102 protein-coding genes, 3 pseudogenes and 1 riboswitch (2 of these 106 running past the window's edge) are annotated in these 115,343 nt (G+C 37.8%); of the genes and pseudogenes, 35 read left to right on the top strand and 70 right to left on the bottom strand.

Going from position 1 to position 115,343, the window contains the following annotated elements; genetic code table 11:
- The 7 genes from JOC76_RS08745 to JOC76_RS08715 all read right to left on the bottom strand — a co-directional run.
- Nucleotides 1-369, bottom strand: the 5' portion of a protein-coding gene (locus tag JOC76_RS08745; protein WP_205177210.1) for an ABC transporter substrate-binding protein. The gene continues 1,281 nt to the left of window position 1, outside the view; 369 of the gene's 1,650 nt are visible here — the first part of the coding sequence; the start codon lies at nucleotides 367-369; its stop codon lies beyond the left edge, outside the window.
- Nucleotides 370-439: 70 nt separating this feature from the next.
- Nucleotides 440-1,456, bottom strand: a complete 1,017-nt coding sequence (locus tag JOC76_RS08740) for an LLM class flavin-dependent oxidoreductase (protein WP_205177209.1) — start codon at nucleotides 1,454-1,456, stop codon at nucleotides 440-442.
- 156 nt (nucleotides 1,457-1,612) lie between these two features.
- Nucleotides 1,613-1,945, bottom strand: a complete 333-nt coding sequence (locus JOC76_RS08735) for a hypothetical protein (protein WP_205177208.1) — start codon at nucleotides 1,943-1,945, stop codon at nucleotides 1,613-1,615.
- A 182-nt stretch (nucleotides 1,946-2,127) separates the two neighbouring features.
- A complete protein-coding gene (locus JOC76_RS08730; RefSeq protein ID WP_205177207.1) occupies nucleotides 2,128-3,030 on the bottom strand; it encodes a LysR family transcriptional regulator in 903 nt (300 codons plus the stop codon).
- A gap of 309 nt (nucleotides 3,031-3,339) precedes the next feature.
- Entirely contained in the window at nucleotides 3,340-4,428 is a 1,089-nt protein-coding gene (phaC, locus tag JOC76_RS08725) for a class III poly(R)-hydroxyalkanoic acid synthase subunit PhaC (RefSeq protein ID WP_205177206.1), read from the bottom strand.
- Nucleotides 4,429-4,491: 63 nt separating this feature from the next.
- Complete coding sequence (gene phbB, locus JOC76_RS08720; RefSeq protein ID WP_205177205.1) at nucleotides 4,492-5,235, bottom strand: acetoacetyl-CoA reductase; 744 nt, start codon at nucleotides 5,233-5,235, stop codon at nucleotides 4,492-4,494.
- A gap of 32 nt (nucleotides 5,236-5,267) precedes the next feature.
- Complete coding sequence (locus JOC76_RS08715; RefSeq protein ID WP_205177204.1) at nucleotides 5,268-5,663, bottom strand: hypothetical protein; 396 nt, start codon at nucleotides 5,661-5,663, stop codon at nucleotides 5,268-5,270.
- 457 nt (nucleotides 5,664-6,120) lie between these two features.
- Between JOC76_RS08715 and fabG the strand changes: the two genes are divergently transcribed.
- Entirely contained in the window at nucleotides 6,121-6,855 is a 735-nt protein-coding gene (fabG, locus tag JOC76_RS08710; RefSeq protein ID WP_205177203.1) for a 3-oxoacyl-[acyl-carrier-protein] reductase, read from the top strand.
- Between the two features lie 298 nt (nucleotides 6,856-7,153).
- Here the strand turns inward: fabG and JOC76_RS08705 are convergent, their stop codons facing one another.
- A complete protein-coding gene (locus JOC76_RS08705) occupies nucleotides 7,154-7,342 on the bottom strand; it encodes a hypothetical protein (protein ID WP_205177202.1) in 189 nt (62 codons plus the stop codon).
- 476 nt (nucleotides 7,343-7,818) lie between these two features.
- Between JOC76_RS08705 and JOC76_RS08700 the strand changes: the two genes are divergently transcribed.
- The 3 genes from JOC76_RS08700 (at nucleotide 7,819) to JOC76_RS08690 (ending at nucleotide 10,230) form a co-directional block, all read left to right on the top strand.
- Entirely contained in the window at nucleotides 7,819-9,006 is a 1,188-nt protein-coding gene (locus tag JOC76_RS08700; protein WP_205177201.1) for an acetyl-CoA C-acetyltransferase, read from the top strand.
- A gap of 163 nt (nucleotides 9,007-9,169) precedes the next feature.
- A complete protein-coding gene (locus tag JOC76_RS08695; protein ID WP_205177200.1) occupies nucleotides 9,170-9,373 on the top strand; it encodes a hypothetical protein in 204 nt (67 codons plus the stop codon).
- 215 nt (nucleotides 9,374-9,588) lie between these two features.
- Complete coding sequence (locus JOC76_RS08690) at nucleotides 9,589-10,230, top strand: tetratricopeptide repeat protein (RefSeq protein WP_239557637.1); 642 nt, start codon at nucleotides 9,589-9,591, stop codon at nucleotides 10,228-10,230.
- 474 nt (nucleotides 10,231-10,704) lie between these two features.
- On the opposite strand, the gene JOC76_RS08685 is transcribed toward JOC76_RS08690, so the two are convergent.
- From JOC76_RS08685 to JOC76_RS08675, 3 genes are all read right to left on the bottom strand, one after another.
- Nucleotides 10,705-11,628 carry a phosphate ABC transporter substrate-binding protein gene (locus tag JOC76_RS08685; protein ID WP_205177198.1) on the bottom strand — a complete coding sequence of 308 codons (924 nt, stop codon included), beginning with the start codon at nucleotides 11,626-11,628 and terminating at the stop codon, nucleotides 10,705-10,707.
- 226 nt (nucleotides 11,629-11,854) lie between these two features.
- A complete protein-coding gene (locus tag JOC76_RS08680; RefSeq protein WP_205177197.1) occupies nucleotides 11,855-14,941 on the bottom strand; it encodes an efflux RND transporter permease subunit in 3,087 nt (1,028 codons plus the stop codon).
- A gap of 256 nt (nucleotides 14,942-15,197) precedes the next feature.
- Nucleotides 15,198-17,951: a bifunctional YncE family protein/alkaline phosphatase family protein gene (locus JOC76_RS08675; protein WP_205177196.1), complete on the bottom strand. Its 2,754-nt coding sequence runs from the start codon at nucleotides 17,949-17,951 to the stop codon at nucleotides 15,198-15,200.
- 288 nt (nucleotides 17,952-18,239) lie between these two features.
- Between JOC76_RS08675 and JOC76_RS08670 the strand changes: the two genes are divergently transcribed.
- A complete protein-coding gene (locus JOC76_RS08670; RefSeq protein WP_205177195.1) occupies nucleotides 18,240-18,422 on the top strand; it encodes a hypothetical protein in 183 nt (60 codons plus the stop codon).
- Nucleotides 18,423-18,522: 100 nt separating this feature from the next.
- On the opposite strand, the gene JOC76_RS08665 is transcribed toward JOC76_RS08670, so the two are convergent.
- On the bottom strand, nucleotides 18,523-19,842 hold the full coding sequence (locus tag JOC76_RS08665; RefSeq protein ID WP_205177194.1) for a multicopper oxidase family protein: 1,320 nt from the start codon (nucleotides 19,840-19,842) through the stop codon (nucleotides 18,523-18,525).
- 114 nt (nucleotides 19,843-19,956) lie between these two features.
- Nucleotides 19,957-21,891, bottom strand: coding sequence for a PhoX family protein (locus JOC76_RS08660; RefSeq protein ID WP_205177193.1), 1,935 nt, complete (start codon nucleotides 21,889-21,891; stop codon nucleotides 19,957-19,959).
- A 223-nt stretch (nucleotides 21,892-22,114) separates the two neighbouring features.
- Between JOC76_RS08660 and JOC76_RS08655 the strand changes: the two genes are divergently transcribed.
- Nucleotides 22,115-22,828, top strand: a complete 714-nt coding sequence (locus JOC76_RS08655) for a response regulator transcription factor (RefSeq protein ID WP_205177284.1) — start codon at nucleotides 22,115-22,117, stop codon at nucleotides 22,826-22,828.
- A 62-nt stretch (nucleotides 22,829-22,890) separates the two neighbouring features.
- On the opposite strand, the gene phoU is transcribed toward JOC76_RS08655, so the two are convergent.
- The 6 genes from phoU to JOC76_RS08625 all read right to left on the bottom strand — a co-directional run bounded on the left by phoU (nucleotide 22,891) and on the right by JOC76_RS08625 (nucleotide 27,971).
- Nucleotides 22,891-23,550, bottom strand: a complete 660-nt coding sequence (gene phoU, locus JOC76_RS08650) for a phosphate signaling complex protein PhoU (protein WP_205177192.1) — start codon at nucleotides 23,548-23,550, stop codon at nucleotides 22,891-22,893.
- 14 nt (nucleotides 23,551-23,564) lie between these two features.
- On the bottom strand, nucleotides 23,565-24,338 hold the full coding sequence (pstB, locus tag JOC76_RS08645) for a phosphate ABC transporter ATP-binding protein PstB (RefSeq protein WP_205177191.1): 774 nt from the start codon (nucleotides 24,336-24,338) through the stop codon (nucleotides 23,565-23,567).
- 11 nt (nucleotides 24,339-24,349) lie between these two features.
- Nucleotides 24,350-25,162, bottom strand: coding sequence for a phosphate ABC transporter ATP-binding protein PstB (pstB, locus tag JOC76_RS08640; RefSeq protein ID WP_205177190.1), 813 nt, complete (start codon nucleotides 25,160-25,162; stop codon nucleotides 24,350-24,352).
- A 16-nt stretch (nucleotides 25,163-25,178) separates the two neighbouring features.
- Entirely contained in the window at nucleotides 25,179-26,066 is an 888-nt protein-coding gene (gene pstA / locus JOC76_RS08635; RefSeq protein WP_205177189.1) for a phosphate ABC transporter permease PstA, read from the bottom strand.
- Nucleotides 26,066-26,986: a phosphate ABC transporter permease subunit PstC gene (pstC, locus tag JOC76_RS08630; protein ID WP_205177188.1), complete on the bottom strand. Its 921-nt coding sequence runs from the start codon at nucleotides 26,984-26,986 to the stop codon at nucleotides 26,066-26,068. The genes pstA and pstC overlap by 1 nt, the downstream gene beginning before the upstream one ends.
- Before the next feature lie 82 nt (nucleotides 26,987-27,068).
- Complete coding sequence (locus JOC76_RS08625; protein WP_205177187.1) at nucleotides 27,069-27,971, bottom strand: phosphate ABC transporter substrate-binding protein; 903 nt, start codon at nucleotides 27,969-27,971, stop codon at nucleotides 27,069-27,071.
- 276 nt (nucleotides 27,972-28,247) lie between these two features.
- On the opposite strand from JOC76_RS08625, the gene JOC76_RS08620 reads away from it, so the two are divergent.
- The 4 genes from JOC76_RS08620 (at nucleotide 28,248) to JOC76_RS08605 (ending at nucleotide 31,487) form a co-directional block, all read left to right on the top strand.
- Nucleotides 28,248-28,463, top strand: a complete 216-nt coding sequence (locus tag JOC76_RS08620; RefSeq protein ID WP_205177186.1) for a hypothetical protein — start codon at nucleotides 28,248-28,250, stop codon at nucleotides 28,461-28,463.
- 145 nt (nucleotides 28,464-28,608) lie between these two features.
- Nucleotides 28,609-29,082, top strand: coding sequence for a hypothetical protein (locus JOC76_RS08615; RefSeq protein ID WP_205177185.1), 474 nt, complete (start codon nucleotides 28,609-28,611; stop codon nucleotides 29,080-29,082).
- 225 nt (nucleotides 29,083-29,307) lie between these two features.
- Nucleotides 29,308-29,985, top strand: coding sequence for a response regulator transcription factor (locus JOC76_RS08610; RefSeq protein WP_239557621.1), 678 nt, complete (start codon nucleotides 29,308-29,310; stop codon nucleotides 29,983-29,985).
- Entirely contained in the window at nucleotides 29,982-31,487 is a 1,506-nt protein-coding gene (locus JOC76_RS08605; protein WP_205177183.1) for a sensor histidine kinase, read from the top strand. Before JOC76_RS08610 ends, JOC76_RS08605 begins: the two co-directional genes overlap by 4 nt.
- Before the next feature lie 52 nt (nucleotides 31,488-31,539).
- Here the strand turns inward: JOC76_RS08605 and JOC76_RS08600 are convergent, their stop codons facing one another.
- The 10 genes from JOC76_RS08600 to JOC76_RS08555 form a co-directional block, all read right to left on the bottom strand.
- A complete protein-coding gene (locus JOC76_RS08600; RefSeq protein WP_205177182.1) occupies nucleotides 31,540-32,022 on the bottom strand; it encodes a DUF3237 domain-containing protein in 483 nt (160 codons plus the stop codon).
- 21 nt (nucleotides 32,023-32,043) lie between these two features.
- On the bottom strand, nucleotides 32,044-32,508 hold the full coding sequence (locus JOC76_RS08595; RefSeq protein ID WP_239557620.1) for an SRPBCC family protein: 465 nt from the start codon (nucleotides 32,506-32,508) through the stop codon (nucleotides 32,044-32,046).
- A gap of 12 nt (nucleotides 32,509-32,520) precedes the next feature.
- Nucleotides 32,521-33,315 (bottom strand): SRPBCC domain-containing protein, encoded by a 795-nt coding sequence (locus JOC76_RS08590; RefSeq protein WP_205177181.1) that lies wholly within the window; start codon nucleotides 33,313-33,315, stop codon nucleotides 32,521-32,523.
- Nucleotides 33,316-33,550: 235 nt separating this feature from the next.
- Nucleotides 33,551-34,954 carry a threonine synthase gene (gene thrC / locus JOC76_RS08585; protein WP_205177180.1) on the bottom strand — a complete coding sequence of 468 codons (1,404 nt, stop codon included), beginning with the start codon at nucleotides 34,952-34,954 and terminating at the stop codon, nucleotides 33,551-33,553.
- Between the two features lie 286 nt (nucleotides 34,955-35,240).
- Complete coding sequence (locus tag JOC76_RS08580; protein WP_205177179.1) at nucleotides 35,241-35,762, bottom strand: GNAT family N-acetyltransferase; 522 nt, start codon at nucleotides 35,760-35,762, stop codon at nucleotides 35,241-35,243.
- A 17-nt stretch (nucleotides 35,763-35,779) separates the two neighbouring features.
- Complete coding sequence (locus tag JOC76_RS08575) at nucleotides 35,780-36,883, bottom strand: iron-containing alcohol dehydrogenase family protein (RefSeq protein WP_205177178.1); 1,104 nt, start codon at nucleotides 36,881-36,883, stop codon at nucleotides 35,780-35,782.
- Between the two features lie 55 nt (nucleotides 36,884-36,938).
- On the bottom strand, nucleotides 36,939-38,132 hold the full coding sequence (locus JOC76_RS08570; RefSeq protein ID WP_205177177.1) for an aminotransferase-like domain-containing protein: 1,194 nt from the start codon (nucleotides 38,130-38,132) through the stop codon (nucleotides 36,939-36,941).
- Nucleotides 38,133-38,346: 214 nt separating this feature from the next.
- A complete protein-coding gene (locus JOC76_RS08565; protein ID WP_205177176.1) occupies nucleotides 38,347-39,363 on the bottom strand; it encodes an ABC transporter substrate-binding protein in 1,017 nt (338 codons plus the stop codon).
- 39 nt (nucleotides 39,364-39,402) lie between these two features.
- Complete coding sequence (locus JOC76_RS08560; protein WP_205177175.1) at nucleotides 39,403-40,173, bottom strand: ATP-binding cassette domain-containing protein; 771 nt, start codon at nucleotides 40,171-40,173, stop codon at nucleotides 39,403-39,405.
- An 18-nt stretch (nucleotides 40,174-40,191) separates the two neighbouring features.
- The gene (locus JOC76_RS08555) at nucleotides 40,192-40,971 is read right to left on the bottom strand and encodes an ABC transporter permease subunit (protein ID WP_205177174.1); all 780 of its coding nucleotides are present in this window, start codon (nucleotides 40,969-40,971) and stop codon (nucleotides 40,192-40,194) included.
- A 462-nt stretch (nucleotides 40,972-41,433) separates the two neighbouring features.
- Here JOC76_RS08555 and JOC76_RS08550 point away from each other — a divergent pair, with 462 nt between their 5' ends.
- Nucleotides 41,434-42,096 (top strand): hypothetical protein, encoded by a 663-nt coding sequence (locus tag JOC76_RS08550; protein WP_205177173.1) that lies wholly within the window; start codon nucleotides 41,434-41,436, stop codon nucleotides 42,094-42,096.
- 252 nt (nucleotides 42,097-42,348) lie between these two features.
- Here the strand turns inward: JOC76_RS08550 and JOC76_RS08545 are convergent, their stop codons facing one another.
- From JOC76_RS08545 to JOC76_RS08500, 10 genes are all read right to left on the bottom strand, one after another.
- Entirely contained in the window at nucleotides 42,349-43,707 is a 1,359-nt protein-coding gene (locus tag JOC76_RS08545) for an aspartate aminotransferase family protein (protein ID WP_205177172.1), read from the bottom strand.
- Nucleotides 43,708-44,397: 690 nt separating this feature from the next.
- Complete coding sequence (locus tag JOC76_RS08540) at nucleotides 44,398-45,861, bottom strand: CoA-acylating methylmalonate-semialdehyde dehydrogenase (RefSeq protein ID WP_205177171.1); 1,464 nt, start codon at nucleotides 45,859-45,861, stop codon at nucleotides 44,398-44,400.
- Nucleotides 45,862-46,291: 430 nt separating this feature from the next.
- The gene (locus JOC76_RS08535) at nucleotides 46,292-46,522 is read right to left on the bottom strand and encodes a hypothetical protein (RefSeq protein ID WP_205177170.1); all 231 of its coding nucleotides are present in this window, start codon (nucleotides 46,520-46,522) and stop codon (nucleotides 46,292-46,294) included.
- A gap of 92 nt (nucleotides 46,523-46,614) precedes the next feature.
- Entirely contained in the window at nucleotides 46,615-48,033 is a 1,419-nt protein-coding gene (hydA, locus tag JOC76_RS08530; protein WP_205177169.1) for a dihydropyrimidinase, read from the bottom strand.
- Nucleotides 48,034-48,052: 19 nt separating this feature from the next.
- Entirely contained in the window at nucleotides 48,053-49,342 is a 1,290-nt protein-coding gene (preA, locus tag JOC76_RS08525; RefSeq protein ID WP_205177168.1) for an NAD-dependent dihydropyrimidine dehydrogenase subunit PreA, read from the bottom strand.
- A gap of 44 nt (nucleotides 49,343-49,386) precedes the next feature.
- Nucleotides 49,387-50,763, bottom strand: coding sequence for an NAD(P)-dependent oxidoreductase (locus JOC76_RS08520; RefSeq protein WP_205177167.1), 1,377 nt, complete (start codon nucleotides 50,761-50,763; stop codon nucleotides 49,387-49,389).
- 18 nt (nucleotides 50,764-50,781) lie between these two features.
- Complete coding sequence (locus JOC76_RS08515; protein WP_205177166.1) at nucleotides 50,782-52,005, bottom strand: Zn-dependent hydrolase; 1,224 nt, start codon at nucleotides 52,003-52,005, stop codon at nucleotides 50,782-50,784.
- Between the two features lie 243 nt (nucleotides 52,006-52,248).
- Nucleotides 52,249-52,860 carry a DNA-3-methyladenine glycosylase gene (locus tag JOC76_RS08510; RefSeq protein WP_205177165.1) on the bottom strand — a complete coding sequence of 204 codons (612 nt, stop codon included), beginning with the start codon at nucleotides 52,858-52,860 and terminating at the stop codon, nucleotides 52,249-52,251.
- Between the two features lie 592 nt (nucleotides 52,861-53,452).
- Nucleotides 53,453-54,673, bottom strand: a complete 1,221-nt coding sequence (locus JOC76_RS08505) for an acyl-CoA dehydrogenase family protein (RefSeq protein ID WP_205177164.1) — start codon at nucleotides 54,671-54,673, stop codon at nucleotides 53,453-53,455.
- A gap of 338 nt (nucleotides 54,674-55,011) precedes the next feature.
- The gene (locus JOC76_RS08500; RefSeq protein WP_239557618.1) at nucleotides 55,012-55,578 is read right to left on the bottom strand and encodes an FAD synthetase family protein; all 567 of its coding nucleotides are present in this window, start codon (nucleotides 55,576-55,578) and stop codon (nucleotides 55,012-55,014) included.
- Between the two features lie 408 nt (nucleotides 55,579-55,986).
- Between JOC76_RS08500 and JOC76_RS08495 the strand changes: the two are divergent.
- A pseudogene (locus tag JOC76_RS08495) lies at nucleotides 55,987-56,436 on the top strand (EutQ-related cupin domain-containing protein); the annotation flags it as partial.
- A 275-nt stretch (nucleotides 56,437-56,711) separates the two neighbouring features.
- Nucleotides 56,712-57,446, top strand: coding sequence for a hypothetical protein (locus tag JOC76_RS08490; RefSeq protein ID WP_205177161.1), 735 nt, complete (start codon nucleotides 56,712-56,714; stop codon nucleotides 57,444-57,446).
- Nucleotides 57,447-57,581: 135 nt separating this feature from the next.
- Here JOC76_RS08490 and JOC76_RS08485 read toward each other — a convergent pair whose 3' ends face one another.
- Nucleotides 57,582-59,195: a trimethylamine N-oxide permease gene (locus JOC76_RS08485; protein ID WP_239557617.1), complete on the bottom strand. Its 1,614-nt coding sequence runs from the start codon at nucleotides 59,193-59,195 to the stop codon at nucleotides 57,582-57,584.
- A gap of 400 nt (nucleotides 59,196-59,595) precedes the next feature.
- Nucleotides 59,596-59,704: riboswitch (TPP riboswitch) on the top strand.
- Nucleotides 59,705-59,807: 103 nt separating this feature from the next.
- On the opposite strand from JOC76_RS08485, the gene JOC76_RS08480 reads away from it, so the two are divergent.
- From JOC76_RS08480 to JOC76_RS08455, 6 genes are all read left to right on the top strand, one after another.
- Nucleotides 59,808-60,449 carry a thiamine phosphate synthase gene (locus JOC76_RS08480; protein ID WP_307784702.1) on the top strand — a complete coding sequence of 214 codons (642 nt, stop codon included), beginning with the start codon at nucleotides 59,808-59,810 and terminating at the stop codon, nucleotides 60,447-60,449.
- The gene (thiO, locus tag JOC76_RS08475; protein ID WP_205177160.1) at nucleotides 60,424-61,560 is read left to right on the top strand and encodes a glycine oxidase ThiO; all 1,137 of its coding nucleotides are present in this window, start codon (nucleotides 60,424-60,426) and stop codon (nucleotides 61,558-61,560) included. Before JOC76_RS08480 ends, thiO begins: the two co-directional genes overlap by 26 nt.
- A gap of 9 nt (nucleotides 61,561-61,569) precedes the next feature.
- Nucleotides 61,570-61,773, top strand: a complete 204-nt coding sequence (thiS, locus tag JOC76_RS08470) for a sulfur carrier protein ThiS (RefSeq protein ID WP_205177159.1) — start codon at nucleotides 61,570-61,572, stop codon at nucleotides 61,771-61,773.
- 1 nt (nucleotide 61,774) lies between these two features.
- Nucleotides 61,775-62,542, top strand: a complete 768-nt coding sequence (locus JOC76_RS08465) for a thiazole synthase (protein ID WP_205177158.1) — start codon at nucleotides 61,775-61,777, stop codon at nucleotides 62,540-62,542.
- Nucleotides 62,539-63,558 (top strand): thiazole biosynthesis adenylyltransferase ThiF, encoded by a 1,020-nt coding sequence (locus JOC76_RS08460; RefSeq protein WP_205177157.1) that lies wholly within the window; start codon nucleotides 62,539-62,541, stop codon nucleotides 63,556-63,558. Before JOC76_RS08465 ends, JOC76_RS08460 begins: the two co-directional genes overlap by 4 nt.
- A gap of 299 nt (nucleotides 63,559-63,857) precedes the next feature.
- Entirely contained in the window at nucleotides 63,858-64,256 is a 399-nt protein-coding gene (locus tag JOC76_RS08455; protein ID WP_205177280.1) for a DoxX family protein, read from the top strand.
- Between the two features lie 76 nt (nucleotides 64,257-64,332).
- Here the strand turns inward: JOC76_RS08455 and JOC76_RS08450 are convergent, their stop codons facing one another.
- The 5 genes from JOC76_RS08450 to JOC76_RS08430 form a co-directional block, all read right to left on the bottom strand.
- Complete coding sequence (locus JOC76_RS08450; protein ID WP_239557616.1) at nucleotides 64,333-64,902, bottom strand: phosphotransferase; 570 nt, start codon at nucleotides 64,900-64,902, stop codon at nucleotides 64,333-64,335.
- Between the two features lie 77 nt (nucleotides 64,903-64,979).
- Nucleotides 64,980-66,053: a phosphotransferase gene (locus JOC76_RS08445; protein ID WP_205177156.1), complete on the bottom strand. Its 1,074-nt coding sequence runs from the start codon at nucleotides 66,051-66,053 to the stop codon at nucleotides 64,980-64,982.
- Nucleotides 66,054-66,076: 23 nt separating this feature from the next.
- Entirely contained in the window at nucleotides 66,077-67,255 is a 1,179-nt protein-coding gene (locus tag JOC76_RS08440; protein WP_205177155.1) for a carboxylate--amine ligase, read from the bottom strand.
- Nucleotides 67,255-68,565, bottom strand: coding sequence for a glycosyltransferase family 4 protein (locus tag JOC76_RS08435; protein ID WP_205177154.1), 1,311 nt, complete (start codon nucleotides 68,563-68,565; stop codon nucleotides 67,255-67,257). Before JOC76_RS08435 ends, JOC76_RS08440 begins: the two co-directional genes overlap by 1 nt.
- Nucleotides 68,562-69,218 carry a PIG-L deacetylase family protein gene (locus tag JOC76_RS08430; RefSeq protein WP_205177153.1) on the bottom strand — a complete coding sequence of 219 codons (657 nt, stop codon included), beginning with the start codon at nucleotides 69,216-69,218 and terminating at the stop codon, nucleotides 68,562-68,564. The genes JOC76_RS08435 and JOC76_RS08430 overlap by 4 nt, the downstream gene beginning before the upstream one ends.
- 171 nt (nucleotides 69,219-69,389) lie before the next feature.
- Between JOC76_RS08430 and JOC76_RS08425 the strand changes: the two genes are divergently transcribed.
- Nucleotides 69,390-70,526 carry an MGDG synthase family glycosyltransferase gene (locus JOC76_RS08425; protein ID WP_205177152.1) on the top strand — a complete coding sequence of 379 codons (1,137 nt, stop codon included), beginning with the start codon at nucleotides 69,390-69,392 and terminating at the stop codon, nucleotides 70,524-70,526.
- Nucleotides 70,527-70,593: 67 nt separating this feature from the next.
- On the opposite strand, the gene JOC76_RS08420 is transcribed toward JOC76_RS08425, so the two are convergent.
- On the bottom strand, nucleotides 70,594-71,451 hold the full coding sequence (locus JOC76_RS08420) for an alpha/beta fold hydrolase (RefSeq protein ID WP_205177151.1): 858 nt from the start codon (nucleotides 71,449-71,451) through the stop codon (nucleotides 70,594-70,596).
- A 306-nt stretch (nucleotides 71,452-71,757) separates the two neighbouring features.
- Here JOC76_RS08420 and ndk point away from each other — a divergent pair, with 306 nt between their 5' ends.
- Nucleotides 71,758-72,222: a nucleoside-diphosphate kinase gene (gene ndk, locus JOC76_RS08415; protein ID WP_205177150.1), complete on the top strand. Its 465-nt coding sequence runs from the start codon at nucleotides 71,758-71,760 to the stop codon at nucleotides 72,220-72,222.
- Nucleotides 72,223-72,288: 66 nt separating this feature from the next.
- On the opposite strand, the gene JOC76_RS08410 is transcribed toward ndk, so the two are convergent.
- Nucleotides 72,289-73,758 carry an NCS1 family nucleobase:cation symporter-1 gene (locus JOC76_RS08410; RefSeq protein ID WP_239557615.1) on the bottom strand — a complete coding sequence of 490 codons (1,470 nt, stop codon included), beginning with the start codon at nucleotides 73,756-73,758 and terminating at the stop codon, nucleotides 72,289-72,291.
- 178 nt (nucleotides 73,759-73,936) lie between these two features.
- Nucleotides 73,937-74,500 (bottom strand): GNAT family N-acetyltransferase, encoded by a 564-nt coding sequence (locus tag JOC76_RS08405; protein WP_205177149.1) that lies wholly within the window; start codon nucleotides 74,498-74,500, stop codon nucleotides 73,937-73,939.
- Between the two features lie 200 nt (nucleotides 74,501-74,700).
- Here JOC76_RS08405 and JOC76_RS08400 point away from each other — a divergent pair, with 200 nt between their 5' ends.
- The 7 genes from JOC76_RS08400 to JOC76_RS08370 all read left to right on the top strand — a co-directional run bounded on the left by JOC76_RS08400 (nucleotide 74,701) and on the right by JOC76_RS08370 (nucleotide 85,037).
- Nucleotides 74,701-75,921: an ATP-grasp domain-containing protein gene (locus tag JOC76_RS08400; RefSeq protein WP_205177148.1), complete on the top strand. Its 1,221-nt coding sequence runs from the start codon at nucleotides 74,701-74,703 to the stop codon at nucleotides 75,919-75,921.
- An 18-nt stretch (nucleotides 75,922-75,939) separates the two neighbouring features.
- Nucleotides 75,940-77,934: a hypothetical protein gene (locus JOC76_RS08395; RefSeq protein ID WP_239557614.1), complete on the top strand. Its 1,995-nt coding sequence runs from the start codon at nucleotides 75,940-75,942 to the stop codon at nucleotides 77,932-77,934.
- Between the two features lie 95 nt (nucleotides 77,935-78,029).
- The gene (argC, locus tag JOC76_RS08390) at nucleotides 78,030-79,064 is read left to right on the top strand and encodes an N-acetyl-gamma-glutamyl-phosphate reductase (protein WP_205177147.1); all 1,035 of its coding nucleotides are present in this window, start codon (nucleotides 78,030-78,032) and stop codon (nucleotides 79,062-79,064) included.
- 12 nt (nucleotides 79,065-79,076) lie between these two features.
- Nucleotides 79,077-80,306 carry a bifunctional ornithine acetyltransferase/N-acetylglutamate synthase gene (gene argJ, locus JOC76_RS08385; RefSeq protein ID WP_205177146.1) on the top strand — a complete coding sequence of 410 codons (1,230 nt, stop codon included), beginning with the start codon at nucleotides 79,077-79,079 and terminating at the stop codon, nucleotides 80,304-80,306.
- Nucleotides 80,307-80,322: 16 nt separating this feature from the next.
- The gene (argB, locus tag JOC76_RS08380) at nucleotides 80,323-81,099 is read left to right on the top strand and encodes an acetylglutamate kinase (protein ID WP_205177145.1); all 777 of its coding nucleotides are present in this window, start codon (nucleotides 80,323-80,325) and stop codon (nucleotides 81,097-81,099) included.
- A gap of 309 nt (nucleotides 81,100-81,408) precedes the next feature.
- Entirely contained in the window at nucleotides 81,409-83,238 is a 1,830-nt protein-coding gene (locus JOC76_RS08375) for a hypothetical protein (protein ID WP_205177144.1), read from the top strand.
- Nucleotides 83,239-83,402: 164 nt separating this feature from the next.
- The gene (locus JOC76_RS08370; protein ID WP_205177143.1) at nucleotides 83,403-85,037 is read left to right on the top strand and encodes an amidohydrolase; all 1,635 of its coding nucleotides are present in this window, start codon (nucleotides 83,403-83,405) and stop codon (nucleotides 85,035-85,037) included.
- A gap of 102 nt (nucleotides 85,038-85,139) precedes the next feature.
- Here JOC76_RS08370 and JOC76_RS08365 read toward each other — a convergent pair whose 3' ends face one another.
- Complete coding sequence (locus JOC76_RS08365) at nucleotides 85,140-85,349, bottom strand: hypothetical protein (protein WP_205177142.1); 210 nt, start codon at nucleotides 85,347-85,349, stop codon at nucleotides 85,140-85,142.
- A 240-nt stretch (nucleotides 85,350-85,589) separates the two neighbouring features.
- On the opposite strand from JOC76_RS08365, the gene JOC76_RS08360 reads away from it, so the two are divergent.
- Entirely contained in the window at nucleotides 85,590-85,805 is a 216-nt protein-coding gene (locus JOC76_RS08360) for a hypothetical protein (protein ID WP_205177141.1), read from the top strand.
- A 159-nt stretch (nucleotides 85,806-85,964) separates the two neighbouring features.
- Here the strand turns inward: JOC76_RS08360 and JOC76_RS08355 are convergent, their stop codons facing one another.
- Nucleotides 85,965-87,278 carry an alkaline phosphatase gene (locus tag JOC76_RS08355; protein ID WP_205177140.1) on the bottom strand — a complete coding sequence of 438 codons (1,314 nt, stop codon included), beginning with the start codon at nucleotides 87,276-87,278 and terminating at the stop codon, nucleotides 85,965-85,967.
- Between the two features lie 299 nt (nucleotides 87,279-87,577).
- Between JOC76_RS08355 and JOC76_RS08350 the strand changes: the two genes are divergently transcribed.
- Nucleotides 87,578-88,561, top strand: a complete 984-nt coding sequence (locus tag JOC76_RS08350; RefSeq protein ID WP_205177139.1) for a metal-dependent hydrolase — start codon at nucleotides 87,578-87,580, stop codon at nucleotides 88,559-88,561.
- Nucleotides 88,562-88,651: 90 nt separating this feature from the next.
- Here the strand turns inward: JOC76_RS08350 and JOC76_RS08345 are convergent, their stop codons facing one another.
- From JOC76_RS08345 to JOC76_RS08320, 6 genes are all read right to left on the bottom strand, one after another.
- Nucleotides 88,652-90,433: an acid phosphatase gene (locus tag JOC76_RS08345; protein ID WP_205177138.1), complete on the bottom strand. Its 1,782-nt coding sequence runs from the start codon at nucleotides 90,431-90,433 to the stop codon at nucleotides 88,652-88,654.
- Between the two features lie 694 nt (nucleotides 90,434-91,127).
- Complete coding sequence (locus tag JOC76_RS08340) at nucleotides 91,128-92,711, bottom strand: bifunctional metallophosphatase/5'-nucleotidase (protein ID WP_205177137.1); 1,584 nt, start codon at nucleotides 92,709-92,711, stop codon at nucleotides 91,128-91,130.
- Between the two features lie 217 nt (nucleotides 92,712-92,928).
- Nucleotides 92,929-94,152, bottom strand: a complete 1,224-nt coding sequence (locus JOC76_RS08335; protein ID WP_205177136.1) for an MFS transporter — start codon at nucleotides 94,150-94,152, stop codon at nucleotides 92,929-92,931.
- Nucleotides 94,153-94,533: 381 nt separating this feature from the next.
- Entirely contained in the window at nucleotides 94,534-95,712 is a 1,179-nt protein-coding gene (locus JOC76_RS08330) for an NAD(P)/FAD-dependent oxidoreductase (protein ID WP_205177135.1), read from the bottom strand.
- Nucleotides 95,713-95,748: 36 nt separating this feature from the next.
- Nucleotides 95,749-96,159 (bottom strand): helical membrane plugin domain-containing protein, encoded by a 411-nt coding sequence (locus JOC76_RS08325; RefSeq protein WP_372441922.1) that lies wholly within the window; start codon nucleotides 96,157-96,159, stop codon nucleotides 95,749-95,751.
- A gap of 316 nt (nucleotides 96,160-96,475) precedes the next feature.
- The gene (locus tag JOC76_RS08320) at nucleotides 96,476-97,309 is read right to left on the bottom strand and encodes a C39 family peptidase (RefSeq protein ID WP_205177133.1); all 834 of its coding nucleotides are present in this window, start codon (nucleotides 97,307-97,309) and stop codon (nucleotides 96,476-96,478) included.
- Nucleotides 97,310-97,601: 292 nt separating this feature from the next.
- Here JOC76_RS08320 and JOC76_RS08315 point away from each other — a divergent pair, with 292 nt between their 5' ends.
- On the top strand, nucleotides 97,602-98,366 hold the full coding sequence (locus tag JOC76_RS08315) for a M15 family metallopeptidase (RefSeq protein WP_205177132.1): 765 nt from the start codon (nucleotides 97,602-97,604) through the stop codon (nucleotides 98,364-98,366).
- Nucleotides 98,367-98,394: 28 nt separating this feature from the next.
- On the opposite strand, the gene JOC76_RS08310 is transcribed toward JOC76_RS08315, so the two are convergent.
- The 7 genes from JOC76_RS08310 to JOC76_RS08280 form a co-directional block, all read right to left on the bottom strand.
- Nucleotides 98,395-98,583: a hypothetical protein gene (locus JOC76_RS08310; RefSeq protein ID WP_205177131.1), complete on the bottom strand. Its 189-nt coding sequence runs from the start codon at nucleotides 98,581-98,583 to the stop codon at nucleotides 98,395-98,397.
- Nucleotides 98,584-98,663: 80 nt separating this feature from the next.
- Nucleotides 98,664-100,067 carry an amino acid permease gene (locus tag JOC76_RS08305; RefSeq protein ID WP_205177130.1) on the bottom strand — a complete coding sequence of 468 codons (1,404 nt, stop codon included), beginning with the start codon at nucleotides 100,065-100,067 and terminating at the stop codon, nucleotides 98,664-98,666.
- 232 nt (nucleotides 100,068-100,299) lie between these two features.
- Nucleotides 100,300-100,572, bottom strand: a complete 273-nt coding sequence (locus tag JOC76_RS08300) for a hypothetical protein (protein WP_205177129.1) — start codon at nucleotides 100,570-100,572, stop codon at nucleotides 100,300-100,302.
- A gap of 211 nt (nucleotides 100,573-100,783) precedes the next feature.
- Nucleotides 100,784-101,563 (bottom strand): Cof-type HAD-IIB family hydrolase, encoded by a 780-nt coding sequence (locus JOC76_RS08295; RefSeq protein ID WP_205177128.1) that lies wholly within the window; start codon nucleotides 101,561-101,563, stop codon nucleotides 100,784-100,786.
- A gap of 177 nt (nucleotides 101,564-101,740) precedes the next feature.
- Nucleotides 101,741-102,931 (bottom strand): MFS transporter, encoded by a 1,191-nt coding sequence (locus tag JOC76_RS08290; RefSeq protein WP_205177127.1) that lies wholly within the window; start codon nucleotides 102,929-102,931, stop codon nucleotides 101,741-101,743.
- A gap of 136 nt (nucleotides 102,932-103,067) precedes the next feature.
- Nucleotides 103,068-104,447 (bottom strand): PTS cellobiose transporter subunit IIC, encoded by a 1,380-nt coding sequence (celB, locus tag JOC76_RS08285; RefSeq protein WP_205177126.1) that lies wholly within the window; start codon nucleotides 104,445-104,447, stop codon nucleotides 103,068-103,070.
- Between the two features lie 275 nt (nucleotides 104,448-104,722).
- Nucleotides 104,723-106,051 (bottom strand): 6-phospho-beta-glucosidase, encoded by a 1,329-nt coding sequence (locus JOC76_RS08280; RefSeq protein WP_205177125.1) that lies wholly within the window; start codon nucleotides 106,049-106,051, stop codon nucleotides 104,723-104,725.
- 344 nt (nucleotides 106,052-106,395) lie between these two features.
- Here JOC76_RS08280 and JOC76_RS08275 point away from each other — a divergent pair, with 344 nt between their 5' ends.
- Nucleotides 106,396-107,127 (top strand): MurR/RpiR family transcriptional regulator, encoded by a 732-nt coding sequence (locus JOC76_RS08275; RefSeq protein ID WP_205177124.1) that lies wholly within the window; start codon nucleotides 106,396-106,398, stop codon nucleotides 107,125-107,127.
- 86 nt (nucleotides 107,128-107,213) lie between these two features.
- Here the strand turns inward: JOC76_RS08275 and JOC76_RS08270 are convergent, their stop codons facing one another.
- From JOC76_RS08270 to JOC76_RS08240, 7 genes and pseudogenes are all read right to left on the bottom strand, one after another.
- Nucleotides 107,214-107,861, bottom strand: coding sequence for an urease accessory protein UreH (locus JOC76_RS08270; protein ID WP_205177123.1), 648 nt, complete (start codon nucleotides 107,859-107,861; stop codon nucleotides 107,214-107,216).
- A 21-nt stretch (nucleotides 107,862-107,882) separates the two neighbouring features.
- Complete coding sequence (larC2, locus tag JOC76_RS30435) at nucleotides 107,883-108,353, bottom strand: nickel pincer cofactor biosynthesis protein LarC2 (RefSeq protein WP_205177122.1); 471 nt, start codon at nucleotides 108,351-108,353, stop codon at nucleotides 107,883-107,885.
- Nucleotides 108,354-108,388: 35 nt separating this feature from the next.
- A complete protein-coding gene (gene larC, locus JOC76_RS30430; RefSeq protein ID WP_205177121.1) occupies nucleotides 108,389-109,210 on the bottom strand; it encodes a nickel pincer cofactor biosynthesis protein LarC in 822 nt (273 codons plus the stop codon).
- Nucleotides 109,191-109,962, bottom strand: a pseudogene (larB, locus tag JOC76_RS08255) (nickel pincer cofactor biosynthesis protein LarB). Before larB ends, larC begins: the two are co-directional and overlap by 20 nt.
- A gap of 72 nt (nucleotides 109,963-110,034) precedes the next feature.
- Nucleotides 110,035-111,507, bottom strand: a complete 1,473-nt coding sequence (locus tag JOC76_RS08250) for a gluconokinase (protein ID WP_205177120.1) — start codon at nucleotides 111,505-111,507, stop codon at nucleotides 110,035-110,037.
- 105 nt (nucleotides 111,508-111,612) lie between these two features.
- Complete coding sequence (gene larE, locus JOC76_RS08245) at nucleotides 111,613-112,413, bottom strand: ATP-dependent sacrificial sulfur transferase LarE (RefSeq protein WP_205177119.1); 801 nt, start codon at nucleotides 112,411-112,413, stop codon at nucleotides 111,613-111,615.
- Nucleotides 112,414-112,478: 65 nt separating this feature from the next.
- Nucleotides 112,479-112,857 (bottom strand): annotated as a pseudogene (locus tag JOC76_RS08240) (SDR family oxidoreductase); the annotation flags it as partial.
- A 119-nt stretch (nucleotides 112,858-112,976) separates the two neighbouring features.
- Between JOC76_RS08240 and JOC76_RS08235 the strand changes: the two are divergent.
- From JOC76_RS08235 to JOC76_RS08225, 3 genes are all read left to right on the top strand, one after another.
- Nucleotides 112,977-113,936, top strand: a complete 960-nt coding sequence (locus tag JOC76_RS08235) for a glycosyltransferase family 2 protein (RefSeq protein WP_205177118.1) — start codon at nucleotides 112,977-112,979, stop codon at nucleotides 113,934-113,936.
- Nucleotides 113,937-114,003: 67 nt separating this feature from the next.
- A complete protein-coding gene (galU, locus tag JOC76_RS08230; RefSeq protein WP_205177117.1) occupies nucleotides 114,004-114,921 on the top strand; it encodes a UTP--glucose-1-phosphate uridylyltransferase GalU in 918 nt (305 codons plus the stop codon).
- 51 nt (nucleotides 114,922-114,972) lie between these two features.
- Nucleotides 114,973-115,343: the 5' portion of a glycosyltransferase family 39 protein gene (locus JOC76_RS08225; protein WP_205177116.1), read on the top strand. Its footprint extends 1,804 nt past the window's final position; 371 of the gene's 2,175 nt are visible here — the first part of the coding sequence; its start codon is at nucleotides 114,973-114,975; the stop codon falls past the right edge of the window.

Raw genomic sequence — 115,343 nt, 5'->3', positions numbered from 1 at the left:
TGTTCCATCCTGAAACTTCACGTCTTTACGCAGTTTGAATGTATAAGTTTTACCATCATCTGAAACTGTCCATTCTGTGGCAAGCCACGGCTTTATCGTATTATCTGGTACCTGCACAACTAAGCTATCAAAAATAGTTCTGAATGCACGAACAGCAACTGCTAATCCGCTTCGTGCAGGATCAAGTGAATCAGGAGATGTTGCAAGTGCATAGGTTAATTCACCACCCGATTTCGGCTGTGATTCTACCTTCCCGTTTGTTTCTTGTGAACTACTATTTTTTGTACTAGTGCTGCTTGCACAGCCTGATAATAGAAGGATCAATGTTAGTAAACTAGGTATTACCTTTTTCCAATGTCTTGGTTTCATATCAGACGCCCCTTTTTTTAATGTTTACTCGGATTTTTAATGAAGACTTGTTATGTTTACTAGGATGAATTTAACTATTAATAGGCTGAATATTTTTATTAGCAGAATATAAAGGGCTTAACAGCTGGAATGATTGAAATCTTTCGACCACTTGTTCGATTGGTGTATGTAAAATAAATTCATCCACCCGATATTTTTGTTGAAGTTGTGTAAAAATTTCATTTACATATGCAGGTGTTCCTAAAATAATATCTGCTTCGTGTTCGGATATTTCATAGGCTTCACCCGATTGATTCCCAAACACTTCGGCTTGTTCACGTGATTGTACCGTCACCGAACGTCCGCTTTCAAGGTGGACTTTTACTATTTTTCTATTCCCCACTAGCTGTTCAGCTTCAGTTTGCGTAGCTGCAGCGACAACGGCTAGGGCAATAATTAATCTTCCACTCGGAAAACCTTCTCGATACAGATTCGCTGCCTCTTCTAGTACCCGTTCATCACTATTGATAAATTTAGCGAATACAAAAGATATTCCTAACTCAGCTGCAAGACGGGCACTATTAGTACTTGCACCGAGCAAAAAAATTTCAGGCTTTGTCTCAGGAATAGGTGTGGCTTGGATACCTGCAAGAGGATGATCATCACTGACAGAATCTTCAATTAATTGTTTCAAAAAGGATAGCCGTTCTGAAAAATCCTGCCCGTCATTATTGGTCCCAAACTGAAGCGCCTTCGTTGATAATGGAAGTCCGCCTGGTGCTTTCCCAACCCCTAGATCGACTCTACCAGGTGCCAAGCTGGATAATACATGAAAGTTTTCAGCCACCTTGTAAGGACTATAGTGCTGGAGCATTACACCCCCCGATCCAATTTGAATTTTTGAAGTTTGAGCTAATAAATTCGAAATTAATACTTCTGGTGACGAACCAGCTAATTGTTTGGCATGGTGATGTTCAGAAACCCAAAAACGTGTGTACCCCCATTCTTCTGCCTTTTGCGCTAGTAATACTGTTTGCTGTAACGCATCAGATGCAGTAGTTCCAGGAAAAATCGGACTTTGATCTAAAATACTTAACTTGTAACTCATTTGTAGTTTCCCCCATTTTTATTCCGACTTAACTCATTTGTAAAGTAGGATTTTATTGATTGTTTTTTATCCTATCACTGAAAATATGGACCTAGCAATACTTTCGTTGATAGGAAAAAAGCAGTATTTGATTAATAAAATTTATCATCGAAACCTCTATCCATTATCCTTTATAAAGTCATTTAGCCTTTTTGAAAGACCTCCATGACCAAATTTTAGAAATTTTGATTGATGTGGCTCGTTTAACTCACTTTTTACTGAATCTAAAAAGGCTAAAAGATGAATTCTACGGTTGTGGATATTAACCATACCATATTCATAAAGCCATTGATCTATCATATTGTAAATTCCCCGATTGACTCTATATTGTTGATTACACCATATAAAAAAATGTAAATCAGGCAAATTGAGATATTTATAGGTTTTAAAGGTATGATCCCTTTTGGTTTTAATAAATGACCACTCATCACATACATTTTTTGCTTTCATTCTTTACAACCTCCTTGTAAAACTTAAAACCCAGAATACTCACTTGAATAGTCGGATTTAAAGTATTAAAAATCGTTTATTGAAATGCTAATAGGTTAGTATTGAGATTAATCCTAACACTACTGAAATAAGGAAGACAATAAGTTGACTGATAGAAAAATTTATTTTATATATTAATCATTTTAATTTATTGAAAAAACACTGCCATTCTCGAACTCTTGAACAGATAAAAGAAAATCATCCCATTCCTTTTGAAAAGCAAAACCATTACTTAAATGAACGGCAAAAATAGGCTGGTTTATTTCAAATAGATGAGAAATATCTATCTCGATAAGTTTCCCCTGTTGCAGCTCCTCTATAATACTTAAGGATGGTAAAAATCCGATGCCATTTTCGCTTAATATCATCGATTTGGCCACTTCGAGGTGATCAACAAGGAATTCGATTTTTGGTTCGATATTTGCAACTTCAAATAAATGATAAACACGATTCCAATCGAAAGCACCACATTCAAAAAATACCATCGGTTCATTGGCTAATTCTTGAACAGAGATTGTCTCTTGAAACTGAAATGGGTGTCCTGGATAAACAACTAATTTCACAGTATTGTTTAATAGAAGGTTCTTTTGAATCCCTCGATGAGAAACATCTTTCATGAAGGCAATATCAAGCTGCTTCTGTAAAAGTTTATCAAGGAGTACCTCATTTGGTGCTGAAATAAATTTAAACCGAAGTTCGGGATGTGCCTTCTTTAAGAGGGGAAGAGCATAAGGCATAAAATACTGAGATGTAATGATATTTGCCCCAATGACGATTTCTTCTGGATGCTCTTCCCTTTTTAATAATTTCTTCCCTTGTTGATACGTACGGATAATTTGCTCTGCATAAGGTATAAACGCTTTACCTTCCTCTGATAATGTTAAACTTCTCCCCTTTCGTAAAAATAAATCGATCCCGAGATCCTGCTCTAGTGTTTTAATTCTGGCGGTAACCGTCGGTTGAGATAAAAACAAAGCTTCTGCTGCTTTATGAATGCTTTCCAAATGAACCACATACATAAAAGCTTCAAGATTATCAATATTCATTTCCTAATCCCCCTTCTTATAGAATATCCATTAAGTAATAAAAAAGGCTCCTCAACGCCATTTGCGTTGAGAAGCCTTTGGTTGACCAATCAGCTAAGTATCATTTAATTTATTCTCTAAATTTTAACCCAATTAATCCCATAAGTAAAGTAGGAATAATGTAAATTTCATATTAATCTTGTAATAAATATTTTATTCCTTAATGATTTGAGAATTGATTAAAGTTATCTCTACATATTGAATAATCATCAAAAAATAAGTGAGTGCCAAAGACACTCACTTAAGAAAAATATTTTTTCAATTTTAATTTTAGCTAGATCGTTCAGCGAGCCAGTCCCCAATAGTTGGGTATGTAATTTTGGAAGCTTGGCTACCAAAAGTAATCGAAGTATGACCCACTGGTAAATTTTTATACTGTTTGTCTTCACTTGAAATAGCGTCCATTAAGGCTTCTACCATATGCGGCTGAGCGATTAAATCACTTTGTCCTGCTAAATTCAGTACATTTGCAGTGATATTTTTCAAATCAACCTTCCGGCCACGAACAACTAGCTCCCCTTTAATCAGCTTGTTCTGCTGATAAAAATCTCTAATCCACTGACGATATGATTCGCCTGGGAATGGGATCCCATCGTTTAGCCACTTTTGCAGAAGTTTGAAGTTTTTAATAAATCTTTCATTATCCGCACGATCTACTAAACTTACAAATGGCCCATAGAAGTTACCCATAGGTTTAATCAACTTATTTCCATAGTCAATCATTTCAGGTGGAATCACCCCAAGGGTATCTACTACTTTATCAATATTAAAATATTTTTCATTTAACATTTCGCCATACGCACCTGAATCCGCAAAATCAAATGGACTTGTCATAAAAACTAGATTTCGAATTGGTAATTCAGGGAATAAGGATGCAAACACTGATGTCATGGTACCACCCATACAATAACCAAGAATAGACACTTCATCAGCTTTAGATGTTTTCAAAACCTTTTTAACTGCACGCGGGATATAATCCATAATAAAATCATCTAGTTTCATATTTCGATCTTCGTATCCTGGTGTACCCCAATCAAGAAGATAGACGTCAAACCCATTATTTACTAGATATTCGATTAAACTGCCGCCTTTAGTTAAATCCAAAACATATGGTTTATTGATTAAAGCATAAATCATTAATAATGGAATTCTATGCTTTTTTGGTTTTTCTGAAATATAACGATAGAGCTTTGTTTTATTCTTAGTCCAAACTACTTCTTTAGGAGTAGGGGCTACTTCTGGCTGAGGGTCAACTGTTAACACTTGAGTTGCCTTCACAACCCGTTTCACTTGCTTTCCATATTCTTCAGGAAATAAATCTAATAACGTATCCCAATCTTTTTCACCAACTAAGCTCATATTGTTCACTCCTTCCTTCATTTCGTTATTTACTATATACAGAGAAAAGTCTCTTCATGACAATTACATGTAAAGTCCGCCGTTAATATTAAGCTGCTGTCCAGTGATATAGGCTCCATCCTGACATAGGAAAACAACCCCACGAGCTACCTCTTCTGGTTTACCTAAACGTTTTTGCGGAACTTTTGCTACAATTCCTTCTAGAACTTTTTCAGGAATAGCCTGTACCATTTCTGTGCCGATAAATCCTGGGCAAATGGCATTAACCGTAACATTTGATTTCGCTAATTCAAGTGCAAGCGATTTTGTGTAACCAATTAATCCCGCTTTTGCTGCAGCATAGTTAGTTTGACCAAATCCGCCAGCTTGTCCAATAATGGATGAAATGTTGATAATTCGTCCCGCATCAGATTCAAGAAGGTATGGCAAGGCAACAGATGTTGTGTTGTAAACACTGTTTAAATTAACATCAATTACCTTTCTCCAATCCTCAGCGCTTAATTTTTTGAAGGTACTGTCTCTTGTAATACCTGCATTATTAATTAAAATATCTACTCTACCAAATTTATTGTATGCTTCTTGTACAAGATGTGCTGCTTCTTCAGTATTGGATACATCCGCCCGAACCGCAAAAGCTTCTCCGCCGATTTCATTAATATCAGCGACCATTTTTTCTGCTATTTCTTCACGTGAAACATAGTTAAGAACAATTTTTGCACCTTGTCTTGCAAGTTCCAATGAAATAGCTGCTCCAATTCCTCTGCTTCCACCTGTTACGATTGCTACTTTTCCATTTAAATTAGTCATGATTTTCATCCCCCATAGTTGTAAGTATGTAATTATTCTTTAGACTTTAAAGCGGTTAAAATTTGGTTAAGTTTTTTATCCAGATTCTTCATTTCAGCTTTTAAGTCAGATAATTCGTTTTTAAAAGACACCTGATTGTCAGTGCCCTCCAGTTTGTCCTCGAGCAGCTCTTCTAAGCTATCAACTTTAGCATCGACGTTAACAACTTGAGCAGATAAATTTGCAAGGTCCTTACGTGAAGGGATGTTCCCAAGCTCTAAATATTTTTCTGTTGTTTCGTCAAGCCATTTTTTAAATTGTAAGTTCACGTCCAATAATTGTCCGATTCCTTGGGAAGGAAAAGACTCCATGATTTTTTCATCATAAAGATTACTAGTTTGGTTATAAAGATCCTTCCAAGCTTCAAAAACATTAAAATTTGTCGTCAACATAATTCCTCCTTACGCTTTTTATCGACAAATTAATCATACATACAACATTCAAACAAATAAAGAACAAACATTAAAAATTATGAAAAAATATTACTGCAAATTCCGACAAAATTCTAGCCTTCTGTAAATTACATATATAGAAATTTTTATTAAACTATAAAACCGCTCAACCACAACGTTTTAAGCGCTTTCAAAACTAAAAATTACAGGTGGATAATTTTTCCTTTGTTCTATTTCTGCTAGGTTTTGAATAATTTTTACCAAGTCGCGATTGTTTATTATTGAGTGTTTGAATGTTTGGTGGTGATAGAAAAGTTATTTTTCAACAATAATCGACAAATACCTTTCTCTAACTCATTTTTTTGTTCACATTTTTGACACAATTTCAAAAGGCATTTTTTTCTCTTAATGAATTTAGGTGGATTACTAAATCTAACAAAAAGAGGTGGAAAGTTTGAAATTTGTTGAAAGCGTTGTTTTAATTACTGGAGGAGCACAAGGAATTGGAAAGGAAACAGCAAAAAAATTCTTAAATGAAGGGGCCAATGTTGTTATATGTGATTATGACGAATCTGCTGGTAGAAAAGCTCTAGAGGAATTAAATCATGAAAAGATTGAATTCTATCAAGTCAATGTAACTGATAGTTCACAGATCCAAGAAATGGTTCAATCCGTCGTTCAAAAGCATGGAAAAATTGATGTCTTAATCAACAATGCAGGAATAACCCTTGATGGATTTCTGACAAAGATGGAGGAATCAGATTGGGAGAAGGTTATTTCTGTTAATTTATCTGGGGTATTCAAATGCACAAAAGCTGTCGCCCCCATCATGTTAAAACAAGGTTCAGGTGTAATCCTTAACGCTTCTTCTGTTGTTGGACTATATGGAAACATTGGTCAGACGAATTATGCTGCGACAAAGGCTGGGGTAATTGGCTTAACCAAAAGCTGGGGAAAGGAATTTGGCCCTAAAGGGATTAGAGTCAATGCTGTGGCACCCGGTTTCATTGAAACTGGTATGACTGCCGCGGTACCTGATAAGGTTCTAAATTATATGAGAGATAAGACCCCGCTAAAAAAACTCGGGAAACCAGAAGATATAGCAGCTGCCTATCTATTCTTGGCTTCTGATGATGCAAAGTATATTAACGCAACTGTTTTAAGTGTTGATGGAGGTTTGGTCATTTAATCAATATCTGTTTTTGGCGAACCGCATTCGGAGAAAACGCCCTACTTCTAGAATTGAAACATCTGTACAATAGGGACTCACTTTCTAAAAACTTCAATGTTTCTGGCTCAATGCCATGGTTTTCCCAAAGAAAAACCAATACAAAGGATATCTTTAGACACTCTAGAAGGGCTGTTACCCACGCTGGTACATCATTTATTACCAGCAATTGGAGTACCTGGTCCTCTTCTTCCTTTCAGGTAAAGAGGACCACGTATTCCCATTTTCTTCTTATTAATATGCTCTCAATAATTCTTTTTTAACCTTGAATAAATACTGCTTTTTCACATGGTTGATGATTGTTCTCCAAGTTGAAAAGTTGTGAACTTAGACCTATCGTGCCAACCGATTGAACATTTTCAGAAATGGATAAAAAATCGGCATTTACAGCGACTCGAAGTAATCCCTTTCCATTTAATGTCTTTACTTGAAGTAGTTCTCTATCCACCTTTGCAAAGAGATATCACCCTTTAAAATAAAGTAATAGAAGAATAGTATTTTTTGAACCGAAAAATCCGAGTTATGAAATATATTATTAGTCATTAAAATGTAATTTTTAACTATTTCTAGATTATTAAACATGTTTTTGTCGAAATCCAAGAATGATGTCTAGAAAAAGACTACTAGAAAGTAATAATTATTTCTACAAAATTCGCTAATTTTCAACAATTTCCCCTCCTCATCACATACCTTCTTTTCGGAAGTCAAATGTGCAATTATTATTCAGATTTTACTAATTTCTTAGTATTTTCCGCCACTAGAAACCTTCCCACAAAACGATCATTGATAGCCAAAAGTTATCTCTCTAAGGATGCAATTTCACTGAATTTGTCGAAGAATTACTGATAAAACTTGTCCTTATCTGTAGTATCATATGAGAGGAAATTATACATAGTATAAAATACATCTATGGGAGTGTATGAAATGTCAACAAACGAAGTTGTAATTGTAAGTGCTGTTAGAACAGCAATTGGAAATTTTTTAGGAAGTTTACAAAATGTTTCAGCTAGGGACCTTGGTGCTACAGTAATTAAAGCTGCCGTTGAAAGAGCTGGTTTAACTCCTAATCATGTTGATCAAGTAATTATGGGAAATGTGTTACAAGCTGGCGCTGGACAAAACCCAGCAAGACAAGCTTCCCTTGCAGCAGGAATTCCTCAAGAATCACCAGCGATTTCTATTAACATGGTTTGTGGTTCTGGTTTAAGAGCAGTTCACTTGGCAACACAAGCTATTCTTTCCGGAGAAGCTGATGTAGTTGTTGCAGGTGGAATGGAAAATATGAGTCAAGCACCACATTTGTTAAAAGGCAGTCGCAATGGATATAAGATGGGAGATCAAAAAATTCTAGACAGCATGATCAAGGATGGATTATGGTGTGCCGAGAACGACTACCACATGGGTGTAACTGCCGAAAATCTTGCAGAAAAATATGAAATCTCACGAAGTGAGCAAGATGAATTTGCAGCATGGAGCCAACAAAAAGCACAAGCTGCGATTGAGTCAAATAGATTTGCAGACGAAATCGTTCCAGTTGAGGTTCCTGGCCGAAAAGGTCAAGTAAGCGTCATCAGCCAGGATGAGTTTCCTAAATTTGGTACAACTGCAGAAAGCCTTGGAAAGCTTCGTCCAGCGTTTAAAAAGGATGGAACAGTTACAGCTGGTAGTGCTTCAGGAATTAATGATGGTGCTGCTGCTTTAGTTGTTATGAGTCGCAAAAAAGCCGAAGAACTTCAGCTTAAACCATTAGTAGTTATTAAAGCTAATGCTGTTGCTGGTGTTGATCCAAGTATTATGGGTATCGGACCTGTTCCAGCAGTTAAAAAAGCTCTTAATAACGCTTCATTATCTTTAGAAGATATCGACTTAATTGAAGCAAATGAAGCATTCGCTTCACAGGCCATTGCTGTAGACCGTGAATTACATTTTAATAAAGAAAAGTTAAATGTTAATGGCGGTGCAATTGCCTTAGGACACCCTATTGGTGCCAGCGGTGCGCGGATTTTGGTTTCGTTAATTCATGAAATGAAAAAACGTGAAGACCGTTTTGGGTTAGCTACATTATGTGTTGGTGGTGGCCAAGGGGTAGCAACTATTGTTGAAAATATTTAATAAAATTCAAGTTCAATAGACAAAGTGGACAACCCTTTTCTGAATTATTATAAGATTCAAAATAAGTTCACGATTTCGGGAATTGATTTGTCTTATAATAAGGTTAAAGGGAATATGGAATATATTTCAATTCCCTTACCTTTTTAGAAGGGAGGTCCTGATCATGTCATTTGCTGATTTTAACGATATTTACCGGATTTGTTCTAACTTTATTGATGATGAAAACGCAGTGGATATAGTTAAATTAGGAATCGATGTGACACCTGGTTCTACGGCTGCAGATTTACATTCAGCAAGTTCATACCGTTGGTGGGAAGTTGCTGAAAATGAAATTCACCAAGAAAAAAGAGATACAGTCCTTATCTAACGATTATAAAAAAATAGTTAGTTATGGATTAGACAGCATTTTATTCAAGTTAATTAGGCATCCCTTGTGTATCTAAGACTAGTATATACAAGGGATGTTCCTTTACCTAATTTACTATATTAGACAACGTTCACATGTAGACAAATCGGTTCCCATATCATTTACTTTAAACAGACAATCAATTTAACAGACTACCAGGAGGGAATAATTTGAAAATGGATGAAACTAAAATTAATAGTGACTTAAATAAAATGCTCCAATCTGATCATGTTCCTGAAGAAAAAAACAATCCACAAGATCTTTTTAATCAATATAAAAAATTATTTGAAGCTAAAAACTTTTTTGAGGCATTAGAGATTTTAACTCAATCTTTAAGAAAAGGATTTCCTCTTGCGGAGTTTGAAATGGGGAAACACTATTATTCTGGAAGTGACCAGTTAGGGATTGGAATAGACTACCTAAAGGCTTTTGAACACTTTACTGAAGCTGCATTACTGGGTCATGCAGGTGCTCACTATTATCAAGGGTTAATGTATCTTAAAGGGTTAGGTGTAGTTTTGGATGTTAATCAAGCACTTCTTTCTCTTAACTTGGCTGCAGCTCAGGGTGAAATAGAAGCATTAGGTGCATTAGGTAAGATCTATCAATTTGGCTATTCAGACATTTTACCAGATTTAAAAAAAGCTGAAAGCTACTATAAAGATGCAGTTAATTTAGGTCATCCTGCTTCCACGTTAAATCTTGCAGCATTACTTGAAACTCAGTTAAGATTTGAAGAAGCATATGAGTTAATGATTGAATCAGCCAAAATGGGTTATATTGGAGCAATTGATTATTGTTTGAATACATATAAATAATTTTTCAATTGTAATCGAAAGGTCATTGAGTTTAAACTCAATGACCTTTCTTTCGTTCACATTATTTACAAATGAAAGGTAATTGTAGTCTTGCACTTACCTTTTTTCAGGCTATCGAAAAACTTTCGATAGTGTTTATTAAATTAAGTCTCTGTCTAACAATCCACCGAGTTATTCAGTTATTATTACTAATATTTTAGGCTTTGCACAAGTCTGTTGATTGCCCTCTAGGCGCGTGTCGGGGAACTTCCTCTCCTCATTTCTGCTCTCCTGCGGAATCTCCACTGCCCCATGTACTCTAGCAGGTACCAATGCGCTAAGGATGTTCCAGGACATCCCCATGGAATGCAATTGTCTAGAGCGGAAATAAAGAGGACCCGTTAGTAGAGACAAAAATTGCCGAGAAAATCCCCTTTCTCGACAACAACATGAAAAGGTAAGTGCCACTTGCACTTACCTTTCCGAACTAAGATATTATTTATTTGTTACGTTTCCTTTAGCATCACGCTCAACCTGCATTTTTGTTACAGGAAGATATCCTTGTTGCTTTAATAGATTGTTTTGAATATCATCTGACATCATAAAGTCAAGGAACGCTTTCGCAAGCTCAGTAGGTTCACCCTTTGTATAAGAGTGCTCGTACGCCCATACAGGGAATTTACCAGTTTGTACATTTTCATCAGTTGCTTCTACACCATCAATTGAAAGAGGTGTTACTTTATCATCAGTGAAATATGAGAAAGCAAGGTAACCAATAGCGCCATCTGTTTCATTAATAATCTTTTTAACTGTGTTTGAAGAATCTTCTGTAATACCTTCTGCTGGGGTTGCTCCATCAAGCGCAAGCTTATTGAATACTGCACGTGTACCAGAAGAGTCAGGACGGTTTACTAGTACGATCTTTTGGTCTTTTCCGCCAAGTTCTTTCCAGTTAGTAATCTTGCCAGTGAATACTTTGATTAGATCTTCTTTTGAAATATCTTTAATGCCAACTTTAGGGTTAACAGCTGCTGTAATACCTACAACGGCAACTTGATGATCTACTAATTGATTAGCTGGGATGCCATCTTTTTCTTCAGCAAATACGTCAGAGTTACCAATTTGAACAGAACCTTCAGCTACTTGTGATAAGCCTGTACCAGATCCACCGGCTTGGACTTGAATATCAACTTTTGGATTTTGAGCCATGAATTCTTCAGCTGCTGCTGCTACTAACGGCTGCATTGCAGACGAACCTGAAATTGCTAATGACCCAGAAAGTTCTTTCTTTTCTTCCGTTTTGGTAGTGGTAGTTTTACCTTCTGTTTTGTCTGTTGATGTTCCGCCTCCACAAGCAGCCATGAATACCATTACTGCGGCAAATAATGTAAGAAGGCTTAAATTTTTGAAACGTTTCATTTGCTTGATTTCCCCCTATTTGATTCATATCAATTTATGAATCTATTTTGTTTGCCTTACAGTTATTAATATAAAAGATATTTATTAACCCAGTTTGAATTGAATGTAAAGGTTTTGTAAAATGTCGCATTTTGCTATTTTCAAATGATTATAGGTTTTCTAAATAAAGCAAAAGAGAGGCTCCAGTTCCTCTCTTTTTCATCATTGTTTGAATTAAACTAAATCATTATGCTGATATTCCTTGATTCTGTTTGATATTTGAATGATTCACTTTGCCACTTAACCACTGATAAACGATTGGTATGACTACTAGACAAATTAGTGTGGAACTGAACATCCCTCCCACCACTACTACTCCGAGTGTCTGAGAAATAATGCTGTCCCCTCTCCCCGAAAGGGCTAAAGGCATCAAAGTTAAAATGGTTGTCAATGCGGTCATTAAGACAGGCCTGACTCTTGTTACTGTTCCATTTTGGATCGCTACATTTAATTCCAGCCCGCTAGCGAGATTCCTCTCAATTTTATCTACTAGAACAATCCCGTTTGTTACCACAATTCCCGTTAACATCAGTAATCCTACTAATGCAGCTAGATTCCATTCGAGCCCAAAAATAAACATTCCGAATACAGAACCAATAAAAGCTAACGGAATACATATTAAAACGGAAAGGGGTGCCTTCCATCCCCGAAAAACACCGCTTATAATCATAAGAACAAGTAAAATAGAGAAAAATAAGGCAATTGTCATTTCATAAATCATTTGATAGACCTGCTCGGGAGCACCTGTAAAAGAATAGTTGACACCCTCTGGCAGGGGTATTTTCTTAAGTTTATCCTTAACTTGTTTCGTCACCTTTGCAATATCATTAGAAATGATACTAGAGGTAATTACAAAATATGGTTTTCCGTCCTTTTCTTGTATCACCGATGTTCCAGCAGGCTCTAATAGAGCAAGCTGCTGCAAGGTCACTTTTTGGTTTTCCCTATTTACGAAAACTTCATTTCCAAGCAACGAGAAAATATCCTCTGAGTTCCCATTCTGTTTATTAGTATGAATCACAACCGGGTAGGTATTTTGATTAATGGAAATAACCCCTTTTGTTCCGTCAACGGTATATTGCTGTATACGTTCTAAAACATCATCAAGTTTTATTCCATAATGTTCAATAGCTTTTCGATTAAGGGTGATCACATACTGAGTGGAATGGTCATCGGTATCAGCAGCCCCCTGTACAGACAATTCAGGAACAAGTTTTAGTTCGTTTCGTATCGTTTGCGCTATTGTTTCTAGCGTCTGGCTATCAGCACCCGATAGATTGATGTTTAACTGAGAATCGTCCCCTGCAATATTTTGATTAGATACTGTGAAGACCGCTTTACTAGATAATGAATTTAATTGCTCCTGTAGACTTGAGATAAACGCATTTATATTAGTACCTTCTTTTACCATGATCGACAAATTAGCTATGTTTGGTTTCTGAAGCCATCCACCACCTGCATCAAATACATCATCAGACTGGGGAACGAAGGATGAACCCAGCCCTGAAGAAAAGGATTTGACTTTTTTGTTAATTACCAGAAGAGATTCGATTCTTTTCACTTCAGAGTCGACTTCAGTTAAAGAGGTATTTTGCGGCATTTCTACTTGTACACCAATCTGACCAGTATTGCCTGCCGTAGGTAAAAAATTCACTGGAAGAAAGGCAGCACCTGCCGAAGCAATTAAAAATAATGTAAAACATGCGGATACAACCATTTTCTTGTGCTCAAACACCCAGGTTAAAATTTTTGGGGAAACTTGCTCAAAATCATCATCCCTTGAAGTCGGCTTTCCTCTCCAAAAAAAGTTGTAAAGAACAGGAACTACCAAAATGGCTACTAGTAATGAAATAATCAAAGCAATCACAACTGACCAGGCAAATCCAGAAAACGCTGAACTCACCAAACCACCGATTAAGGCAATCGGAACATATACAGCCACTGTGGTAGCAGTGGAGGAAACAATTGCTGGAATCATCTCACACACGGCATCCGTTAGCAATTGAACACTGGTTTTGCCTTGCGACTCATTAACTTTCCGATTCATATTATCAAGAATCACGATTGAGTCATCGACCACTCTGCCCATCGCAACGATAAGTCCCGAAACGGTAAGAAGATTGAGGCTTATTCCCATTGTTTTTAATATGCCAGTTGTAGCTAATAGACAGATGGGAAGAGAGATCGCAATTAATAAAGTGGAACGGACTTTACGGAAAAACAAATACACGCAAATCATTGAAAATAAACAACCTAATAAACCTTCCTTGATCAGACCCAGTAAGGATGAATTAACCTGCTTGCCTTGATCAAAAAGGATGGAAACTTGGATATCTTTATTTTTTAATGCAGGAAAATCTTTCACTGCACTTTTTATCCGACTGGAGACATCCGTAATATTGGATGAAGAAGTCTTCAACACATCTACAAGAACACTCGGTTTTCCGTCCGTCCTTGAGATGGTCTCCAGATCCACAATGGAGTTTGAGATGTCGGCCACATTCGAAAGCGGAACGGTTTTGCCTTCTCCGTTATTAATAGGAAGCTGCATGAGGTCTTGTTGGTTGAACCCCCAGCCCGTTACTTGAATTGGAATGGATACCTGATTATTCGATACCTTTCCCTCTAATCCAGTTATGTAATTTTCTGCTAGTGAACGCTTTACGTCGTTAAGAGTCAATCCGGCCTTTTTTAAATCCTCCAGCCTGAGCGTAACAGAATATCCCGCTTTTCCACCTCCTGATACCCGCACATCCTTTACCCCTGGAACGGTTTTTAATCGATTAACAAAATCCTCTTGAATGGCCGTACGAAGTGTATTTTCTGTAAGATCGGCAGAAGACCCCATTAGACTCATACGAATAATCGGCATGGAATGGGTACTAAGACGTGTGACTAACGGTTTTTCTGCCCCAGCCGGTAGTTTAATAGTGTCTAAGGCCTTTGAAACCTGCTCCTCCGCCTGTTCCATGTTATAACTCATTGGAAAATTCAAACTGATTAGTGCCCCGCCATTAAATGAAGTTGTTTCCACATCCTCTAGACCTTCAACTACCCGGACTGCCTGCTGGATCGGTCCTGTTATCTCGGCTTTTACTTGCTCAGCCTGATAATTATCTGCACGGACGGTCACCGATAAGGTAGAATTATTAATTTCCGGTAAATAATCCCGCTGGATCTGCCTTGCAGACATCCCACCCCATACAAGTATCAGACCAATTAAGGTTATAATCAAAATCGCACGCTTCATTGTTTCATTTATTAATCGTTTCATATCAACTTATCCAGGCAAAGTAAAGCCTGAAAACGTTCCCCCTTTAATATGTAATAAAAAGTAACGAATCACTTAATTTTTTGATGGTGCCGTTGGTGGATAGTCTAAATCTTTTAACCTGTAACTCCCCCCACCACAATGGGCATAGTAAAAAATACTGCCAGTATTAACAACAATAGCTATCCTCACGGATAGCTATTATTGTGTTTCTACATACCTTTCCAGCAATCCTTATTAAAATAGTAAATGAAAACTATTAATCATTTTCAGCCGGTGATGGAGCAAAGCTTTCAGGCTGCTGCTCTACCTCTTCCGGTGTATGGGCTTTTTTATCACCAGGATATGGTTTATCAAAGCCTTCCGTCGCATACCAAACAGCATGATTTAACATATTGGCGTTCACTTCATCTGGTGACGCATGTTTACCCGTGAACTTGTCCTTATTCTTGTTAGACCATTCCGTCCATTTTTTTGAAAGTTCCTTCGCCTCAGGTGTCACTTGTTCTGTGTTGGCAAGCGCTGCGGTATTTGCATTCGGCTGACCGTTCAAAGTGTCGAGTGGAATTTGATTTTGTTCAACATTGTACGGTGTAAAGTCTGGTTCATTAGTAAAGATTTCGCTCATTGGTTCGGCAGCGGCATCGTTCTGGTTCATTGGAGCAAGCCCTAGAATCTGCTCAATACTCCGCATCATATTGATAACAGTCCAATAGTGGCTATTAGTAATCCCCTTCTTCACCCAAGGACTGATGACATAAGCTGGCTCACGGTGACCGTCTACATGATCCAATCCGTTTTGTGCATCGTCTTCTGTAACAAAAATGACGGAGTCTTTCCAGTATGGACTATGGGAGATTAAATCCACAATTTTACCAACCGCTAAATCATTATCAGCCACCATAGCCTGTGGTGTAGGGGAACCTGTAGCAGTTCCTGCTGTATGGTCATCCATGACCCACATCGTGTTTAGTGCTGGTAAATCATTATTTTTTACATGTTTTTCAAATTGCTGTTTGAATATTTCGAACCGGTATTGATCAGGTATATTTGTGTCGAATGTTGGGAATGGACTATAGGTGATTGGTCCAAGTGACGGAATGTCATAGGTTGCCTTATAATCTCCAACTGGGACATGAAGAGTACCTTGTTTCTCACCAGAAAGGATTTTGTAATCGTTATACCAATCCGTCCAGTTTCCAAATGCTTCTGGTCCTGTAAATCCGGTCGTGTCCTCTCCAAAGTTCTCTACCGATACACCTTGTTTAATAGCTTGATCCCATAAATGGCCTGTTGGTGCATATGCCATTGGGTCTCCTGCACCGCCCGGATAACTGCGGACGTTCGCAGCGTCGGTTTCTTTATCTTCATAGTCGTTATTCGTTCCCTGCATAACCCACTGGTGTCCGCTTGCAGACTGTATGCCGGAAACATAGAAATTATCTAATAGTGGATAAGTTTCTGCTAATTTGTGGAAGTTTGGTGTAACAGCTCTTGGGAACTGCGTTAATCCCACTTCTCCATTGCCCTTTCCTAAGTCTCCGAGAACTTGGTCATACGTACGGTTTTCTTTTATAATATAGAATACGTGTTTAATAGTAGATGGCTCGCCAATACGCTCTGGCATTGCAACTGGTTTTTTGTTATTTCGTGCCTCCGCATTTCGGTTCTTTATGCCATACCAGTTGTTGTTTGAATATACTTTCTGTGTTCCTTTAACAAGGTCTTCCGTTGAAGGAAATGGAATCAATGATAACGATCCAACCTGAGCATAAGAAGAGTGTCCAGTTACTTTGACCCCTTGAATCGTTAAATCACGCGTCGGACCTTGTGAACCAATACCATCAGCATTTGCAACGACTAAGTTTTTATTTTCATTGTCTACTGCGATATCAACAGGGAACCAAGCAGTAGGTAATAGACCTTGCAATTCAGGAGTCTTATCAGGGCCTTGCCAATCATAAACCGCAATCGCGTTATCGCGGCCAAGGCTGACCATTAATTTATTATCAATTACTTTCACAGCGTTTGGAGCCGAACCTTTATGAGCGTCTGGATATGGTTCAATGTTAATCGTTTGAACAACAGTATTGGTTTTGGAGTCAATAACTGATACTGTGTCACTATTTGTATTGGTTACAAATATGTATTGGCCTGACTGCGTCATACGCTCTGGCTGTACGCCAACTTCAATCGTTTTAGTAACGGTGTTGGTAGAAAGGTCAATAACGGATACAGTTCCTGTTGAAGTAGCACCTGTTTGTGGATCAACAACCACTTGTGTTCCAGAAGAGTCTACAGTTGTATCTCCAGCCTTCGGTTTTCTTCCGCCCTGGTTGGTAACGTAAGCTGTATTTCCATCTACTAAAATACTTGTTGGAGCATTATCCACTGCAATTTTGGCTGTTAAAGCACCAGTTTGTGGATCCATGACTCCAAGGCTGTTGTCTCGGTTAAGTGCTACTAAAAGCTGGCCTTGAGGTCCAACCGCCAGATCGAGCGGGTTGATATTTCCGCCAACAGCTGGAGTTGGAAGAGTATAAGTTTTTTGGATAGCAGGAGTTCCATCTGCACCAACAGACATAACCACAACCTTACCTTTTCCGCCTGTAGATCCTGTAGCATATAGCTGATTTCCATCCTTCGAATACGCTAATCCCCACATACTAGAAAGACCTAAAGATAAATCTTTGACAGTCAATTTTCCTGTTGCAAGATCAACAACATTAATCCCCTTACCACCGTAATTGTTGCGTCCAACAATTGTTACAGCTGTTTTTCCATTTGGATTAACAGTAACCGTAATCGGGTTACCACCGAATTCGATTTGCTTCCCTGCTGGTGTAATCAATTGATTCACAGGTGTTTGTACCGAACCATCTGCTTGATTACCTACTAAATTACTTCCAAACCCACTTTCTTGTGCGGCGTACGCCCCGGCTGAACCCAATAACACGGTACTTAATGTAAGACCAGCAAGCAGCCTTTTCTTTTTTCTAAGTTTTTTTAACATACCTCTTCTCCCCTTTCTTTAATACAATTTAAAGAATACTCTTCTTTTATTAATCTCTTCTATATTTCATGTAAATCTCTATGTAGATATATGTAAAATTAAAATAAATAAAATTCTATCTTTTTAACTAAAACTATTAGCCTATATTTTTCAACAACTTCTATCTTTTACATTAATTACAACTTCCTCAACATGTTAATAATTATTTAACACTTGCTTCATCTCCTCTTAAAATACAGTTCGTATAATGATTAGTGTAAATGTATTACTAAATAGGAGGTTGCTAAAATGTTTTTACAAAAGTTGGCACAAGGTGGATTACTTACAATTGATTATTATAAAAATGGAGCTTTAAAGACCCTAAAAGGAAGTGTTTATTGTTTAAATCTTAAAGAACAATTACTTTCTTTAAAAGACGAAAAAGAAGTCCTGCATTCCATCCGGTTATCAGGTATTAAACAAATTTACTAACTATCGCTATAACCTTTCCCTTAAGGTTATTTTTTTATCCCCCCAAAAAAAGAACCCGATTTTCAATCGAGTTCTTTTCACGACTATATTTTTTTATAAATTAGCTCGGATCCCCCGCTTGTAGCGCTTGATCCATAGTATTGATCTTTTGTTCAAGATCATTGATTGAATTCTTTAAAGTTTCAGGATTTGGTGAGCTATTTAATTGCTTGCTAACAGTGGCAGCAGCGTTGTCAAGGGCTGTCCACTCTTCAAAGTGAGCATCGGATGAGATACTATAAAAATCTTGTATTCCTTGGACAATATCCTTCATCTCTGGTTTCATCGCAACATATTTCTTATCAAATTGATATTCTTTCAACAATGCAAAATGGTGTCTTACATCACTTACTGGATTCATATTCCCATGATTCATTTTGTCATGGTAATCATCGTAGACCATCATCATATGCATACCATGTGTATCATGCGGCCCCATATGGCAATGAATCGGCCAAATACCAGGATTATCGGCTTTTAACAATAAATCATATTTTTCACCAGGTCCAATGGTAATCGAATCTTTAGTCATTGGATGGGAGATATCTCTTCCATCAGAAGCAACCACTTGAAAATGATGACCATGGGTATGAAAGGTATGGACTTCTGAACCCGCATTGATTAACCTAATCAAATAGGTACCACCTTCTTTTACATGGATAGCGGGTATTTCCGGATCCACTTTACCATTTATCGTGTAATATTTAGCTTTTCGTTCGGTTGTATCATAGTCCCCTTCCAGGTGTAAATGCTCAGCTGCTGTACCAACATATTGATTAGCTTCGGTTCCTTCTGACAAGCTTAATAGTGGGTCTCTTTCTGCTAGGAGTAGTGTAAACTCCCCATCTGTCTTATATTTTGGTTGCTTAGGCTCCACAATAAAAGCCCCATATAAACCCATTTCTGGATGCCTATCCGGTTCCACATGACAGTGATAATAATAGGTACCGGCATGTTTTGCATCAAATTCATAGGTAAATGTTTCTCCCTTCATGGTTGGATGTTGACTCATATCAGGTGTCCCATCCCCTGCAAAACTATTGTCGATCCCGTGAAAATGAATCGTATGCATTTCTTGCTGTTGATTATGAAACACGACCTTTACATGATCGCCTTCTTTGACACGAAGTTCAGGTCCAGGGACACTCGGAGGAGATGCTGGAGCATTTTTTTTCGGATCCCACAACCCAAATCCCCATGAATAAAGCGTTGTACCTTGTGATACTTCCTGTTCCATATCTGCTACATATAAATGAAACACCTTAGTTTCACTTTTGGTTGGGACTGGTGCTGCTTTCAATTTGGCACCTAAGATGAAAAATGCTAACGCCGCTGAACAGCAAAAAACAGAAAAAATGATCATTATAGTTCGTTTCTTCACGTAAACACTCCTTGGTGAGGCTAAAATGTAGAATTTTCACTAGTCATTTAATGATAAACTCCGGTAATCATTGATTACCGGAGTTTATTAAATAAAATTTTTATCTCGATATAATTATTTTTGGCTATTACTTTTTACATCGCGATTAGTATTTTGCAAATCTCCAACAAATGGTAGCCCAGATATATAACCTACTCCACCAGTACGATCAATGCCTATTTCTTTCTCCATTGCTTGTTTTAATTCATTTTTATCTACAGCAGTGATATTCTTACCATCTAATTCATCACCTGGATGCTGGAAATTGCTCATGATGTAAGAGAAGCCATTTCGGTTATCTGCAGCAAATAAACCAGTTGACTCCGCTCCAGCTGGAACTGATAAAATTCTTGATAGTTCCTTGGTATCGACATTATAAGCCCAGACAAAGTTATTCGTATGCATTCCACTATCTTCACCAATAAATAATGTTCTCAAGGCCTCAGAATAGCTTAAATTATCGGTATTAGCTACAGAATTTACGTCTGCTGTATTTCCATAAGCATCCGCAGATGGCATATCTTCGCCAGCGATTAAACCAGACATACTAACCGCAACATATTTACTATTAATCTTTTGACCTGTGGAATCCTTTTGACCATCAGTTAAATCTAATTGATACGTTACACCTGATTTAATTTTTGGAAGTTTCATATCATCCACTGGGTCAGATGCATTTTCCAACATACCATTACTTTGATCAGAAATAGCAATATAGACTTTTTTATCCTTCTCGTTTAAGGTTACACCTTCCATTTTGTTAAATTCTGATGTAGCTCCAAGTAATGCGGCATAGCGGCGGGATTCTAAGAACGCTGCTGCCTTTTCCATACCAGGCTTAAGTTTTAAGTATTCAGTTTTCCCATAAGAATATTGCTTGATTGCTTTGAAGCCTTCTTTCGGAACATCAGATGTTTCAAAAATATCACTGAATTTAATACCGCTGTCGATGATATTTTTAACTTCCTTATCGCTAGAATGGCCAAGTTTAATCCATTCTAAATTACCAGCTCCGCCATTTTCAGTACCTGTTTGGTGGAATTTCGCTGCATATAGTGTACCTGCTGTAAGATCCTTTGCTTCATCGGCTACATACATAAACATCGTTGTATAGGAACCGTCGTCTCCAAAGAATGCTGTACGCTGATCAGGCATCATCTTCATTAATTCATGAGAAAAACGGCCAATACTATAATGTTTTGCAACAGAAGCTTCTCCATTTTTATCTACTTTAATTTCAGGAATGAATCCATAAAAATATGGATTTGCCTTTGACTTGTCTCCAAAATAAAGTTTAGCAAAGCTTTCAACTTGTGTTCTGGTAGAGGAAGTTGGTAATTCAAAACTGCGAGCATCTGGCTCATACTCTTCAGAACCTAAGTGGGTATTCCATGGTGAAAGAGAACCGTTACATGGTATCCAAAGTCCATTTACGCTAGAAAAGTCAATTTTCTTAACTGATGTTGGTGTTAATTCCCCAGTTTCTTTATCTTGTTCTAGTTTGGATAATGACATTGACGCTGGAACAATACCGTATGCTGATTTTCCTGCAGCATCAATTGTCTGGTATTCATAATGTGTGACCATGTATTGTTGTCCATGAATTGGATTCAATAAACTATTGGAATCGGGTGCATCTGAAACATAATATGTAGGATTTCCTTCCACACTTGTATCCATAATAGGGTCACCATTTACATCGATTGGTGTACCTGCAGGAATCAACTTCCCTTTGTTAATGGCTACTTTATCCTCAGATTTAAATAACCTCTTATAAGAAAGCGGAAAGTTCTTCACTTGCCCATTACTATACTTCACATCCATTGAGGCATTTGTATAAGTTTTAACCATGTCGTCAATTGTTTTCGGTGCTTCCATCCCATTAAATTTTACAGAGTCAATGGTTACATGACCATTCCCTGCCGCAGCTGCAGGTGTTAAGGCTGGTATTGTAAGTGCTAGTCCTAGTGCAATCGTAGTCGCTTTTTTACTAAAAATTCGTTTTCTCATTTTTCTCCCCCTTGAAACATATTATTCACATATCTATTAAATTAAAAAAGTATTAATCTAGAGTTGACAGATTGTTAAGGGTTCGTAAAGTTTGGTTAATTCCTTGTAAAGTTTCCCGTGATTAAATTGTAAAAAGTAAAAGTTGAAATTATCATTTATATATACCTCACTTAACATATAAATAGCTTTTCATAAATTACCTAACCTTGGGGGATAAATGATGATGAAAAAAAAAATACTAGTAATCGATGATGAACCTTCAATTGTAATGCTGCTTCAATATAATTTGAGTCAAGCGGGTTTCGAAGTGATAACGGCTATGGATGGTGAAGAAGGAAAAAGACTTGCGGAAACTGAATTTCCAGATTTTATCCTATTAGATTTAATGTTACCAAAGTTAGATGGAATGGAAGTATGCAAACAACTTCGACAAAACAAAATCATGACTCCCATTTTAATGATTACAGCTAAAGATGATGTCCTCGATAGAATATTAGGTCTTGAGTTAGGTGCCGATGACTTTATGGTTAAACCATTTAGCCCAAGGGAAGTCATTGCACGAATAAAAGCTATTCTTAGAAGGAACGAACTTCAAACCGAAAGCATAAATGAAATTATTTCGGAAGAAACGAAAATGGAGATTGGTGATTTAATCCTCTTTCCATTAAAATTTGAAACCTATTTCAATGGAAATCTCATTGAATTGACATTAAAGGAATTTGAGTTGCTCCTCTATCTTAGTAAGAATAAAGGTCGGGTACTAAGCCGGGAACAATTGCTTAACTCTGTTTGGAGGCATGATTTTGCTGAGGATACAAGAATTGTCGATGTGCATATTTCACGCTTAAGAGAAAAGATGAGCGGGGATACTAAAAATCCAGCCTATATTAAAACCATCCGTGGGATTGGATATAAAATGGAAGAGCCAAGATGTTAATAACAAACAGAAAAAGGCTGCAATTCTCATTATATCTCGCAGCCTTTTTCTATCAAAATAATCTAAGCATTTAAATCATAAAGATTACCTGTTACAAGGTAAATAACATGTTCTGCAATATTGGTCGAATAGTCTCCAAGCCTTTCAATATATCTGCAAACAAAGGCTAACTGCGTAATTTGATTGGTTTGGGCTGGATATTTCTGTATATATCCCATTAATTCTTTAATTAGCGTTCCATACATACCATCTACTTGATCATCTTTTGCAGCACACTTCCTTGCAAGTTCTACATCCTCTGTTAAAAATGCATTTAAAGAATCATCTAACATTTCTAAAGCAAGATCCATCATTTTAGGGATATCAACAATCTCTTTAATAAGTTTTTCTTTACCGATATGAAGTGTTGATTTTGCTATATTAACCGCATTATCGGCAATCCGTTCGACCTCTGAAGAAATTTTTAAGGCAACAATGATTTTTCTTAGATCCCTTGCCACCGGTGATTCCTTTGCGATTAATATTATTGCTCTATTATTGATTTCTTGTTCTAATTCATCAATAATCGTATCATTTTCAATAATTTCTTCAGCTTTTTCAATATCTTGATTGATGAGGGTTTTTATACTTTCTTTAATGGCACTTTCTGATTTTCGTGCCATTTCGATTAGCATATCCTTTAATTGATTTAAATTATTATCGAAATGTAATCTTGTATTCATCATATTCACCCCTATTAGCCAAATCTTCCTGTGATATAACCTTCGGTACGGTCATCCTTCGGGTTTGAGAATATCTTTGAAGTATCATCTAGTTCAATTAATTCTCCCATCAAAAAGAACGCTGTTTGATCTGAAACCCTTGATGCTTGTTGCATATTGTGTGTGACAATCACAATTGTATATTTTTCTTTTAACTCTAAAATTAACTGCTCAATTTTTAATGTGGAAATAGGATCAAGTGCCGAGGTCGGTTCATCCATTAATAAAACATCTGGCTTTGTTGCCAGTGCCCTTGCAATGCACAGTCTTTGCTGCTGCCCTCCTGATAGGCCAAGTGCAGGAGCATCTAAACGGTCCTTTACTTCATCCCAAAGAGCAACATCCATTAATGATTTAGTGACTATATCTTCAAGATGAGTTTTTCTCTTAATTCCATGAATTCTCGGTCCATAAGCTATATTATCAAAGATCGATTGAGGAAAAGGATTTCCTTTTTGAAAAACCATCCCCACATTTTTACGTAATTCCACTAGATCCATTTTATCGTTTAAAATATTTTGGCCGTTATAGTTAATTTCTCCCTTCATTCTCACATTAGGAACATAATTGATCATTAGGTTTAAGGTCTTAATAAAAGTTGACTTCCCACAACCAGAAGGTCCAATAATGGCTGTTACTTCTTTTTTGTTAATAGGAAAGTTTATACTTTTTAATGCATGATGCTCACCATACCATAAATTCAAATCATTAATTTGAAAAACTTGTCTATGTACTGTTAAGTTTGACATGTTTCTCCTCCTTAACCGAACCTTCCAGAAATATATTCTTCTGTTTTTTTCACTGAAGGATTTGTGAATATCTTTTCTGTAAGATCATATTCAATCAAATCGCCACTTAAAAAGAATGCTGTTTTATCGGAGATTCGTGATGCTTGCTGCATATTATGAGTAACGATGATAATTGAATAATCCTTTTTCAAATCAACGATTAAGTCTTCGACCTTCGCGTTTGAGATTGGATCCAGCGCTGAAGACGGTTCATCCAGAAGCATAACCGTTGGCTTCATGGCAATGGTTCTGGCAATGCAAAGCCGTTGCTGCTGCCCGCCTGAAAGGGAAAGGGCTGATTTATGAAGGCGATCTTTGACTTCATCCCATAGTGCTGCCTTTCGCAGGCTTTCCTCAACGATTTTATCAAGTTCGCTCTTCTTTCGTGTACCTGCAAACTTTAACGCATGGGTAATATTTTCATAAATCGATTTTGGAAATGGATTTGGTTTTTGAAAGACCATGCCAATTTCTTTTCTAAGTGCAACAACATTGATTTGATCGGACAAAATATTTAAATTCTCATAAATGATGTCCCCCGTTGCCCTCGCTCCAGAAATCAGATCATTCATCCTATTAATGCTTCGTAAAAAAGTCGACTTCCCACAGCCCGATGGACCAATTAGGGCTGTTACTGAATTCTTTTCGATATCCATTGATATTCCATTTACAGCTCGTTTTTCGCCGTAGAATATTTCTAAGTTTTTAACATTTAAAATATCTTGATTCTGATTCGTTTGATCCGTTTTTGTTTCAACTGGTCTTTCTTTTGTTGCTGTTGCCATGCATTTCACCTGCTTTTTATTTTGTTGCCGTAATTTTCTTATGAATCATACTTCCAATCCATCTGGCTAGTAAATTAAAAATTAATACAGAGATAACTAAAACGGCCGCTGCTCCACTGGATACCGCTTCAACATCTGGAATTAAACCTTGTGTATTAACCGAATAAATATGAACTGCTAAAGTTTCAGCAGGCCGGAAAATGTTTAATGGTGAGGTTTCTGAAAATGGGTTCCAGTTGGCGTAATCAAGTCTAGGTGTAGATAAACCAGCGGTAAATAATAGCGCTGCTGCTTCACCAAAAACACGTCCAGCTGCTAATATAATCCCTGTTAAAATAGTGGGAAAAGCACTCGGCAATATAACTGTTTTGATAGTGTGCCAGTGGGTAATACCTAAAGCAAGACTCGCTTCTTTTAACTCCCTTGGGACAGAACGAATCGCATCCTCACTTACACGTACGATAACTGGTAAGTTAAATACAGTTAATGCTAATGCTCCACCTAAGATGGTATAGCCCCAACCTGTTAAATTGACAAACATTAAAAGACCAAACATTCCAATAACAATTGAAGGGAGCGATGCTAAAACTTCTACACAAGAACGAATAGTATCCGTAACCTTCCCTGGTTTAGCATACTCGGCCATATATATTCCCCCTCCGACACCAAGAGGAATAGCAATCAACATGGTAATAATTAGCACGTAAAACGAATTAAATAACTGATCCCGAATTCCCCCGCCAGCCATAACATTGCTTGAAGGGGATGTTAAGAAGTGGAGGGATATGTTTTTTAATCCGTTAACTAGAATATAGTAAAACAATCCGAGAAGGATCAAAATGATAATAAGTGCTATTAGATAAAAGACGGAGGATGCTATTCGATCCGTTGTTTTGGTATTCATTACACCTTCCTCCTTGATGATAAGTAACGTATGAGGAGAATAAACGCAAACGACATGATTAACAAAATTAATCCCATCGACCATAAAGTATTATTTTCGACACTTCCATAAGTAGTATGACCCATGTTTAAAGTAATGATGGTTGTTAAAGTAGCAGAAGCATCAAGTAAACTTGATGGCAAGTCCTTTACATTTCCAATAACCATCTGTACAGCTAACGCCTCCCCAAATGCTCTGGCCATACCAAGTACAATGGCAGTCAGTAGTGTTGGCAAAGCGGCGGGAACTAGAACTTTTCGGATGGTTTGCCACCTTGTTGCACCAAGAGCATATGACCCTTCTCTTAAGGTTTTCGGCAAAGAACTCATTGCATCCGTTGCAATCGTTGTTACGGTTGGTAAAATCATAATAGACAGAACAATCATTCCAGAAAGTAAACTAAATCCGAGACCACCTACATGCTCCCTAATAAATGGAACCAATACTGTAAGACCAATGAATCCATATACGACAGAAGGGATTCCGACTAACAACTCAATCACTGGCTGCAATATTTTCCTTCCCCAAGAAGGAGCAATTTCGGTCATGAAGATGGCTCCCCCAATACCTAACGGTGCTGCTATCAATGCAGAAAGAAAAGTAACTGCAAATGAGCCAAAAATAAAGGGTAAGGTTCCATATTTTGGATTTGCTTGATCAGTCGGATTCCATGTCTTACTAGTAATAAACTCAATAATGCTAACACCGTTTTTAATAAAGGATTGAAGACCCTTTATACCTAAAAAGATCGTAATTGCAATTGTCGCCGAAATCATAATGATGGCGCATAAAATAACAAGTGTTCTCCCCCTTGCTTCCCCACCCATCCAATTTTTACTTGATTTTAATAACCTTTCTTTTGCAGGAATAACCTTTTCCATATTGCACAAATCACCTCGCTATTAAGTCATAAGGGTAAATGCATACCATCACATTTACCCTTTTAACAACTCACACTGTTAATTATTTATTGGTTTGATTCCCTTTCGCATCGCGTTCTACTTGCATTTTGGTTACGGGTAAGTAGCCTTGAGCTTTTAATAAATTATTTTGGACATCATCTGACATCAAATAATCTAAAAATGTTTTTGTAGCTCCACTTGGATTTCCCTTTGTATACGAATGTTCATATGCCCAGATTGGGAATTTTCCAGTTTGTACGTTTTCATCCGTAGGTTCAACACCATCAATAGATAGTGGGGTCACTTTATTATCTGTAAAATAAGAGAAAGCTAAATACCCTACTGCTCCTGCAGTTTCATTGATAATTTTTTTAACTGTATTAGATGAATCCTCGGTAATGCCCTCTGCAGGAGTGGCACCATTAAGACCAAATTTATTAAATACGGCACGCGTCCCAGATGCATCAGGGCGATTGACTAATACAATTTTTTGATCCTTACCGCCAACATCTTTCCAATTTGTGATCTTACCAGTAAATACTTTTATAAGATTATCTTTCGAGATGTCTTTAATTCCAACATTCGGGTTAACTGCTGCTGTAATTCCAACAACAGCTACTTTGTGGTCAACCAATTTATCGGCTGGAATACCTTCCTTTTCTTCTGCAAATACATCTGAATTTCCGATTTGAACCGACCCTTCAGAGACTTGTGATAATCCTGTACCAGATCCGCCGGCATTAACTTGAATATCCACATTCGGATTGTCATTCATAAATTGTTCTGCCGCTGCAGCTACAAGAGGCTGCATAGCTGTTGAACCGGAAACCACGATAGAGCCAGATACTTTTTTTCCACCTGTGTCAGAAGTGTCTTTATTTCCACCACCACCACCGCAAGCAGCTAAAAACATCATTAAGGAAAAAGTACTCAATAATAGACTAAATTTCTTCAAACTATTCATTTTTGACTCCTCCAGAAATAATGGTTATGATACTGGTTTGCCCTAAACTTTCTACAAGAACGAATATCGTTTAAACTTGTAAAATTCGATGTAAAGGGTTAAAGCAATAGTTGTTATTGCAAAAAAGAAAAAATTCTTTCTCCTTTATAGCTTGCCTTCCCTAAATTTAAATTATTTAAGAAAAAATTTTTTCAATATGTATTTATTTCTTAAAAAAATTTATATTAAGAAGAAATTAGATTTTATAGTGACTATTTTTGAAGAGGTGGATAAAGTTTGAAAAAAAACGAACGGAACAAAGATGCAACTATCGTTGCAAATCAACAGATGAGTAAAGAGTTCAAAGACTGTGATACCAGGGAAACATCGGAAGTTAATTCAGAGGCAGGTAAGGCCAATCAAGAGATACAGGAACAATTCTATGGGAAAACTGAAGATGACAATCTACTCCCCTTTCACGTTGATATTAACAATCCACCCATTAAAAAATAAAAACTTAAGCCTGCTTACTGGCTTAAGTTTTTTCTTTTTCAATATCAGTTTTTAGCTACACTTAAAATTAAATTACCTAATTGTCCTTAACAGGCTCGTCTAAAATACATACACTAAATAGAATTCAGCCATTAGGAGTGATGTGATGTCCTCAACCATTGTTACAAGTGTTAGGTTTGCTTTGGCTTATACGGTACATGCTATTCGATATACTGAAAGTGCGTTAATATTTCTTCGAGAACTGCAGGCGTATCCATTTCCGCCAAATCCAATTAAAGAACAATTTTATCAAGATGCCATTGATAGTCTTACAGAGACCTATCTTGCTATTAAGTCATTACCATTTGATACTTATTTTCCGACTGACCCCGTTTTTCAAAATATTCCTATAGCTCCCGAAATCCAGGATAATGATTTACTAATTACTCTTTCTGACAATCGAATTTCATTGGCATTAAATAAGACGAACGATTCGATTAATGTAATTAATCAAGCTATATTATTAAGTAGTAAAAATGATAAACTTAATGGGCAACTTATTTTTATTAAACTTGAGTTAGAAGCAGCAAAAGATGCATTAGTTTCAGGGATCAATGAATCGGATTATTTGGTCAGCTAAGTATTTGAAACTGTTCCTTATTGGACAGTTCTTTTTTTTATCAATGAAAAAAATTTTTTTAGAGGTGCTATGTTTTCTGAATTTCTTTCTAAATCTAAAAAAATATATAGTGTAGGAAAATAAATCTACGATTCAGCACAATTTAAGACCTTATTCAGGTAATTTTCAGGTTTATGGTCGATAATGTTTATACAAGGGAAAAGGGAACAGGAGGTTTTAACTACAATGGAAGGTATTAAAATTTTATTAGTCGATGACGAACCGCATATCTTACAATTTTTAGAATTAGGATTGACAAATGAAGGCTTTGAAGTCAAAACTGCTTTAGATGGGTTAACCGCAGTAAATTTAGCTCAGGAGTTTCAGCCGCATATCGCCATTCTTGATGTCATGATGCCAGGCATGGATGGATTTGAAGTATGTCGAATGATAAAAAAAAGCGGCGCCCAAACCTCGATTATTATGCTAACAGCCAAAGATGAAGTAGAGGATCGCGTAAAGGGGTTAACCATTGGGGCTGATGATTATGTCGTAAAACCATTTAGCTTTGAAGAATTATTAGCGAGAATTCATGCTCGCCTACGCAATCAATTTCCAAACCTTTTCAGTGAAGTAACATACGGTCCATTTAAGCTAGATGACAAAAGAAAAGAATTTGTCTATAACGGAAAAATATTAGAGCTATCACCTACTGAGTATGAACTACTTAAATTCTTGGTGATGAACAACGGAATTGTCATGAGCAAAGGAATGATTCTTGATCGAGTATGGGGCTATGATTTTCAAGGAGAAGAGAACATCGTAGAAGTGTACATACGATCACTCCGCGATAAACTAAATGATAAGGAGCATCAGTTAATTCGTACGATTAGAGGATCGGGTTATCGGGTGGATTTAAGATGATAAAGCGGAAAAGGAACCCAATAAAGAACTTTTTCTTACCACGCTCACTTCGATACCAGCTTTTAACACGGACTTTATTTATTTTAGCTTTTATATTACTAGCGATTGGATTTTTTCAATACTTTGTTATGAAGGATTTTCTTTATCGAAATGAGGCAGAAACGCTTAGTGCAAGACTGATGTCTTTGCATGACAATATTCATTTCGATATGGATTCAGAAACAAAAGTTTCTGATTCTGATGACAAAGTTGATAATAAGCCTCGAACGGATAACCAGTTCTTTTTCTTACAGGATATGTCACTTGCGGAAATTGATTCTGATGGTAATTATTCGGATCTCTTTGGAAAAACCAGTATTGAAGCTCCCAAACTATCTAAAAAAGATTATCAAAACTTGATAAAAGACCCATCAAATCTTAGGGACCAGGATTACAAAATCGCAACAAATGCGAAGGGAATTGAGCAGCTAATTGTTTTTAAGCCTACTAAAGATAAACCTGGAGAAACTTCCACTCAGGAGCCCCGTATTCTCCAGTTGGGAACTAATACGGCTCCTCTAAAAGATGTACTTTATCAGCAATTATTAACTTTTATGATTCTTTCCGCATTGGCTTTAGTTGCAGGACTTTGGATTTATTTACGCGTGCTTAAGAAAACACTTGTACCTTTATCAACGATTGTTCATGCAGTTAAGAATACGGATGCTGGTAACTTAGAAGAGCGTCTCCCCGTTCAACAAGGGCAAGAAGAGATTGATCGTTTGTCCATCGCGTTTAATGCGATGTTGGAGAGAATCGAAAAATCTTTTGAACATGAAAGAGAAACGAAAGAACAAATGCGGCGCTTCATCGCGGATGCTTCTCATGAACTAAGAACCCCGCTTACTTCCATCAGTGGATTCGTAGAAGTATTATTAAGAGGGGCAGCCAATCGACCTGAACAACTATTTAAAGCATTGAATAGTATGCAAGGTGAGACTAGGCGGATTATAAAATTGGTTGAAGATTTATTATTTCTTACCAAGCTGGACCGGGCTCCAGACCTGCAGGCTGCCGAAACAAATCTTTCAGAGCTCATTAGAGATATGGAACCGCAATTAAATGTGTTAGCCGGTACTCGAACCGTTCAATTCGATCTATCGGAAGGACTGATTGGATGTTATGAATCGGATAAGATTAAGCAAGTAATCCTAAACCTGTTCAACAATGCCGTTCAACACACAGACTCGACAACTGGAACCATAAAACTCTCTATGACAAAGTCTGGTACTCAAGCAATCCTAACCGTACAAGACAATGGGGCTGGGATTAGCAGCGAAAAATTGCCCTATATTTTCGATCGTTTTTATCGGGCCGATCCTTCTCGTACAAGGCTTTATGGAGGTGCAGGACTTGGCTTAGCCATAACAAATTCCATTGTTGAAGCACATGGAGGCAGAATTGAAGTGGAGAGTCAAATCGGCAATGGCACTACCTTCCGTGTTTTTCTTCCGTTATTATAATTAAATTTTGAATACTTTAAACCGGCATCCATTAAATGCCGGTTATTTATTCTTATAAGACTTTATAGAACTTTAATTCAACTTTGTCTGGCAATCTAGTCGCAGAACAGATAAAAAGGTGGTTCATCATCCATCTATATCTTTCATCATATACTTCAAAGTGTGGGACTGTCCGAAAATAGTATAAATTAGGGTCAACAAATTCTCCTGCTTTTACTTCTTCCACATATTCTGATGGAACCGTGCGAATGCCGTTATTTTCAATATAAATAGAAGCACCGTCCTCTAATTGAATCGCATATCTTGCCGAAAGCTCACATTTTCCATCAGGACGAATAATTTGGCTATCAATACCGCCAGGCAGTACTACTCCTTTAATCCCCTTTCCTATTACCTCCCCCGATAAAATGGGAATTAACTGCCTTCTTCCTACAACATCATCTTGGCCTACTACGATGGGTTTATCCACCTCAATAAAAATTTTGAATACTTCTTCTAAGCCTGCATGTTTTTCATTTGGGACATTAGTGGTCAAAAGTGGTACCTTCCTTTCCCCCTATATACCTTTTTCAAGAATATATTTTATTTTTTCCAAGTCTTTCCTATTTGCTTTTTTCATCATCATACCCATAAATGGTGTAAACATTTTTGAAAATCCAGTTGGATTTCCTCTATTTCGCAAAGTCATTCTCGTTTCATTGTTATTAATTGGTTCCCAAGTGTAAGTTGTTTCCATTGGAAAAGGACCATTAGCCGTTCTCATGACCAGTTTTTGACCCGGAACAAATTCGACAATTTCATAAACATAGGCAAGCTCTTTTCTTAAAAAATGGGCTTTAAAGGCAATTTGCGATCCAATTTTTAATGGCTTGGGTGATTTCCATTCTACTGACTTGATATTTACATACCATTTTGGAGCATTGTCCGGATTGGTTGCAAACTCCGCAACTTGTTTTAAATGGGAGTGGATAATAATATCAGTTAATACATCTACCATTTCTAAATTCACTTCCTGATACATTTAAAGTTTTGTTTATTGACTTTGTTCTACATAATTCTTCAATAAACTTCCTAGTAGATATTTCCATCCTTCAGAATGTTCCTGTTCCCAGTTTTCACGGATGATGCCAGATGCATGATGGGAAAGTTGCAAAAGTGTAGCCCCTTCTTTCTCAACGAGACGATAAGTATAAGAACTGTTCACGGCACCCTGCATTCCTAGATGACCATGCAGACGAATTTCTTCCGGCGCGTTCACATAGTAAACATTACCCCATACTGCCCCCTGATTTTCTCCCCATTTTTCAATGAATTTTCCTCCTGGAACGGCACTAAATGTAAATTGAGAAGAAACCCCTTTTGGTGCTAAGCGGAACTCCCACCAATCGCCAGCACGTTCTGTTAAGGCTTGGAAAACTTGTTCACGCGAAGCGTTAATCAATACCTCTTGTTCAATTTTAAAAACGCGACCTTGTTCATGTCCTGTTACATTCATCGTTTTATCTTCTCCTTTTTTTTCAACAATTGATTGCAAATTAAGCAGTGAATTGGCAGTAGATTCCATGTATTTTCCTATCCACCGGTTATGCATCTTCTGAAGTGGAACAGCATTAAGAAAATTGAGTCGATATTTACCTTCACGTCTGACTACGATTAAGTTCCCTTCCTCGAGTAATGACAAGTGCTTCATAATCGCATACCTTGTGACTTCAGGAAAATATTCGTTAAGTTCACCCGTTGTTTTAGGTGATCCTTTCAGAATATCAAGAATTCTTCTGCGAATTGGATGTCCTAATGCTTTAAAAAGTGTGGAAAGTTCGTCTTCCATTCCAACGATCCTTTCAAATAAATTAGATAAACATGTTACTTTTTTGTCACATGTAATATGTGACCATATAGTAACATGTATTGTATTTATGGTCAAGGCACAAAAATCTACACCTATTAAATCAATAGATTATTTCTCAAGTTCAAACATCTTCTTACAGGATAGAATAAAATGAATAACACCAACTATATAGAACACAAAAAGGAGTAATCTCATTACTCCTTTTGTTTTGGTTTTATTTTGTTGTGTAACTAAATAGCTTTACTAAATTACGAACTACATCTTCTTTATTCGCATCAATTACTTCTAGATGCTGTGGTTTATCAAATAATTGATTGATTTCCTCAGGGTATGTTTGCTCAATATTGCAAAGTTCGATTGATTCATTAAATTTTGCCGGATGGGCTGTTGAAAGTGTTACGCAAACCTCATTAGGTTCATTACATCTTTCATAGGCTGCCACCCCACAAGCAGTGTGTGGATCTAATAAATAGTCCGTTTCAGAATAATACTTACTAATGGTATCCAAGCATTCTTGGCCTTCTACTCCGTGTGCAGCAAAATCTTCTTTCACCTGATGGAGCAGCTCCTCATTCACTACGATCTTTCCTTCTGTCTTGAAGTTCTCCATTAATTCCGATACCGCATTTGGATTTTCTCCAACTAAATAGTACAAATAACGTTCGAAATTGCTGGCCACTTGGATATCCATCGATGGACTGTAGGTGCTTTGGAATTCACCAGGCTTGTAAACCCCATCTTGGATAAATCCTTCTAAAATATTATTTTCATTCGTTGCTACGATTAGTTTTCCAACAGGAAGCCCCATTTTCTTTGCAAGATACCCCGCAAAGATATCCCCAAAGTTTCCAGTCGGTACGCTAAAGTTTACACTCTCAACATTTTTCTCTTTTTTCACTTGGAAATAAGCATAGAAATAATAAACAGTTTGGGCCAAAATGCGAACAAAGTTAATGGAATTAATCGCACGAAGATGATATTTGTTTTTAAGATCTACATCAGCAAATATTTCCTTGATAATGCTTTGACCATCATCAAACGTTCCTTCGATGGCTAAATTCAAAACACTCTTATCATCAACCGTCGTCATTTGTAATTCTTGTACCTTACTCACTTTACCATGTGGGTGCAAAATACAAATGCGAATGCCTTCTTTCCCTCTTACACCTTCAATGGCTGACGCACCCGTATCCCCTGAAGTAGCTCCGAGAATATGAATAGTTTCACCAGTCTTCTTTGATACATATGAATATAGATTTCCTAAGAACTGGAGAGCAATATCTTTAAAAGCAAAGGTTGGACCATGGAATAGTTCTAGGACATACAAGTTCTCCTTTACTTTTTGAACTGGTGTTACCTCAGGGTGGCGGAAAGTTGAATAGCTTTTTTCAATTAATTCCTTTAGCTCATTTGCTGGAATTTCATCTTCCACATAATAAGAAAAAATTTCGTAAGCTAATTCCTGATAAGATAATTTTGACATGGCTTCTAATTTTTCTGCTGGTATTTGTGGAATTTTCTCGGGAACTAATAACCCTCCATCATTCGCCAATCCCATTAATACGGTATCAATAAATCCAATTTGATTTACGTTTCCACGTGTACTAACAAAGTTCATCATCTTTCCTCCAACAAAAAATTTATTGTATGACTAACAAAACATTAATTAGAGTTATTCAACATATTAAAATTACTTTTTATCAGTTTGTAATTTTCCGAATATTATCATCGAATAATGTGAATTAATAATTATAAATTACATTTTAATATAAAAATGAACAACAAGTCTACATAATGTTTTTAGAATATTCATTTTTATCATCAAGAATAATCGTTACATTTTTATTAATTCCTTTTTAATCAAAAAAAATCCCCTTAAGTCTACTTAAAGGGATTTCCTAAATCTATAAATCAAAACGATAGCATTTAGGAGAATTATTATCGTTCACAAAATCTATTGTTAAATCCCGCTTAAATCCAAACCATTCATATAAACGAATCGCTTTGGCCATTTCATTACCAGTAAATAAATAAATAGACTTAGCCTCTATTTCCTTTGCATAGGCTAGGCATGCCTTTAACAGTTCTATTGCAATCCCACGTCCTCTTGCTTTTGGATGAACCGCCAATAATCGGATAAACGGAGCATAAATAGGAACTTCCATTTGCTTATATGCTTTTTCAGCTGTCTTGAAGAGCTGCACGGTACCTACTATTTCTTGACCTAGCTTTGCAACTAAAATTCGATCCACATAAGGATTTTCAAGAGATGACTTAATATCATCTAGATACCCTCTCCAAAATTCGGGATCTGAAAAGGAATGTTCGTACTGCTGATAGCTATCAATCAATAGTGTCTGTACCTTTTCTTTTTCTTCTTCTACTAATTCCTCTACGCTAATTTGACTAGTAAGATGATTATTCATTCTCTTCTCCCCCTTTCTTATATATTGGTTACCTTCAAACTCTTTTCCCCAATCTCATTGGCTGACTTTATTGCATCTTCAATTAGTGGAATGGTCACATCAAAGGATAAATTAGCTACATCTTCAGGATTTATTTTTATACCGCTCGCAATTTCGTTTATTTTTTTTCCTAGATTGTTTTCGATTCCTAACTGTTTTAATGAAACAGGCAGATTATATTCATTTAGCTGAGAAACTAGTTGGTTTATTTCTGACTTAGATTTTCCCTCTAGAATAAATTGAGCAATTAATCCAAATATCACTTTCTCTCCATGTAGACTACCATGAGTTTCTGATAGGTAAGTCATACTATTATGAATGGAGTGGGCGATTGCCATTTTATGTTTTTCTCCTACTACGCTGCCAACTAACCCCGCCAAAGCGATGATCGCATTTATCACTTCTTTTAAAGGCCTCGTCACACGTCTTTCGTTATTGTCATTTATGGCTTGAAGAGAATTTTCATTAAGTATAGTTAAAGCTTGTTTAGCTGTGTTTAAAGAAATCTGTAAAGAGAATTCATATCTATCATTTTTGTGATATGGGACAAATTCATACCATTTTACAATGGTATCTGCAATACCAGCTTGCAAATATCTCACTGGTGCTTCCACAATGATTTTTGGATCTACTAAAATCAAATTCGGAGATTTATCTAATGTTATAAATTCGGTTACAGCTCCATGTTCATTATAGACAACAGATAAAGCGGACCAAGCTGCGCATGTGGCTGCGATGGTGGGAATGGTCACAACGGGGAGCTCAGCCCTTTCTGCAACTGCCTTAACTGTATCTAATACTTTGCCGCCTCCTACGCCAATCACTACACCTGCATTTGTCTGCTTCGTAAGTTCTGTAAATTTTTCAATCGCTTGTTTGGTGCAATAGCCAGAAAATAATTCTGTTTGATAGGAAATTCCTGCTTCATCTAAACTTGAAAATAATATTGGACCTGCTTTTTCTAAGGCCTTCTTTCCTCCTATTACAATTGCTTTATCAGTTATATTTGAGATATACTTTCCCGCTAGTAAAATGCTATTTTCTTCATTAATATATTTTTCAGGCGCTTTAATATTTAACATCCCTTCTCCTCCTTTATTTCAAAGCCTTCTCGATGAATTTAAGAAATTGTGCGTTTTATCCATAATAGGCATAATAAGCATCAGCAAGTATTTTGATCCCGCGTCTTATTTGCTCCTCGTTGCAATAGGAAAAGCAAAGCCTTAATTGATTTGCACCTTGATTCGTTTCAAAAAAAGGCTTCCCTTCCACGATACTCACTCCTCTTCGAAATGCCTCATTTGCAAAATTAGCTGTATCCACTTCTGGATGAAAATTAAGCCAAAGAAAAAATCCACCTTCAGGTACCACAAAAGTGACATCATCACCGAAACTTGTTTTGATACTTTCCAGCATAATATCTCTTTTTTGGCGGTACGTTGAAATTAGTCTTTCTAGATGATCTTCAAAAGATATTTCTTCTAATAAACTAGCAATTATTTCTTGTGAGAACGGGTTCGTTTGACTTCCCAGCATTAATAAGTGGGTATTTTGTAATACCTTTTCATTAGCAATCATCCAGCCTAATCTAATTCCAGGAGCAATAATTTTTGAAAAGGTTCCCACATAAATAACCCTTTCTTCCGCAAAGGAATAAATGGCAGGGAGATAGTGGTTCTTAAAACTTAATTCTGAATAGGCATCGTCCTCAAGAATATAGAAGTTGTATTCATATGCTAAATGTGCCAGCTTTTTTCTTCTTTCCAGGGAAAGACTTACACCACTAGGGTTGTGGAAATTTGGCATACAATATAATAATTTTGGTATCTTCTTATTCAACTTTCTTGCCTTGACGAGTGCCTCCTCAATCAAATCAACTTGAACCCCATGTTCATCAATAGGAAACGATTTAATCTTAGCCCCAGTCATCCGAAATGATTGAAGGGCATTGAAATAGGTTGGTTCCTCTACCCAGACTTCATCATCAGGATTTAATAATACTCTGGCAGCCAAATCAATAGCTTGCATCGCCCCAGCAGTGGTTATTATCTGATTTTGATCTACATAAATGGATCTAATTTTTGATCGGTTCTTAATCCATTCCCTTATCTTTGCTGGACCCTCCGCGCCTGAATAGTGAAGGGCATGTTCCCCATGATTTAATATTGCATTTGAAGCAGCACGATTTAGTTCAACTAATGGAAATAAGTGAGTGCTTGGATATCCAAATGATAAATGCACATGTAATGGATCAGTAACGGTTGTTCCCCCAATGGATGGGGAGGAAGGAAGATACTTTGCGTATTGATAGTTTTGTAGTTGTTTAACCATGTATGGGTTCTCCTTTTTGTTTTTTTATTTATTGGCTCTGTTAAATTTGTCTGTTGATTTCCGCTCCAGTCGCTCGCTTTCCGCGGGCGTGCCGGGGAGCCTCCTCGGCGCTTTAGCGCCTGTGGGGTCTCCCCTGCCCCGTACTCCCGCAGGAGTCGAGCGCCTTCCGCTTCAATCAACAGAGTTTAAAAACATCAATATTGTTTAACAGAGCCTATTTATTTGGAAAAATCTCCTTGTCTACTAATTCTGAAACCTTAACAGATTTTTGAAGAACTCCAGCCTCTTTAAATGAATCTGCTACCTTTTGAACTGCTTGGATATCACTTTCGGTAACTGGACGGAATTCAGCATTTACTTTACTATTAATCTCTCTAGAAACATCTTCCGGTAATCCTGTAATTTTAGAGTAAAGTTTGTCGTATTCTTCCTTATTATCCTGCTGCCATTCCCAGGCCTTTTCGAATCTTTTTACAACATCTTTTAAAGCTGCTTTTTTGCCTGGATCTTTAAGAGCTTCCTCTGAAACTGTAAGGAAACCCACACCGCTGCTAATACCTTTCCCCGTTCTTAAGACACGTGCTCCATTGTTGACGGCGATGGTCATATACGGGTCGAATGTACCCCATACTTCAATTTCTCCTGCTTTAAATGCCGCCGATGCATCTGTTGGCAAAATAAACTTAATTTTCACGTCATTGGTTGTAAGTCCTACCTCTTTTAATGCTTCAATCACTAAATGCTGAGCAATACTCCCTTGAGCAGAAGAAATCGCAATCGTCTTTCCTTTTAAATCACTAACTGTCTTAATGGAGGAATCTTTTTGGACGAGAATACCAAGTGATTCAGTAGAAGAAACATTCGTTGCCATAATTTTTATCGGTACACCAGAGGCAGCCGCTGTCAATATAGGTGTATCTCCAGCAGGAGCTGTATCTACTGAACCCGATTTAACAGCTTCAAATAAAGGAGCAGCACCTTGAAAGCTTGCCCATTTCACTTTATAAGGTGTTCCTTCCAATACTTTCGAAGCTTCCACTTTTGATTTCGTTAATCCTGCTTGATCTCCTAGCACTAAGGTTACTTTTGAGAGGTCTACCTTACCATCTGCCTCAGCCACCTTTGCTTGATCATTACCGCAGGCTGAAAGGATCGAAATAATGACTGTAATGAATATAGGCAAATACCATTTTCTCTTTCGGAATTTTTTGCTCTTGAGAAATATTTTCATAATCATTCTCCCCCTTGTTCCCTTAAGAACCTTTTTCTACTAACCTTGTGATTGAACCGTTATTAATGACTGGAGCTCTTTTTTCATTACACGTGATAAAACTTTCCCTTCTAATCTGCCAAAAGCATTGCTGCCCCTTTCACGAGGTCTCGGTAATGGAATTTGTAAATCCATTGTAATCTTTCCTTCTTCTATTAAAACCACACGATCTGCAAGTGTAATAGCCTCGGCTACATCGTGTGTTACTAAAACAGCTGAAAACTGATGTGACTTCCAAATTTTTTCTATTAATTCCTGCATTTCAATTCTTGTTAATGCATCTAGTGCCCCAAGAGGTTCATCTAATAAAAGCAATTTTGGTTTTGTTGCTAATGCTCGAGCGAGCGCTACTCTTTGACGCTGTCCACCGGATAAAACGGTTGGCCAGTCATTTGCTCGATTTTCAAGGCCCACTTGATGCAGAGCAAGTAAAGACTCTTCCTTCCAATTACCTTCGAGGCCTAAGCTCACTCCAACATTGGCAACAATTTTTTCCCACGGAAGAAGACGAGCATCTTGAAACATAAAACGAGCATTTTTATTAAGGTTTTTTAGATTTTCATTGTTTTGAAGGATCTCACCACTACTGGCTTTCTCTAACCCAGCAATATGCCTTAGTAATGTACTTTTTCCACATCCACTTTGTCCTACAATTGCCACAAACTCTCCTGGAGCTATTTCTAAGTCAATCCCTTTAAGAACTTCAATATCTCCAAAGGTCTTTCTCAAATTCTTGATTTCTAAATGTATGCCTCCCTGCTTGATTTCCATTGCGTTTCTCCCCTTCGTTTATGACTTGTTATAGCTTGGATTCCATTTCAATAATTTAGATTCCAATATTTTTGCTGCAGTGTCTGCCAATTTCCCGAGTATTGCGTAAAGTAGAATGGCCACAATCACCACATCTATTTGCATAAATTCACGAGCGTGCATAGCCATATATCCTATTCCTGAATCAGCCGCAACTGTTTCCGCCACAATTAAGGTTAACCACATAATACCTAATGCATATCGAACACCTACCAGTACGGATGGAAGGGCTCCTTTAAAGATGACTCTTACTAACAGCTTGCTCCTCGTTAAGCCATATACCCTTCCCATTTCAATAAGCCCTTTGTCAACTGAGATAATTCCATAGTAGGTATTAACGTATATGGGAAAAAACACGCCAATGGATACTAAAAAGATCTTTGCTTCTTCCCCAATTCCTAACCATAAAATGACTAGCGGAATTAATGCTAAATGCGGAATATTCCGAAACATTTGAATAGTAGTATCTACATGCCGTTCAGCTATAGGAAACACTCCATTCACAATACCAAGAATAAGTCCTAGCCCTCCTCCAATTAAAAAACCTGATATTGCTCGGGTAAAGCTTACTTGAATATGGATAAACAGCTCCCCTGTCTGAATAATGCGATAGGCACTCGCTACAATTTCGGTTGGTGAAGGCAAAACATCCTTGGCTACAAGACCTGTTGATGTAAACAGTTGCCAGCTTCCAATTAATAACGCAGGTAAAATCCATGGTGCAACATACTTCAAATAAGTATTAAAAATTTTTCTCATTTTTCTTCTCCTTTCTAATCTTACAACCCCGATTTAACACACCTGAAAACTAGGATTAGAATTTCACCATTACTCCACCCCGTTTGACCAAACGTATTTTCGATATTACTTTTTATTAACCCTAGTAAACTTATAGGTTTATTAGAATTTATACTATCATTAAAAATCTTTCACTGACAACGGGTTGGCTGATGGAATAATTTATTTTATTGATTAACAAATTCTATTAATTTAATGAATAGAAATAAAAGGACCTTTAATCGAACGACAAAAATCATTTCTTCGTTGTTTTTCGATAGAAGATTTACTCAAAAATCCTCAACAAATAGGAGGAATCATCACATTTCATAAGAAAGTGACGATGAAAACTCTTCATACCTATACAGGAAGATAAGAAACAATATTGAATTATACTCTTACAAGGAAAATTACCTTGTTACCATTTAGAAAGGTTGTGAGTGAATGAGACTTTCAGACATACAGCCTAAGAAAAACTTCAGCTACATCTTCGTTCAATTTCCAGGAATGAAAATGAATGTCCCAATGCTCTCGAGCAGTGAGGGAAGGGCGGTGAAGGAAGATGTGGCTTTATGCGTCCAATTAAACAAAAGAGATAAGGTTCATCAACTTTATTTTGTGCGAACACAAAGTATTAAACCCTTTGACTTCACAGATGAAGGTATTGGCGCAAAGGCCCTTTATCGAGTCATCAAGCAAAAAGAAGACTCTCACAACTCAAACAACCTTGAAGTCGATGATTTCGTTACGGTGATTACGGACGAAGTGAAAATTGTTCAAAAGAAAACGAATTCAGGCTATAACTTCATTTTGGTATTAAACGAACGTGAAATTGGAATAGTTGCTTCAATTGAACAAGAAATTCACACAGAGAAAAGCACATTGCAGCATATAGAGAAAACGCAACCTGAGAGCTCTTCTATCATAGAAGGCAAAGAAAACAAGGCTGGTTTCAGAAGGAGGTCTAAAAAGACGATACAGAGCGGAGGCTATGCCTTTCAGGATATGGTAGTGATGGAACCAATCCGAATACTTTTGGAGGACGTTAAAAGAAAAGTTAAAGTATTTTCCCCTGCCGCATTAGATTTTATCGGTCCAGGTGATTAGAATCATATAAATTTAATTTTGAGGGGGTGTTGAAGAGGTTTGCCCATTAAGGGATCTATAACTTCATACAAATAAAATGATCGAAACCAAAAGGATTAAAAGGCTAATCCTTTTCGATCGGATAAATTCTAAAAAATAATAGAAAGGATAATTAATTAGCAGCCAGCGTGCTTCTCTTAGATGAGAACTACTTTAATATATGTAAAAAGACTTAACCAAGAGGGTTAAGTCTTTTTTCCTTTCTGGCTAGCCTTAAACTATTTGTAAGATAACCTCCTTTAACGTTGTCACCATAAAATCAAAATCTTCATCTGTTGATGACAATGGCGGTGAAAGCGTAAGAATATTATTAAAACCTGCAACCGTGGACCCATTTTTGCCCACAATCAACCCCTTATTTTTGCATTCGGTAATGATTTGATCAATTTTCGCAGGAGTTGCCGGTTCCTTTGTTTGCTTGTTTTCCACAAGTTCTATCCCAAGTAAAAAACCGAAACTACGGATGTCACCTACTAGGGGATGTTCGATTAGTTCGTTCATTTCTTGTCTTAACTTTTCACCTAGCTCTTGTGCTCGCTCTACTAAATTTTCTTTTTCATAGATTTCTAGATTTTTTAATGCTAAGGCACAAGCGGCTGGGTTTCCACCAAAGGTGTTAACATGTCGAAAATAGGCAAATTCATCGGAACTCTTAAACTTTTCGTATAGTTCTCGGCGAATGGCTGTAGCCGACAGAGGAAGGTAACCACTAGTAAGTCCCTTCGCCATTGTGACAATATCAGGTTTGATGTCAAAGTGCATATGACCAAATTTTTTCCCGGTTCGGCCAAAGCCACAAATAACTTCATCCATGATGAGCAAAACTCCATACTTTTGGCTAATTTCCTTTACTTTATCCATATAAACAGGATCAGGAACCAAAACGCCTCCACCGGTAATGGCTGGTTCCATGATGATTGCAGCAATGGTTTCCTTCCCTTCCCAAATAATTGTTTTTTCAATTTCTAAGGCGCATTGCAGATTAAATTGTTCAACGGTTTGCCCTTCTGGACGTCGATAACTATCAGGAGGGCTGACATGAATAAATCCTGGAGCAAGTGGTTCGTAATTATATTTGCGAACGGCTTGCCCCGTAGCAGCTAAAGAGCCCATGGAATTCCCATGATAGGCCCGGTACCGAGAAATGAATTTATAACGATTGGGCTCTCCATTTTGTTGGTGATATTGGCGAGCGATTTTAAAGGCTGTCTCATTTGCTTCTGAACCGCTGTTGGAGAAAAAGATGACATAATCCCCATCTAACCACTCGTTCAATTTCTCTGCCAGTTTAATTGCTGGAACATGACTTTGGGAAAGTGGAAAATAGGCAATTGTTTTTAACTGTTCATAGGCTGCTTGGGCCAACTCTTCTCTTCCATATCCCACGTTTACACACCATAATCCCGACATGGCATCTAAGTATTTGTTGCCATTTATGTCAGTAATCCATGAGCCTTTTCCTTCGACCGCAATGGTAGGTGAACCATTTTCTTTATAGGGTGTCATATGATGCCATAGATATTGACGATCTTTTTCGATTAACTCATCTTTATTATTTTTGGTGTTAGACATGTTTCTGCCTCCTTCCGGTTTCGTAATTTTGGATCTGTTCTTTTCAACTGGAGCAGCCTTAGTTTTAAACCTCTCTTTCATTGACCCGAGCGGTGTTTTTTTCCTCTCTTTTGTCCATGAACCCGGCTTTCATTGACCCAGTCACTATTTTTTTAGTCAAGTCCACTTAATTGTTTAAAAGTGTCAACAATGATTATCAACTATTAAGAACAACTTAGTGTAGTGAACTATAATTTACTTCGGAAAGCTAAGCGTGATTTTTGGCTTGAGCTGTCCGAACCTGGCTAGACTTCGGACAACCCCGTATAATTTTGGGCTTGAGCTGTCCGAACTCAGCTAGACTTCGGACAGCCCCATATGATTTTTGCCTTGAGCTGTCCAAACTTGGCTAGACTTCGGACAGTTCCGCGTGATTGTTGGCTTGAGCTGTCCCAACCTGGCTTAACTTCAGACAGCTCTGCGTAATTTCTGCCTTGAGCTGTCCAAACGTGGCTAGACTTCGGACAACCCCGTATAATTTTGGGTTTGAGCTGTCCGAACTCGGCTAGACTTCGGACAGCTCTCCGTAATTTTTTTCTACTCTTTTGTCTATGAACCCGTCTTCCATTTATTCAGTCACTGCTTTTTTTCTCCCGTTTGTCCATGAACACAGTCACTTCTTAAACCGCTCTTTCATTACCTCCCAGCCTTTTAATACCTCGCGGTCACCATTTTCTTTCTTGTATAAAATTCGACCCCATCTGCACCATTTGCATGTAAATCACCATAGAATGAATCTTTGTAACCGGAAAACGGAAAGAAAGCCATTGGTGCTGGCACCCCCACATTAACTCCAAGCATCCCTGCATCAATGGTTTCCCTGAACTGACGAATGGCGGAAGCACGGTCGGTGAACAGGCAAGCACCGTTCGCAAATGGTGATGCATTGGCCACATCAATCGCTTCCGTTAAATCTTTCACTCTTACGATGGAGAGTACAGGTGCAAAAAGTTCATCCTGCCAGATTTTCATATCTTTTGTAACGTTATCGAAAATAGTCGGTCCAACGAAGTAGCCCGGGCCGTTAACCGCTTCATCCCTACGTCCGTCACGGACAAGTGTCGCACCTTGAGAAATACCTGACTCGATATAATCTATGGTCCGGGTCTTATTCCCTTCCCGAATAACCGGTCCCAGAAAAACACCAGCCTCAAGACCATTCCCCATTTTCATTTCATCCGCTAAAATAGCTAGCTGCTTCACCAATACATCCGCAATACTTTCTTCCACCGCCACGACTGCCGCTGCCATACAACGTTCGCCAGCAGAACCAAAGGCTGCGTTAGTAATTTCTCTAGCTGCAAGATCAAGGTTTGCGTCTTTTAACACAATGGAATGATTTTTGGCACCGGAAAGCGCTTGGACTCTCTTTAGATTTGTAGTGCCTTTTTTATATACATATTCAGCTACAGGCTGTGACCCGACAAAGGAAATGGCTTTGACGTCTTGATGCTCGAGCAATCCATTCACAACATCATGTGCTCCATTGACAATATTTAGTACTCCTTTTGGCAATCCAGCTTCATCCATTAATTCTGCTAAGCGAGCCGCAAGCAGTGGTGTCCGTTCAGATGGCTTTAAGACAAAAGTATTTCCACACGCAATCGCCATTGGAAACATCCAGCATGGAACCATCATCGGAAAATTGAATGGAGTAATCCCTCCTACAACTCCCAAAGGATAGCGGTACATACCAGATTCGAGACCTGTTGCGATATCGGGCAACTGTTTCCCCATCATTAAGGTCGGTGCTCCAGCTGCAAATTCCACACACTCTATTCCACGCTGGACCTCGCCTATAGCTTCAGTAAGACTTTTCCCATTTTCGATGGTGACAAGCTTGGCCAGTTCATCCCAATGGTCCACGAGCAGCTGCTGATACTTAAATAATATTCGAGCTCGCTTTGGTACAGGTGTCTGTGACCAGGTTTTAAAGGTCTCCTTTGCAACGGCTACAGCACGATCCACATCCTCTTTCATCGAGAGAGGTATTTCCGCGATTGTCTCGCCTGTTGCAGGATTAACAACGATTTCTTTTTTATCAGAATTTGAGTCGATCCATTCTCCCCCAATATAATTTTTTAATGATTGGTTTCCTCGTAGGAAGGTGGTCATTCTACTAGTCTCCTTTTAATTTTTGGCACTCCCCCGAAATAACTGGAATAATTTTTAGCAGTTATTTCATTCATTGATGTGCATATTCTTTGGCATGGATTTCTGTTATTATTCATTTTTGATTTTCATGTAGGCATGAGAATACATAGGCGGAGAATTTCCGACTAATGTATATGGAGGAAGCTTAAGAAGCAGATATAAGCGGAGATATTCCGTTTAACTGCTCTAAATAAGACGAATTCCAAAGATTTGAATCATATAAACGGAAAAACTTCCTTTATTTTCAAGGAAATAGGGGTATCTTCCAATTTAAACGGAATTTTTCCGTTTATTTTTCAAACACAGTGAAATCCACATTCATTTATTACAGAGCCAAATTTTTAAACAGAGAACAATTATAAAGTAAAATCCTTGCGCACCAAGCAGGTCTTTAACTTGGTTTAAGACTTTGTTGTTGAATTAGTTTTACAGAAATATATTTACGACCAGCAGGGGTTGATATGTGTATAGATTCCCTTTCTCTTTCTCCCCTGCTGTTATTTTTCTCAAATAAACAAAAGGCCCCGCTCAAATTTTCAATAATGTTTTGGATACTATATCCTGTTTGAATGTAATAATCGATATGATCACGTTCCTTTAAAAATTGTTGATACTCTGTCATTGATTAAGCCCCCTATACTTTGAAACCCCTCTTTTTCCTTATGCTAAAGGGTTAAGAATCCACTAATCTTTAACCCATCCTCAAGTAAACTCTTAAACTGTTAAAGGTCCTTCATGTATCGTTTGTTTGTCTGCTCCATATTTCGCACGTTTTAAAAACTGTCCAGCGCCTGGTTTTCCGACAAACTGTTTTTCACGGATAACAAATTCACCACGGGATAGAACGGATACAGGCTCTCCCGTTACTTTCATTCCTTCAAATGCATTATAATCAACGGCCATATGGTGGGATTCAGCAGAAATAACACGTTCCACTGTCGGATCAAAAATAACAATATCCGCATCAGCCCCAATGGCAATTGTTCCTTTTTTTGGATACAGTCCAAATAACTTTGCACTTCTTGTGGAAGTGATATCGACAAACTGATTAAGTGAGATTCTTCCTTTCTTAACACCTTCTGAGAAAAGAATACTAACACGGTCTTCAATAATCGGCCCACCGTTCGGTATTTTTGAAAAATCGCCTTTACCAAGATCTTTTTGGCCAACAAAATCAAATGAGCATTGATCAGATCCTATGGTCTGCAATTGTCCTGTTTTTAACGCATTCCATAACTCCGTTTGATTCCATTTTTCACGTAAGGGGGGGGACCATACGTATTTTGCTCCTTCAAAATTTGGTTTTTCTAGATAGGTTTGATCCAAAACCAAATATTGTGGACAAGTCTCTCCCCAGATGTCTATGCCCTTACTCCTCGCCTCCGCAATTTTCCAGGCTGCTTCCGCACAAGAAACATGAACTACATAAAGTTGAGAGTTGGCTAATTCTGTTAATGTAGCGGCTCTCCCAGTTGCTTCAGCTTCTACCTCTGGCGGTCTAGTCAATGCATGATAAATAGGATCGGTATTTCCATCAGCTATCGCCTTTTTCACTAAATAATCAATGACGTCGCCATTTTCTGCATGAACCATAACGAGGGCACCAAGATCTCTTGCAGCAATCAATGTTTTAAAAAGTGTTTCATCATCGGCTTGAAATTGGTTTTTATAGGCCATAAATACTTTAAGTGAAGTGATGCCCTCTTCTTCAATCATTTTAGGCAGCTCGGCTAGCTTTTCATTATTCATCTCTACAATTTGCAAATGAAATCCATAATCAATGACGGCTTTATCTTTTGATTTGGCATGCCAAGTATCGACTGAACTTTTCAGTGTTTTCCCTTTTGTTGTTAAGCAGAAATCAATGATGGTTGTGGTCCCGCCGAATGCTGCTGCCATCGTCCCTGATTCAAAATCATCCTTCGTTACTGTTCCACCAAACGGCATATCAAGATGGGTATGGGGATCAATTCCACCAGGGAACACATAACAGCCTTTTGCATCAATGATTTCTGCATCAACATCCGGTAATTTCCCGCCAATTTGAGTAATGACTCCATTCTCAATACAAATATCTGCACGATAGGTATCTGTTGCGGTTACGACTGTTCCATTCTTAATAATTTTTTTCATGATAACCCTCCATTACAGTCTATGACTTTTTAACAATACCAATTTTGCTAGAAAGAGCTCCAAGTGCAGCTTGACGTTCATTCCATGTCATCGGCGGGAGTTCACCAGGTACTTCGACCATATTAATCGCACCATCCACCGGGCAGACGATGGCACATAAATTACAGCCGACACAGTCCTCTTCCCTTACCTTGAGAATGCTGTTTCCTTTTTCATCCTTCAACATATCAATACATTGATGGGAGGTGTCCTCGCAGGCAATATGACACTTATTGCAATTTATGCAAACCTCGTTATTGATTCTGGCAACAACACTATAGTTCAAATCAAGGTTGCCCCAGTCGGAGTATTTCGGTACAGATTTTCCAACTAGTTCCATGACAGAGGCGATGCCCTTTTCGTCTAAATAATTATTTAATCCATCAATCATATCCTCGACGATTCTAAATCCATGGTGCATCGCTGCGGTACAAACTTGGACACCACTTGCCCCCATTAACATGAATTCGACTGCATTTTGCCAGTTAGAGATTCCACCAATTCCAGATATCGGGATATTAATCCTTGGATTTCTGGCACACTCCCCAACCATATGTAATGCAATCGGTTTAACCGCTGGTCCACAATATCCCCCATGCGCGCCTTTCCCGGCAACATGTGGAATGGTGTTCCAAGTATCAAGATCAACCCCCGCTAAACTATTGATTGTATTAATCATACTAACCGCATCCGCACCACCCTTTACCGCGGCTTCCGCTGTAGCCGTAATATCGGTTATATTCGGGGTGAGCTTTACGATAACTGGAGTCTTTGCTACTTCCTTAACCCAGTAGGTTTGTTTTTCTACAAGGGCAGGTACTTGACCTGACGCTGATCCCATCCCTCTTTCCGCCATTCCATGAGGGCATCCAAAGTTTAATTCAAGTCCATCTACTCCAACGGCCTCGACTTTTTTTACAATCTCGTGCCATTTTTCTTGTTTTGGCTCTACCATTAACGAAGCAACGATTGTATTATTCGGAAACCGTTTCTTCGTCTCACTTATTTCTTTAAGGTTTACTTCTAACGGTCGATCGGTAATTAGTTCGATATTGTTAAATCCCGCAACTTTTTGACCATTAAAGCTCACGGCAGCAAATCGTGAAGAAGTATTAATAATAGGCTCACCTAATGTCTTCCAAACCGCGCCGCCCCATCCTGCCTCAAACGCACGCTGGACCTGATATCCTGAGTTCGTTGGGGGTGCTGAAGCCAACCAAAATGGATTCGGTGATTTTATTCCAGCTAAATTAATGCTTAAATCGGCCATCGACCTGCCTCCCTTATTCTCAATTCTTTTAAATCCCAAACGGCCTACGCTGATTCCACAACGGAGGGTTTAAGTAATTGATGTATGCTATAGGCAGTTTCTTTCCCTTGTTGTACAGCAGATACAACCATCGCATCTCCCTGTTGTCCTTTCCCAAAAATAACATCTCCACAGGCAAACACCTTCTGCTTGGAAGTTTGATAGGTTTCAGGATTAATCTTTACAACTCCGCCTTTATGTTCTAGATTAAATTGTTCAATCAATTCCATATATCGGGATTGACCATTTGCCTTGATAACCGCATCCACTTCAAGAATAAATTCCGTTCCGCTGATTGGTACAGGGCGCCGTCTGCCATCGTCGTCTGGTTCTGTCAGCTCCATTTTAATGCATTCAATCCCGTTTACATTCCCTTGCTCATCGCCTAAAATCCTAATTGGTGCCGTTAGCCAGCGGAATTCTACCCCATCTTGTTTGGCAAATTCATATTCAAATTCATATGCGGTCATTTCTTCGGATGTCCGTCTGTAGAGGATTTTGACATTGTCAGCGCCTAGCCGTACTGAACTCGTTGCAGCATCAATGGCAGTGTTTCCTGCACCGATTACAGCAACTTTTTTTCCAAGAAGGGCTTCAGAAATTGGTTTAGTTTTTGTTTCTCTTACAAACTCAATCGCGTCAAATACCCCTGCTAAGTCCTCACCATTTATCCCTAACGCAGGGACTTTGGACATACCAATAGCAAGAATAATAGCATCGTAGTTCTTTAGAATTTCTCCTACTGATATATCTTGGCCAACTCTTGTATTGGTTCGGATGGTAACATTAAGACTCTCGATCTGCTTTACCTCCCAATAGGAGATGTGAAGTGGAAGTCTAAACGGCACAATCCCATAAGTATTTAATCCTCCTGCCTTTTCTTCTGCTTCAAAAATAGTAACCTCATAGCCCAGCAAGGCTAGTTCTCTAGCAGCAGACAACCCTGCTGGTCCTGCGCCAACAATCGCCACTGTTTTCCCGTTTTTCTTTCCAGCCTTAAATAGGGATTGCTCATTCTGGATTGCCCAGTCAGTCGCATACCGCTGCAGGTTACCAATCTTGATTGGCTTGGTAGAATGGTTTAGAACACAGGCGCCCTCACATAATTCCTCAGTGGGACAAACGCGCGAACAGCTGGCACCAATTGGATTGGCCGTTAAAATGGTCTTGGCAGACCCTTTTAGATTGCCAGAAGCAATTTTCTTGATAAACGACGGTATATCAATTCCAGTTGGACAGGCTTTAATACAAGGTGCATCGTAGCAATAGAGACAACGATTAGCCTCTTCAAGTGCCTCCTGCTTGGTTAAATTCGGGACTATTTCTTGAAAATTCAGGCTCAAATCATCAGATGATATTTTTGCATGATTGACTGAAACCAAATGCCAAAACCTCCTTAATTAAAATGAAAGAACCGTCTCTAGCAGGACATTTACACCCTTTGCACAGTCCTCCCAAGTTGTTAGCTCTTCTTCACAATGGCTTTTACCCTTGATACTTGGAACAAATACCATGGCAGTTGGCATATAGCTGGCTAGAAATTGTGCGTCATGGCCGGCCCCGCTATCCATTCTTTTATACGAGTAGTTTAATGACTTCGTAGATTTTTCTAATAAATTGCATATTTGTTCATCAAATAATACAGTAGAACGATCCCATAATTTTTTTGCCTGTATTTCACAGCCCTCATTAGCTGAAGATTGTTGAAGCCCTATGATAATCTCCTCAACATTCTTAATCACTGCAGGATCTTTATGTCTAGCTTCTAATGAAAAAACGACTTTATTAGGAATAACCGTATGAATGTTAGGAAGGACATTCATTCTCCCGATAGTGAAGACTAAATCTTTATCAAGAGCATTTAGCTTTTGACGTGCTTCACTAATTAAGTTATTGGCAGCAAAAAGAGCATCTTTTCTCATGTCCATTGGAGTCGTTCCGGCATGATCGGATTCCCCTGTTACTTCAATTTCATAGCAAACCATTCCAAGCACGCATTCCACCACGCCAATGGATAAAGATTCCCTTTCAAGAATCGGCCCTTGTTCAATATGTAACTCCAAGAATGCTGTGGCTTCTTTCAAACGGGATTCCTCTTTACCTACGTAACCAATTGAATGTAGGGCTTCTTCAAATGTAGTGCCATTGACATCTTTTTTCTTGAGCATGACATCTTTATCGAATTTACCTGACAATATACCTGAGGACATCATCGAGGGTTCAAATCTGGCTCCTTCTTCATTTGTGATATTCGCAATCACAAGAGGGATCCTCGGCTTAATATTATTTTTAACTAGGGCCCGGGCAATTTCTAAACCAGCTACTACACCCAATACTCCATCAAACCGTCCGCCTTTTTTGACAGAGTCTAGATGAGAACCAATGACAAGAGGCGGCTTTTCTTCAATCCCTGCTAATGTCGCATAGATATTACCCAAATCATCCATTGCTACCGACAACCCTAACTCTTTACAGCAAGTGCAAAAATAATCTCTTGCTAGTCGATCCTCTTCCGATAGAGCTAAACGAGTAACGCCATTGTTTTCCGTCCGTCCAAAATTGGCAAATGATTCAAGGATAAACTGTAAACGCTTGGCGCTGATTAAAATTTTTTGTTGTTCCATTTCCAATTCTGCCCCTTTCATTCTTCTTGGTACTTAAAGATTACTTTTGTTATTACTTAAATAGAACCTCCTAAAAGGCCAACCTGGCTTAATCAATGCCTTTTTTTAATGTCCTAGCTTGATTATCTTGTGAATATATGAATCATTCCATTATCTGGTAAGGTAATCTTACACAGAAATTTAAAAAACACTGTCATTTTTGGGTTTAGAAAAAGACCCGATCTTTTTCGTGTGACGATGGGGTCAGGTCTTTTGATGTCTTGATACAAATTGATTATTGGTAACCCAAAAACGCCAAGGATAGTCTCGGGCTTCTCCTGAGTTATGAATTCCAATTCTCTTACCGGTTGATATGCTTTCAGGACGGAAACCTTTGGCTATAAATAGTGGGGGAGAGGTGAGTGAGCGACCATAATCTTCCATTGTTATGCCCACTGATTTTGTTAGTTTACCAGGACCATTTGTGAGACTTTTAAGTTCTTTCATACCTCTTCTACTTTTCATAAGTTCGATCCCACTCTGAGGTTCAAGAGCACGGACCAAAACGGCTTCTGGATTTCCTTCACCGCCGCTAACCACGTTGAATAAGCAGTGAGTATGCATGACATAAGTATAGACGAGCCCGGATTGATGGAACATTACTTCTGTTCTTTTTGTACGCCTGTTATTATAACTGTGTGCCGCCCTGTCATTTGGACCGATATATGCTTCTGTTTCAACAATAAATCCCGCTGCAATTCCTTCCTTTGTCTCTTTAACGAGGAGGCATCCGAGCAAAGCTTTTGACAGTTCAAGTGTGGGTTGTTCATAAAACTCCTGGGGTAATGGAATCGATCCATTTAATAAATCTCCCATATCATCACACCTTACGAAATTTTATTTAAGACACTTTGTTTCCCTTAGTAACAAGTTTTGTCCTTTAGATGCCTTATTAAGGACACTTTGCTTTTTCTAGCACTAATTTTTCTCCTTTAGAAGTCTTCTTAAACACACTCCGTATCTCCTATTAACATAAATTGCTCATCTAATCACAAGTAATGATGCCACAAAAACTTTCAAAGAGGACTTTTATATAGAGTATTTAGGCTTGGAATTAGAGCCAAAGGGTTAAAGCAAGGAGCACTTGGTTTTATAGTTAAAAAATCAAATCCTGATATAAAATTGGTAGAAATTCAAACTAGCGATGTACTTGATCAAAACCATAATGAATTAGGTTGATTTTAATTAAGTTTTCCATTCTATTTAAAAAAAAGACCTATACAGAAGTCTTTTTTCTTAAGAAACTATTGGGGTATGTCCTCCATTCTTCCTCCTCTACTTTACTCCTTTTAGTTCTCCTAACATTGTACTGGAAATATTCATAAATCCTATTTTTCAAATAAAAACACAGGAGCAGACTTTTTTATAAAGACATGCTTCTGTGTTTTTTTAATTTATAGTGATTTATTTACTCAAACCATGGGACTTCTATTAACGTGCGACCAATCCATTCTCGTAAAATTTCATTGGTAGGACCCATCACTGCACCTGCTCGACCATCCCGTAAGAATTTTTCCACCTGCCCGGTAAGGTATCCTCGTCCACCCGAAACTTGCAGGGCCTGATTGGTCACCTGAATGACAATATCCGCAGCTTGTGTTTTTAACTCCCAGAGCGGATACAAACATTTTGACAACTCTTCTCCATTTTCGATACATCGGTCCATCGCTTCACTCACACGGAAAAGCATACTCCTAGCACTATCTACAATAATTTGAGCTTTTGCTAATTCATGGCGGATGACTTGATACCCAGCTACTGCTTTTCCAGTGTCTTTATGTACCTTTTTCTTGGCACTGTCAATCGCTGCGTTAATGGCTCCTTGAGAAATACCGATCCAGCAAGCACTCGTTCCTAACAGGAATAACGGATCAATGACATTATCGTTATAGCTGTTCATTCCTCCCTCATTTCCAATGCGATTTTCGATAGGGACCATAACATTCTTAAACTTCATTGGCCCACTCGAATTCCCACGAAGCCCCATCGCGGAGAATGGGAAGGATTCCACACCATCTTGATGATTTTCCACTAACAAAAACATCAGCTTATCCGATTTTGGACTGTCTGGTGAATTAGTACAAACGATATACCAATCTGCTTCACCAGCGCTTGTCACAAATGATTTGTCCGCGTTCAAAAGGTAGCCTCCACCTACTCTAGGGGCTTCACTTACCACATTCCAGAAATGACTTCCTGTGGCTGGCTCACTAAACGCTAGACCACCAATCTCTCCCGTCAATACACCCGGAATCAAACGTTGACGTTGTTCTTCATTACCTGCAGAATACAATGTTTGTACCGCTGCTGTATGCATGACCCAACACATAGTAGAAGAAGCACAATATTGGGCAAACGTTTCGGCTAATACGGCAAAACCAGTTAAGCCATAACCTGCGCCCCCTGCTTCAACTGGAAGAGTGGATGCACCAAAACCTGCCTTTGCAATTGCCTGAAGACTCTGACGTGGGTACATTCCTTCTTGATCTGAAATAGACGCACGTGGTAATAGTTCACTCTTTCCAATCTGATGCGCCAAATTTTGAAGTTCTTCAAAACCGATTGGACATGACCACCAATCCGGAACCTTCATTACACCTTCATCTACAACAATATTCGTATTCGTCAATGTTTTCATCCCCTTCCAATTTTAACCTAACATAAAAGCTGGTTCAGGTAATCTGTGCCCGGTATACCCTGCCTTGATTAATTGGACACCCGCTTTTGACTTAAGTAATTGAATTCCGCTTTTGTTAATGTGTTTTCACTCATCCTCTTCACCTCATAGATTGATATATTTAATACCCCACTATCATGACATAAATAAAAATAGGCTCAAACAGAGTTTTCTCAATTTTCAGGAAAATATCTTTTTTCATGTAAGGAAGGGTAACAAAGAAGATTTCTTCAAGACTAATAAGACAGATTTACTTGTTTAATGGAATTGTTGAGTAGTAGAATCGATATCTATAAATAGTTATCTCCTGTCAAATCTGGAGATAAACCCTTCCACCCCAATAGCTGTTTTGCTTGACTAACCATTCCTTCCTTAATGAGGATACGAATTCTACTAGAAGAAATAATTTCACCTGAATTACATCGAATTGGTTCCAATACTTGTACGGAGAAATGTTTGCGCAAAGTATCTACATTTCCCTCCCGATTCTTTCCAAACTGAAAATCATGTCCCTCCCATATTTCTAAGGGATTTAAGTCAGCAAGTTCTGTAAGAAAGGAATGAACTTCTCTTTCCATAAAATTAGCGTTGAAAGGAGCTACAATGACATAATCTACACCAAGCAGACTTAGCCATTTTATTTTTTCAGCTAAAGGTGTTAATAATAGAGTACTCTTGTTAAAATAAACCCTGGGCGGCGGATCAAAGGTATAGACCACCAGCGGTACATTAAACTTTCTTGCTCGCATTTTCGCTCTTGAGATCAATGTCTGATGTCCTTTGTGGACTCCATCCAGCGCTCCTATCGTTAATACCGAAGCGGAAAGTTTCAACGTCTTATCTTTAAGTACTCTCAATTCCATCCATCCTTTTCATTCTAGTAGCTACATTCACCTATCTACCCTTTCATATCCATCACCCAATAATGTCAATAAATATTACATCACTTACTATTTATCTTACGATTACTCATATATTTACAAAAATTGCTAGAAAATCCTAATTATCTTTCCCGAATATTGAGAAAATAGAGAATTCAATGTTATGTATTTTTACATTTGAGTAATCTTACACCCTGCATTTTTTTAAGAGCTATTTACAAAAGTAGATTCAATGTTAGGTATTTTTACATAAAATCCATAATTATCCCAATAATCAAGAAATTAAAGTGGGTTTAAAATGATAATTATGTAATTATATTTTTATTCCAATTAATAAAGCTTTTTAAAAAGAATGATAGCGCAGGACAGTTTGACAACATTTAAAATTCTTTATGGAAAAAATTTTTCGAGGTGAAGAAAATGAGTAAAAAAACTTTAACAAAGGAAAAATTCCATTATTTAAGCGAAAAGCCAGGTGTCCAGTTGATTAAAGCAGGGACATACGCAAAAAAAGAACTGAACGGAATGTTGGGAATCCCAGCATTGAAAAGCCAAATTATCGATGTGCCGATTTGTTCAAAAGAAAATGCCTTATCGATGGGCTACTTTTCCATGCAGCCGTCGGAAGATTTTGAATTCACCTATACCTATTTGGAAGTGAAGGTGATAATAAACGGAAAAATAGTTGTTCGCGACGATCAAGGAATAAAATATGTGGCAGAGGCTGGGGACGTATTAATTTTCACACCGGAAACTACGGTTATTTTTGACAAAGAAAGTGATGGGGAAGCCATTTATACGGGGCATCGTTTGCCAGAACCTGCTTTTATGTAAGTTCTTATAGTCAAAATAATAGGTTAGAGCCTAACAATCTGTAAAAAAATGAGCATTCTAGGTAAGGTAACCCCCACTTAGAATGCTCATTGTATAATTTCCAGTATATTTTTAGGAGAGATAAGTAATGAAAATATATGAAAATCCAATAGATTTAAGAAAAAGACTGATATGCATGGTCTTTTTTAGTATCTAAAAATATACCGCTTTAGTTTTATTCATGGTTGTTTGGTTTTAGACTTATAGAAGAAGTAATAATAAAAGGAGATAAAAAAATGCACACTACATCCGTCATTCAAACGAATGATTTCGATATTACAATTAATGGTATCAAGAGCTCTCTCCTGGACTTATTTCCTGGTTTTAATGAACAGGATCGTTTAGGAATTGTGGTACGCCAATCAGGCGGAAGTGCAGGGGCAAGTGCTCTCCTTATGGCAACTATTACGAAATTTTATGATTTTCATCGACCATTGCTTGGAAATGGGCCTGGGAAACTCCGAATCTATCCCGAATTTTATATCTTCCATGTAGGCAAACAACATATGGACCATTACTGGATGGATGTATGGACACCCAATAAAGAAGTAATCGTAGAAGATGATCCTGAACAAATTCTAGAAGCTGTTAATGACCGGCATATAACCAGATTGCTTGTAGAAGACATTGAACCATCTTGGGCCACATTTTTACCTGAAACAATCAGCAGTGCCGAACTCCGGATAAAAAGCGCCATCGCCTACTCTCCAACTGGAAGAGTTCGAAACCATGACGTCCGTATTACAAGTTGCCCTGCAGCGGAAGGATATGTCTTTTCTTCGTTGAAAAGATCGGGTGAGATGTTTGAGCAGGCTCAATACGACAAGCTAATTGATCTTCGGAAATCACTAACGGTAACCGGTCGGGCGGTTGAAACCTATCGCCAGATTAGAGTTTCTGAAGCTTTTCAAATGCTCACGCATTCAACTGCCCCATCCCCAACGACCCGTTTATATATCTCAATGGCATAGTAGCCTTTTCTAGTAGTGTCCCTAATTGAACATTAGGGATTTTTCATTTTACATTATAAATAGGTAAACGAGATTTCAAATATGAAATCTCGTTTACCTTTTTCTAGCAATGCTTGAACTTAATAAATCTGTTTTTTAATGATAGACAGCTATTTCATGAGCAATCACGATGAATAAAATTGCTGCAATGATCGTGACATATGGCCAAATGCCAGCCCTTTTTACAAAAGATGGATTCTTCATATCCATGTCCTTAAGCATTTTTTCAGGGAACTTCCCTTTGTCGGTTACGTAATGCCTGAAGAGAAACACCGGAATAATAAGAGCGGCACATATTAATCCTGTCCAAAGTGTACCTGCCCCCCATATATCCGCTCCCATTCCGACAAATATCAGATTAACAAATGCGAATATTATATTTGTAACTAAAAGCCACTTAGGCACTTTATATGGACGGGACCAATTTGAACGGTCAATCCTATGAATCCATCCTGCATTCAGATTGAGAAAATTAAAGATGATATAATTCACATTGGCTATCGCCAGAATAAATGTATAATCGGATAGCAAAAGTAAGATTAGATTGAAGGTTAAATCGGTCCACATCGCTTTAGTCGGTGCTCCGTTTTTATTGACATGGGACAGGTACTTTGGGAACCATCCATCAACAGAAGCTTGGTATAACGTTCGGGAAGAACCGGCCATTGCGGTCATAATTGCTAATACTAATGAGAGGATTAACAATAGGACGAAAAGACCTTCGATGAAAACACCACCACCCAGCATATGTGCCATTGCCTTACTAACCCCCGCCCCACTTGCAACATCCGGATCGAGCAGCCCTTTCAACCCTAGAGTATCTTGAAAGGCAAATGGCACCATTGTAAAGATAACAATGCAGAGTAGTCCTGAAGCAAATATGGATTTGTAGGTGTCCTTCTGTGGGTTCTTTAATTCACTCGTATAACAAACGGCTGTTTCGAATCCATACGTGGACCAGGCGGCTAAAAACATCCCTCCGAACATTAATGTCCATCCTTTCATATCCCAAGAACCTGACAGGGGATGAAGAGGAAATAAGTTAGAAAACGAAATACCATGAATAAATAGCGGGATGATTCCAACTAGTAGTAACGGTAAAAGGGCAGCGATGGCCAATACTTTTTGTAAACGTGCAGCGGAGAGAGCGCCCCGATGTTGTATAGCAAAAATCAATACAAGAAAGGCCGCACTTATAATAAAACTGACATTAATTCGTAGGGACAGGCCTTGCTTGATCCAGCTCAGATTTAATAGGGTGAACTGCCAAGTCGTAATGGGAGAATGGGAAAAAAAGCTATTTAATACGTACCCTGATGCCAGCTGCGTCCCAAGAGCTAATACAGGAGACCATGCCACCCAATTACACCAGACTGATAAAGGGGCAATTAGTTTTGAATAACGAATCCACGCCATGGCACCATAAACGGATGCTCCCCCAGATTTATTTGGAAACATGCCAGCAATTTCAGCATAAGTGAATGCTTGTAGAAAACCCATCAAGATCGATAGTACCCAAACTACCCATGAAATATTGCCAACAGTGGAAGCGATGGCACCAATTGAAAATAATACTAAGGCTGGTACTCCACTGGCAAACCAGAACGCATCCTTCCATGTAATCTCTCTCTTTAGTTCCCCAGTCGTGGCTAGTGAACTTTCCGGATGCACACTTGATGAATTTACCACCATTTCCCTCTCAGCACTCATAAGCAACTTCCCTCCCAATCAATAGCTTTTCTTCTCATACTCTTCACCTCAAATGGATTTATTTAATACTCCCCTATCTTTACATAAAAAAAGAATGGCTCCAATTGAGTATTCTCAATTTTCAGGAAAGTCTCCGTTTTTGTGTGAGGAATGATTACAATAAGAATCATTCTTACTATTAAACCTAGATAAAAAAGAAAAGACTACTTTTGGTGTCATTGCAAGCAAAAAAAAGAGCACAATGTAACGGATAAACCTTTTACATTGCACTCTTATTTCTATAGGTAGAATAAAAACTTTTAAATATCCTTAGGCCGATTTTAATAAATATTTATTTGACATTTCTTACAATGGTGATAATATATACATGCAGGTGATTTTTACAAATAAATATGAAAAATAAATCCGCTAGAGGTGCCTTTTTAAAGGGCTGAGATTGAAGTGCTACTTCGGGACTCTATGAACCTGATCTGGTTAAGACCAGCGTAGGGAAGTGGAAAATGGGATATTTGAGTGCGCAAGCATTTTGTTTCTATATCATCAAACCACTTTCTTAATTTGAAAGTGGTTTTTTGTTTTTCACTTATTTCAAATAGCGGAATCTTCTAAGGGGTGACGCGAATTTTAACGAATGGACAAGAGTTACATATTATTTCGAACGGTAAGATGCCAATCGAACAATTGCAGGAGATTTTAATCGATATACACCCATTTATAACGTCGATTCACTTACGGGAAAAGCAAAAAACAGCAAAAGAACTTTTTCAAGCTGTCGAGATGCTATCTAAAGCTATCTCCCTTTCAAAAATCATCATTAATGACCGGGTGGATGTTGCCCATGTTTCAAAGGTGGCAGGGGTTCAATTGGCCTTTCATAGTTTAGAAGCGGCAATTGTTAAAAAAACATTTCCAGAGTTAAGGGTGGGACGTTCCATTCACTCTTATCTTGAAGGGAAAAAAGCGCTGCAGGACGGAACAGATTACGTGTTGTTTGGCCACGTCTACCCTTCCCAATCTAAACCAGGTCTGACACCGAAGGGTATTCAAGAATTATTAAGGGTAACCCAGTTGGATATTCCAATTATCGCCATTGGCGGAATTACACCCGAAAATACCCAACAAGTCATTCAAGCAGGAGCAAGCGGCATTGCGGTCATGTCAGGAGTCTTAGACTCACGTGATCCTTTATCTAGAGTAAAAGCGTATGTTAATGCATTAAAAGATGGAGATGGAAAAAGTGAAAAATACTTTTGATGTTGCTATTATCGGAGGCGGTATTAATGGGAGTTCCATTGCCTATCAATTATCAAAAATTGGAAAGAAAGTAGTGTTACTAGAGAAGAACCAGTTAGCCTGTGAAGCTTCGAGTGCAGCTGCTGGAATGCTGGCAGCCCAAGCAGAAATTGAACAAGATGGTCCCTTTTTCCAGTTAGCTTTAAAAAGCCAGTCAATGTTCCAAGCCCTCTCAAATGAGCTATTAGAAATGACTGGCATTGATATTGAGTTTATTCAAAAAGGTATGATTAAAATTGCCGAAACAGAAGAAATGGCAAAAGAAGTTCAACAACAGGCTGCTTTTCAACGAAATTGGGATCCAGAAATTGAATGGCTAGATAGGAATAGTTTACTTAAATTAGAACCATCCCTCTCACAAAATGTCACAGGCGGGATGTATCTACCAAACGATGGTCACGTCCAGCCAGCTAAATTATCTCAGGCATTTGCCAATGCGGCTGAACTATTGGGTGCGACTATCCTAGAAAACACCGAGGTTCTATCACTTATCTATGAAAATGACCGGGTCATCGGGGTTAAAACAACGCTTGGTAACCTTCATTGTCAGCAAGTTGTCCTTGCGACCGGAGCTTGGGCATCAAAACTTTTGCAAGAAACAGGTTTGGATATAACTGTTTATCCAGTCAAAGGGGAATGCTTCTCTGTTAAAACAGACACACCTATTATTAACAGAACTATTTTTTCAGATAAACGATGTTACATAGTTCCAAAACGTAATGGTGAAATTTATATTGGTGCCACCCAAGTGGAAAATACTTTTGATAAAAAAGTAACACCTGGCGGAATTATAAGATTAATAGAAAGAGCCGTTAAACTGGTTCCTCAGATTAAGGATGCCCCTTGGGAGCGGGTTTGGGCTGGCGTTAGACCCCAAACTGGTGATGGCCTTCCCTACATCGGTGAACATCCTTTTAAGAAAGGATTATTCATTGCCGCAGGACATTATCGAAATGGAATCTTATTAAGTCCTGTTACAGGTACGCTCGTGGCTGATTTATTGCAAGGTAAATCGGATGAAAATCTTCTCAAAGCTTTCCGGATTGATCGAAACAAAGCAAAGGTATATTAGGAGGTTACAATGAACGTATTATTAAATGGAGAGTCTATCCAATTACCAGACACAATTGTATTGGTTTCAGATTTACTCCAACACTATGAAATTCACGAAAAGCAGGTTGTCGTTGAAGTGAACGGAGACATATTAACAAGTGCAAATCATCAAAGTACTAGATTATCAGATAAAGATCGAATTGAAATTGTCCATTTTGTAGGAGGCGGTTGACATGTTAAAAATAGGTCCATTATCCTTTCATTCTCGTTTATTACTCGGAACAGGTAAGTACCCTAGCTTTGAAATCCAAAAGGAAGCAGTTGAAATTTCTCAAGCTGAAATTCTAACATTTGCTGTCCGAAGAATGAATATCTTCGAACCAAGCCAGCCTAATTTTTTAGAACAGCTAGATACCAATAAATATACGTTGCTGCCTAATACAGCTGGTGCAAAAACAGCGGCAGAAGCGGTTCGTATTGCAAAATTAGCTAAAGCATCTGGTTTATGCGATATGATAAAAGTCGAAGTGATCGGCTGTGATAAAACATTGCTCCCTGATCCAATTGAAACCCTTAAAGCAACTGAAGAGTTAGTAAAAGAAGGATTTATTGTCCTCCCTTATACATCTGATGATGTGGTGTTAGCCAGAAAACTGCAAGAAGCAGGATGTCATGCGGTGATGCCAGGGGCCTCCCCAATTGGTTCGGGTCAGGGAATTATCAATCCAGTTAACCTAAGCTTTATTATCGAACAAGCAGAAGTTCCAGTTATTGTGGACGCTGGTATTGGCTCACCTGCCGATGCAGCATTGGCAATGGAATTAGGGGCCGATGGCGTTTTATTAAATACAGCAGTTTCTGCAGCCAAGGACCCGATCAAAATGGCCAAAGCTATGAGTTTGGCAATAGAAGCTGGTCGCTTAGGTTATGAAGCAGGAAGAATGGAGAAAAAGAGGTACGCTACTGCCAGCAGTCCAAAAGAAGGAATGAGTATTGGGTGAATAATCGCTACTCTCGCCAAGAATTATTTCAACCAATTGGAAAAGCCGGGCAGCAAAAAATTCAAAATAAACATGTTTTAATTATTGGAGCTGGTGCACTCGGATCTGCAAATGCCGAAGCACTGGTTCGTGCCGGGGTTGGTAAATTAACCATCGTTGACCGTGACTATGTAGAATGGTCCAATTTACAACGGCAGCAATTATATACCGAAGAAGATGCCGAGAAAAGATTGCCTAAAGTCATTGCCGCTAAAAATCGACTAACCGCTATTAACTCTTCCGTAGCAATTGAAGCTGTTATTGCGGATGCTTCTGTTTTAGAGTTAGAACAATGGGCACAACAAGTAGATCTCCTACTGGATGCTACCGATAATTTTGAAACAAGAATGATTATTAATGATATATCCCAAAAGTATAGCGTACCATGGATTTATGGTGCTTGTGTAGGCAGCTATGGTGTATCTTTTACTTTTATCCCTGGTGAAACGCCTTGTATTTCTTGTTTACTAGAAACCGTTCCCTTAGGGGGGGTAACATGTGATACGGCGGGAATTATAAGTCCTGCAGTGACCATGGTGGTTTCTTATCAAATCAGTGAAGCATTCAAAATATTAGTTGGTGACTTGGATTCTTTACGCAACAAATTAGTTTCATTTGATTTATGGAAAAACCAATATAGTGCAATAAAAGTAGATAAATTAAAAAAAGACGATTGTCCCTCCTGTGGGAAAAATCGCACCTATCCATTTTTGTCATTTGAAAATCAAACCAAAACAGCGGTATTATGTGGAAGAGATTCCGTTCAAATACGTCCTTCCAATGGGGCTAACCGAGATTTAACCGCTTTAGAGAATGTATTAGCCAAACAAGGCATGACCGTGCAGCGTAATCCTTATCTTTTATCTTTCAATGTAAATCCTCACCGATTAGTCGTATTTAAAGACGGAAGAGTTTTAATACATGGATCGAAGGATATTGCTGAAGCAAAGGCCCTATACCATAGATACTTAGGATAAAAAAATAAAATAAAAGAGGTTAACTTCAATTAGTCGACGATCATGACTTTCCAGAAGTTAACCTTTTTTTCTTATTTAGGAGCTCTCATAGCAATAAAGTCCCATTGTTTGTTCATTTTTTTTTATAAGATCTAAAAGAAAAGGTCCTTCTTCTCTAGTCCTAATTTCGTTTCAATAGTAATCTTACTAATAGACTAGAATAACAAATGGATAATTTACCCATAATAAGTTAACCATTTATCGTCTATTCTTAAAAATACTTATACGGAAGAAGGTATCGTATGTCAGAAAATATGGTGTTGGTTAATATCGGGCTGTTAATTATTCGACTCGTAATTGGGCTAACCTTTTTTGGACACGGGGCACAAAAATTATTTGGCTGGTTCGGAGGTCCTGGGATAACGGGAATGGGCAACTGGCTTGAGACACTTGGTCTTGAAAAGGGCGCAAAGGTCTGGGCAACGCTAGCTGGTCTTTTTGAGTTGATAGGCGGATTACTTTTTGCTGCAGGGTTTTTTACTATGATTGGATCGCTTATGATCGTTGTGGTAATGATTGATGCGATATATGCTGTTCATGGTAAAAATGGGTACTGGATAACCAATGGAGGATTTGAATATAATCTCGTTTTAATTGCTGTTGTCATAGGTGTTGCTTTGATTGGTCCAGGTCAGTATGTTTTGTTTTTTAATGCTTAATTACTAATGTACGGAACCTATTTGAATGATTTTAACATTTAAGACCTCTAGTCAATTGTAGAGGTCTTTTGATTTGTTAATCAATAAATGGTTCCCATTCCTTGTAGCGTGAGGGCTGAAGATTTTTCACCTTTTCTAGAAACTCTTTCTTGTATCCTAATTTATCTAAACCCGTGAGTAATTTTGTAGGGACAGTTCGATCCGTCATTAAATACCTTTTCAAATCAATAACCTTTATATCCCCTTTTTCATTAAACAGTATATGACGAACTTCTGCGTCGTGTCTAGTAAAGCCCACTTTTTTTAATTCATCAAGAAGGTATAATACTTTTTCTACTATTTCTGTAGAAAAATGATTGTTGTCTTTTAAGTACTTCTTTAGCGTGATGCCATTGATATACTCAATAACCACATAGTTTGATCCATGTCCGTACAGACGAGGGACGACTGGAGACTTTTGTCCCCATATCAATGCATCAAGCTCTTTTCTGAACGTTTCTTCCTTTGGATAAATTTTAACACACCATTCATCGGATAATCGATAAACACTACCATCCGCGCCCTTCCCTACTTGCTGATAATCTTGCATGATTTGAGGAGATAGTATGCCCTTGTTCTTTGCTGCCAACATCTCGAATTCTCTCATATTTTATTCACCCAAATTAATTTGATAATAATCACCCTTTGGTTTGATTAAAATGAATCATAAGCCCCCGTTTCTTATCAATATAAATCTAGTTCTTTTCCCCATAGTTCAATTTTATCTAAATATCGATTCAACAGTTTACTTTGTTCACCTCTCATGACCCGGCGAAGATGATTAAGTACTCTTTTTTCTAATGCTCTTTGTAAATAGGCCATCTTTAATAGCTTAACTGGCTCTTCGGAAAAGGTTATTCCATACTTTCTCATTTCATGACTATATAGAACCGCACAATTCGAACGAATGTCTTCGGCTTTCTTATGCCAATCTTTCCGGAAGTCAATCAGCAATTCAACTAAAACAACTAAGTCATACCAGCATGGAGCATATTTAGCAGACTCCCAATCAATGAACTGAATAGTCGCCGAGTTTTCATTTGATAGGTCAAATTTGCCGCAAATATTTTGAAGATGAAGGTCGCCATGGATAAGACACTGACCTGCTTCTAATAGCTCAGGGAAAAATATCGGACCCTTGCTGTATATTTTTCTCAGAATATCGTATTTGGGTTCAATCTTCTCTCTTAAAATATCATTATTTACTGAAAGATCGAGGATTTCCCGGGTTTTCTCAATATGCAACACTCGCTCTTTTGCCATCATTACGGAATTATAAAGTGGGACCCAAGAATCAAGGGTTTCTTTATAATCTAAGATGCGCTTTTCAAATGTAAGAGCATGAAATTTAGCAACAGTTGGGATAATTTGATACAGATGCTCAGGAGTTAGTTTTATTTGCCCTCTTATTAGCGGCAAAAATTCTGATAACATCCAGATTTCTCCCTTATTGACACTTTCTTCAATCCAATACAATTTCGGCATAAATTCTTGAAAAATAGAGCTAGCTTTTCGATACATATTTATCTCAACAATATGATTCTCTTTTAGGGGAGGCTTGAAAATCTTTAAAACAACCGGAAAGGTTTCCGTCTGATTTGAGATCGTTATTTTCCAAATACTTGTCTTTTCTCGTGAATTTTTCAAGCATTCAATTGTTTCTTCTTTAATTAAGATATTTTTTCCAAAAACAGGTTCTAATTTCTTCCCCCATTTATAATGATCCCATTGGGATACAATTTCCTCTTTAGTACTCAATGAAATATATCCCTCCAATTCTATTAATTTCTTTTCCATAAGTTTTTTAAATGCGATATAAAACTGCGCATAAAGGGAAAAGGATCATCCCATGCAAAAAGTGCCTCCACTTTTTTACCAGATAAGCTTTTCCACCATTCCGAGAACGTTGTTTCTCCATTCTTCCATTTTTGGCGGAAAGAAAGAAAATCACGGACAAAATATACCCATTTAACTCCCTCTTTCTGAGAAGTAACCGGTTCTGGATTTTGACCAGTTAGGGATAAATAATACAAGTAAGCTAAATCAACACCACATGCTATGGATAACGCTTGAGTTAATCCAATTCGAGGATTGATTTCGATAAATTTATATTTGCCATCCCTTGGGTCCTTTTTAAATTCAGCAATGGCTAACCCCTTAAATTGTATATTTCGAATAAAAGGGACAGCGGTTTGCAGCAATTCTTCGTCCCTAGTACTGATAGCGAGTGCGGTTGACCCAAAATGCGGAGGAAATTGATGTAATTTTTGGTTCATCCATAGACCGATTAGATTCATATGTTCGTCAAATAAAGTCTTAACTGAAAAGATCTGGTTTTCTTCACCTGGAATGAGCTCCTGAATCATCAATTCGCCGAAAGGACGGTAAAAGAGGTATTCCTCACGCAATTGGGATGGTTGTTCAATAACTATGGCTTTCTTATATAAACGATGGTCAATTTCCTTTCGAAAAAGCGAGGAATAAACTGGTTTTAAAATACATGGAAAGGTGATTTCCTCGATGATTGGCTCTAACTCATGTTCATCCTTAATAGCAAACGTTTTTGGGCATGGAATGTTCCACTTTTTCGCTAATTCATAGGTTAATCTTTTGTCCAACACCGCTTCTACTATTTCGTGTTCAGGTAACAAAAATCGATAATTCTGACTTAGTACATTGCGGTTTTTTGAAATAAACAAGACATAATCATCCGAGCCGGCAACAAGGACAGGCTTTTGTGAAAAATCAAGCGCGAGATTCGTTAGAAATTGCAATAATTCCTTTTCCTCTGATACGGGATGAGGGCAAATCCCGCAACTCGCTTTCCAAGTTTTCCCTATCTCATATTTCCCCTTACTATCATAGGCATAAACTTGGATTCCCTTTTCTGCCAAGCTTCGGACAATGCCAATCCCGGTTGCGCTTAAATCAAGGACAACGGCTGGAATATCATGTTTCATCATAGTTCCTCCTTACGTAACAAAGAAAAGTAAACTTGTTCAATTCTTGTTACCATATTTGAAATAGTTAAGTGATTTTGCGCATACGACCTAGCGTTGTCCGCTAGTTTTGTCCTTAAGGTTTCATCTTGCAAAAGTTGCAGCAGTTTATCCGCTAACTGCTCGGAATCTGCGGGATTAACAATTAAGCCTGTTTGCTGATCTTGAATGATTTCCGGGATTCCCCCGCAATTTGTCGTAATAATAGCCTGACCGGCAAACATTGCCTCAATCACCGAAATAGGCAGTGTGTCGCTTGTGGTAGGCAGAACAAAGATATCCGATTGACTTAATAATTCCGGTATGTCCTTCCTTTTTCCCAAAAAAACAACATCGTTTAATTGAAGCTCTCGAGCCTGATTCTCCAATTCCTCTCTCATTTCGCCATCACCGACGATCCGAAGCTCAACGTTAGTGAATTGATTTTTGATTTGAGATAATGCCTCTAGTAGGTACTTATGACCTTTGCGCGGGCGGAGCCTGGAGACACAGGTAATCACTGTTTTATCTGTATTTGGCTTTCTCTCCAAAGCCTGGAAATCAATTCCGGTATATACAGTGGTCATCTTTTCATCCTCCGCACCCAATTTTTTTAGAATGGGACGGAAGATTTCACAAAGAATGATTATGTGATGAGCAGCTGTAGTGGCTTGCCTATCAATCGCGAAATAATAAGCTTCTTCAACCGACCCACTTTTGATCAGGTTAAATCTTAAGCGATTATGGGTCATGAAACCATGGGGGGTAAAGAGAAGGGGTTTTTGGTATCTTTCATTAAGTCTTCCCATAACATTTGCCGTAAAACGATCTTGAGCGTGGATAATATCGTATTGTTTAAGATTTATATTTTCTAACATGCATTCAAACAGCTGAAGGTCACATGAATTATTCAAAATTCTTTCATTATAGCTGCCGTAGCGTTTATGATAGAAATTCTTATAATTTTTCCCAATATTGAACTTTAAGTTTTTGACAACACTTTCAGGGAAGTGGTTTGGTGCAATGACATCTACTTGATGCCCCTTGGCTTCCAAACCTGTCTTTAAAGCCGCTATATAATTTTGTAAGCCGCCAACAAAAGGATATTCCCAAAAGGTAGTGATCAATATCTTTAACTTCTTTGGTAAGTTAATTGATGAACGACTCTCTCCAATGTTCTCTTTATTCTTTTCGAATGACTCCAAAATACCGTAATATTGGTCCAAGGCTGAAATAATGTGCGGATATGGTTTGGAAAGAGATACTGGTTTTGAGTTGTTTCGTTTTTTCACTTCCAAACCCTCCTGATTACTTCGAATGCCTCAGCATAATTTACTCCAACAGTCATTCCTCTTACCTTTGCTAAAGATCGCACACCCTCATAGGAACGCGGATGAGGAAACGGTCTCATCTCCACATCATAATGCTGAAGTGAATTCAATTTATCCTCTATTGTGTCTGTAATATCAACAAAGTAATTTGGTTTAAATTCCTTATCATTGGTATGTGGACTCCATTCACTTGAAGAAACTGTCTCAAAGCATATGATTTCGATTGGTTCTGTTCCCGGCAGTGGTCTGGCTGCTGTTAGTACTGCTTGGAAAAGTACTTGATGATCCCGATTTAAATCACCATAATGATGAGTAAAAATCATTACAGGATCTTTTTGTTTAATCAGGTCTTCTATTTTCTTAATGATGTCAATTAGTGGGATGGATTCTAATAATAAATTCGGTAATTCAATAAAAATAACTTCTTCGACCCCAAGTACTTCATTGGCTTTTAACATGAATGGCTTCATTTGGTGTTCCTCTTCCTTACGACCCTTGGCGGCAATTACAGTTGTTACTTGATATCCGTTATTAATTAATTTTTTTATGGTTCCTCCGCTTCCGAGAAGTTCATCGTCAGGATGTGCGGCAATTACCAATACATGATTGCGCATAAAACCTTATCAGCTCCCAGAATAAATAAGTTTCATGTATATATATGTAAAGGAGATTAAATGGAAATGGACAAACGTTGAACTAGTCGCTTTTTTGTTAAGTTAACGTAAAGTTAAATATAATAGAATAGATTAAAACGATATTAATATTCTTATAAAGGGGTGATTATTATGGAAAAGAAATTACTAATTATTTCTTCCAATCATACTGGGCATGGCCATAAAAGTATTACAGAATCTCTATGTGAGAGAGTCAACGCGCATCATGACGTAAAAATACATGTAGTGGATGGATTTAGACTTGGCAAAGATCTTCTGTTAAAAATAGGAAAATCATATGGACCAATCACAAGAAATTCGGAGAATTTATGGAAGATAATTTGGAAACTGTCAGCTAAGAAAGCCTCTTTAGTTGACAATTTTATCGAAACACTGATTAGGGATAATTTTCTGCAATTACTTAGCGAAGTGAAGCCCGATATTATTCTATCTGTTCATCCTAATTTTAACGGCTCCATTTTAAACATTTTAGAAAAAGAAAATATAAATATACCCTTCGTTACTTTAATAGCTGACCTTGTAAACATTTATCCACTTTGGGTGGACAAAAGGGCTGATTACATTATTAGTCCTACGTATGAAGCCCAAAATAAGTGTATCGAATTTGGGATTCCTGACGAAAAAATAAAGCTTTCAGGATTTCCAGTCCGATCCCGATTTTTTCTAAAGAACTCTAGTCAGCGAAAATATTATCAAAAGGGACAACCCTTAAATTGCTTGATCATGAGCGGCGGAGAAGGCGTAGGAAATATGAAGAAAATAGCAGTCAATCTGCTCAATCATTTTGATTGTACAGTTAAAATTGTAGCTGGGAAAAATGAAAAACTTAAATCAAAGTTGGAAAAATCCCTTCAACCATTTGGTGAAAGAGTAGAGATTTATGGTTTCACCCAAAATATCCAAGATTTAATGCTAACTTCTGATATTGCTTTTACTAGAGGAAGCCCAAATGTCATGTTTGAAGCTATAGCTTCCAATACGCCTTTAATTATTACGGGTGCATTACCAGGACAGGAAGAGGATAATCCAGCGTTCGCTGAGAAGTTGAATTTGGGTATGGTATGTAAAAACCCAAAGGAAATTCAACATACAGTAGCCCAATTACTTGAACATGATGGCGAAAAACTAAATGATATCATCGACAGCCAGAGGAATTTTATTAATGCAAATGCAGCCGAAGAAATTCTGAAATTCATCCTACAAATCGGAGAGCCTTATCTTGAAATAGCAAAAGTAAAACTTTCTTAAAATTTCATTACTAATAATTTAGAATAAGCTGATTCAGAAGTTGCCTATCAACAACTTCTGAGTCAGGTTATATCCTCGACTTTAAAGGATATTGGTTAAAACCATAAATGGTATGCAACAAGATATTCTTAATAACAACATCTGGTCTTTCCTCCGTAATTAAATGTCCTGTTTTTTCATAGGTAATTAACTGCGCAACCGGTAAATCACGAACTAATTGTTGGCCTACCTCCAAAGGAACTACTCGATCTTCCACTCCCCAAATTAATAATGTTGGAACTTCTATCTTTTGAAGCTGTTGTGGTAATAAATCCCCTTCGCGATGACGAAGAAGACGAATTAACGCTTTATAGAATCCTTTTTCAGTAAGCGGTCTACCGAATTCTTGTATTAATTCTTCGTTGATTAATGAATGATCAAAAAAGACGTTCCTCAAGTGATCTTTGACTTCTTTTCTATGAACAGAATAATGAATAAGTTTTTCAAAAAAAGGTAAATAAGAACTCCAAATGAGAAGTTTTTTTGCCGGCTTTAAATATCCTGAGCTACATAACAATATCAATTTGTTAATTCTTTCAGGAGCGAGGAGTGCCATATTTAGAGCAATTTGTCCACCCATTGAATGTGCCACAATATAAATGTTTTCAAAACCAAACTTGTCGATACATTCAATCATTAACTTGGCATAGTTTTGAAAACTATAAACAAATGAAGTGGACTTTTCACTTTTTCCAAAACCCGGAAGGTCAACAGCAAGAATAGAAAACCTCTTTTGTAATAAAGGGATGATTCGACGAAACGTATAGGTAGAAGATGCAAAGCCATGGATCAGAAGAATGGGTGGTTTATCATTCAATAAATATTCACAGTACAGGTTGACATTCCCCACCTTAATGTAGGCTTGATTCAATTCATCGGCACTCACAGTATTCCACTCCTCTAGAATTTATCCTTTAGCATTTATTATTTATCAATACCTTCTTGAGGATGCAGAAATTAATGAAATCGTTAAATACGCTTTACAGGATTAAGAGTATAAAAAAATCACTCGTTATATTTTTAAAACGAGTGAAAGGCAATACTATGATAAAAGAAAACCAAAAAAATTTTTGTTTCCTTAACGGATATGTTTGAAAACTAAAGAATCACGCCATAATGGAAAATATGTAGAATCGACCGCCCAAGACGCTGCTGGTTCACATGACTTTTCATTTATTTAAGAGGTGATTGTATGTCGTTACAGCGCACATTTATCATGGTTAAGCCTGATGGGGTAAAACGAGGATTAACTGGAGAAATTATCAAACGTTTTGAACAAAAAGGGTTTACTTTACTGAATGCAGAGCTAATGACGGTTGACCGTACTAAAGCAGAATATCATTATATGGAACACAGGGAGAAACCATTTTTCAGTGAATTAGTGGATTTTATCACTTCCGGTCCCGTTTTTGCGATGGTCTGGGAAGGAGAGAACATCATTGAAGTTTCTCGTCTTATGATTGGAAAAACCAGTCCACTAGAAGCAATCCCAGGTACCATTCGCGGTGATTTTGCCTTTACAAAAGAAGAGAATGTCATCCATGGTTCAGATTCCCTTTTAAGTGCTGAGCGGGAAATTGAAAATTTCTTTGGTCTACTTAAAAAAGGACGAATCTCAAAAGATGATTTTCCGTTTGAAGATCGTCAATCTGTTTAATACTTAGAAAATCCCCTTGGCAGATTTAAAGCCAAGGGGATTTTTAATGTACTATTAAGTTAAGTATTAAACCGTTGTTTCTACATTTTCAAGATTTGCTTCGGACACCCGCTCCGATTTCATCAAGACAATATATGATATAAATCCAAAACCAATGCCCAAGAACCAAGAATACGTGTAAAGCTCTTTCAAAGCAGGAATGATTAATCCAATAAAGGAAGCAATTAACCCTATTCCTAAGGCGATCAGCGCCTTTACATTCCAGCCATTTTTATATGCGTATAGTCCATCTTTTTTATAAAAACTAGCTAAGTCATATTTTCCTCGTGCTACCAAGTAATAATCTGCAATCATGATTCCGGCGACCGGTCCAAGTGCTCCGCCAATTGCCCCTAGCACATTAAAAATAGTGGCTGAGTTGTTATACCATAACCATGGGGCAAAAAATAAGGCTACGACGATTGATATCATTCCTGCTTTTACGAAGTTAAGTTTCTGAGGAAACAAGTTTACCAGGTCATATGCAGGCGATACTACGTTTGCTGCTACATTGACAGATAATGTCGCGATTAACAGTGCAAATGCCCCTAGGAATAAAACAAACGGGTTTCCAAATTGCTGAAGCAATTCCACCGGATCCCAAATCGGCCTTCCGAAAGCAATGATAGTTCCAGATGTTGTAATAATACTCATAATAGAAAATATAATCGCTGTACCTGGCAAGCCGATGGCCTGACCCAGCACTTGATCTTTTTGACTTCGTGCAAATCTCGTAAAATCCGGAATATTGAGGATTAATGTTGCCCACGTTCCAATCAGTCCGGTAACAGAGATCCCAAATGCAGCCCAAAAGGCACCGCCCGTTAATTGAGATGGTTCATCAAATAGAGGCCCTAATCCGTTAGATACGCTAATCGACCATATCACGAGCGCCAACCCTAGAACAATAACGAGGGGGCCCGCCCAAAGTTCAAAGAATTTAACTCGTTCCATGCCATGGGAGATCACCCATGCATGTAAAATCCAAAATAGTGCAACTGCAAGGGCATCATTTAACCCTAGACCAAGGAAATGGACAGAGGAAAGACTGTTCCAGCCTGGTAATAATGCACCTAGAACAGCACCAACCGCTTTACTTCCTAAATAAGCTTGAACCGCAAACCAGAATATGGCCACAAATGCTCTTATAATAATCGGAAGCTGTGCTCCTTTATAACCAAATGAAGCACGAATGAGAACAGGAAAAGGGATTCCATATTTAGCGCCGGCCGCACTATTCAGCCACATGGCAATAATAAGAATAATATTTGCGGTAATCACGGTTGCTAATGCCTGCCAAACACTCATTCCTAATCCAAGCAAACTGCCTGCTGTTTCATAGGCCACAATATTATGAACCATCCCCATCCACACTGTCGTATAGTTGAGCCAATTCCAATTTCTCTTTTCTTTATTGAGTGGAGCAAGATCTTCATTATACAAAGAGGGATCCTTTTCTATCAAGGTTTCTTGATCTTCCATTGACATTGTATTCATGGCCATTCCTCCTTTTATTATGATTGTATTCTACTGAAATTGTGGATAGCTGTATCTATTTTGGTAAGGAAAGCTCACAGAAAATTAATTTGTCTTGTTAATCAAAAGGACCCAAGTGAAGTCATTTCACTTGGGTCCTTTTTTAGTATTTTTTCTTATTTCTATATTATTTAGTAAGCTAAACTTCACTATATGTTAATTGTTTTTGCCATAGAACTTCTGACACAGGCTGGGGATTACATCCATACAATTCTCTCGCTTTATAAGTATGTACACTCTCATAAATAGCTTTCATCTGATCATATACCAATTTTTCCGGTATATTTACTGGAGACCAACAAAATACGTCCATTTTATTCAACTCATTCGTAACCATATGAATTCTTTCATAACCAATAGAATTCATCTTCATAAAACCATTTTTCTCATAGAAACGTACTCGTTTTTCCGAATCAGGATCAATATGACTAACTGGTTCAACTTCGAGAATGATGGCTTTCCCCTGTTGTTTTAATTGTTCGAGAATCCGGCTTCCTCTTCCACTTCGTCGATTGTTTCGAGCGACAAGTATATAATCGATAAAAATAAATTCAGACATTTCAAAGTAAACAAGTACAGAATCTTTGCTTTCCTCTAATTGATAGATTCCTTGTTTATCGTGAAAAAGGATTTCAAAATGCTTTCTCGATTTCATTTCTCTTTCTGGAAAATAATCAGTTAATCTAATAAACCAGTCATTCATCCTATTACCCCTTTACCAGAATATTAAAACCAACATCATTTTGACGTCTACCTTATTTTAAAAAACGAGTGTAAAAAATTTATTGAGACAATTTTAATTATTTGTACAATTTATGTAAATCTGAAAGTTTAGATATTTTTATTTGCTAAAATGAGGCTGTTATAATTTTTTATTTATCATAAATAGGGAGAGTTATTCAGATGAAACAGAACAAGGGAAAAATAACGGCATTGTTGGGCTGGAGCCTGCAAGCAATTGAAGCAATTGACAAGTTGAATCGACCGTATGTGGTTGTAGGCCCCCCTGAATTCCAAGGTTTTGCTGACACTTATGGAATCCAGCTAGTTCCTTGGGTATTTGACAATTTAGATGATCGATGTGAAGAACTCTTTGAAAAATTGAAGAATCTCAATACAAAAGTGGCTGTACCTATTTACGAGGAAACCGTGGAATGGGCCGGTGCTCTAAATGCAAGGTTCTTCAATGACCCGCTCATTTTCCATAAATCTATGCTACTTAGAGACAAAGGGTTGATGAAGCGTAAAGCACAATTGGCAGGTATCCGTGTGGGAGTCTTTGAAGAGGCAAGCAACAAGGAGGATATTCGTTATTTCTTAAAAAGAATTAATAAAGCACTATGTAATATAGACGAGGCTGACTATTCCCCTATTCACGTTAAGCCATTTGATAAAGCAGGCACAGTAGGTCATTACATGATTCGCAGCCTAAAAGACATTAACAAGATAGACGATTCGGAATTCCCTTTACTGATGGAAAGCCATCTAGAAGGTCAAGAATTCTCTTGTGAAGCGTTTATCCATAACGGAAAAATAAGATTTTTAAATATAACCGAATATGTAAAATTAGGTCATTCAAACTTTGTACCCGCCTCTCCTTCGCTTGAAAAATGGCGACCACAAATCAAGGAAGCCATTGAGAAGCTTGTGGATGCTTTTGAAGTCAAATATGGCATCATTCATCCTGAGTTTTTCATCACACAAGAAGGAATATTGAGTTTTGGGGAAGTCGCGAACCGTATACCTGGAGGCCATATTTTTGAACATATTGAAAATGCATATGGGTTTAGCCCTTATCAAGGCCAAGTGCTTTGCTGTGATCCAGATACTACCGAAGAAGAAATAGAGGCCTTTTTCCCTGAAGAGGTCGTATCCGCTAAGGGATATTCTGGTAATCTCATGATTTATCCTAATGTAAAAATCGTTAAAAAGCTGAAAATACCTAATAATCTCAAGACCCATCCTTATTTTATAAACCATAATATGTTTATTCCTATTACATCCAAAGTGGCAGAACGGGTAGGATATGGAAATCATTATGGAACCATTTTCTTTTTTGGAGAAGATGCGGATGAAATGAGATCCCTTTTAAAAGATTATGAGACCTATAATTTCTACGAATAAGAAAGGACGATTAATAGGATGAATACAATAACGAAAAGGAAAAAAAGAATGGGCAAACAAACATTAGCTTTAAAAGGTAAATTTGAAGATGCTTTAGACAGACTTGAACAGGCTAAACCTTTCGCAAAAAGCCTCTATCAAACAGACGTATATCAACTAGCAATTGAACTTGCAGCCTCATATGAGGGAATGAGGACTCTCGATGAATATGCTCATCGTTTTGACCAAGCTGGTGTTTTCCTTGGAGGTCAATGGGAAGACCCGTCTAAAATGCAGCCTCCTCTCGTTGGTGGTTCATTAAGGTCAAAGCAAGGTGTCAATTCGATTATTGAATTGTTAAGTGAAATGAGAATGCTAGCCATTGCAAAAGGAAATTACATACATGAAAGCTTAAGTAAAGAAGAAGCAACTGTCTTTTTAAACGAGGTCATGGCCCTGAATCTCGATCTTTTGTTTCCACCGGAAACAGAAGAAGGACGCATTCAATCAGAAGATCATATGATTCGTGCTCAAGGCTTGTTCCAATACCTTGGTGAGCAGCTTTCCTTTAAAGCCATTGCTCATCAAATTGTTATGGAATTAGAACGTTTGACTGTTCAACGTCCCATTATGACTGGCCGGATTATAAACATAATTAACTTGTCCCGACAATTAATCAAAAGCGCTATAGATGAACAAACAATAGAAACTCTTAAAAAATATATACATGGTGCAGATGCTCCAACTCCTTTAAGCCAAGATGTGAAAAATCAACGGGAATATAGACTTAGACTAGAAAATGCCTCTGAAGCTGAACTTGTATCAGAAGCTAAAATTTTTGCAAAATCAATGAAAGAAATAGGTCTCGTCTCCCCTTATCATGCCGTTCTTCTTCGGTTTTTTAACCGGAAGAACCAAGAAAAAATACAGACAGCACTTGAATTATCAGAAACAGGAATAGCAAGTTTGAATGCCAATCAACAACTGATTCATGACATCATCCAGATTTCCATTTATCCTGAAACACATCAAGCGATATATGGACTTGCAAGAATGCTTGATCGAGGGGTTCTCACTCAGGAACATGTCCTTCCTGCCATCCGTCGTCTATTTGATCTTCCTATTCATGCCCAGGTACGTGAAGCCCTTACAAGATTTAAGGGTGAACAAAGTGCGATTAGCCTGAATGGTCTTCTGATTGCTGGCGTAATGAGTGTCCTTGGTCAACCTCTCGGTGTCGGACAAGGGAACAATCCAACTTGCCAGTCAGCTAGAGCAATTTCCCTCTGGGCGCAGCATGGAATAGGACAACTGTTAGAATTTATTGCTCGTGCAGCTCGTGACAATGATATAGATATGACATTTGAAGGTGTAGCCATTCACTCTAACCTCCTAATTGGAGGCGTAGCCGGTGAAATCAATCAGGATTTGGATCCAATCTCTACTATTCTAGTACCACACCTTGACAAGGTTTATAACGAAATGATGAAGAGAACACTGCTTCGTGGTGAAGACGGACATAAATGGGTAAACCCGGAATTTTACGGGGCATGGATTCCAAAAGGCTTCATCAATGTGATTGATCAAATCACACTGAATGTCACAAACTTTTCTGCTTTTGTGAAGTTATTCTATGCTACCCACCATCCTGAATATAATGAGGGCTATGAATTGATTTATCCAAACCCCGTTGGAATTTTTATTACAAACGTTCATGGAGATCTGCTTGGACTTCATGCAGTATCCATTCAAAGAATCCAACAAGACCAGAACGGAAAATATCGAATTTATTTTTACAATCCTAATAACGATAGTGGTCAGAATTGGGGTCAAGGCATAATTGCAAGTGTTTCAGGTTTTGATGAGCTTGAAGGAGAAGCCTCCCTTCCCTTCCATGAATTTCTATCAAGAATGTATGCCTATCACTATAACCCATTCGAACAAGGTGACACCTATATGGTGGAAGACAGCCTAGTCGAAGAAGTGGAGCTGCTTGCAAGAGAAAGCTGGGGCAAAAATTACGTGTGGGCATAAATTGATCAGGTGCCCATTGCACCTAGGCGAAACTGCTAGTCATTTTTTGAAAGTTGATACTGTAAATAAACGTAAGGTCTCGAGGAGGAGCGTACTTGAAAGTATCTATTATTGGCACGACCGGGTATGGCGGTGGTGAGCTTTATCGCATTTTACATCACCACCCAGTTTTTAATATACAATCGGTGCATACGACCAGAGATGAGATCCCTTTATATGAAGAGTTTCCACATTTGAACGGAATTACAGATTTAAAACTTGAGCATATCGATGCGGAAGAAATAGCTAAGCATTCAGATATCGTTTTTTTAGCCGCCCCTTCCGGTGTATCTAGTAAACTTGTTCCTGCCTTCTCGGAAACAGGAATTCAAATCATCGACCTTTCCGGTGACCTTCGGCTTACCAATGGGCAAGAGTATAAAAAATGGTATAAACACGAACCAGTAGAAAGCAATTTACTAGAACAAGCAGTCTATGGCTTGAGTGAATGGAATAAAGAAAAAATTATGGATGCGAAACTAATCGCAAATCCTGGCTGTTACCCTACTGCCACACTATTAGGTCTTGCTCCTGTGGTAAAAGAAGGACTGATTGATCCTGATATCATTATTATTGATGCAAAATCTGGAGCATCCGGTGCTGGAAGAGCAATTTCTAAAAAACTGTTATTCTCGGAAATAAATGAAAATTTCCGTATCTATAAAGTGAACGAACATCAGCATATCCCTGAAATCCAACAGCAATTGAACCTTTGGAACAGGGGTGTATCACCCATTACTTTCAATACCCACCTGTTGCCGATTACTAGGGGAATCATGGCAACCATTTATGTAAAACTTACAGACAATTTACATTCTGAAAGACTTCTTGAATTATATAATGAACAGTATTTGCATAGTCCGTTTGTAAGGGTAAGATCAAGTGGAAATTTCCCTTCCGTTAAGGAAGTAGCAGGATCCAATTATTGTGATATCGGTTTACATGTTGACGAACGAACAGGAAGGTTAACCATTGTTTCCGTTATCGATAATCTCATGAAAGGTGCTGCCGGCCAGGCAGTTCAAAATGCCAATTTGATGAATGGTTTAGATGAGACAGCGGGATTAGAGTTTATTCCCATGTATCCTTAAGGAGGATTTGGAATGTCACTATTGTTAAAACATAAGATTGTTGAAATTGATAATGGGAATCTCTTATCACCACAAGGATTTAAAACAACAGGGGTCCATGCCGGACTTCGATATGCTAAAAAGGACTTAGGGGTCATTATTAGTGAAATCCCGGCATCAGCTGCAGCAGTTTATACAACCAACCAATTCCAAGCAGCTCCTTTAAAAGTAACTCAAGAAAGCCTTGCAAGTGAAGGTGTTTTACAAGCTGTAGTGGTCAACAGCGCTTGTGCCAATGCTTGTACAGGAGACAGAGGATACATGGATGCATTAAAAATGCGTTCCTTAACATCTGAAAAATTCGGTATCAATGAAAATTATGTAGCCGTTGCATCAACAGGTGTGATTGGTGAGTTTTTAGATATGGAAAAAATCGCAAACGGAATTCAATCCTTGTCACCTGGTAATTTAAACAGTGATGCTATTGGTTTTCAGACGGCTATACTGACTACCGACATCGTGATGAAAAGCTGCGCATATTCAGGTGTCATTAATGGTAAAACCATTACAATTGGCGGAGCGGCCAAAGGGTCAGGAATGATTCATCCGAACATGGCAACCATGCTTGGTTTCCTGACTACAGATGCAGCCATCTCGTCTAATCATTTATCTGCTGCCTTAAAAAGCGTTATCAATCATACCTTTAATCAAATAACCGTAGATGGAGATACCTCTACAAACGATATGGTTCTCGTTATGGCAAACGGGCTTGCAGGGAATGATCCGTTAACACCAGATCATTCTGAGTGGGACACCTTTGTTGGGCTTTTGACAAAAGCTTGTGAGAATTTAGCCAAGCAAATCGCCATGGACGGAGAAGGTGCGACAAAGTTAGTGGAAGTGGAGGTTCAAGGTGCTGACACTCCTGAGGAGGCAAGATTCATTGCCAAACAAATTGTCGGGTCCAATTTAGTGAAGACGGCCATATTTGGTGCAGATGCCAACTGGGGACGAATCATCGGCGCAATCGGGCAGACAAATGCAGTCATTAATCCAAATACAGTGGATATTGCCATCGGTTCTATTAAGATGCTTACAAATAGTACACCTTGTGTATTTTCCGAGAACGATGCACGAAGTTATTTGGATCAGCCAATTATCAAAATTTTTGTCGATCTACATGTGGGTAATGGAACTGGTAAAGCATGGGGCTGCGATCTGTCTTATGATTATGTCAAAATCAATGCAAGCTATCGTTCATAAGGATTGGTGAAAATAGATGAAATATATTGTAATCAAATGTGGCGGCAGTGTTATTGACGAATTAACCTCCCCTTTTTTTACAAGTCTTTCTGAACTGCAAAAGCAAGGCTATAAACTTGTTTTTGTTCATGGCGGCGGCCCTGATATTAATAAAATGCTCGACTTATTTCGTGTCACACCTCAATTTGTAAATGGGCTTCGTAAAACAGACGAGCAAACACTAAATATTGCTGAAATGATTCTTGCCGGTCAGACGAACAGAAAGCTTGTGGCTAAGCTTCAACAGTATCACTTCCCTGCTTTTGGGCTCAATGGAAGTGATGGCTCTTTGTTACAGGCTAATTACATAAACCGTGAACAGCTGGGTCATGTTGGAAAAATCAGCAAAGTAAATAAAGAATTCTTAGAACTTGTTGTTAATAACCACTATATACCTGTCATTACTCCAATAGGGATTAATACAAACGGTGAAAAACTTAATATTAATGCCGATTATGCCGCTGCAGAGGTGGCTAAGGCACTTCAGGCAGAACAATGTCTATTTGTTACCAACGTGGATGGTGTGTTCATTGAGGGCTCACTCTCCTCCTCCCTTTCCCAGCAAGAGGTCCAAACCTATATAGCAAAGGGAGAAATAAGCGGCGGAATGATTCCAAAAGTTCATTCGGCGCTTAATGCTGTTGAAGAAGGTGTCGAAAGCGTCATGATAGTGTCTGGTAAAAATACATTTTTTGAAAATGGCCAATGGCATGGTACTAGAATATATCAGGGGGAGCCGATAAACAGGGGCTAATGATAAACTAGCTATAACAAATAAAAGGACCCGAAAGGTATTTTCGTGGTCCTTATTTTTGGTATTTTACAAACTAAAATTCATTGATTAATTTACCAGCCTATGTTAAATTAATCAGATAATAATCCAAATTTTAAAAATATTCTTGTAATTATTGATCCGATCTTCCCCTTAAATTAAATTCTTCTGTTACACTGGTCATGTTGAAGGATAGTTGAACAACTAAACCGCCTCGCCACTGCTTGTTTCTCTTAATTCCTTGTCAAAAAATTATTTGTAAGGGCAAAAAGCAGAGAAGGGAATGGATATATGGGACTTTTATTATTTACTTCAGAGGATTCGTTTCAAAAGGCCTTTTATCAGTTACGGAAATCTCCAGCATTAACAAAAAGTTTATTTCAAAATGCCGTTTTTGAAGAAGCTGCCGCCCTTCTCAAGGAACCAAATGGATTAATAAAGATATTCAAATATGCACATCTCTTTGATGAAGCCGGAGTATTTGTCGGGAAGCCATGGGAAAACGTCTCTAAGCTTAATCCTCCTTTAGTTAGAGGGACTTTGCATGCCGGCGGGACCATGGCAGCAGCTGAAGCGATGAGCAATCTCAGAATTCTAGCCATTGCAAGAGGAAATTATGTACATCCAGAAATGTCTGCTACAGATGCAACTGAATTCTTGACAAAGGTGATCGCTCTAAACCTTGACCTCCTTTTAATGAAGGAAACGGAGGAAAATCGGGTAACCCAGCTTTACAAAGACAAGCAAGCTTCAGAGATTCTAGGATTTATCTCGGACCACTGTTTTTCTTCACATGTATTTCACATTTTGTATCAGGAAGTTGACAATCTAACTGTCCAAAGGCCCATTGTAACGAACAAAATCCTTAAATTAATCGCTAATGCGAGAGGATTAGAGGACGGCCAGAAAATGAAGGATTCGAGCTTAATGAAATACGAAAATGCTGTCTATTCCCCATCCGATTTGGCTGTTTTTGATAGGGGAAGTTATGAAAATAAATTAAAGGCCAGTATTGATTTATTACTAGTTAAAGAAGCCGAGCAGCTACGTGAATCGATGAGTCATACGGGGCTTGTTTCACCCTTCCATGCTTTATTTTTAAAATTTATTACTAAAGAAAAGCCTGATTTGGTTCAGAGTATGCTGGTTGTGGACGATACAGCCAGAAAAAATCTTCGATCAAATTTTCCTTTGATTTCTTCATTAATCACTTCTACCACCACCATGAATACTAGGAGTAGCATTTATGGTTTAATGTGTCTTCTACAGCGGGACGTTTTTACCAGAGAATTTATAAGTGAAATAGAGAAACTTGTAACCATTCCTATTCACGAACAGATTCAGAATAGGCTTGTGAACGTCTATAAAATATTGGATTTATCTACCCTTCGTTCACTTGTTGTATCGGGAATGATTAGTGTTTTAGGTCAACCCCTAGGTATTGGGCAAGGCTTTAATCCAACTTGCCAATCTACAAGAGCACTCAGTTATTGGTCACAAAAGGATCCTGTCATGCTTCTTAAATTGTTTAATCATTTTCTGGAGCATGGAAAAATCACGATTCATTTTGAGGGTAGACCCCTATCTTCAGACGCGCTTCCGCATGCAGCCATGGACGATGAGGAAAATATTGATACCGTCTCACTACTCTTGATTCCTCACCTTGATTCCATCTATTTTGAAATGTTAAAGGCTGCCAATGGACGCGGGCAGGATCCCCATAAATGGATTAATCCCTCGTTTCATATCAATGGAATTTGGAGTGAATTTTCAGATGTTTATAGTGACTCAAGATTTAAGGAACGGTTTTATCGATACTATCACCCATCGGAAAAACCGGATGTGAATGAAGGACTTCCGCAACCTGCGGGAATTACTATTTATAATCAATCAGGTCAAGTACTTGGTGCCCATGCCGTACTAATTCAAAGAGTTTGCACCGATCCAAAAGGCTGTCTTCGTGTTTACTTTTATAATCCGAATAACGATAGTCTTCAAGTATGGGGAAACTCAATTAGAACAAGTGTCACTGGGAATGGTGAGCGTCATGGTGAGTCGTCTCTCCCTTTTGACGATTTCCTTTACTTCTTATATGCTTTTCACTTTCCAAAACAAGTGTGAGTCTCTTCATTTATCGTAAGTATTTATCACTCCATATTCAGTTTAAGACCCTAGTTTACTTCAGGTACGAGTAATCTAGGGTCTTAAAATTAAGCCTCAGATTCTTGATAAGACCTAAATTCTATTTTTGCAGATTAAATTTTTTTAGAGAGGAAGTATTTTTAATGTCTATTCATAAACAATCTGTGCGGACTTTTTTTAACGGAAAAATTTTCACAGCTAATCCGGAACAACCATATGCCAATACCATGATTGTGCGCAATGGCAGGATTGCATGGATTGGTGAGGAATCAGATTTAGAAAGAATAGAGGGCGAATGCATGGACCTTAAAGGTCGAAGGGTGATTCCAGGTCTTATTGATGCCCATATGCATCCCTTGTGGCTTGCAAATGCTTCTAAACAAATTGCCTGCACCCCTCCATTCGTTAATTCCATTGTGGATTTAGTTGAACAGATTCGGAAGTCATGTAAAGTCAATGAAACTGGTAAATGGATTGAAGGCTGGGGTTATGACGAAGGAAAATTTTTAGAAGGAAGAGCACCGACACGGTGGGATTTAGATAAAGCTGCAACCGAAATACCGATTTTCATTACCCGGACATGTACCCACATTGCGGTAGTAAATAGCAAAGCTCTGGAGCTAGCAGGTATTACGAGAGATACTCCCGATCCACCAGGTGGAGAAATCGATCGGGATCTAAATGGGGAGCCAACAGGTATTTTACGGGAAAATGCCAAAGATCTTGTCCATTGCATCATGCCTGTTAAATCTCTCGAAGAAGACGCTGCGTCACTTGCCGAATTAAGTACTTTCCTGCTTTCTCGCGGAATTACAGCAATTACAGACCTTATGAGCAGAACTGAGCCAATTGATTATCTAGAAATGTATAATACCGCTGTAAAAAAAGGACTAAAACAACGTACGGTTTTATATTATTTGTGGGAGGATTTAAAGGATCATTCAATATTACATTCAGGCAACATTAATAACGCAAATCAAATTCACATTGGCGGTATCAAGTTATTCGCGGATGGGAGTGTATCTGGGAAAACAGCTTGGGTCACTCCTCCTTTTTTAGGGGATGAAGAAAACTACGGAATTCAAACAGTAACAATAGAAGAGTTATTAGCTGCAGCAACAGCAGCCGAGCAGAACAATGTTCAATTGGTCATCCATGCGATGGGCGAGCAAGCCATTGACTTCATCATTGATACTTTTTATGGCAAAAAAGGCTGGCTTACAGATGGTCCTTCTATTCGGATTGAACATGCAGCAATGCCGACTACTCGCGCCATTCAACGGGCTGCTGAAACAGGTATTGCCTTTGTAACGCAGCCGATTTTTGTGTTTGCAGAAATTGAGAGCTATCATAATAACCTTGGACCTGAACGTACAAAGAAAACATATCCTATTCCGTCCCTATTAGAAGCAGGCATTAAAGTGGCTTTCTCTTCAGATGCACCTGCTACAGCTTGGGCTGATCCCGTAAATCCATTTGTTGGGATGAAATCAGCTGTTAGCCGCTTGGCGTATAATGGCGCGGATACTGGACAAAAACAAAAAATCGATATATTTACTGCGATTATGCTTTACACAAAAGAAGCACAAGAAATCACACGGATTCCTCATGTCGGTCAACTGAGCGTGGGCAATCATGCTGACTTTATTGTATTGAATAAGGACATATTTGAAGTTCGTCCTGAAAAGATAGATACCCTTGTGGTTCAAGAGACTTATATGTGTGGTAATCTAGTGTACCAAGATCATTCGGTTAAACTACACACTACTTCTAATTGATATGTACTTTTTCCTATTAATTTTACTAGCGTTCAGGCTGTATCCAAAAACAATGGATACAGCCTTTATAGTAGGAATAAGTTATAATATTAGAAGTTTGGCCTAAGAGGGCAGATCTTTCTCTGTGATAAGCCACCCTTCAGCTGTTTTTTCTATATTAAAAATATCTTCATCAAAATTTTTTTTAAGGACATTATATTCCTCATTTTCACATTTAACCAGTGCTATTCTAACTTTCCTTACGGTTATTTCTGGTTTTGGAACCTCAAATATTAGGTCTTTTATGACAAAAAAAGTTTTCTGATTTCTCAATCTCTCCACTTCCTTCCCCTTATATTACCTATATTTAGAATTTGACAAAAATGACAAAAAACCTTGTTAATTTTTTGTAAAATAAACAGTGTTATTATAACCTATGGTCAAAATCCTCTCTCATGCACTTTTTTAAGCGAAGCCAAATACCTTTATCATTTTTTACAGAACCTTTACATGGAATAAGTAATTTCTTAATATTCCCGCATTAATATATTTATAGGGAGGAAAGCATGGTATTTGGCAAAGGTGAAGCCAATGCTAGTTATTACTCTTACCTATTACGGTCTTTTCAAAGGAGAGTTTTCTTTGCTCAATCAATTAGTTAAATACAATGGAAAAAACTATTTTTTACTTCACCGTTACTCCTCGGAATATTGTGAGATTCAAGATACGAAAAACAAATTTCAAATTCTCTTAGTTCAATACTCTGAACTTTCTTTTCAAAATAATTAATGACAATGAAGCGTAGATTAACGCTTCTTTTTTCTTTATTTGGTTGAGTTGCCAGAAAAAAATATATAAAAACTTATATGTTTATAAAATGAAGAGAGACAGAAATACTTGACTGTCTCTCTTATCATATATTAATTCCCTCTAGTGTTTTAATCGTAATTAATCCATAATTTGAAAAATAATCCTTGCAATATCACTATTTTCCATTTTACCACTGAACAAATGCCGATTTAGACCATAGGCATAAATGGGAACATCCTCTCCTGTATGCCCTTTTGTTGTCCATCCAGTACTCGAATACTGATTGATAATGTTGATGAGTGCTTGCCGTGTATCTTCAACTTCCATTTCTAAAGTTGACTTTATCGTTTTCAAGTCTTCATCATAAAGCGAAAAATGCATGTAATGTTCTAACGTCGATAGATCTTTCGTTTCATGTAAACGATTGGCAATCACAAATGGAGTTGAGGTAATGGCTCTAATCACACTCGGTTTCCAATTATAGTTACCATTACAATCAATACTCATTCCTCCTGTTGAGTGATCAGCGGTCGCAATGACAATTGTATCTTCTCGATTGAAGGCAAATTGAATTGCTATATTAAAAGCTTCTTCAAAGTCTGTAACCTCACTCATTGCCCCAACAATATCATTGTCATGACCTGCCCAATCGATTTGGCTGCCCTCTACTAAAAGAAAAAATCCATTTGGATTCTGTTGCAACCGTTGAAGAGCAGCTTTTGTCATTTGGGCAAGAGATGGAACACTAGAATCACGATCAAGCTTTTTTGGGAGTTCAACAGGTGCAAATAATCCTAACAATTGCTCAGTTTTATTTGAAATAAGCTCCTGAAAGTTAGTCACAAAGCCATAATGGTTATTTACAAACTCTTCTATTAAATTTCGATCTTCTCGAAGGAAATACGAAGTTCCTCCCCCAAGCATCACATCTATTTTCTGCTTACCTTCTATTCGCTCATCGAGATAATCATCTGCAATTTGCTCATATTGTTCTCTTGATTCCATGTGTGCAGCAAACGCTGCCAGAGTTGCATGGTTAATCTGACTTGTTCCTACTAAGCCAGTAGATTTTCCGCGGTATTTTGCATATTCTAATACGGTTGGAACGGTTTGTTTATCAATATTTACACCAAGAGCACCATTATACGTTTTATAACCTGTCGATAAAGCTGTCCCCGCTGCGGCGGAATCGGTAATATTACATTGTGTATCTAATGAATAAGTTGACTGGGTTCCAACGAAGTATCGATCAAATACAGTTGGTTTCATTAACCCTTTTTGAGTCGAATGATTGAAATAACGAAGCCCGGTCGTATATGAAAAGCCCATCCCGTCACCAATTAGTAGAATTACATTTTTTACTTTTTTCAATTCACTATAATTTATTAAAGGTATGAATGGATTGATTAGATAATCGTTTTGCCGAACGGTGGAATTTAACAATCTTAACATCACCTTTCCTCAATAAGTCCTGCCATAATCTATATGGAACATGTTATTTTACAAAAAGAAAATCTTTACTAATACATTGCTTTTATAACTTAAGTCTAGGGCCAATTGTGTTAATACTTTTATTTTACATAAAATCCAAAAGACTAGTTACTAATATACAGAATCTTTACAATTTTTTAATAATAACTCAAGAAAAATTCGCTTGATCATCTAGTAAAATAAAAGTATTAAATATAGAAGTAATTTGGTCCTTTTGCCTGGAGATTTTATAATTAGGATGAAGACTGAGGAGTGATAAAGTGGATACTTTTTCGCATGTTGTTATTGGCTTAGGTATTGGTGCCTTAGCTCAGATTGATCCCGCCGTCTCAACTAACGAATCCTTATCACAGGTTGTCATTTTAGGTGCTGTCATCGGTTCAAATGCACCTGACTTTGATTTTTTGTACCGCTTGAAGGGAAAGGGTAGCTATATACGGAATCACAGGGGTCTGTCACATTCAATTCCTGCTCTTCCTTTATGGGGTATTATGGTTACAGGCATTCTATACCTGATTGCTGGCACATCGTTTTTCCATCTATTTTTATGGACATTTTTAGCTGTTATCCTTCATGTGTTTTTTGATTTATTTAATGTACATGGAACACAAATATTGCGGCCTTACTCTCAAAAATGGATTGCCTTTGATGCTGTTCCATTATTAGATCCTTACATTCTACTCCTCCATTTTCTCGGATTTGTATTAATCATATTCTTTCAATCTGGAATGACCTTTCTTATCATTTATATTATCCTACTTTTCTACCTTGCCATCCGCACTTTTTCTGCCATATTAGCGAAAAGACACCTACAATGCCATTTTATAAACGCAGAACGGATTAAATTAATCCCCCTAATAACACTATTTAAATGGGATATTATCATTGAGACAAGGGAAGATTTCCTTTTTGGCATTTATTCTGTAAATAGTTTAACTATTGAACATACACTTAGTAAAAAAATCAACTTTCCGACATTGGTATCAGATAGTCAATATAATCAAGAGGTTTCCGATTTTCTAGCATCGACTAATTTTGCTTATCCATTTGTCAAGGTCAGGAAAAAAGGTTATATCGTTTATTGGAAGGATCTTCGGTTTCGCACTAACAGTTTTTTCCCTTCTGTTGCGATTCAATATATCTCTTCGGATTTGAACAGAAAAAGAAGTTATATTGGTAGAGTTAACACTATGAAACAATATAAACGAGTATTAAGAAATCTAACGAAAGACCTACATCTATAAATTTAAGGAAGATGACCACAAATGTGGTCATCTTCTTAGAAGAAAGCTAATTTCTCCAAGAGTCAAAAGAAACTTTGGTGAAGTTACGAATTATTTTTTTATGACTTTTAACTGGATACTGTCCGAATTATAGTTAACCTTTACTTTGTATTGACTTGGTAATCCTTTTGTCTCAATGGATGAAAATTCTCCCTGTCGATGATGCTTATTAAAGGAAATGATCGTGACGTTCTTATCTGGTACATATTGATTCTCGAAATTCAGAAGTAATTTCCCTTTAGTGATTACCCCTCCATTAACTTCGAGTTGATCATTTTTATCGCTAAGGCTTAGCTCAAGTGTTCCATTATCAGATTGTGTGTAATTTCCGTCGATGATAACTCTTCCAGAAACATTTTCACTTACGGTGCCTCCGTTGTTCGTAACATCCCCTTTTCCGAAAGCAGTCTCAGAATCTCCCTCTAGTGTACCTTGGTCGATTTGAGTACCACCGGCATAAGTATTATTACCCTGAAGGATTAAAGTACCTGTACCCTTTTTTGTGAGCTTTCCAGTACCGGAGATATCATTGCGCCAGTGATCCAATGAATTGAATCCGCCTTTCGATGAATCCATTGTCACGGTAACGTCGGTGGCAAAAGCACCATAACCATCCGCAGCGGCAAAGAGATTCAAACGCCCCCATCCCTCAGGATCATCAAGCACAGGATAGCCGGAAGGTAGACCAGTAGTGGCTAAAACCCAGCGGCGCTGCGTGCTGTCAAGGTAAGGCAGACGAGTTTCCAAAAGGACTTCGGCTCCTTTCGGAACCACCATTGGGTTAGTCGTTGAATTTAATTGCTTAAATCCATATGTCAATCGTTGGGTATAATCTGTTTTATTCTTGGAATAATCGCTGAAGCGATCAGTTGCTGTACCGGTTTGTGTTAATAATTTGCTATGTGCATCATCATAAGCAGCTTTTTTCAAATTTTGATTGGCTGGATCAGACAAAATCGCTGCAGCTAGCGCGGTTGCCATGACACGCCCCCCCATAACATCAAGAGGAGAGTGCATACCCGCAACTATCCGGTTGTTACCCAGTTCTGAAGCTCGTGTAAGTAGTTCTTGGTAACGCTCTGGTACTGCATAAGCCATAGCAATAGCACTGAGGTAGGCAGCATTGGTATGGCCACTAGGAAAGCCGCCATCCTTGCTTGGATCAGGATTGATAGCAGGCACAAGGGCCGGAACAATAATTGATGTGCTGCTCCACCTAAAAGGGCGTGGATAGCTAAAGTAATTTTTAGCCGGACTTGTGGAAGAATAGTTTCCACGTAAGGTATTTACTAAGCTTACTATGTTACCAAGACTAGAGGACGTGCTGCCTGCATTGTTTCCTTGGTCATCATATTTTTTTGTGGTGGCATCTGCTGGGACATTATTGATTGTTGTCGTCGCTCCTGCGTTCATACGATAAACATCAGTCAGCGATCCCAGACCGTCCATAACACTGTAGCTTTGATTTCTACGGTCATCGATATATGCCGCATCTGCTTCGCTGGCGGTACGATTTGCTGTTATGTCAAGCACTTTTTGTATGTTTGCATCCAGCACGCTGCTGTTCAGTTTGGTACCTGTATCCCATGTAGTGCCAGGTTTCCATAAATTATTGTATTCGGAGAGCAGCCCAATTGTCGGATTTGAATTTTCCGTCATGTTAACAGAACTATTATTTTTGTAACTACCTACAAAATAACCCCAGGATGGTTCTGACGCAGGCGTTACTGTGGCTGGGATTGTTGCAGCACTCGCAGAAATTCCTCCCAGGGAACTTTGAAGTAATGGTAAAGTTAATAATGCACAAGATACATGCTTCTTTAATAATTTCATCTTTTATTCCTATCCTCTCTTATTCTCTAAAATTTACGGATAAAAGTTTTTACTAAAAAATAATATCTAAGAATTGTTAAATTAAGAGAGTTGTTTTGTTAAGGTTTAGTAAATTGTTTAATTTGCATTAACTAGCTACTGATTCCCGCATCAGGATCATGAGGGTCCACACTATCGGTTTGGGGATCAGGTTAAGCACCCGATCTGATAAATAGACGGAAAAATTTCGCTTAATTGGTATTTATAATTAAAAAAAGCTTAAATAGACGGAGAGATTCCGCCTATTGACTCGAAGAATGCAAAAATAAGCAATTTTGCTTTGCATAACCGGAAATCCTCCTCTTATTTACCCCTAAACGAGCTCCATGCTACATATAACCGAAAAATTTCCGCTTATTTCACTTTCGTTGGTTACTTCATTAATGACAAGACTTCTCAATTTAAAAGGGAGTGAGTTTATCTAAAAAATTCAAGATAACCTCATTTGGGTGCATAACGGTGAACTGTATCACAAGTAAGTAAGGTTTAATATAAAGAAGATTTTTGTATTCCAATAAAAAAACTCGCCAATATGGCGAGTTTTACTTTTTTATATACCAGTATCGATCCCAATACGACTGTCATTTCGGTACTTATTTTAAGAAAAGCACCTCAAAATGGAACCCTTTACCTTAAGGAAAGTGGAATTTTACTCTCAATTCATATTCATGGGATATTGTTGTTTGATATAGTTCAAGAGGGCTGTCACAACTTGTGGGCCAGTTTCTACAAGCCTTCCTTGTTCAAATGCGGAGAAGTTATCACCGCCCGAAGCCAAATAATTACTAACTGCTACCACATATTCCCTGTCAGATTGAAGATTTTGTCCCTTACTGTCCTTCAGCATGATAATTCGGCTGCCTATTGGCGCATTAGGATTCCACTTATATGTTAAACCAACCGTTTGTAACATATCATTCATCTGATCCTTTCTCCACTGCTGTTCTAAAACGAGTTTAATTTGGTCCCCAGTTAAGATTAATTTACTAACACTATGACCAAACGGCAATTGTGTATAAAGGTCCTCTAAAGTAAGATTTCCTCTCTTTAGACTTCCTCGCATTTCTCCTTGATGAACAATGGCAATTTCTGTCCCCATGGCTTTCCGCTCAGACTCTGCAATCATTTTCGCTAATGGAGATTCACCATTTACATCTTGCTTCCGGCTGACTTCTTCAGGAAGGAATCCTACGATTTGATTAAATTTATCACCCAATTTTTCCTTATACTTTTTTAATAAGGCAACGGTATCTTTATCTGGCTTTATACCATCATGTGAAGTGACAACAATCTTTGCTCTTTTTTCAATAATATCTTTTGTATTGCGGTCAATTTTAATATTTACTTGAGAAAAAGCTTCCCCGTATGAATAAGCTTGAACAATCAGTTTATTGTCTACAATGGTATTCGCATATTGATGGCTATGACCAGCAAAAATGACATCAACCTCATTATCAATTTTTGGAGCCATTTCCACTAATGCCTCTTGGGGATTCGTGCCTGATAAATTCGATTCCGCTGAAACATGTGCGAGAACAACAATCGCTTTAATCCCTTTTTCCTTTAAGAGTTGAGCTGTTCGATTTATTGCTGAAACTTCATCCGTTATCTCTACTTCTTTACGATTTTCATGGGTTACATACAGGTTTGTTTCGGTGGTGACAACACCTATAAAGCCAATTTTAATACCGTCAATTTCCTTAATGACATATGGTGGAAACAAGGGATTATTTGTTCTTTTATCAATGATATTTGCAGAAATGTAAGGGGTATTGGAGCCATTAAAGTAACCTGTTTTTTCATTGAATCCTCCATAAATAAGACGTTTCATTTCATTTACGCCTTGATCCAATTCATGATTTCCAGGTGTACCGACATCAATATGCAGAAGGTTTAAAAATTCAATAGTGGGTTCGTCTTGAAATTGAGAAGAAATAGGGGGACTTCCTCCTACCATGTCACCAGCATGAACAAGCAGGGTATTCGGGTTTTCTTTTTTATATTTCTTTAAATAGGCAGCTAAGTATTCAGCCCCTCCTGCCATATGCCCTGAAACCTTTCGATACTTGTTTAGTTGACCGTGAAAATCATTAATTCCTAACAATTGTACTTGAACGTAGTGATTGGATGTGGGATGTGTGGTAGTGGATTGATTGCGTGAAGATTCGGACAAATTGTAGCTTCCAAAAAGAATAACCCCAAAGATGAGCAAAGAAGACATCATCTTAAATTTTAACAATTTGTGATCACTCCCTCCTGATGTACTTTAAGAATAACTCAGGAATTTTATATTCATTTAAACTACTCGTAAAGTTTTTGTTACAGTTTTTGGTAAAGTCTTTTTATAATTGCTTAAATAAAATGACTCCGGCATGAATACCGAAGTCATCTTCTAGGGCTAATCATATTTTATAGAACACAGTTGGAAATTTAACTTGAGTCTTTCTTGAAAAATTTTAATAAGATTCAACTTTAGTTAAGATTTTAATTTGTCTTTGTTTACCCTTATCTTTTTTCAAACTAATCATTGCTAATAAGGATACACAGTAAAGTACCGCAAGATAGCCCATAGCAACGGTAACATTTGTATGCTGTAAGATATAGCCTACTAGAATAGGAGATAATCCGCCTAACGCTCTTCCAAAATTGAATATGGTGTTAGTAGCAGTACTGCGAATTTCTATAGGATAATAATTACTAATTAATGCACCGTATCCTGCAAACATCCCATTTGAGAAGAATCCTACAACTGCACCGCCAAGTAATAGCGCAGTACTACCTGATGCATAAGCATATAAAAAGACTGCCAAAGCGGAAGCGGAAAGGAAGATTCCATATGTTCGCTTCGTTCCAAAGCGATCCATGAACTGGCCAAAAGTTAACATTCCTGCAATCATTCCCACAGCTGTACTAATGGTCCAAAGAGCTGAGTTTGAAACGGATAATCCTTGAGATTGTTGAAGCATAGATGGCAGCCAAATCATTAATCCATTATATCCCGCAATTTGAACTGTTGCCATGATAGCCAAAGCGACTGTTGTAACAGATGTTCTTGGAGTTACAAACAGTTGTTTTAATTTCGCTTGTTTTGACATAAGTTGTTTTTGATTTTGAGCTTCGAGCCAAACAGGTGATTCGTTTAAGTTCTTGCGTACGATAAAGGCAAAAAGGACTGGAACCAAACCTACTAAAAACAAACCTCTCCATCCCCATGTTGGAAGGATCATGGCACTAAGAAGGGCTGCCAAAATCACTCCATATTGAGCTCCGATACTTACATAAGAGGAAGCACGCCCCTGTTTATCCTTTGGCCATGCCTCAGCTACTAGGGCCATACCAATTCCGTATTCTCCCCCTGCTCCTAAGCCTGCTATAAACCGAAATAGATAAACCTGTTCCATATTTGTGGCTAACCCCGTTAATGCTGTTCCAATTGCAAATAAGAGAATGGAATAGGTGAATATTATAACTCTCCCATATCTGTCTGCTAAGATACCGAAGATCGTTCCCCCAACAAGCATACCGATGTTTGTAATAGAAGAAATAAGACCTCCAGACACCATGCTAATATGAAACTGGGCAATGATCATTGACATAGCAAAGGATATAAACATAATATCCATACCCTCTAGCGTTAACCCTGCTACTGATGCGACAACTGTTTTTTTACGATAATCCATTTTGACGTTCTCCTTTCGAGCCTCACGGGACTCAGATTAAAAGATGGTCGGCAAAATAAAAAGCCCTCTTATCCAATGGACAAAAGGGCATTTATACAAATAACAATTATGTATAAAGTTTACTTTTGCCTTTTTGGCCTCTCTGGACCAAATTAAAGGAATTTAAATTCACTTAATACTAACATGATACTAGAATTACGACAATATTTTTAACTATTTTACTAAACTATTTTTCAAAGATTTTTCCATAAAAAAACCACAGTGTCGCTGAAACACTGCGGTTTTCCACTTTGAGAAAGCCTAATTCTCATAAGAAGTATATTATTTTAAAGATAATGATTCAAGATTCTGCTTTTACAATAAACACCGTTTCGATAGTGTTTAGTAAGCTAAACTAAACAACGCCTTAATGTGTGATAGGTAGCGAACATTACTTGCTTCCTTCATTAATGACGCTGGAAGTCCCTTAAGTGGAGTAGAGTTAGCGCCAATGGTAGCTACCGCATCTTTACGTCCAAGACTTGCCAATGTTCCAGAGTTAACTTGAGAAAACTCTTTAAAGGATTTGTTTTCTAAGAACGCATATAAATTGTATCCTGTTTGTTCTCCCATTTGCCATGCAATTTGTGCTGTAGGTGGGAATGGACGTCCTTCAGGACCAAAAACAACTGCACTGTCACCAACCACAAACACGTCTTTATGTGATGTAGATTGTAGAAATTCATTCACAGTAGCACGACCGCGGTCTACATCAAGACCTGATTGACCTACTAAAGGATTACCTTGTACGCCGCCAGTCCATACAAAAGTATTAGCAATAATTTTTTGTCCATCCTTTAAATCAATCACATTTCCTTCCACATTGGTAACAGGAAGACCTGTTAAGAATTGAACTCCACGTGCTTCTAAACTAGCAGTCGCACGTTCAATTAAGTGATCCGGTAAAACTGGTAAGATTTTTGGACCTGCTTCAACTAGCAATAATTTTACTTCTTTAGGGTCCACACCATATTTCCCAGCAAGTTTAGGCATGATATCCGCAATTTCTCCTACCAACTCAACGCCAGTTAAACCGCCGCCGCCAATAAGAATCGTTGCATCTGCTGCATTTTTTGTTTTTGCATATTCAGCAATTCGCTCTTCGATATGTTGATAGATTTGATTTGCATCGTCAGCTGATTTTAAAACCATGCTGTTTTCTTCTAATCCTGGGATACCAAAGTAAGCAGTTTTGCTTCCTAAAGCTACTACTAGTGCATCATAAGATAACGTAGATCCATCTGATAATTTTACTTCTTTTTGATCTACTGAGAAGGACTCAACCTTTGCAATTTTAAGATCAATATCTTTTCCTTTAAAAAGCTTAGCTAATGGCATTGCAACGGCTTGTTCAGAAACACTTCCTGCTGCTAAGCGATGAAGTTCAGTAATGATTTGGTGAGTAGGATACTGATTCACAACAGTAACTTGAGCTTGATCTTTATTTAAATATTTACGAATATTGATAGCAGCTAATAGTCCGCCATATCCCGCACCTAAAATAACAACTTTCTTTGACATATGATCTCCTCCGTCCGTATGGATGTATTGAAAAATTTATTTCGCTGAACGTTCTGCAGAAACTTCAAGGTATGCGTTAATAAAGCGGAAAAGCTTCTGCGCTTGAGGGTCTTTAATCATTTTTAAAAGTCCAAACAATCCGATCACGTCATTACTTTCCTCAGCACGATCTTTTGCTTCAATTGCAGTAGCAGCAATACCTTTCACTGAATCTTTAATAGGTTCTACAATCTCAGTGATTGCTCCAATCGTATCACTTTTTAATACATCATCAGTTGCTACCGACTGGGCAAAATCATACGATTTTGTTAATATATTCACAAGTTCGGTTAATTTTGGCAACTGTTCTACTAAAGCGGTCAAGGATTCCTGAACCTCAGGCTTTAACAACTGATCAAGCACATCTAGTTGTTCTACTTTCGTTTGTTCTGACTTTGGTCTGTCCATAACTTCTACCATAACTAATTCCCCTTTCAATTGGCCAATTAAGAATCAAAACAAAGAAATCACCAAATAGAATTTTTTGTAGGCTTCTTAATTTGCCCTTCAATTAATTTGATAAAGCTTCTAAATTCGTAAAATCAATTAATACTATAAACACTATGTTAAATACGTAACAATGTGTTATATTAAACTATTTAACAATATTTTTCAAGTATATTGCTATCTTTATTCCATAAATTTAAAAAAGTTCTGAATCTATGATTCAGGACTTTTTCCATTTTTCGGTATTTGAGCTACTACGACTTTAGTTATTTTTGTTTCATTGATAACTAACAGCTTGTTTCCCCATTTGTACCCATGACTCCTCAAAACTACCCCTTGGAACAGCTTTATAGGATTGAGCTGCTAATGGGTCATTTATGTATACGTAATTATCATCATAACCAACCACTAAAACACTATGCTCTCGATAGGTGATTTGGACAGTTCCAGTTTGTGTATTCCAAACACTAAATTCACTTTGAGGAAGTGAGGCAAATCTTGAATTAGTAATAACCCAAACAGGTGATCCAGATTTTATCAACTTATAGACAGAATCAATACTTTGACCTGTTAAATCTATTATTCTACCTGGTAAATAGGTTTCAGCTAAAACTGCTATCGGGCTATGGTATACTCCATATCCGGAATTATCAAATGAATACATATCACCAACGAAGCCCTCATTTGGATTTCCATGAACACCATTTTGGTCACGGAAAGGAACCGTGTTAATTTCTTTTGCAAGTGACATTTTATCAACTGAAACACCCGCATACTGCAGGAGCATTGCTAAACTAGTAACCTCACATCCGCGTGGCAATTCAGGCATCTGCTGAATATGCGGTACATCATTAATGACTATTTTTCCACTCGCATCAGGTACCACATTTTGAGTCTGAGTTTGCTTTTCATTTTGAGATTCCGTTTCCTCTGATCCATCTGTATTGGAATCAGTTTCGTTGGAAACATTTTTTTCTTCTTGTGTAATTTCACCATTTTCAGTACTAGTTTCAATTGTATTTGTGGTAGAATCTGTTTTTTGTGCCTTCACATAGCCGACGCTGATAAGCAGCCCTAAAGCTAATATAACGGCAATTATTTTTATCTTCACTTATTATCCCCCTATTCTCTCTCTATTCCGAGTCGGAAATACTCTCCAACAACTCGAATCCTATCACCCATTCCTTAAGGTAAACTTAAATATTTTTTTTGAAAAAACTCACAAAAATTTACTTAAGAAAAAATTAAGAAATGATTTTTAAAATAGTTTTTTTGGAGATTTATGAGGACACCCGCGGAATTCAGTGAAATGTGGAATCAAATGTTAATAAATTAAAAACTTTGTTCACAAAGCCCTTTTTACTCCGAAAAAGTATATTTGGAAAAGAGGTAGGAAGAAAACAATGTTAAAAAAAGGCCTCATCCTGTTAACTATTCCATTATGGTTGACAGGATGCGTTCAAAAAGAGCAATCAGCACCGAACAATACACATACTCAAATAAAAACACAAGTTTCTGTTTCGCAAACAACAGCCACTTCAACTAAAACTAGTTACTCCACTGATTCAAACAAAGTCGAGGTGGTTCAAAATCCGGAGAGTTTATCTGTCCTTATTAACAAGCAAAACCGACTCCCAGAAGGTTATGTACCAAGTGATTTAGTAACCCCAAATATCCCTTATCTTGACAGCCAAAAAGAAAAGCGAAAAATGAAGAAGGAAGCGGCGGCTGCCATTGAACGGTTATTCGCCGGGGCCAAGGAACAAGGCATTATACTAATCGGAGTTTCAGCCTTTCGTTCCTATCAGTCCCAAGAGACTTTATTTAATTATTATGAAAACCAAGATGGCTACCAAAATGCCGTCACCTATTCTGCTCTGCCGGGGACGAGTGAACATGAAACTGGTCTTGCCATTGATGTCACAGGCGGTAATGGAAAGTGTGCCGCAGAAGATTGTTTCGCGGGGACCAAAGAGGCGAAATGGCTGCAAGACCATGTTGCCGATTATGGATTTATTATTCGCTATCCCGATAACAAAACGTCCATTACAGGGTATGAGTATGAACCATGGCATATCCGATACGTTGGAACCGCTCTAGCAAAAACCATTATGAGCAAGGGAATCACACTGGAGGAGTATTATAACGCAGTCCCTATCATTAACTAGGATTTTTAAGTACAAAAAAAGGAGAGGTTTACTCTCCTTCTGCCACTACGATTTCATAACCTAGTACCGCTAATTGGTTATCATAAACTTCACGTTCCACAATATAGAACAGATCTCCTGTGTTGGTTACTACCACTTCACTTGGACTCTTATCAACCTGGGCATCGATTTTGCTTTCATAAGGGGCCCCAAGAATTTCGGATACATTTACAGACATACATATCACCGCCTTTTTGTCATCTTATCAAAATATCACGAAAAGTAAACTGAAAATTTAAACTGTGTGTTGAAAATTTTTTAGTAATTCTTGGTCAAGGGTTTCCTTTTTTTCACAATTAGATGGTAGCTTAAAAAGATAACTCCAATTAATCCTAAACTAATTAGCACTCCCATTCTTTGCGTAGGATGAAACAGACCTCCTGAAACAGCAATCAGAATGAAGGCAATTCCTAAATAAGAAGTATAGGGGCTGCCAGGCATTTTATATGTCCTAATCTTTTCTTTCGCTGCTTTTCTTAATTTAATTTGAGACGTCAAAATCGTTACCCAGTTTAAAATCAGTAAGACACCGGCAGCAGTAGTGATATATTCGTATATTTGACCAGGAAGAATAAAGGAGAGTACTAAAGATAGAGCCAAAGCAAAACCAGTAACAAATAACGCTTTATAGGCTGTCCCTTTTTGGTTTTTTTCTCCAAAACTTTTGGGAGCATCTCTATCATCAGCTAAAGAAACCATAATGTTTGTGACTGAAAAAAGGGCACCAACCATGGTTGAAAACGCTGCGCTTATGATGATCAAATTAAATATAGAACCAATGTAAGGAATGTTAAATAAATTTAACGCCAGAACAAAAGGACTTTTAGCTTCACTTATCTGAGTCCAGGAAACCATATACAAAATAAAGAAGATAGACAAAATATAAACAGAAACTAATGCCATCAGCATCCCAATTCCTGCCTTTGGAACTTCAGCTCTATCTTTAAGTTCAGATGATGCAATCCCTATTACCTCAATACCTCCAAATGAAAAAAAGGCAAAAATTAAAGCTGACCACATTCCATTTATACCCATGGTAAAAAAAGGGTGAAATTCACTAAATCCTTTCAATGTGACATTTTGAGGAGATATGAAATGCATTAATAAGAAGATTCCAAAACAAACGAAAATAACAAGAGTTGATAATTTAATCATGGCAAATGTAGACTCAATTTTACCAAAATTTTTAACACCAAGGATATTAATTCCAAAAGCAGCTGCAACATAAGCTATGGTGAAAATCCATAAAGGAACATGGGGAAACCAATATTTCGTGAAGGTAGCTAAAGCTACAGCTTCACTAGACATAATAAACACACCCGATAACCAGTACATCCACCCAGACATAAAACCCATTGAATTTCCAAAAGCCTTTTTAGCATATGTTCGGAACGATCCTTGTACCGGGTCCCTTACAGTCATCTCTGCAAGAGCACTAAATACAATAAAGGCTGTGACTCCAGCTAATATGTAATCAATTAAAATCGCTGGACCCGCGGTTTGAATCGATAATCCTGTACCAAGGAAAAAGCCTGCACCAATAATTGAACCAATTCCAATCAAAGAAAGTTGCCACCAAGCAAGCCCAGTGGATTTTTCTTTTTCACGATTATCCACCTTTTTTTGGATAATTGCTTGGTGAATTGTATGTCCTTTATCCATTCAGGTACCTCCCAAAATAATATTTATTATTATTTCCCCAACATTTTTAAAAATTAACTAGCCCAATATGTATGAAACACTCACAGTTTTTCATAATTAAACATGAAATAGTAAAAAAAAAACGTCCCAATCAGATTTCAATTGGAACGTTGTTTTATTAATTTGAGTATTTTTAAGTCTATATAATAAATTCAATAGTATAGGAGTGAATGTGTTAAAGTTATCAGAGTTTTTATTTGACTTCTTCCCAATAATATTGAATAGCTTCTTTCCTAATTACCTCAGGACACTCAACTTCTTCATCCCAATGGTCATAGTTGTTTTCCCCATTAATATGTTGGATTTCAACACTATAATATTTATCTTTGTATTTAAAGATAATTACTAACATCTCAGAATATCCAGCATCATCGTTTCCAAGTTCCTGAATAAATTCCAGACCGTAACCTTGATCATTTCTCCGTTCGGCAACAGAATCTAGTATGACATTTTTAGGAAACTTCATCTTTCTCTCTCCTTCATTTTATAGGCATTTTTAATTTGTTTAAAGAATCATAAATTTGTGGGCTAATATAAGTCAAAAATTTGGGTTCTATATCCTTTTACCCTCTATTTTTCACCTGATTATCAGGCCCCGACTTATTTTACCATAAACTATCCTTTTTTGATGAAAATATTTTTGAACAAAAAAAGAAAGGTTGCCACAGCAACCTAAATTATAGCAGACCCACCAATTGAAGACCATATAAAATTCCATCTTCCTCAACTGATTTTGTAATATATTTTGCAACGGACTTTACCTTTTCTTCCCCATTCCCCATTGCTACACTATTCCTTATAGTTGTAAGCATTTCCATATCATTTAACCCATCACCAAAGGCATATTGCCTTTCAGGTGGAATTCCTAGCTTTTCAACTATTTTTTCAATTCCCTTCGCCTTTGATCCTCCCTTTGGCAGGACATCAACCGATACTGGGTGCCACCGAACAAAATCAAAATCTAAAAATTCTTGTTCGTATTGTTTTTCTTCTCCTTCTGGACAAAAGAGGAGCGATTGATATAAGTCCCGTCCTTTGTAATAATGTGGGTCATGCGCAGGAAGTTTGCCAATTTTTAATGTATCAATACTTTCTTTGATGTAGACATGCTCTGGAACATTTGCTTTCATATCCTCATGATCCATAAAGACGACTGGGTGATTGTTATGAAGAGCCGCTCCTGTTAACTTTTCAAGCGATGATATGTTTAGTGGATTTGTATATAATACTTCACCTTTTAACATGACATATTGCCCATTGTAACTAACAAAAGTGTTAATATCTAATTCTCTCCTTAGGTCCTCAAACATAAAAGGCGCTCGTCCTGTTGCAATAGCTACTTCATGTCCAAGGTCTTTTAACTTAAAAATGGATTCTTTCGTAGAGAAAGGCAATTCTTTATCATGATTAAGCAATGTTCCATCAATATCAAAGAAAATTATGCTTTTATTCGTCATTTTTCTGATTCCCAACTTTCATGTCTAATCTATTTATAAAATTAATTAAAACATCTCTTTTTACTTGTAACATCCCCGTTATATAGGTTAGAGATACAAACAAAAACTTTAATTATTAAGGTTAATCATTTCATCCCCTCCGATTTCCAAAAAAGCATTAATAAAAACAGGACCGAATTATAATCGATCCCTAATGGCTACCCTCTTATTCTTTTCTAATAAGTTTATCATGAATATTAAAATACAGCCTAGAAAACCTAACAAACTAAAAAATCCATACACAGAGGACACAGTGTATTTTTCCAGAATAAATCCTCCAACAAAAATACAGAACCAGCTCCCTACCCCAGCTCCAACAGTTGTGTACAATGAAATAGCAGTGATTCTCATTTTAGAAGGAACAATTTCAGTGACATATTGCAAAGCAGCAGGAATTCCTAAACCATTAGCAAACCCCTGAGCAATTGTTGAAAAATAAACAAGATAAAGTGGTGGTTCAAAATAATAAAATGTCCAGCGTAATAGAGCAATAGCTGAAGAAATCAATAAAATCTTCAGAACACCTACTTTTCTAATCCACTGATTCGCCATTTTCATAATGGGAGCTTCACTTCCGGCAGCTATTAAAAAGGCGGTTCCCACACCTGCAAGTGTCCCTCCTTGATTGGTGATAAAAAGTCCAAAATAAGAGCCATTTGAAAAGACAGGTCCGTAAACTAAAAATGTGGCCAGTAAAAACAGCGTAAACTTAGGTATTTTAATAAGTTCAGAGACGCCATCTTTCAAATTTATTTTTGCATTATCTCCTTCTATTGGAAATTGATAGGTTAAAAGTGCACAGACAAATAAAGTCAAAGAGTAGGTGTAAAAGATGACCGTAAGTCCATAGGATTCAGAAATTCTACCAACGATAAAAACCGATACTGCAAATCCAACAGAGCCCCATAGACGGAAGAATCCATAATCATATTTCACCTTCTGAACGTAGCTTACCGTAATACTGTCTGTTAACGGAATCATCGAGCTTTGAAAAAAAGATAATAGACCAATACCCACTATTAACATCACATAATGGTCAATTAAATGTAAAACATAACCAATTATTGCGGAACATAAAATGGTAAAAAATAATATTAATTTCGTTTTCTTCGTATAATCAGCTAAGATTCCCCAAAATGGTTGTGCAAAAATCATAATCACAGGAGGGATAGAGATAAGTATACCTAATTGAGAACCTGATAAACCCTGCTTTGTTAAATAGACAGTTAGAAAAGGATATAAAGCACCAAATCCAAAATATTGTAGAAAGTAATAGGATACAAACATTGATGTTGTATAGGTTTGATTACTCTTTAATGCGAATTGCATTAGAATTCACTCTTCCCCTTTGTATATAATTCCTAAAAGAAGTTTAAATAAAAAAGGTTTTATAAAAAGGAAAAATCCTTTTGCCTAGCAAAAGGATTTTTCCTTTATTATAGTGGTCTATTAAAAACTTATTTAACTAACCAACGATTGCTTTTTTAGTATTAGATGGAGTTTCTGCTTCTTTTTCTTCTTTATAGTTCTTGTTGTCCATGATTTTAAAGAACGGATAGTAAATTAATCCCGTTACAACAATCATAACAAGTTGTAAAATAGCGCCGGAAATGCTGCCTGTTAGTAGGTATCCTTGGATGATAGGAGGTAATGTCCAAGGTGGAACCACACCTGTTAGCATGTGAACGAGACCTAAATCAAAAGCAAAATAGGTAATTAGTGTCTGTATAACTGGGACAATAAAGAATGGAATCAACATTACTGGGTTTAATACGATTGGAAGACCAAACAATATTGGTTCATTGATATTGAATAATCCAGGTCCGATCGCTAACTTTCCTAACTGTTTCATTTGCTTACTCTTCGATAAGAACAGCATTGCCAACACAAGACCAAATGTTCCACCTGAACCACCAATTTGGATAATGGTTCTGAATTCTTCCGTTACGATATGTGGAGGAACCTGACCAGCAGCAGTTGCTAAAGCGTTTTCCGAAGTCAATTGTAGCCAAATTGGAACCATAACAGATCCTACGATAGAAGAACCATGAAGTCCAACTGCCCACAATAGGCTTATTAAAATCATGACAACGCATGTTCCAATTAAGCTTGTCCCTACTTCTGTTAAAGGCTTTTGTAAAAGAACTTTAACGATATCATGGATACTAGTGATATTTGTGAAATCAAGAATACCAAACAAATTGAAATGTGCACGGTTTAACGCTTCGATTCCTACACGCAATAAGTAAACAACAAAAATGGCAATAAAACCTGGGATAAGTGCAACAAATGATCTTGCAACAGTTGGTGGAACACCATCTGGCATTTTAATAACAATGTTTTTGTGGATAACTCGACGACAAATTTCAGTTGTAACAATACCGATGATTAATCCTACGAATAAACCTTTACTTGTAAAATAATCTTGGTTCATTGCGTTTACAATGATATTCGCTTTTGTTTCTGGATTTACACCAGTAACGAAACCAGTGAATGGTGTTACTGTAAAGTAAGCCGCTAAGGCCGTTGCACCTGTAGCAAGTGCATCCACGTTATACGATTGTGCTAAACGATAAGCAACCGCAAATGTTGCAATCAGCGCGACAAGGTTGAATGTAGCATTATATGGATAAAGCAATGTAGTTTTAACTGTTGGGTGCGCTGCCATCCAGTCCAAGTAAGCTTGAATCGGGAAGTTAGCCAAAATTAGGAAAACTGAACCTATGATAATGAACGGAATCGTTAGAACCATGGCATCACGAAGCGCCGTTAAATGACGCTGAGCTGCAAGTCTTCCTGCAACTGGCATTACTTTCTCTTCTAGAAAATTCATAATTTTGTCCATAGTTTAGAATGTCCCCTTATACAGAAAATTGTGAAATTCGCAATCAGTAATCGCTTTCACTTTTTTTAAAAAAAATTCAATAGGCGAAAATTCTTTTTATCATCCTTTCTCACTCTATGGAATGGTTTCACGAAATGGATTAACAATATTCATACTTCTCCCCCGCTCCTTTTTATAAAAACGCTTTCAAATAGGACTTTTAAAAAAACTATCAATTGCTTTAATAATTTATTTTTACGAACGGTCCCAGTAGGTTGAAACCGTTCGTAAATTACTTAAACTTCTACTGTTTGATGAAATTGAGGCAAATGTTCTTTATGTGCTTCAAGCATTTCATCTAAAATTTGTTTCGCTACCTTGTCAGATGGCACTAATGGGTTAATGGTCATGGCTAGTAATGCCGTATTATAATCCCCTGTTACCGCAGCTTCAGCTGCTACACGCTCGAATGATTTAATTTGTTGTACTAACCCTCTGACTTGAACTGGAAGGTCACCTACAGCAATTGGCTTTGGTCCTTCTTTCGTAATCACACAGTTTACTTCTACTGCTGAGTCGTTAGGAATGCTTGCAATAGCCCCATTGTTACGTGTATTGACCGGCTGAATGTCACGCTTATCATTATAGATTGAGTTGATCAAGTTACATGCCGCATCACTGTAATAGGCACCGCCGCGTTTTTCTAATTGTGGTGGTTTAATAGCAAGGTTTGGATCTTTATATAGTTCGAATAATTCGGTTTCTACTCGTTTTACTACTTCTGCACGAGTACCTGTTGTTGCAGCTTCTTCTAATTCTCTTTCAAGCATTTGCTGTGTTTTGTAGTAGTAGCGATGATATCCGCAAGGAATCGCTCCTAAACCAAGTAAGAATTCTGGTTCCCAAGTTAATCCTGGGATGTTTTTCATGGTTAAAGCATTTTCTGGTTTGCCCATTTCAACAAGGACCTGGTCCAGTACACTCTTACCATCCACTCTTACATCTAAGCCGTATACCATATGATTTAGACCAGCGAAATCAACATGAACTTGCTCGGGAGCAACATCCAACATTTTCGCGACTCTCATTCGGATACCGATCGGAACGTTACAAAGTCCAACCACTTTTTTGATATTAGAATAGCGAAGTACAGCCTCTGTTACCATTCCAGCAGGGTTAGTGAAGTTTACCAACCATGCATCTGGACATAACTCTTCCATATCCTTACAAATATCTAATATCACAGGAATCGTTCTCAAGCCCTTAAATAATCCACCTGGTCCGTTAGTTTCCTGTCCAATGACATTATATTTAAGAGGAATTCTTTCATCTTTTGCACGGGCATCAAGCAGGCCCACACGAAATTGTGTTGTAACGAAATCAGCATCCTTTAATGCTTCGCGGCGATTTAGTGTTAAATGAACCTCAATTGGAAGTCCAGCTTTTTCAATCATTCTTTTTGCGAGAGTTCCAACTATATTTAGTTTTTCTTGCCCAGCTGGAATATCTACTAACCAAAGTTCTCTGATAGGAAGCTCCTCATACCGTTTAATAAAACCTTCTACTAGTTCCGGTGTATAGCTGGAACCACCGCCAATAGTGACAATCTTAATTCCTTTTGACATTTTACATACCTCCAGGTTGTTTAATAGAATAAGTGATAGATTTCAGTTAATAGAGAATGACTTTACTGTCTTGCTGTAATGCTTTAAAATAGTATGTAATTGAAAAAAATTTGATGAAAAAGTTTCTGCAAATTCTACCCTTTGCAAACGCTTTATTTATTACTGTAACGTTATTGTAACCATAATAATTTTGCAGGTAAATACATTTCAGCTATCTAGTTTTTTGTTCCGCAAGATGTGTTATGTTCCAAGTTTGGAACACTGTGTTTTTTAAAACACTTTATTTTAATAGTTAAACATGTATAAATATTAGTAGAAGAATCTTGTTTTGGGGGAAAAGGACTATGTTTACGAATGATGTAATCGCTTCATTTAATGAGCTAGAAATGTCATTGTATAATTATATAAATTTAAACAGTGATAAAGTTATCTATATGCGTATTCGTGACTTAGCGGATGAATCTCATGTCTCAACCACTAGCATTTTACGTTTTTGTAAGAAGGTAAATTGTGAAGGATTCTCTGAATTTAAAGTAAAATTAAAGCTTTATTCAGAAGAGAATCAAGCAACTAATATTAAAAGCCCGCAACACTCATTAACGGAATTTATTGAGAGGACTATGAATGCCAATTTTCAATCGATTATTTCGGAAGCTGCTAGTTTAATTGCTCAATCAAAAAATGTTATTTTTGTTGGGATTGGAGCTTCTGGTATTCTAGCCGAGTTTGGTGCAAGGTATTTTTCAAGTATGGGTAAATTTTCTTTGCATATAAAAGATCCACATTTCCCAATTGAAACAGATTATTTACAAGACAGCACAACCATTTGTATATCAGTTTCAGGCGAAACAGCTTATACCTTAAAACATGTCAATAAACTTAAAAAGGAAGGAAGTAAAATTATTAGTATCACCAATAATAAAGTAAACACCATTGCAAAATTTTCAGATATTAATATTCCTTACTTTGTTACAGAAGAGCGCTTGAAGACTTCAAACATAACTACTTCTTTACCTGTTGTCTATATTTTGGAGTCCCTTGCACGGGAAGTTTATAATCTATCGAAAAATAAATGACGAATGTACACAATCAAAAAAGCCCAACTATCCCAGCTAGAAATGCTGCAATGGTTGGACTTTTTATTTGGAGATACTTGGACTTACTATTTCCACATTTGAAATAAACCTTCGGAAACTCCAATATTGTACATATAGTAGATTCCAAATAGAAAACTAACTGAGCCGGCCAGCTGTGTTAATGAACGGTCAAGGTTGATGCTTTTTTTACTATAAACAAAAGGAATTCCAATAATCGTTGTAAATGACATCATACCAATAATGGTTCCGATTCCAAATATTAAAATATAAAGAGCACATTCCCAAACGGTTGAAACAGTGGACATCGTCAATAAAACCATTGCGGCACTGCCAGCCAGACCATGAACAAAACCAATTACGGTAATTTTTATTAAAAATGCTTTCTCATGATTGTGAGCTTCTTGATGGGAATCTTTCTTTCTATCTACTATCATATTTTTCATACCCAAGTAGACAAGCATAAAGCCGACCAGAAACTCAAGTGACATAGCCCATTTATCTGAAAGCTCTCCTTTCATCAAAACCAGGATCATCCCAACAATTAATAGAGTACTGGTATGGCCAATCCCCCAAAAAACTCCTGTTAAGGTAGAGCGTGATAGTTTTTTACTTTTACTGACCATGGTTGAAACAGCGATAATATGATCCGGTTCAATCGAATGCTTAATACCTAGAATAAAACCAAGAAATAGTATGGAAATATAGCTTATCATTGAGGTGCTTTTCTCCTTCTTTTAAATTTGCCCTAATGCCTTCCATACCTGCTCATACACCTTTTTTAAGGGAACATTATAGAGTTGTGCCATGGCTTTACATTCCTCAAACTCTGGCGCATTCTGAACTACGTCCCCATTATATAATCCCAATTTTACGGTTACGGTGCCCCACTCTGTCATCACTTTTTTATACTCTCTCTCTAACCGATGTACAGTCAGCGGGAAGTAGCGTACACCCAGTGTTGTTGTTTCGTTAAACAAGATTTCTTTCATTTTGGTGACCTTTTGATGTGAACAGAGTAGTTGTAGTAGAATGCCTGGTCTATTTTTTTTCATATATATCGGTGTGTAAAAGACATCATTAGCACCTGCTTCGAATAACAGGTCCATAACATAGCCTAGCCATTCTCCTGGTATATCATCAAGATTAACCTCCATTTTGACCATATGTTCGTCAAGATGTTCATGATTAGGAGGATGTGAAACCATTTGGCAAACTCCTTTCACATTAGTGGTAAACGCTATTACTCGCCAATAATGATTCGTAAGACATTGGGTCTATCTTTAAAAGTCTTTGTTCCGGCTCCATAACCTATAGACTGAACCTTCATAGAAGGAATTGCACAAAATTCCTCAGCAAGGACCGAAACGATGGCTGCTCCGGTTGGAGTAGTAAGCTTCGCTCTGACATTCGAATGCTGTATCGGAACTCCCTTTAATATTTCTAAGGTTGCCGGAGCAGGTACAGGATAAATGCCATGGTCAATATGAATATGACCGGTACCCACAGGAATCGGCGAAGACTTTACAGTTGCTATTTCAAGTTGATGTATGAGTATCGAAGCCCCAACGATGTCAATAATCGAATCTACTGCTCCCACTTCATGAAAATGTACTTGTTCTAAGGGGATGCCGTGAATAAGTCCCTCGGCTTCACCAATTTTTTTAAATATTTTCAAAGCGGTTTCCTTTACTTGATCAGCCAATTCCGCATTCTCAATTAACCTTACAATCTCTTTATAAGCACGATGGTCATGATGATGGTGGTGACTATGGTCATGTACATGCTCGTGGTCATGACTATGATTGTGTGTATGTTCGTGGTCATGACTATGATCGTGTGTATGCTCGTGGTGGTTATGTTGATTTAGTAACAGCACATCAAACTTTGTACTAGTAATTCCATTCTTTACGATTTTTTTCCATTTCAACTCATATTCGTCTTCAATCTGAAGATTTTTTAATTCTTTTTCTAGGTTATGTGGATCAGCCCCTGCATCAATGAGACCACCAATGATCATATCCCCGCTTATTCCTGAAAAACAATCAAAATAAAGTGTCTTCATTTCTGTTCTGCCCCTTTTGTGCAAGTTGATGAATCAAGACAGCATTATAGCCTCCGCCAAATCCATTATCGATATTTACAACACTGATTCCTGACGCACACGAATTTAACATCGTAAGCAGGGCGGATAACCCTTTAAAATTAGCACCATATCCAATACTCGTTGGAACGGCAATTACAGGATGGGAAACGAGACCGCCAACGACACTCGGTAGGGCCCCTGCCATACCAGCAACGACAACGGAAAGGGTCGCATTTTGGATTTCCTCCGCATGATTAAGCAAGCGGTGGATTCCTGCGACCCCAACATCATATATTCGATGCACTTTGCTTCCAAGAACCTCAGCAGTTACTGCCGCTTCCTCGGCCACTCTTAAATCAGAGGTTCCTGCGCAAATAACGGCAATATATCCATGCATAGTACTTCCTGAGCCGGTTTCATTCTTCCAAAAGAGAATTTGCGCTACATGATCATAGATAAAATCGGGACAAGCACTTCGAACAATTTCTGCTTTTTCTGGGGAAACTCTGTCACCAACACTTGATTGTTGCGGTCTCTTAATGATTGAATAATCATAATGATTTGTTCTGCCGTCTTTCCTTCACCAAAAACGACCTCAGGGAAACCCTGACGTTCTTCCGATGATGATCAATTTTGGCAAAACCCAGATTCTCAAATGTAGCTAAACGTTCTTTTGCTTCATTTATACTAAGGGTCCCGTTTTGAACTTTTTCTAAAATATCATCAAGCAAACCCTCAACCCCTTAAGTTATACTCCATAATGAATCCCCATTAACATCATCATTCCTTAATACAGAAATGTCTTAAAAATGTTTGACGATTGTCTTGACTAGCTTTTCATATTTTTCATAAATGACTTTATAGAATTCACTGTTCTCTTTATTTGGGAGAATTGCTTTCCCCATTGGTATATTCTTTTTAATATCCTCAAAGGATTGTACAGTGCCAATGCCAACTAGCGCAGTCCACGCTGCACCCCAAGCGGCACTGTGATGACTTGAGGAGACATAGATTTCCGCCTCAAAAATATCAGCCATTATTTGCAGCCAAAGTGGAGAACGGGCCAAACCTCCATTGACATAAATCTTTTGAGGGCTCCCTGCCATGTTTTCTAAAGCCTTCCCTATTTGATAAAGATTAAAAGTAATTCCTTCCAGTACGGCACGAACAAAATGTTCTCTTTTATGTGTAATGGATACCCCGTAAAAGTTCCCTTTTGCCCGCTGATTCCAAAGAGGGGCTCGTTCACCATTTAAATATGGTAGAAAGTAGAGCCCTTCTGCGCCGGGGTCAACTTTTTCCGCTTCTGCCAGAAATTCCTCAAAGCTGCCTTGATGGTTGACCAATTCTTTTAACCATTGCAAGGCGATACCACCATTATTCGTAGGGCCTCCAATGATGGATGTATCAGCCGTAAAGGAATAACAAAATGTTTGTTGCAATTCATCTATTTGAATGCCTTTGATCATCTGCCGGATGGCACCGCTTGTTCCAACGGAAACGGCTGCCTCACCAGGGAGTATCGCGCCTATTCCCAGATTCGCCAATTGTCCGTCTGCTGCTCCCACAACAAAAGGCATGTCAGGTTCAATGCCCATCTCTTCAGCAATGTCTTTTTTAATTCCAGTCATAAGTTTTGTAGGAGGAACAATTTCTGAAAGCTGCTCTTTCTCAATACCGGCTAGAACTAAAAGTTCAGGCTCCCACTCAAGTGTTGAAGGATTAAATAGACCTGTGGCGGATGCCATAGAATAATCGATTACCCTTTGGTTATACCAGCAAAGAAGGATATATTCTTTAATGGACAGGAAGTATGCCGCTTGCAGGTATGGGTCATAGTTTGTTTCTTTCATCCATAATAATTTTACTAAAGGCGTCATTGGATGAATAGGTGTTCCTGTTTTTAAATATATACTTTGTCCAATTGTTTCTAATACAGTTTCAGCTTGAGCATAACTTCTTCCATCTGCCCAAATGAGAGCTGGAGAAATCGGTTTCCCTTGTTTGTTCACACAAATAAGGGAATGCATGGCAGCAGAAAAACCAATTGATAGTATCTCATCTTTCCCAATTGCAGCTTTATCAATTGCTTCCCTTACTGCAAGTACTGCAGATCGTTCGATTTCAACCGGATCTTGTTCGACCCAGCCTTGCTGTGGGTAATGGAAAGTATTCATTTTCTCCACTTCAGAGATTAGATCACCATTTATGTTAAAGACACATGCTTTCACACTTGTCGTTCCAATATCAATTCCAATTACGAACTCTTTTGACATCTTAATCTCCCTTTACAGATAAAAATAACATTCCTTTAATAAAAGGCTTTGGTGCCTTCCAAAGCCTTTTATTTAGTATCTTTCACTCTTCAAGGATAAAAGATACTAAGATAGAATCTTGTTCATACTACCGCTCTGATACCCCAATAAATCTAATGTGATATATTTGTATCCATAGTGTTGCAGTTCTCTCACAATCCTATCGTGATGTTCTAAAACTACCTTCATATCGTTTGGTTCTACTTCAATCCTAGCAATATCTTGATGTGTCCGAACCCTAACTTGGCGTATCGAAAGGGATTTTAGAAAGCGTTCCGCCTTATCAACCTTTGTTAGCTTTTCTTTCGTAATGTATTCTCCATAAGCGATTCTTGAAGAAAGACAGGCAAAAGACGGTTTATCCCAGGTTGGCAATTTAAACTGCTTTGAAAGCTTCCTGATTTCTTCTTTAAACAAATTCGCTTCTTGAAGCGGACCACGTATTCCTTTTTCTTTAGCTGCTTGCATGCCTGGACGATATTCGTTCATATCATCGGCGATAACTCCATAGATTACATTTTGATATCCCTTTTCTACCATAACAGGAATTAAATGATCAAACAAACTGCTTTTACAAAAATAACACCGATTCTTATTATTTTCCGCATAACCAGGAATCGCAAGCTCTGATGTTTCAATTACTTGGTGCCTAACACCAATTTGTTGAGCCAATATTTTTGCTTCTTCCAATTCACTAGAGGGATAGGTTTCGGACTCAGCTGTAACCGTGAGTACATGTTCTGGGCCTAATGTTTCAACCGCTGCTTTTAATAAAAATGTACTGTCAACTCCTCCGGAAAAAGCGACCACTACGGATTCTAAGTTAAGGAGAATAGACTGTAATTGGTTATATTTCTCTGTTAGCATTTTCCCATCTCCCTTCAAATTTCTCTTTTGAACGCAATTTACTTTTATCATTTTTTTGTGCTTCGTTAAATCGTCATGCTTCCAAATCCACGATCGACTCGAATCAGTGCACCTGTGACAAAGCTTGATGCTTTGTCAGAGGGAAGCCAAACGCCCCTTGAAGCTCTTCCGCTTCCCAAAAACGCTCCATCGGTGTATGTCTCATAATAGATTCATTCTATCTTGATCTAAGATTTTCCGATTTTGCTCAGCCGGGAAGAAACCAGGGATAATGGCATTTACACGAATTCCATTTGGTGCTAATTCACGGGCTAGAAACTGTGTTACACTGTTAAGCCCAGCCTTTGGGACAGAGTACGTGAACACTCTTGAAAGAGTTGATGATACAGAGGAAATATTAACAATACTTCCTTTCCTTTCCTTTTCAATCATTTTCTTATAAAACTTTTCAGGAAACATTCAGCTATTCCTCATGTCTGTTTCAGTTCGCTGGTGCATGATAAGTACATAAATTCACAAGGGCCTAGTTTGCGAAAGCTAAAAGATTTAAGGAGGAATGGAATATGAGTCAACCCATTCAATATTCAATTGTGATACCCGTATACAACGAAGAAGAAGTGATTCACGAAGCCTATCGTCGTTTATCGGAGGTTATGCGTTCAACAGGAGAAGCTTATGAACTTCTTTTCGTGAACGATGGAAGCAGAGATCGTACGGCTGACATTCTAATCGATTACTGCGAAAGAGATTCTTCCGTTAAGTTATTGGATTTTTCTCGGAACTTTGGTCATCAAATTGCCATCACTGCAGGAATGGACCATTCACGAGGAAAGGCAGTTATCGTGATAGATGCTGACCTGCAGGATCCGCCTGAACTAATTTTAGAAATGATTGAAAAATGGAAGCAAGGATACGATGTGGTTTATGCCCAACGAACGAAACGTAAAGGAGAAACGTTTTTTAAAAAGCAGACAGCCAAGATGTTTTACCGATTTTTACATTCGATGACGGATATTGAAATCCCGCTTGATACAGGAGATTTTCGTTTATTGGATCGTAAAGTCTGCGATCAAATGAATAACCTGCAAGAAAAAAATCGGTTTGTACGCGGGATGGTGAGCTGGGTTGGTTTTAAACAAACCGCGGTGGAGTATGAACGGGATGAGCGTTTAGCCGGCGAGTCCAAATACCCTCTTAAAAAAATGCTGAAATTATCGGTGGATGGGATTACATCGTTTTCCTATAAACCTTTAAAATTTGCGGGCATTGCCGGAACAGCCTTATCGGTTAGCGGATTTTTCTATTTGTTAATCGTCCTTTACTTAAAATTGTTTACAACTGCCACCATCACTGGCTGGTCATCACTTATAGTAATTCAGTTACTTTTTAGTGGATTTATTTTAATCATTCTCGGTATTATGGGCGAATATATGGGACGAATTTATGATGAATCAAAACAGCGTCCTCTCTATATTGTTCGTGATATTTATCAGAAAAAATCTGAAAAGAAAATGATGTTTTGATGATAAAGAAATGGCTGTCACTCATCAAATTTGTATTTATGAAGTTAAAGGAAAGTAGGTAAAGTCTATGAAAATAAAAAAAGCAGTTATTCCAGTTGGTGGTTTAGGCACACGATTTTTGCCAGCAACAAAGGCACAGCCGAAAGAAATGCTGCCAATTGTTGATAAACCAGCCATCCAGTATATCGTTGAGGAAGCCGTGGAATCCGGTATTGAAAGCATTATTTTTATTACTGGAAGGAATAAGAAATCGCTAGAAGATCATTTTGATAAATCGTTTGAGTTAGAACAAATGTTAGAAGAAAAACAAAAATGGAATCTATTAAAAGAAATCCAGAACATTTCATCCATGGCTAACATTCATTATATTCGACAAAAAGAGCCCAAAGGACTTGGCCATGCCGTTTTATGTGCAGAACAGTTTATTGGAAATGAGCCGTTTGCCGTGTTACTTGGCGACGATATTATGATTTCTGAGAAACCGGCATTAAAACAAATGATCGATGCGTATCATCATACGAATCAATCGGTTATCGGTGTGAACGCAGTAGCCCTTGAGAATGTCTATAAATACGGGATTATCGACCCCGGCAGGAAATTTGGACAGGTTCATTCCGTAAAGGATTTAGTGGAAAAACCCACTATTGAAAATACCCCGTCGAATATAGCAGTTATGGGACGCTATATTCTGAATCCGTCAATCTTCTCGTATTTAAAAGCGATTGAACGCGGTGTCGGAAATGAATGGCAATTAACAGATGCACTTCGTCTCCAATGTCAACAGGAAAAACTATTTGCCTTAGAACTGGAAGGAAAACGATATGATATTGGGGATAAAGCTGGATATTTACACGCAATGATTGAAGTCGCATTAAATCATGATGACTTACATCACAAGCTACTTCCATATCTTGAAAGAATTGTAGAAAAAGAGCGGATTGAAAACCGGCGAAATACAAGATCTAGCTCAAAATCTATTATCTAAAAAATTGAATTATGGCGAGATCCAGCTCCTAGATGAAAGGATGAGTGAAAGATGGAAAATACAAATAGATTACCTCAAGAAGATACATTAGAAACAAGACAAAGTAAATTACGAGCGCGGCCTGGGAGTCCCCCCTGGGAAAGACCAGCACTCGTAGTTTTATTGGTATTGACAGCAGTCGCGTATATATGGGGCCTCGGACAATCAGGCTGGGCCAATTCATTTTACAGTGCTGCTGTTCAGGCGGGTACGAAAAGCTGGAAGGCGTTCTTCTTTGGTTCAATTGATGCATCCAATTTTATTACAGTAGATAAGCCCCCTGCTTCCTTGTGGATCATGGAGCTATCAGCTCGAATTTTTGGCTTCAATTCCTGGAGTATGTTAGTTCCAGAAGCACTTATGGGTGTATCTTCTGTATGGGT

Origin of the sequence: Neobacillus cucumis, from assembly GCF_016908975.1 — a bacterium.
Taxonomy (GTDB): domain Bacteria; phylum Bacillota; class Bacilli; order Bacillales; family Cytobacillaceae; genus Neobacillus; species Neobacillus cucumis.
Note: the sequence above shows the minus strand (reverse complement) of the source record. Positions and strands in the feature narration are given on the sequence as shown.

Excerpts from the sequence above, each read along its gene's own strand:
- JOC76_RS08740 (WP_205177209.1), bottom strand. The coding sequence starts at position 1,456 with ATGAGTTACAAGTTAAGTATTTTAGATCAAAGTCCGATTTTTCCTGGA.
- JOC76_RS08735 (WP_205177208.1), bottom strand. The coding sequence starts at position 1,945 with ATGAAAGCAAAAAATGTATGTGATGAGTGGTCATTTATTAAAACCAAA.
- JOC76_RS08730 (WP_205177207.1), bottom strand. The coding sequence starts at position 3,030 with ATGAATATTGATAATCTTGAAGCTTTTATGTATGTGGTTCATTTGGAA.
- phaC (WP_205177206.1), bottom strand. The coding sequence starts at position 4,428 with ATGAGCTTAGTTGGTGAAAAAGATTGGGATACGTTATTAGATTTATTT.
- phbB (WP_205177205.1), bottom strand. The coding sequence starts at position 5,235 with ATGACTAATTTAAATGGAAAAGTAGCAATCGTAACAGGTGGAAGCAGA.
- JOC76_RS08700 (WP_205177201.1), top strand. The coding sequence starts at position 7,819 with ATGTCAACAAACGAAGTTGTAATTGTAAGTGCTGTTAGAACAGCAATT.
- JOC76_RS08695 (WP_205177200.1), top strand. The coding sequence starts at position 9,170 with ATGTCATTTGCTGATTTTAACGATATTTACCGGATTTGTTCTAACTTT.
- JOC76_RS08690 (WP_239557637.1), top strand. The coding sequence starts at position 9,589 with ATGGATGAAACTAAAATTAATAGTGACTTAAATAAAATGCTCCAATCT.
- JOC76_RS08685 (WP_205177198.1), bottom strand. The coding sequence starts at position 11,628 with ATGAAACGTTTCAAAAATTTAAGCCTTCTTACATTATTTGCCGCAGTA.
- JOC76_RS08680 (WP_205177197.1), bottom strand. The coding sequence starts at position 14,941 with ATGAAACGATTAATAAATGAAACAATGAAGCGTGCGATTTTGATTATA.
- JOC76_RS08675 (WP_205177196.1), bottom strand. The coding sequence starts at position 17,951 with ATGTTAAAAAAACTTAGAAAAAAGAAAAGGCTGCTTGCTGGTCTTACA.
- JOC76_RS08670 (WP_205177195.1), top strand. The coding sequence starts at position 18,240 with ATGTTTTTACAAAAGTTGGCACAAGGTGGATTACTTACAATTGATTAT.
- JOC76_RS08660 (WP_205177193.1), bottom strand. The coding sequence starts at position 21,891 with ATGAGAAAACGAATTTTTAGTAAAAAAGCGACTACGATTGCACTAGGA.
- JOC76_RS08655 (WP_205177284.1), top strand. The coding sequence starts at position 22,115 with ATGAAAAAAAAAATACTAGTAATCGATGATGAACCTTCAATTGTAATG.
- phoU (WP_205177192.1), bottom strand. The coding sequence starts at position 23,550 with ATGAATACAAGATTACATTTCGATAATAATTTAAATCAATTAAAGGAT.
- pstB (WP_205177191.1), bottom strand. The coding sequence starts at position 24,338 with ATGTCAAACTTAACAGTACATAGACAAGTTTTTCAAATTAATGATTTG.
- pstB (WP_205177190.1), bottom strand. The coding sequence starts at position 25,162 with ATGGCAACAGCAACAAAAGAAAGACCAGTTGAAACAAAAACGGATCAA.
- pstA (WP_205177189.1), bottom strand. The coding sequence starts at position 26,066 with ATGAATACCAAAACAACGGATCGAATAGCATCCTCCGTCTTTTATCTA.
- pstC (WP_205177188.1), bottom strand. The coding sequence starts at position 26,986 with ATGGAAAAGGTTATTCCTGCAAAAGAAAGGTTATTAAAATCAAGTAAA.
- JOC76_RS08625 (WP_205177187.1), bottom strand. The coding sequence starts at position 27,971 with ATGAATAGTTTGAAGAAATTTAGTCTATTATTGAGTACTTTTTCCTTA.
- JOC76_RS08615 (WP_205177185.1), top strand. The coding sequence starts at position 28,609 with ATGTCCTCAACCATTGTTACAAGTGTTAGGTTTGCTTTGGCTTATACG.
- JOC76_RS08610 (WP_239557621.1), top strand. The coding sequence starts at position 29,308 with ATGGAAGGTATTAAAATTTTATTAGTCGATGACGAACCGCATATCTTA.
- JOC76_RS08605 (WP_205177183.1), top strand. The coding sequence starts at position 29,982 with ATGATAAAGCGGAAAAGGAACCCAATAAAGAACTTTTTCTTACCACGC.
- JOC76_RS08595 (WP_239557620.1), bottom strand. The coding sequence starts at position 32,508 with ATGTATCAGGAAGTGAATTTAGAAATGGTAGATGTATTAACTGATATT.
- JOC76_RS08590 (WP_205177181.1), bottom strand. The coding sequence starts at position 33,315 with ATGGAAGACGAACTTTCCACACTTTTTAAAGCATTAGGACATCCAATT.
- thrC (WP_205177180.1), bottom strand. The coding sequence starts at position 34,954 with ATGAACTTTGTTAGTACACGTGGAAACGTAAATCAAATTGGATTTATT.
- JOC76_RS08580 (WP_205177179.1), bottom strand. The coding sequence starts at position 35,762 with ATGAATAATCATCTTACTAGTCAAATTAGCGTAGAGGAATTAGTAGAA.
- JOC76_RS08575 (WP_205177178.1), bottom strand. The coding sequence starts at position 36,883 with ATGTTAAATATTAAAGCGCCTGAAAAATATATTAATGAAGAAAATAGC.
- JOC76_RS08570 (WP_205177177.1), bottom strand. The coding sequence starts at position 38,132 with ATGGTTAAACAACTACAAAACTATCAATACGCAAAGTATCTTCCTTCC.
- JOC76_RS08565 (WP_205177176.1), bottom strand. The coding sequence starts at position 39,363 with ATGAAAATATTTCTCAAGAGCAAAAAATTCCGAAAGAGAAAATGGTAT.
- JOC76_RS08560 (WP_205177175.1), bottom strand. The coding sequence starts at position 40,173 with ATGGAAATCAAGCAGGGAGGCATACATTTAGAAATCAAGAATTTGAGA.
- JOC76_RS08555 (WP_205177174.1), bottom strand. The coding sequence starts at position 40,971 with ATGAGAAAAATTTTTAATACTTATTTGAAGTATGTTGCACCATGGATT.
- JOC76_RS08550 (WP_205177173.1), top strand. The coding sequence starts at position 41,434 with ATGAGACTTTCAGACATACAGCCTAAGAAAAACTTCAGCTACATCTTC.
- JOC76_RS08545 (WP_205177172.1), bottom strand. The coding sequence starts at position 43,707 with ATGTCTAACACCAAAAATAATAAAGATGAGTTAATCGAAAAAGATCGT.
- JOC76_RS08540 (WP_205177171.1), bottom strand. The coding sequence starts at position 45,861 with ATGACCACCTTCCTACGAGGAAACCAATCATTAAAAAATTATATTGGG.
- JOC76_RS08535 (WP_205177170.1), bottom strand. The coding sequence starts at position 46,522 with ATGACAGAGTATCAACAATTTTTAAAGGAACGTGATCATATCGATTAT.
- hydA (WP_205177169.1), bottom strand. The coding sequence starts at position 48,033 with ATGAAAAAAATTATTAAGAATGGAACAGTCGTAACCGCAACAGATACC.
- preA (WP_205177168.1), bottom strand. The coding sequence starts at position 49,342 with ATGGCCGATTTAAGCATTAATTTAGCTGGAATAAAATCACCGAATCCA.
- JOC76_RS08515 (WP_205177166.1), bottom strand. The coding sequence starts at position 52,005 with ATGGAACAACAAAAAATTTTAATCAGCGCCAAGCGTTTACAGTTTATC.
- JOC76_RS08510 (WP_205177165.1), bottom strand. The coding sequence starts at position 52,860 with ATGGGAGATTTATTAAATGGATCGATTCCATTACCCCAGGAGTTTTAT.
- JOC76_RS08490 (WP_205177161.1), top strand. The coding sequence starts at position 56,712 with ATGCACACTACATCCGTCATTCAAACGAATGATTTCGATATTACAATT.
- JOC76_RS08485 (WP_239557617.1), bottom strand. The coding sequence starts at position 59,195 with ATGAGTGCTGAGAGGGAAATGGTGGTAAATTCATCAAGTGTGCATCCG.
- thiO (WP_205177160.1), top strand. The coding sequence starts at position 60,424 with ATGGAAAAAGTGAAAAATACTTTTGATGTTGCTATTATCGGAGGCGGT.
- thiS (WP_205177159.1), top strand. The coding sequence starts at position 61,570 with ATGAACGTATTATTAAATGGAGAGTCTATCCAATTACCAGACACAATT.
- JOC76_RS08465 (WP_205177158.1), top strand. The coding sequence starts at position 61,775 with ATGTTAAAAATAGGTCCATTATCCTTTCATTCTCGTTTATTACTCGGA.
- JOC76_RS08450 (WP_239557616.1), bottom strand. The coding sequence starts at position 64,902 with ATGAGAGAATTCGAGATGTTGGCAGCAAAGAACAAGGGCATACTATCT.
- JOC76_RS08440 (WP_205177155.1), bottom strand. The coding sequence starts at position 67,255 with ATGAAACATGATATTCCAGCCGTTGTCCTTGATTTAAGCGCAACCGGG.
- JOC76_RS08430 (WP_205177153.1), bottom strand. The coding sequence starts at position 69,218 with ATGCGCAATCATGTATTGGTAATTGCCGCACATCCTGACGATGAACTT.
- JOC76_RS08425 (WP_205177152.1), top strand. The coding sequence starts at position 69,390 with ATGGAAAAGAAATTACTAATTATTTCTTCCAATCATACTGGGCATGGC.
- ndk (WP_205177150.1), top strand. The coding sequence starts at position 71,758 with ATGTCGTTACAGCGCACATTTATCATGGTTAAGCCTGATGGGGTAAAA.
- JOC76_RS08410 (WP_239557615.1), bottom strand. The coding sequence starts at position 73,758 with ATGAATACAATGTCAATGGAAGATCAAGAAACCTTGATAGAAAAGGAT.
- JOC76_RS08405 (WP_205177149.1), bottom strand. The coding sequence starts at position 74,500 with ATGAATGACTGGTTTATTAGATTAACTGATTATTTTCCAGAAAGAGAA.
- JOC76_RS08400 (WP_205177148.1), top strand. The coding sequence starts at position 74,701 with ATGAAACAGAACAAGGGAAAAATAACGGCATTGTTGGGCTGGAGCCTG.
- JOC76_RS08395 (WP_239557614.1), top strand. The coding sequence starts at position 75,940 with ATGAATACAATAACGAAAAGGAAAAAAAGAATGGGCAAACAAACATTA.
- argJ (WP_205177146.1), top strand. The coding sequence starts at position 79,077 with ATGTCACTATTGTTAAAACATAAGATTGTTGAAATTGATAATGGGAAT.
- argB (WP_205177145.1), top strand. The coding sequence starts at position 80,323 with ATGAAATATATTGTAATCAAATGTGGCGGCAGTGTTATTGACGAATTA.
- JOC76_RS08375 (WP_205177144.1), top strand. The coding sequence starts at position 81,409 with ATGGGACTTTTATTATTTACTTCAGAGGATTCGTTTCAAAAGGCCTTT.
- JOC76_RS08370 (WP_205177143.1), top strand. The coding sequence starts at position 83,403 with ATGTCTATTCATAAACAATCTGTGCGGACTTTTTTTAACGGAAAAATT.
- JOC76_RS08355 (WP_205177140.1), bottom strand. The coding sequence starts at position 87,278 with ATGTTAAGATTGTTAAATTCCACCGTTCGGCAAAACGATTATCTAATC.
- JOC76_RS08345 (WP_205177138.1), bottom strand. The coding sequence starts at position 90,433 with ATGAAATTATTAAAGAAGCATGTATCTTGTGCATTATTAACTTTACCA.
- JOC76_RS08335 (WP_205177136.1), bottom strand. The coding sequence starts at position 94,152 with ATGGATTATCGTAAAAAAACAGTTGTCGCATCAGTAGCAGGGTTAACG.
- JOC76_RS08330 (WP_205177135.1), bottom strand. The coding sequence starts at position 95,712 with ATGTCAAAGAAAGTTGTTATTTTAGGTGCGGGATATGGCGGACTATTA.
- JOC76_RS08325 (WP_372441922.1), bottom strand. The coding sequence starts at position 96,159 with ATGGACAGACCAAAGTCAGAACAAACGAAAGTAGAACAACTAGATGTG.
- JOC76_RS08315 (WP_205177132.1), top strand. The coding sequence starts at position 97,602 with ATGTTAAAAAAAGGCCTCATCCTGTTAACTATTCCATTATGGTTGACA.
- JOC76_RS08310 (WP_205177131.1), bottom strand. The coding sequence starts at position 98,583 with ATGTCTGTAAATGTATCCGAAATTCTTGGGGCCCCTTATGAAAGCAAA.
- JOC76_RS08305 (WP_205177130.1), bottom strand. The coding sequence starts at position 100,067 with ATGGATAAAGGACATACAATTCACCAAGCAATTATCCAAAAAAAGGTG.
- JOC76_RS08300 (WP_205177129.1), bottom strand. The coding sequence starts at position 100,572 with ATGAAGTTTCCTAAAAATGTCATACTAGATTCTGTTGCCGAACGGAGA.
- JOC76_RS08295 (WP_205177128.1), bottom strand. The coding sequence starts at position 101,563 with ATGACGAATAAAAGCATAATTTTCTTTGATATTGATGGAACATTGCTT.
- JOC76_RS08290 (WP_205177127.1), bottom strand. The coding sequence starts at position 102,931 with ATGCAATTCGCATTAAAGAGTAATCAAACCTATACAACATCAATGTTT.
- celB (WP_205177126.1), bottom strand. The coding sequence starts at position 104,447 with ATGGACAAAATTATGAATTTTCTAGAAGAGAAAGTAATGCCAGTTGCA.
- JOC76_RS08280 (WP_205177125.1), bottom strand. The coding sequence starts at position 106,051 with ATGTCAAAAGGAATTAAGATTGTCACTATTGGCGGTGGTTCCAGCTAT.
- JOC76_RS08275 (WP_205177124.1), top strand. The coding sequence starts at position 106,396 with ATGTTTACGAATGATGTAATCGCTTCATTTAATGAGCTAGAAATGTCA.
- JOC76_RS08270 (WP_205177123.1), bottom strand. The coding sequence starts at position 107,861 with ATGATAAGCTATATTTCCATACTATTTCTTGGTTTTATTCTAGGTATT.
- larC2 (WP_205177122.1), bottom strand. The coding sequence starts at position 108,353 with ATGGTTTCACATCCTCCTAATCATGAACATCTTGACGAACATATGGTC.
- larC (WP_205177121.1), bottom strand. The coding sequence starts at position 109,210 with ATGAAGACACTTTATTTTGATTGTTTTTCAGGAATAAGCGGGGATATG.
- JOC76_RS08250 (WP_205177120.1), bottom strand. The coding sequence starts at position 111,507 with ATGTCAAAAGAGTTCGTAATTGGAATTGATATTGGAACGACAAGTGTG.
- larE (WP_205177119.1), bottom strand. The coding sequence starts at position 112,413 with ATGCTAACAGAGAAATATAACCAATTACAGTCTATTCTCCTTAACTTA.
- JOC76_RS08235 (WP_205177118.1), top strand. The coding sequence starts at position 112,977 with ATGAGTCAACCCATTCAATATTCAATTGTGATACCCGTATACAACGAA.
- galU (WP_205177117.1), top strand. The coding sequence starts at position 114,004 with ATGAAAATAAAAAAAGCAGTTATTCCAGTTGGTGGTTTAGGCACACGA.